General features: G+C 47.4%; 119 protein-coding genes and 1 riboswitch (2 of these 120 only partly in view). Of the genes, 35 read left to right on the forward strand and 84 right to left on the reverse strand.

The genetic code is table 11. From position 1 onward, the window contains the following. From AYO36_RS08225 to AYO36_RS08260, 8 genes are all read right to left on the reverse strand, one after another. A protein-coding gene (locus AYO36_RS08225; RefSeq protein WP_064300130.1) for a DUF2812 domain-containing protein crosses the window boundary here: on the reverse strand, positions 1–407 show its 5' portion. Its footprint begins 121 nt before the window's first position; the window shows 407 of its 528 coding nt (coding positions 1–407); its start codon is at positions 405–407; its stop codon lies beyond the left edge, outside the window. Next, positions 397–729, reverse strand: a complete 333-nt coding sequence (locus tag AYO36_RS08230) for a PadR family transcriptional regulator (RefSeq protein WP_197484518.1) — start codon at positions 727–729, stop codon at positions 397–399. The genes AYO36_RS08225 and AYO36_RS08230 overlap by 11 nt, the downstream gene beginning before the upstream one ends. Before the next feature lie 134 nt (positions 730–863). Next, positions 864–2522: an FAD-dependent oxidoreductase gene (locus tag AYO36_RS08235; RefSeq protein WP_064300131.1), complete on the reverse strand. Its 1659-nt coding sequence runs from the start codon at positions 2520–2522 to the stop codon at positions 864–866. A 20-nt stretch (positions 2523–2542) separates the two neighbouring features. Next, entirely contained in the window at positions 2543–3847 is a 1305-nt protein-coding gene (locus tag AYO36_RS08240; RefSeq protein ID WP_064300132.1) for an arsenic transporter, read from the reverse strand. A 132-nt stretch (positions 3848–3979) separates the two neighbouring features. Beyond that, positions 3980–4294, reverse strand: a complete 315-nt coding sequence (locus AYO36_RS08245; RefSeq protein ID WP_082874206.1) for an ArsR/SmtB family transcription factor — start codon at positions 4292–4294, stop codon at positions 3980–3982. A 182-nt stretch (positions 4295–4476) separates the two neighbouring features. Next, positions 4477–5487 carry an ABC-2 transporter permease gene (locus tag AYO36_RS08250; RefSeq protein WP_064300134.1) on the reverse strand — a complete coding sequence of 337 codons (1011 nt, stop codon included), beginning with the start codon at positions 5485–5487 and terminating at the stop codon, positions 4477–4479. A 68-nt stretch (positions 5488–5555) separates the two neighbouring features. Further along, positions 5556–5978, reverse strand: a complete 423-nt coding sequence (locus AYO36_RS08255) for a MarR family winged helix-turn-helix transcriptional regulator (RefSeq protein ID WP_064300135.1) — start codon at positions 5976–5978, stop codon at positions 5556–5558. A gap of 66 nt (positions 5979–6044) precedes the next feature. After that, the gene (locus AYO36_RS08260) at positions 6045–6788 is read right to left on the reverse strand and encodes a nuclease-related domain-containing protein (RefSeq protein WP_064300136.1); all 744 of its coding nucleotides are present in this window, start codon (positions 6786–6788) and stop codon (positions 6045–6047) included. Positions 6789–6918: 130 nt separating this feature from the next. Between AYO36_RS08260 and AYO36_RS08265 the strand changes: the two genes are divergently transcribed. Beyond that, a complete protein-coding gene (locus tag AYO36_RS08265; protein ID WP_035398001.1) occupies positions 6919–7224 on the forward strand; it encodes a hypothetical protein in 306 nt (101 codons plus the stop codon). 43 nt (positions 7225–7267) lie between these two features. Here the strand turns inward: AYO36_RS08265 and AYO36_RS08270 are convergent, their stop codons facing one another. Genes AYO36_RS08270 through AYO36_RS08285 form a run of 4 tightly spaced genes read right to left on the reverse strand, consistent with a single transcriptional unit; the run spans position 7268 to position 9438 of the window. Next, the gene (locus AYO36_RS08270) at positions 7268–7642 is read right to left on the reverse strand and encodes a cupin domain-containing protein (RefSeq protein WP_064300137.1); all 375 of its coding nucleotides are present in this window, start codon (positions 7640–7642) and stop codon (positions 7268–7270) included. A gap of 15 nt (positions 7643–7657) precedes the next feature. Then, positions 7658–8404: an SDR family oxidoreductase gene (locus tag AYO36_RS08275; protein WP_064300138.1), complete on the reverse strand. Its 747-nt coding sequence runs from the start codon at positions 8402–8404 to the stop codon at positions 7658–7660. A 25-nt stretch (positions 8405–8429) separates the two neighbouring features. Beyond that, entirely contained in the window at positions 8430–8879 is a 450-nt protein-coding gene (locus AYO36_RS08280; RefSeq protein ID WP_149427103.1) for a cyclophilin-like fold protein, read from the reverse strand. Continuing rightward, entirely contained in the window at positions 8872–9438 is a 567-nt protein-coding gene (locus AYO36_RS08285; protein ID WP_064300139.1) for a DapH/DapD/GlmU-related protein, read from the reverse strand. The genes AYO36_RS08280 and AYO36_RS08285 overlap by 8 nt, the downstream gene beginning before the upstream one ends. 117 nt (positions 9439–9555) lie before the next feature. On the opposite strand from AYO36_RS08285, the gene AYO36_RS08290 reads away from it, so the two are divergent. Then, positions 9556–10431, forward strand: coding sequence for a LysR family transcriptional regulator (locus tag AYO36_RS08290; RefSeq protein ID WP_064300140.1), 876 nt, complete (start codon positions 9556–9558; stop codon positions 10429–10431). Between the two features lie 40 nt (positions 10432–10471). Here AYO36_RS08290 and AYO36_RS08295 read toward each other — a convergent pair whose 3' ends face one another. The 13 genes from AYO36_RS08295 to AYO36_RS08355 form a co-directional block, all read right to left on the reverse strand. Further along, the gene (locus tag AYO36_RS08295; protein ID WP_064300141.1) at positions 10472–11017 is read right to left on the reverse strand and encodes a class I SAM-dependent methyltransferase; all 546 of its coding nucleotides are present in this window, start codon (positions 11015–11017) and stop codon (positions 10472–10474) included. A gap of 326 nt (positions 11018–11343) precedes the next feature. After that, entirely contained in the window at positions 11344–12081 is a 738-nt protein-coding gene (locus tag AYO36_RS08300; RefSeq protein WP_050677017.1) for a Bax inhibitor-1/YccA family protein, read from the reverse strand. A gap of 57 nt (positions 12082–12138) precedes the next feature. After that, the gene (locus tag AYO36_RS08305) at positions 12139–12930 is read right to left on the reverse strand and encodes an AAC(3) family N-acetyltransferase (RefSeq protein WP_064300142.1); all 792 of its coding nucleotides are present in this window, start codon (positions 12928–12930) and stop codon (positions 12139–12141) included. A 13-nt stretch (positions 12931–12943) separates the two neighbouring features. Next, entirely contained in the window at positions 12944–15949 is a 3006-nt protein-coding gene (locus tag AYO36_RS08310) for an AAA family ATPase (RefSeq protein ID WP_064300143.1), read from the reverse strand. Then, positions 15931–17052, reverse strand: coding sequence for an exonuclease SbcCD subunit D (locus tag AYO36_RS08315; protein ID WP_064300415.1), 1122 nt, complete (start codon positions 17050–17052; stop codon positions 15931–15933). The genes AYO36_RS08310 and AYO36_RS08315 overlap by 19 nt, the downstream gene beginning before the upstream one ends. A 136-nt stretch (positions 17053–17188) precedes the next feature. Then, entirely contained in the window at positions 17189–17545 is a 357-nt protein-coding gene (locus AYO36_RS08320; protein ID WP_023467859.1) for a hypothetical protein, read from the reverse strand. Positions 17546–17666: 121 nt separating this feature from the next. After that, complete coding sequence (locus AYO36_RS08325) at positions 17667–18674, reverse strand: ThiF family adenylyltransferase (protein WP_064300144.1); 1008 nt, start codon at positions 18672–18674, stop codon at positions 17667–17669. Further along, positions 18671–19435: a thiazole synthase gene (locus tag AYO36_RS08330; protein ID WP_064300145.1), complete on the reverse strand. Its 765-nt coding sequence runs from the start codon at positions 19433–19435 to the stop codon at positions 18671–18673. The genes AYO36_RS08325 and AYO36_RS08330 overlap by 4 nt, the downstream gene beginning before the upstream one ends. A gap of 2 nt (positions 19436–19437) precedes the next feature. Further along, entirely contained in the window at positions 19438–19638 is a 201-nt protein-coding gene (thiS, locus tag AYO36_RS08335) for a sulfur carrier protein ThiS (protein ID WP_064300146.1), read from the reverse strand. Further along, positions 19635–20579: an FAD-dependent oxidoreductase gene (locus AYO36_RS08340; protein ID WP_064300147.1), complete on the reverse strand. Its 945-nt coding sequence runs from the start codon at positions 20577–20579 to the stop codon at positions 19635–19637. Before AYO36_RS08340 ends, thiS begins: the two co-directional genes overlap by 4 nt. Beyond that, positions 20576–21169: a thiamine phosphate synthase gene (locus tag AYO36_RS08345; RefSeq protein WP_064300148.1), complete on the reverse strand. Its 594-nt coding sequence runs from the start codon at positions 21167–21169 to the stop codon at positions 20576–20578. The genes AYO36_RS08340 and AYO36_RS08345 overlap by 4 nt, the downstream gene beginning before the upstream one ends. Before the next feature lie 82 nt (positions 21170–21251). Then, positions 21252–21354: riboswitch (TPP riboswitch) on the reverse strand. A gap of 56 nt (positions 21355–21410) precedes the next feature. Next, positions 21411–22631 carry a beta-N-acetylhexosaminidase gene (gene nagZ, locus AYO36_RS08350; protein ID WP_064300149.1) on the reverse strand — a complete coding sequence of 407 codons (1221 nt, stop codon included), beginning with the start codon at positions 22629–22631 and terminating at the stop codon, positions 21411–21413. Then, positions 22628–23053, reverse strand: coding sequence for an OsmC family protein (locus AYO36_RS08355; RefSeq protein ID WP_023467853.1), 426 nt, complete (start codon positions 23051–23053; stop codon positions 22628–22630). Before AYO36_RS08355 ends, nagZ begins: the two co-directional genes overlap by 4 nt. Positions 23054–23243: 190 nt before the next feature. Between AYO36_RS08355 and AYO36_RS08360 the strand changes: the two genes are divergently transcribed. Both AYO36_RS08360 and AYO36_RS08365 read left to right on the forward strand, forming a co-directional pair. After that, on the forward strand, positions 23244–24428 hold the full coding sequence (locus AYO36_RS08360; protein WP_064300150.1) for an MFS transporter: 1185 nt from the start codon (positions 23244–23246) through the stop codon (positions 24426–24428). 127 nt (positions 24429–24555) lie between these two features. Further along, positions 24556–25044, forward strand: a complete 489-nt coding sequence (locus AYO36_RS08365; protein ID WP_197484519.1) for a DoxX family membrane protein — start codon at positions 24556–24558, stop codon at positions 25042–25044. 28 nt (positions 25045–25072) lie between these two features. Here the strand turns inward: AYO36_RS08365 and AYO36_RS08370 are convergent, their stop codons facing one another. From AYO36_RS08370 to AYO36_RS08405, 8 genes are all read right to left on the reverse strand, one after another. Next, positions 25073–25366, reverse strand: coding sequence for a hypothetical protein (locus AYO36_RS08370; protein ID WP_023467850.1), 294 nt, complete (start codon positions 25364–25366; stop codon positions 25073–25075). Positions 25367–25448: 82 nt separating this feature from the next. Further along, positions 25449–26543, reverse strand: a complete 1095-nt coding sequence (locus AYO36_RS08375; RefSeq protein ID WP_064300151.1) for a hypothetical protein — start codon at positions 26541–26543, stop codon at positions 25449–25451. A gap of 10 nt (positions 26544–26553) precedes the next feature. Beyond that, positions 26554–27369 (reverse strand): hypothetical protein, encoded by an 816-nt coding sequence (locus AYO36_RS08380; RefSeq protein WP_064300152.1) that lies wholly within the window; start codon positions 27367–27369, stop codon positions 26554–26556. After that, positions 27366–28043: an ATP-binding cassette domain-containing protein gene (locus tag AYO36_RS08385; RefSeq protein ID WP_064300153.1), complete on the reverse strand. Its 678-nt coding sequence runs from the start codon at positions 28041–28043 to the stop codon at positions 27366–27368. Before AYO36_RS08385 ends, AYO36_RS08380 begins: the two co-directional genes overlap by 4 nt. Further along, positions 28036–28416, reverse strand: coding sequence for a GntR family transcriptional regulator (locus AYO36_RS08390; protein ID WP_029341325.1), 381 nt, complete (start codon positions 28414–28416; stop codon positions 28036–28038). The genes AYO36_RS08385 and AYO36_RS08390 overlap by 8 nt, the downstream gene beginning before the upstream one ends. 152 nt (positions 28417–28568) lie before the next feature. Beyond that, positions 28569–28757 carry a hypothetical protein gene (locus AYO36_RS08395; RefSeq protein WP_029341324.1) on the reverse strand — a complete coding sequence of 63 codons (189 nt, stop codon included), beginning with the start codon at positions 28755–28757 and terminating at the stop codon, positions 28569–28571. Positions 28758–28770: 13 nt separating this feature from the next. After that, positions 28771–29646, reverse strand: coding sequence for a glucose 1-dehydrogenase (locus AYO36_RS08400; RefSeq protein ID WP_064300154.1), 876 nt, complete (start codon positions 29644–29646; stop codon positions 28771–28773). A gap of 86 nt (positions 29647–29732) precedes the next feature. Continuing rightward, positions 29733–30212: an NUDIX hydrolase gene (locus tag AYO36_RS08405; RefSeq protein WP_231884691.1), complete on the reverse strand. Its 480-nt coding sequence runs from the start codon at positions 30210–30212 to the stop codon at positions 29733–29735. 308 nt (positions 30213–30520) lie between these two features. Between AYO36_RS08405 and AYO36_RS08410 the strand changes: the two genes are divergently transcribed. Together AYO36_RS08410 and AYO36_RS08415 are read left to right on the forward strand one after the other, a co-directional pair. Next, a complete protein-coding gene (locus AYO36_RS08410; RefSeq protein ID WP_064300156.1) occupies positions 30521–31258 on the forward strand; it encodes a peptidoglycan DD-metalloendopeptidase family protein in 738 nt (245 codons plus the stop codon). A gap of 257 nt (positions 31259–31515) precedes the next feature. Beyond that, positions 31516–32460, forward strand: coding sequence for a peptidoglycan DD-metalloendopeptidase family protein (locus AYO36_RS08415; protein ID WP_029341320.1), 945 nt, complete (start codon positions 31516–31518; stop codon positions 32458–32460). Positions 32461–32521: 61 nt separating this feature from the next. Here the strand turns inward: AYO36_RS08415 and AYO36_RS08420 are convergent, their stop codons facing one another. From AYO36_RS08420 to brnQ, 10 genes are all read right to left on the reverse strand, one after another. Then, entirely contained in the window at positions 32522–33652 is a 1131-nt protein-coding gene (locus AYO36_RS08420) for an FAD/NAD(P)-binding protein (protein WP_255359380.1), read from the reverse strand. Positions 33653–33819: 167 nt separating this feature from the next. Further along, positions 33820–34932 carry a glycerol dehydrogenase gene (locus tag AYO36_RS08425; protein WP_023467840.1) on the reverse strand — a complete coding sequence of 371 codons (1113 nt, stop codon included), beginning with the start codon at positions 34930–34932 and terminating at the stop codon, positions 33820–33822. A gap of 94 nt (positions 34933–35026) precedes the next feature. Then, the gene (locus AYO36_RS08430) at positions 35027–35854 is read right to left on the reverse strand and encodes a sugar phosphate isomerase/epimerase family protein (protein ID WP_064300158.1); all 828 of its coding nucleotides are present in this window, start codon (positions 35852–35854) and stop codon (positions 35027–35029) included. After that, positions 35802–36800, reverse strand: a complete 999-nt coding sequence (locus tag AYO36_RS08435) for a DUF6005 family protein (protein ID WP_064300159.1) — start codon at positions 36798–36800, stop codon at positions 35802–35804. Before AYO36_RS08435 ends, AYO36_RS08430 begins: the two co-directional genes overlap by 53 nt. Continuing rightward, positions 36793–37044 (reverse strand): phosphopantetheine-binding protein, encoded by a 252-nt coding sequence (locus AYO36_RS08440; protein ID WP_064300160.1) that lies wholly within the window; start codon positions 37042–37044, stop codon positions 36793–36795. Before AYO36_RS08440 ends, AYO36_RS08435 begins: the two co-directional genes overlap by 8 nt. After that, positions 37032–38228, reverse strand: coding sequence for an AMP-binding protein (locus AYO36_RS08445; RefSeq protein WP_064300161.1), 1197 nt, complete (start codon positions 38226–38228; stop codon positions 37032–37034). Before AYO36_RS08445 ends, AYO36_RS08440 begins: the two co-directional genes overlap by 13 nt. Beyond that, the gene (locus AYO36_RS08450) at positions 38215–39840 is read right to left on the reverse strand and encodes an IucA/IucC family protein (RefSeq protein ID WP_064300162.1); all 1626 of its coding nucleotides are present in this window, start codon (positions 39838–39840) and stop codon (positions 38215–38217) included. Before AYO36_RS08450 ends, AYO36_RS08445 begins: the two co-directional genes overlap by 14 nt. Next, positions 39797–41491 carry an IucA/IucC family protein gene (locus AYO36_RS08455; RefSeq protein WP_064300163.1) on the reverse strand — a complete coding sequence of 565 codons (1695 nt, stop codon included), beginning with the start codon at positions 41489–41491 and terminating at the stop codon, positions 39797–39799. Before AYO36_RS08455 ends, AYO36_RS08450 begins: the two co-directional genes overlap by 44 nt. Before the next feature lie 327 nt (positions 41492–41818). Beyond that, positions 41819–43297, reverse strand: coding sequence for an AraC family transcriptional regulator (locus tag AYO36_RS08460; protein WP_064300164.1), 1479 nt, complete (start codon positions 43295–43297; stop codon positions 41819–41821). 237 nt (positions 43298–43534) lie between these two features. Then, positions 43535–44875, reverse strand: coding sequence for a branched-chain amino acid transport system II carrier protein (gene brnQ, locus AYO36_RS08465; RefSeq protein WP_064300165.1), 1341 nt, complete (start codon positions 44873–44875; stop codon positions 43535–43537). 280 nt (positions 44876–45155) lie between these two features. Between brnQ and AYO36_RS08470 the strand changes: the two genes are divergently transcribed. Beyond that, positions 45156–46088 carry a DUF2268 domain-containing putative Zn-dependent protease gene (locus AYO36_RS08470; protein WP_064300166.1) on the forward strand — a complete coding sequence of 311 codons (933 nt, stop codon included), beginning with the start codon at positions 45156–45158 and terminating at the stop codon, positions 46086–46088. A gap of 61 nt (positions 46089–46149) precedes the next feature. Here the strand turns inward: AYO36_RS08470 and AYO36_RS08475 are convergent, their stop codons facing one another. From AYO36_RS08475 to AYO36_RS08495, 5 genes are read right to left on the reverse strand one after another with little or no spacing between them, the layout of a single operon-like run. Then, entirely contained in the window at positions 46150–47340 is a 1191-nt protein-coding gene (locus AYO36_RS08475) for an acetyl-CoA C-acetyltransferase (protein WP_064300167.1), read from the reverse strand. A 13-nt stretch (positions 47341–47353) separates the two neighbouring features. After that, on the reverse strand, positions 47354–48130 hold the full coding sequence (locus tag AYO36_RS08480) for a 3-hydroxybutyrate dehydrogenase (protein ID WP_064300168.1): 777 nt from the start codon (positions 48128–48130) through the stop codon (positions 47354–47356). A gap of 5 nt (positions 48131–48135) precedes the next feature. Continuing rightward, the gene (locus tag AYO36_RS08485; RefSeq protein ID WP_064300169.1) at positions 48136–48798 is read right to left on the reverse strand and encodes a 3-oxoacid CoA-transferase subunit B; all 663 of its coding nucleotides are present in this window, start codon (positions 48796–48798) and stop codon (positions 48136–48138) included. Positions 48799–48811: 13 nt separating this feature from the next. Beyond that, positions 48812–49513 carry a CoA transferase subunit A gene (locus tag AYO36_RS08490; protein ID WP_029341303.1) on the reverse strand — a complete coding sequence of 234 codons (702 nt, stop codon included), beginning with the start codon at positions 49511–49513 and terminating at the stop codon, positions 48812–48814. Positions 49514–49538: 25 nt separating this feature from the next. Then, positions 49539–50978, reverse strand: coding sequence for a GntP family permease (locus tag AYO36_RS08495; RefSeq protein WP_035398062.1), 1440 nt, complete (start codon positions 50976–50978; stop codon positions 49539–49541). Between the two features lie 241 nt (positions 50979–51219). On the opposite strand from AYO36_RS08495, the gene AYO36_RS08500 reads away from it, so the two are divergent. From AYO36_RS08500 to AYO36_RS08520, 6 genes are all read left to right on the forward strand, one after another. Continuing rightward, entirely contained in the window at positions 51220–52335 is a 1116-nt protein-coding gene (locus tag AYO36_RS08500) for a GGDEF domain-containing protein (protein ID WP_064300170.1), read from the forward strand. 55 nt (positions 52336–52390) lie between these two features. Beyond that, positions 52391–52558 (forward strand): hypothetical protein, encoded by a 168-nt coding sequence (locus tag AYO36_RS16900; protein WP_023467823.1) that lies wholly within the window; start codon positions 52391–52393, stop codon positions 52556–52558. Between the two features lie 13 nt (positions 52559–52571). Continuing rightward, the gene (locus AYO36_RS08505) at positions 52572–52976 is read left to right on the forward strand and encodes a DUF350 domain-containing protein (RefSeq protein WP_023467822.1); all 405 of its coding nucleotides are present in this window, start codon (positions 52572–52574) and stop codon (positions 52974–52976) included. A gap of 802 nt (positions 52977–53778) precedes the next feature. Then, positions 53779–55707, forward strand: coding sequence for a hypothetical protein (locus AYO36_RS08510; RefSeq protein ID WP_156501843.1), 1929 nt, complete (start codon positions 53779–53781; stop codon positions 55705–55707). Continuing rightward, the gene (locus tag AYO36_RS08515) at positions 55640–56500 is read left to right on the forward strand and encodes an ATP-binding cassette domain-containing protein (RefSeq protein ID WP_064300172.1); all 861 of its coding nucleotides are present in this window, start codon (positions 55640–55642) and stop codon (positions 56498–56500) included. Before AYO36_RS08510 ends, AYO36_RS08515 begins: the two co-directional genes overlap by 68 nt. Further along, positions 56497–57120: a hypothetical protein gene (locus AYO36_RS08520; protein ID WP_064300173.1), complete on the forward strand. Its 624-nt coding sequence runs from the start codon at positions 56497–56499 to the stop codon at positions 57118–57120. Before AYO36_RS08515 ends, AYO36_RS08520 begins: the two co-directional genes overlap by 4 nt. Before the next feature lie 124 nt (positions 57121–57244). Here the strand turns inward: AYO36_RS08520 and AYO36_RS08525 are convergent, their stop codons facing one another. From AYO36_RS08525 to trhA, 4 genes are all read right to left on the reverse strand, one after another. Continuing rightward, complete coding sequence (locus AYO36_RS08525; protein WP_064300174.1) at positions 57245–57505, reverse strand: hypothetical protein; 261 nt, start codon at positions 57503–57505, stop codon at positions 57245–57247. Between the two features lie 20 nt (positions 57506–57525). Then, complete coding sequence (gene rpiA / locus AYO36_RS08530; protein ID WP_064300175.1) at positions 57526–58224, reverse strand: ribose-5-phosphate isomerase RpiA; 699 nt, start codon at positions 58222–58224, stop codon at positions 57526–57528. Between the two features lie 42 nt (positions 58225–58266). Then, entirely contained in the window at positions 58267–59991 is a 1725-nt protein-coding gene (locus AYO36_RS08535) for a M3 family oligoendopeptidase (protein WP_082874212.1), read from the reverse strand. A 118-nt stretch (positions 59992–60109) separates the two neighbouring features. After that, entirely contained in the window at positions 60110–60757 is a 648-nt protein-coding gene (trhA, locus tag AYO36_RS08540; protein ID WP_023467814.1) for a PAQR family membrane homeostasis protein TrhA, read from the reverse strand. Positions 60758–60869: 112 nt separating this feature from the next. Between trhA and AYO36_RS08545 the strand changes: the two genes are divergently transcribed. Then, positions 60870–61385, forward strand: a complete 516-nt coding sequence (locus AYO36_RS08545; protein WP_064300176.1) for a DUF1836 domain-containing protein — start codon at positions 60870–60872, stop codon at positions 61383–61385. A gap of 54 nt (positions 61386–61439) precedes the next feature. After that, the gene (locus AYO36_RS08550) at positions 61440–62405 is read left to right on the forward strand and encodes a DUF4003 family protein (RefSeq protein WP_064300177.1); all 966 of its coding nucleotides are present in this window, start codon (positions 61440–61442) and stop codon (positions 62403–62405) included. A 76-nt stretch (positions 62406–62481) separates the two neighbouring features. On the opposite strand, the gene AYO36_RS08555 is transcribed toward AYO36_RS08550, so the two are convergent. From AYO36_RS08555 to AYO36_RS08570, 4 genes are all read right to left on the reverse strand, one after another. Further along, positions 62482–62748 (reverse strand): hypothetical protein, encoded by a 267-nt coding sequence (locus AYO36_RS08555; protein ID WP_064300178.1) that lies wholly within the window; start codon positions 62746–62748, stop codon positions 62482–62484. A 61-nt stretch (positions 62749–62809) separates the two neighbouring features. Continuing rightward, on the reverse strand, positions 62810–64564 hold the full coding sequence (locus AYO36_RS08560) for an EAL domain-containing protein (RefSeq protein ID WP_231681778.1): 1755 nt from the start codon (positions 64562–64564) through the stop codon (positions 62810–62812). 32 nt (positions 64565–64596) lie between these two features. Continuing rightward, positions 64597–66231 (reverse strand): ATP-binding protein, encoded by a 1635-nt coding sequence (locus tag AYO36_RS08565; RefSeq protein WP_231884692.1) that lies wholly within the window; start codon positions 66229–66231, stop codon positions 64597–64599. Between the two features lie 83 nt (positions 66232–66314). Beyond that, positions 66315–66746, reverse strand: a complete 432-nt coding sequence (locus AYO36_RS08570; protein WP_055967203.1) for a YaiI/YqxD family protein — start codon at positions 66744–66746, stop codon at positions 66315–66317. 124 nt (positions 66747–66870) lie between these two features. On the opposite strand from AYO36_RS08570, the gene AYO36_RS08575 reads away from it, so the two are divergent. Together AYO36_RS08575 and AYO36_RS08580 are read left to right on the forward strand one after the other, a co-directional pair. Beyond that, complete coding sequence (locus tag AYO36_RS08575; RefSeq protein ID WP_082874213.1) at positions 66871–68616, forward strand: ABC transporter ATP-binding protein; 1746 nt, start codon at positions 66871–66873, stop codon at positions 68614–68616. Continuing rightward, on the forward strand, positions 68613–69494 hold the full coding sequence (locus AYO36_RS08580; protein WP_064300179.1) for an NAD(P)-dependent oxidoreductase: 882 nt from the start codon (positions 68613–68615) through the stop codon (positions 69492–69494). Before AYO36_RS08575 ends, AYO36_RS08580 begins: the two co-directional genes overlap by 4 nt. A 51-nt stretch (positions 69495–69545) precedes the next feature. Here AYO36_RS08580 and AYO36_RS08585 read toward each other — a convergent pair whose 3' ends face one another. From AYO36_RS08585 to acnA, 10 genes are all read right to left on the reverse strand, one after another. Then, entirely contained in the window at positions 69546–70181 is a 636-nt protein-coding gene (locus tag AYO36_RS08585) for a DUF975 family protein (protein WP_064300180.1), read from the reverse strand. A gap of 186 nt (positions 70182–70367) precedes the next feature. Continuing rightward, positions 70368–71030: a copper homeostasis protein CutC gene (locus AYO36_RS08590; protein WP_064300181.1), complete on the reverse strand. Its 663-nt coding sequence runs from the start codon at positions 71028–71030 to the stop codon at positions 70368–70370. Positions 71031–71055: 25 nt separating this feature from the next. Beyond that, positions 71056–71820, reverse strand: a complete 765-nt coding sequence (locus AYO36_RS08595; RefSeq protein WP_047391234.1) for a DeoR/GlpR family DNA-binding transcription regulator — start codon at positions 71818–71820, stop codon at positions 71056–71058. 191 nt (positions 71821–72011) lie between these two features. Further along, positions 72012–72626 carry a glycerol-3-phosphate 1-O-acyltransferase PlsY gene (gene plsY / locus AYO36_RS08600; protein WP_029341281.1) on the reverse strand — a complete coding sequence of 205 codons (615 nt, stop codon included), beginning with the start codon at positions 72624–72626 and terminating at the stop codon, positions 72012–72014. 17 nt (positions 72627–72643) lie between these two features. Continuing rightward, complete coding sequence (locus tag AYO36_RS08605; RefSeq protein WP_064300182.1) at positions 72644–73675, reverse strand: M15 family metallopeptidase; 1032 nt, start codon at positions 73673–73675, stop codon at positions 72644–72646. A 238-nt stretch (positions 73676–73913) separates the two neighbouring features. Then, positions 73914–74351 (reverse strand): acyl-CoA thioesterase, encoded by a 438-nt coding sequence (locus AYO36_RS08610; protein WP_023467801.1) that lies wholly within the window; start codon positions 74349–74351, stop codon positions 73914–73916. A gap of 12 nt (positions 74352–74363) precedes the next feature. Further along, entirely contained in the window at positions 74364–76607 is a 2244-nt protein-coding gene (locus AYO36_RS08615) for an AAA family ATPase (protein ID WP_064300183.1), read from the reverse strand. A 76-nt stretch (positions 76608–76683) separates the two neighbouring features. Continuing rightward, on the reverse strand, positions 76684–77391 hold the full coding sequence (locus AYO36_RS08620; protein WP_029341277.1) for a hypothetical protein: 708 nt from the start codon (positions 77389–77391) through the stop codon (positions 76684–76686). A gap of 190 nt (positions 77392–77581) precedes the next feature. Then, positions 77582–78046, reverse strand: coding sequence for a DUF3939 domain-containing protein (locus tag AYO36_RS08625; RefSeq protein ID WP_064300184.1), 465 nt, complete (start codon positions 78044–78046; stop codon positions 77582–77584). A gap of 57 nt (positions 78047–78103) precedes the next feature. Beyond that, complete coding sequence (gene acnA / locus AYO36_RS08630; RefSeq protein WP_064300185.1) at positions 78104–80830, reverse strand: aconitate hydratase AcnA; 2727 nt, start codon at positions 80828–80830, stop codon at positions 78104–78106. 257 nt (positions 80831–81087) lie between these two features. On the opposite strand from acnA, the gene AYO36_RS08635 reads away from it, so the two are divergent. Next, the gene (locus tag AYO36_RS08635) at positions 81088–81582 is read left to right on the forward strand and encodes a hypothetical protein (protein ID WP_064300186.1); all 495 of its coding nucleotides are present in this window, start codon (positions 81088–81090) and stop codon (positions 81580–81582) included. Between the two features lie 33 nt (positions 81583–81615). On the opposite strand, the gene AYO36_RS08640 is transcribed toward AYO36_RS08635, so the two are convergent. Genes AYO36_RS08640 through AYO36_RS08650 form a run of 3 tightly spaced genes read right to left on the reverse strand, consistent with a single transcriptional unit; the run spans position 81616 to position 84256 of the window. Next, positions 81616–82185 carry a hypothetical protein gene (locus tag AYO36_RS08640; protein WP_064300187.1) on the reverse strand — a complete coding sequence of 190 codons (570 nt, stop codon included), beginning with the start codon at positions 82183–82185 and terminating at the stop codon, positions 81616–81618. Positions 82186–82218: 33 nt separating this feature from the next. Next, a complete protein-coding gene (locus AYO36_RS08645) occupies positions 82219–83403 on the reverse strand; it encodes an RtcB family protein (RefSeq protein WP_064300188.1) in 1185 nt (394 codons plus the stop codon). 31 nt (positions 83404–83434) lie between these two features. Further along, positions 83435–84256 carry a LysR family transcriptional regulator gene (locus tag AYO36_RS08650; RefSeq protein WP_064300189.1) on the reverse strand — a complete coding sequence of 274 codons (822 nt, stop codon included), beginning with the start codon at positions 84254–84256 and terminating at the stop codon, positions 83435–83437. Positions 84257–84363: 107 nt separating this feature from the next. Between AYO36_RS08650 and AYO36_RS08655 the strand changes: the two genes are divergently transcribed. Next, positions 84364–85602: a purine/pyrimidine permease gene (locus AYO36_RS08655; RefSeq protein WP_064300190.1), complete on the forward strand. Its 1239-nt coding sequence runs from the start codon at positions 84364–84366 to the stop codon at positions 85600–85602. Between the two features lie 164 nt (positions 85603–85766). Here the strand turns inward: AYO36_RS08655 and AYO36_RS08660 are convergent, their stop codons facing one another. The 3 genes from AYO36_RS08660 to AYO36_RS08670 form a co-directional block, all read right to left on the reverse strand. Further along, positions 85767–86855 (reverse strand): MBL fold metallo-hydrolase, encoded by a 1089-nt coding sequence (locus AYO36_RS08660; protein WP_064300191.1) that lies wholly within the window; start codon positions 86853–86855, stop codon positions 85767–85769. A 122-nt stretch (positions 86856–86977) separates the two neighbouring features. Further along, positions 86978–87445, reverse strand: a complete 468-nt coding sequence (locus AYO36_RS08665; protein WP_064300192.1) for a YflT domain-containing protein — start codon at positions 87443–87445, stop codon at positions 86978–86980. Positions 87446–87570: 125 nt separating this feature from the next. Further along, positions 87571–89151 (reverse strand): peptide chain release factor 3, encoded by a 1581-nt coding sequence (locus AYO36_RS08670; protein ID WP_050678329.1) that lies wholly within the window; start codon positions 89149–89151, stop codon positions 87571–87573. Positions 89152–89553: 402 nt separating this feature from the next. Between AYO36_RS08670 and AYO36_RS08675 the strand changes: the two genes are divergently transcribed. Continuing rightward, positions 89554–90798 (forward strand): MDR family MFS transporter, encoded by a 1245-nt coding sequence (locus tag AYO36_RS08675; protein ID WP_064300193.1) that lies wholly within the window; start codon positions 89554–89556, stop codon positions 90796–90798. Positions 90799–90856: 58 nt separating this feature from the next. On the opposite strand, the gene AYO36_RS08680 is transcribed toward AYO36_RS08675, so the two are convergent. Then, positions 90857–91654: a hypothetical protein gene (locus AYO36_RS08680; RefSeq protein WP_064300194.1), complete on the reverse strand. Its 798-nt coding sequence runs from the start codon at positions 91652–91654 to the stop codon at positions 90857–90859. Positions 91655–91794: 140 nt separating this feature from the next. Here AYO36_RS08680 and AYO36_RS08685 point away from each other — a divergent pair, with 140 nt between their 5' ends. From AYO36_RS08685 to AYO36_RS08695, 3 genes are all read left to right on the forward strand, one after another. Continuing rightward, positions 91795–92235 (forward strand): RrF2 family transcriptional regulator, encoded by a 441-nt coding sequence (locus AYO36_RS08685; protein WP_023467786.1) that lies wholly within the window; start codon positions 91795–91797, stop codon positions 92233–92235. Positions 92236–92327: 92 nt separating this feature from the next. After that, positions 92328–93341 (forward strand): hypothetical protein, encoded by a 1014-nt coding sequence (locus AYO36_RS08690; RefSeq protein WP_023467785.1) that lies wholly within the window; start codon positions 92328–92330, stop codon positions 93339–93341. 26 nt (positions 93342–93367) lie between these two features. Continuing rightward, the gene (locus AYO36_RS08695) at positions 93368–94672 is read left to right on the forward strand and encodes a VOC family protein (protein ID WP_082874214.1); all 1305 of its coding nucleotides are present in this window, start codon (positions 93368–93370) and stop codon (positions 94670–94672) included. 43 nt (positions 94673–94715) lie between these two features. On the opposite strand, the gene AYO36_RS08700 is transcribed toward AYO36_RS08695, so the two are convergent. Beyond that, complete coding sequence (locus tag AYO36_RS08700) at positions 94716–95039, reverse strand: hypothetical protein (RefSeq protein ID WP_050678333.1); 324 nt, start codon at positions 95037–95039, stop codon at positions 94716–94718. Positions 95040–95130: 91 nt separating this feature from the next. Here AYO36_RS08700 and AYO36_RS08705 point away from each other — a divergent pair, with 91 nt between their 5' ends. Further along, positions 95131–95556, forward strand: coding sequence for a DUF2621 family protein (locus tag AYO36_RS08705; RefSeq protein ID WP_029341260.1), 426 nt, complete (start codon positions 95131–95133; stop codon positions 95554–95556). 42 nt (positions 95557–95598) lie between these two features. On the opposite strand, the gene AYO36_RS08710 is transcribed toward AYO36_RS08705, so the two are convergent. Both AYO36_RS08710 and AYO36_RS08715 read right to left on the reverse strand, forming a co-directional pair. Next, the gene (locus AYO36_RS08710; RefSeq protein WP_029341259.1) at positions 95599–96078 is read right to left on the reverse strand and encodes a CcdC family protein; all 480 of its coding nucleotides are present in this window, start codon (positions 96076–96078) and stop codon (positions 95599–95601) included. A 16-nt stretch (positions 96079–96094) separates the two neighbouring features. After that, complete coding sequence (locus AYO36_RS08715; protein ID WP_064300421.1) at positions 96095–96793, reverse strand: cytochrome c biogenesis CcdA family protein; 699 nt, start codon at positions 96791–96793, stop codon at positions 96095–96097. Positions 96794–97015: 222 nt separating this feature from the next. Between AYO36_RS08715 and AYO36_RS08720 the strand changes: the two genes are divergently transcribed. The 3 genes from AYO36_RS08720 to AYO36_RS08730 all read left to right on the forward strand — a co-directional run bounded on the left by AYO36_RS08720 (position 97016) and on the right by AYO36_RS08730 (position 98904). After that, entirely contained in the window at positions 97016–97210 is a 195-nt protein-coding gene (locus tag AYO36_RS08720) for an aspartyl-phosphate phosphatase Spo0E family protein (protein WP_029341257.1), read from the forward strand. Between the two features lie 195 nt (positions 97211–97405). Beyond that, positions 97406–97702, forward strand: a complete 297-nt coding sequence (locus AYO36_RS08725; RefSeq protein WP_064300195.1) for a hypothetical protein — start codon at positions 97406–97408, stop codon at positions 97700–97702. Between the two features lie 305 nt (positions 97703–98007). Further along, positions 98008–98904 (forward strand): SH3 domain-containing protein, encoded by an 897-nt coding sequence (locus AYO36_RS08730; RefSeq protein ID WP_029341255.1) that lies wholly within the window; start codon positions 98008–98010, stop codon positions 98902–98904. A gap of 57 nt (positions 98905–98961) precedes the next feature. On the opposite strand, the gene AYO36_RS08735 is transcribed toward AYO36_RS08730, so the two are convergent. From AYO36_RS08735 to tkt, 4 genes are all read right to left on the reverse strand, one after another. Continuing rightward, on the reverse strand, positions 98962–100725 hold the full coding sequence (locus AYO36_RS08735; protein ID WP_064300196.1) for an ABC transporter ATP-binding protein: 1764 nt from the start codon (positions 100723–100725) through the stop codon (positions 98962–98964). Next, positions 100725–102473 (reverse strand): ABC transporter transmembrane domain-containing protein, encoded by a 1749-nt coding sequence (locus AYO36_RS08740; protein WP_064300197.1) that lies wholly within the window; start codon positions 102471–102473, stop codon positions 100725–100727. Before AYO36_RS08740 ends, AYO36_RS08735 begins: the two co-directional genes overlap by 1 nt. A 120-nt stretch (positions 102474–102593) precedes the next feature. Beyond that, positions 102594–102824 (reverse strand): YneF family protein, encoded by a 231-nt coding sequence (locus AYO36_RS08745; protein WP_012370001.1) that lies wholly within the window; start codon positions 102822–102824, stop codon positions 102594–102596. Positions 102825–102947: 123 nt separating this feature from the next. After that, positions 102948–104936: a transketolase gene (gene tkt, locus AYO36_RS08750; RefSeq protein WP_064300198.1), complete on the reverse strand. Its 1989-nt coding sequence runs from the start codon at positions 104934–104936 to the stop codon at positions 102948–102950. A 362-nt stretch (positions 104937–105298) separates the two neighbouring features. Here tkt and AYO36_RS08755 point away from each other — a divergent pair, with 362 nt between their 5' ends. From AYO36_RS08755 to AYO36_RS08765, 3 genes are all read left to right on the forward strand, one after another. Beyond that, a complete protein-coding gene (locus tag AYO36_RS08755; RefSeq protein WP_035398117.1) occupies positions 105299–106294 on the forward strand; it encodes a LacI family DNA-binding transcriptional regulator in 996 nt (331 codons plus the stop codon). A gap of 226 nt (positions 106295–106520) precedes the next feature. Beyond that, on the forward strand, positions 106521–108200 hold the full coding sequence (locus tag AYO36_RS08760; RefSeq protein ID WP_082874215.1) for a glycoside hydrolase family 13 protein: 1680 nt from the start codon (positions 106521–106523) through the stop codon (positions 108198–108200). 3 nt (positions 108201–108203) lie between these two features. Further along, positions 108204–109640, forward strand: a complete 1437-nt coding sequence (locus AYO36_RS08765; RefSeq protein WP_064300199.1) for a PTS transporter subunit EIIC — start codon at positions 108204–108206, stop codon at positions 109638–109640. Between the two features lie 75 nt (positions 109641–109715). Here the strand turns inward: AYO36_RS08765 and AYO36_RS08770 are convergent, their stop codons facing one another. The 3 genes from AYO36_RS08770 to yneA form a co-directional block, all read right to left on the reverse strand. Further along, a complete protein-coding gene (locus AYO36_RS08770) occupies positions 109716–109952 on the reverse strand; it encodes a DUF896 domain-containing protein (RefSeq protein WP_035398122.1) in 237 nt (78 codons plus the stop codon). 113 nt (positions 109953–110065) lie between these two features. Continuing rightward, positions 110066–110719 (reverse strand): YneB family resolvase-like protein, encoded by a 654-nt coding sequence (locus tag AYO36_RS08775; protein ID WP_064300200.1) that lies wholly within the window; start codon positions 110717–110719, stop codon positions 110066–110068. 45 nt (positions 110720–110764) lie between these two features. After that, on the reverse strand, positions 110765–111052 hold the full coding sequence (gene yneA, locus AYO36_RS08780; protein ID WP_023467771.1) for a cell division suppressor protein YneA: 288 nt from the start codon (positions 111050–111052) through the stop codon (positions 110765–110767). Positions 111053–111263: 211 nt separating this feature from the next. Here yneA and lexA point away from each other — a divergent pair, with 211 nt between their 5' ends. The 5 genes from lexA (at position 111264) to AYO36_RS08805 (ending at position 115209) form a co-directional block, all read left to right on the forward strand. Next, positions 111264–111878, forward strand: a complete 615-nt coding sequence (lexA, locus tag AYO36_RS08785) for a transcriptional repressor LexA (RefSeq protein WP_023467770.1) — start codon at positions 111264–111266, stop codon at positions 111876–111878. Between the two features lie 31 nt (positions 111879–111909). Further along, complete coding sequence (locus tag AYO36_RS08790) at positions 111910–112380, forward strand: metal-binding protein (protein WP_047391185.1); 471 nt, start codon at positions 111910–111912, stop codon at positions 112378–112380. 186 nt (positions 112381–112566) lie between these two features. Further along, positions 112567–113268 (forward strand): MIP/aquaporin family protein, encoded by a 702-nt coding sequence (locus AYO36_RS08795; RefSeq protein ID WP_023467768.1) that lies wholly within the window; start codon positions 112567–112569, stop codon positions 113266–113268. A 43-nt stretch (positions 113269–113311) separates the two neighbouring features. Then, complete coding sequence (glpK, locus tag AYO36_RS08800; RefSeq protein WP_035398125.1) at positions 113312–114814, forward strand: glycerol kinase GlpK; 1503 nt, start codon at positions 113312–113314, stop codon at positions 114812–114814. Positions 114815–114888: 74 nt separating this feature from the next. After that, positions 114889–115209: a hypothetical protein gene (locus tag AYO36_RS08805; RefSeq protein ID WP_156501844.1), complete on the forward strand. Its 321-nt coding sequence runs from the start codon at positions 114889–114891 to the stop codon at positions 115207–115209. 78 nt (positions 115210–115287) lie between these two features. Here the strand turns inward: AYO36_RS08805 and dhaM are convergent, their stop codons facing one another. Beyond that, positions 115288–115343: the 3' end of a dihydroxyacetone kinase phosphoryl donor subunit DhaM gene (gene dhaM / locus AYO36_RS08810; RefSeq protein WP_064300202.1), read on the reverse strand. The gene runs 313 nt beyond the window's last position; only the last 56 of its 369 coding nucleotides appear in the window; the start codon falls outside the window, past its right edge; it ends in the stop codon at positions 115288–115290.

Genomic DNA, 115343 nt, shown 5'->3' on the forward strand with positions numbered 1-115343 from the left:
ATCGGATTAAATAAATTAATGAGTACTGCGATGATATTCACAAAAAAAATGACTTTATACAACTGTAGAATCCGATGTTCGTGATGGATCTTTGAATCAAAATCCGAGTACAAATGAAAGGGTTCATCTGAAGTCCGTTTTCTTAAGAAGACCCAGCGGAACGATGTATCGACGACTTCAATGTCCATCTCTTCTAAAAACGCAAAGTAATCCTGCGACTTCGGATGCTTTGGCATGTTTTCTAACAACTCAATTCGATACGTGTACATACCAGGTTCACCTTTGATGAATACATAACGTCCGAGTCGAAACTGCTGTAAGTACCAGCCGTTGTTTGCCATCTCGTTTAACCACACTTCTTCTTTCGCATAATCAGCGTAAAAGCGATAGACCGTTTTACTGCTCACCTTGATCCACTCCCATCGTTTCTTGTCCATGTCGCACGAGTTCTTTTAATCGATCTAGCTCTACCTGTAATCTCTCCCGCCCCTGATTCGTCATGATGTACTCTTTCTTTCGCCCTGCTTCTTGCTCGATCGCTTCAATCCACCCTTTATCGACCAGACTGCTGAGTGCGCCGTACAACGTACCAGCAGCTAACTTGACCTGGTTGTTGCTCAATTCCTGGACGAATTGCATGATGCCATAGCCATGACGGGGTTGTTGAAGTGACAGTAAAATATAATAGACAGCCTCTGTTAATGCTGTCTCTTGGATTGTCCGTGCCATTTTCCCACTTCCTTATTACGCCTTCCGTTATATCGTCTCCCGATATACTAAAAATATCCTATTTCTAACGATTTGACAACAAAAAACGTGATGATTTCTAAGTGAATAGGATCATCACGCTACATGGATCAACATTATGACAAACATTTTTTGATATGTTGATAGTTCTTATTGCCACCTGATAAGTTGCATACATCCGTAAATCCAAGATTTTTCAAGACGTTTTGCGCAGCATTCCCCGTCACGCCTTTGTTGCAGTAGACGATCGTCGGTAACGTCGGATCCAGTTCCTTTGCGCGTGTCCGTAGTTCACCGAGCGGAATATGGATTGCTCCATCGACATGGTTTTTTTCAAATTGTGCTTTTGAGCGTGTATCGATGATTTGGAACGACTTCCCACTCGCGACTTGGTCGATCAATTCATTCGGCGTCATCAAACGCGCTGTTTTTTTGATGGCATTATCGAGCGCCATTCCCGTATAGAGAACGGGATCCTTCGTCGTCGCAAACGGTGGTGCGTAGGCTAAATCGAGATGGAATAAATCCTCTGCCTTTGCTTTAAAGGTGATCGCCGTCGCTAGGACATCAATCCGTTTATCGACACCTTGCGGACCCACGATCTGGGCTCCGAGAACTCGCCCTGTTGCCCGATCGGCAATCGCTTTGATCGTCATCTCTTTCCCACCCATGTATTCCGGACGATCTGGTTTGATGTTATGCAAGACTTCGATGTCATAGCCTGACTCACGCGCTTCTTTTTCCGTCAAACCTGTTTGAGCGACCGTCAAATCGAATGCCTTGAAGATACCGGTCCCTAAGATCCCACGGTGCTCCGCTTCTTCTCCGGTAATGACCATGCCGGCAATCCGTCCCATCTTGTTCGCTGTTGAACCAAGCGGACGATAAAGTGCTTCACCCGTGATGACGGAGAAACTCTCCGCGACGTCACCGACTGCGTAAACATCAGCTACATTCGTCTGCATGTGACGGTTGACTGCAATCGCCCCTGTTTTACCAAGCACTACACTGATCTGCTTCGCAAGACCCGTGTTCGGCTTGACGCCAACCGATAAAATGACGAGATCGGTCTCGATCGTTTTTCCACTCTCAAGCGCGACCTCAGAAACACGTTCTTCTCCGTTGAACGCTGTCACGGATTCGCCAAGCAAGAGCGATACCCCTTTATCTTTTAAATGATCCGCTACGCGTTCTGCCATATCGCGATCAAGTGGCGGCATGACTTGCGGCAAGCGTTCGACGAGCGTGACTTGAATGCCCCGATACGTCAATTGCTCTGCCATCTCGAGTCCGATGAATCCTCCGCCGACAATCGTTGCTGTCTTCGGATCGTGAGCATCAATGTAGGACCGGATCGCGTCGGCATTGCGGACATTTCGAACCGTAAAGACATTCTCATGTTCAACGCCTGGAAGTGGTGGAATGATACTAGAAGCACCGGTTGCCAGCACTAACGTATCATACGTGTCCGTGAAACGATTCCCCGTCAGGAGATTGACGATCGTCGCCGTTTTTGTCGCATGATCAATCGATTCGACTTCGTGTTGTGTATGAATATCGATGTTATATCGTTTTTTAAAGAAAGCGGCATCGCGCGGTGTCAATTCGTCGATGTCAGCGATCTCCCCACCGACGAAGTAGGGAATCCCACAACCTGAATACGAGATGTCCTGATCCCGATCATAAATCGTGATTTGCAACTCTTCACTGTTACGACGTGCTTTTGCTCCTACTGATGTTCCCGCAGCAACTGAACCAATAATCATCAATTTCATCTCTAGTTCCTCCTTAAAAATCAATAAAGTATCAAGCTGATATACAAGCCAAGCAATGTGATGGCAAGTGTCGGGATCGTCAGAATCGTTCCGATCTTAAAGTATTGACCCCAACCAATCTTCACGCCTTTCGTCCGAAGCACGTGTAACCAAAGTAATGTCGCTAAACTACCAATCGGCGTGATCTTCGGTCCAAGATCAGATCCGATGACGTTCGCATAGATGAGCGCTTCTCGAATCGTTCCAGTCGCCTGGCTCAGGTCGATTGCAAGGGCATCGATCATGACGGTCGGCATGTTATTCATGATGGACGACAAGATGGCAGCCAAGAAGCCCATACCAAATGTCGCGGCTGCTAAATTCGTCGCAAAGCCATCAATGATGTCAGCGAGAACTTGTGTCAATCCGGCATTTTGAAGTCCGTAGACGACGATGTACATGCCAAGTGAGAAGAAGACGATCGCCCACGGTGCACCACCGATGACCTTTTTCGTCGGTACGCTCGGTGAACGACGTGCCATCAATAAGAAGAACAAGGCGATGATACCAGCGACAAGACTGACTGGAATGCCGATGACGTCACTCGTAAAGTATCCGACGACAAGCAAGATGAGTACGAACCAAGATAACTTGAACATCCGTTGATCCTTGATCGCTGTCGCGGGTGCGACGAGTTGCGCTACATCGTAATTTTTTGGGATACTCTTTCGGAAATAGAGATACAAGACAATCAGACTGCCTACGACAGAAAATAGATTGACGAATACCATCCGTGACGCATACTCCGTAAACCCGATGTTAAAAAAGTCTGCTGAGACGATGTTGACGAGGTTCGAGACGACGAACGGTAAACTGGCCGTATCGGCAATGAATCCGGAAGCGAATACGTAGGCTAACACGACATAATCCGGAAGTTTCAAGTGACGAACCATCGCGAGTACGATTGGTGTCAGGATCAATGCTGCCCCATCGTTCGCGAATAAAGCCGCAACGACAGCACCAAGTAATGTCATATACACGAATAGTTTGACACCACCACCTCGCGCGATGCGTGCCATGTGGAGTGCCGCCCATTCGAAGAATCCGATCTCATCAAGAATCAATGAGATGATGATCAGGGCGATGAACGTAAAGGTAGCATTCCAGATGATACCCCAGACAGTCGAAACATCATCGAGGTTGACGACTCCCGTCAATAGCGCAACGAGTGCCATCCCCATCGCTGAGTAACCGATGCCGAGTCCTTTCGGTTGTTTAATGATTAAGAATAAGGTGATCAGAAAAATTCCGATCGCTAGTAAATGTGTACCGGTCAATGCGTTCACTTCATTTCTGTATTAAATTTCGAGTGGCTTTGTTAACGATTCGCCAATCTTGAACGTGTCATCAAGAATGGAATATCGTCTCGATTCCAATGCCTTGCTCGTGCTAATCCATTTCATCCACGGTGTGTGTCCTTAGCAACTTCTGTCCGGGATGTCCGGAGTGTCCATTTCTTCTAAAATCGTCAATAACAACTTGTGTTGCGGGTGATCTGGATTGATTCGAAAATAAATCCATTGTCGTTCACGTCGTTCCAAGATGAGATGGGACTGACGCAATAATTTTAGATGACGACTGACTGCAGGTTGCGAAATATCAAACATTTCGACGAAATCACAGACACAATGTTCCCGAACGTGTAGTCCTCGCAAAATTTCAAGACGTGTTCCATCGCTCAGTAGCTTTAAGAACTGACTCATCTCTTCTACCCGTTTTGCTGTCTCGATCACTGGAGAGTCCTCCTTTCTCTTAAACGTATAATCCATGCCTGATACAGGAGCGAAGTTATCAATTTCGCTTTTCACATAACCATATTATTATATAACGTTTTTGTTATGCAATGATTTTTTCATAAATCGATCTCAAATAAAAAAATCGCCATCCCATTCGATGACGATTCTTCTTATATTCTTCATGCAACAACATGTTGTGCTTGTCGTTGCTCCCTCCAACTCAGCACTAAGCACGTTATGATAAAACTACCGAAACAAAGCAGGGATAAATGCAACACTTGCGTACCGATGGATCCATTCATGAATAACAATCGACTGAATCCAGCCACGGCATTCGGAACAGGTAAGAACGTTCCGAGGGATTGATAAAACGGTGCCAGCATCTTCGCCGGCACGATGTTTCCGGCAGTCATCAACTGGAACGGAATCAACGCAACATTGACGAGTGGAGCAATCGGTCCAAATATCGCAAAGTTCATCTGCGTGACGGCGATACAGGTCGCTACGACGAGGAGCTCGAACGCCCACAGTTTGATGAATGGTGTCGTGATGTCCGTTAATACATGTGCCATGGAAACGAGCAGTAATGGAACGACCAAAAGAACGATCCCGTGCAACAGTTGGCGACTCCAAAATAGCGACCAGATCGAATGACGCTTACTTAAGATCGTACTGACAAGATTGAATTGAATCCCCATCGTCATCGTCGCGATATAGATGACGAACCCGAGGACGAGTGGCAGCATCGACAAGGCAAAATCCGAGACGGCATGCTCCGTGACGATCGATGTCGTAAACGTTGGCTCACCATTCAACTGTTTGCCGATCGTTTCCGTTGCCCGCTCGAGAATCGCATTCGCGAATTCGGCATTCGTCTGGCTGACGTGTGCCGTCAGTTGACGCGTTGCATCATCCTTTTGTAGAACGAGATCGACTTCATTGGCATCGAGTGCTTCCAATCCTTTCACTTCGGTCGAAAGTGCTTGGACCGTGAACGGTGCTTCCTTTAGTGATTTGACGAACGGGTCATTCACTTCGCCAACGACACCGACGTTCAATTGATCGAGCCGTTCCGTCGTTCCTTCGTAACCAGTCATCCAAACGACGAGGAACAAGAGCGGGACGACGATTGCGAAGACGAGCCCCACTTTCGTTTGTGTCATTGACCAGACATCTTTCCATGCTTTCATATTAAAATCTCCTTTTACATGCATTACTTATAATATCATGTGCAACTATATATCCGAAGGAAAACCATTCACGTCACATTCCGGTGAATGGTCTCAAGTGTATCTTTTAATTGCTCGATTTGCTCTCGCGATAGTCCACGGAACGCTTCGAGTTGTAGCTGATCGAGCTCTGGCCCGAGGCGATCGACGATGTCGCGTCCTTCTCGTGTCATCAAGAGCAGAACCGCTCGTCGGTCCCGGGGGTCCGGTGTCCGAACGATTAGTTCTTTTTTACCGAGCTTATCCAGAATCTTACCGATCGTCGTTTGATCACGTTCTGTCACAAATGCCAGCTGCTTTTGCGAAACACCATCTTGTTTAGCGAGTTCGCTCAGGACAGAAAACTGCTCCGGTGTCAGACCGAACGCTTCCATCCGTTTAGCAGCAGCACGTTTGAACGCATAATAACTACGGGATAATTGCATTCCAAGCGACCATTCCGATTCTTTCATCCCATCATCTCCATATAGTTGCACTACTTATTATTTATTCACTATACCTGAAGGAGAACAAGTCCGTCAACGGTCACATTTTGCCTGGCGTTGACGAATCCCATCGATATGCGCTTGTTGCGTGGCACGATCGACTTGTGAATGAACCCCGAGTTTCCCTGCAATCGTATCGACTTGACTTGGTGTCAACGGCTTACCTGTCGCGAGTTGCTCGATCGTCTTACGTAAGACGTTTCGTTTCAAGACACGGACATGCGCCGAATCGACCGTGATTTTTTTGAGTTCACAGCGTTCGCTGAAGACGATTAATGAATGGAAAAGCGCAGGATCCGTTCCTTCTAAGAAGCGTTGCATGCTTTTGAGATGCCCTTCATTTTGTTTGATCGGATTATAAAACCGTTGCTTGAAACGATTCTGGAACTGCTGCGTCCACTGACGGTCCTGCTCGCGTCCGAAAATCCACCCGCTGTAGTTTTTCGATTCGAGTACATAGATGCCACTTTCATGAATGAACGTCACATCAATCTCCGTCGTTCCTTCTCCACGCGCACGTGGTAAGTATGTATTAAAGACATAAGTGCCGTATCCGGAAACTTGATCGAGTTGACGTGTCGTCAAGTACTCACCCCATTTCCCTTTATCACGAACGATTCGCAAAAACGGTTCGCGCGTTAAACGATAATAACGACTACTGTGATACGAACTGCGCTTTACAAAGAAAAACAGACCAAACGTTCCGAAGAAGAATAGCACCATGATCAGTCCGATTTGAATCAAGAATGGTAAAAATGTCACTAATACATTGTCCACTAGATTTATCTCCTTTCCATATTAACCCTTTATTTTCCACTATATCAGCATAATCAATTTCCACCTCATTTTCCACTATTTGTTATGGAGACTGTCCTATGGTACGGTGAAACAAAGGAAGGTGTTCACTATGGATTCTGTCGTCACGTTCGCACCACTGATCGTCTTATTCTTCATCTGGATGTCCTTATCACAAAAAGCAGACGAAGCGAAACGCCGCCAACAAACGATTCTGAAGAAGCTACAACGGATCGAGGAGCACCTCGGTCTGAATGAGGTGTCACTAGAAGAAGCAGCGTTACAAGTCGAATTAGTTCAGTTGCTTCATGAAGGAAAGACGGTTGAAGCTGTCAAACGCGTTCGAGAGACTCTCGGATCGTCTTTGCTCGAGGCAAAACAATACGTCGATCAACTGAAAAGCGAGCACGGACTATGATCAAAAAGACCATCTGACAGCGAAGTTCAGATGGTCTTTCTATTCATTCCGTTACTTCATATTGTTCGTCCGAAACTGCCTCGAGCCAGAGTGGTGTCCCAGCAGTGATCGCAATGTGCGAAAACCAGGAAGACCGTGTTGCCCCGTGCCAATGCTTCACACCATCATGCGTGACGACGACATCTCCTGCTTGCAAATGTCGAGCGGGTCTCCCTTCTTCTTGATACCAGCCTTCCCCTTCCGTGACGAGTAGAATTTGATATCCCCCATCATGCATGTGCCAATGATTCCGCGTCTCCGGCTCGAACGTCACATGTGATACGGAAACGGGCAACGATTCGTCGACGAGTGGTGCTAAATAACTGATACCTGTGAATACCTCTTGATACGCTTCGTTCTTTTCGCCTCGTGGAAACATTAATACTCCTCCTTTTTACCACGGTTGAGTCGTTGGACCGACCGTAAATTCGCTCACGTTCGTATCCTCTGGTTGATCGATCGCAAAGGCGACGATCCGCGCGATACTCTCTGGTGAGATACCGTATTGGTCATATAGTGCCGTCATTCCTTCAAGCGACTCTCCGTGTGAGATCGTCTCGAGCAATTCGGTATGAATCGCTGCCGGATAAATCGTCGCCGTTCGGATGTTCGTTCCTTCTTGCGCCGATTCCATCCGTAAGACTTCCATTAAGTTACGTACTGCCCATTTCGTTGCGCCATATACAGCTCCACCCGGATACGCCTTAAGACCTGCTACGGATGAGGTCGTCAGAATATGCCCCGCACGTTGGGAGGTGAATGTCGGCATGACAGCTGCAATCCCGTTCAAGACACCTTTGAGATTGACGTCAATCATTTGATTCCACTCGTCTACTTGTAAAGCAGATAGTGGAGAACTCGGCATCAGCCCCGCGTTGAGGAAAATTGCATCAATTCGACCATACGCCGTCAATGCTGCTTCGATAAGTCGTTGATTATCTTCCAGTTTCACGACGTCTGTCTCTTGGTATATTGCTTCCCCACCGTCCGCTTGAATCGAATCGACGAGTTTCGCCAGTCGATCATTGCGACGTGATCCTAACACTAGCTTTGCCCCCTGCTTTGCAAGTAAGCGTGCTGTTGCTTCTCCAATACCTGAACTTGCTCCTGTGATGATAATGACTTTTCCTTGAATGGCCATGATGATGACGTCCTCTCTTGTTTTCTTATTGTTGCGTGCTCATTTGAACACGTACTGTATCAGCTGATAATAGTTCAGATAATCGATTCGGTTCGACCCAACCAATTCGCGTGTATTGAATATCTGTTTGAAACGACTCGTAAAATAGGACGAGACAATCTGATCCATACAGCATGAGATCTCCCGCTTGCACCGTTCCGACATACTTTGGATTCGTCGGTAACGAGAATGGAACGTAATGATACTTTTCATTCCCATTCAACTCTTTCATCTGCATCGTCAGCGGCAATCTTTTTTGCAATGCCATCGCTGTCTCATTGTCCGCAAAACGAATCGGGACGGTTGTTTCATCGATTTGAAGCAAGACGGATTTCAGCTCCTTTTGTTCTAGATCACTCGGTCGTGACGATTCTTTCGTATCGGTACATCCACTCAACAGAAAAAATGTAAGCAGACAACAGTACCATCTATTCATCCGACACCTCGACCGTTCGAATGATTCTCGCTGGAGTGCCTGCGACGATCGTACGGGGCGGAACATCGCGTGTCACTGTTGCGTTCGCTGCGACGATCGCATCCTCACCAATCGTCACGCCAGGCAAAATCGTCGCCCCGGCACCAATCCAAGCATTACGCCCGACATGAATCGGCGCTGTCTCAACGCCACCTCTTTTCGTCGGTGATTCCGGATGGTTGACAGTCAGCAACCGTGCGAACGGACCAATTAAGACATGATCGTCTAGCCGAATCGACCCAAGATCCGTAAACATGACACCTCGATTGAGGAAAACGTGTTTGCCGATGGATAAATGCCGTCCGAAATCCGTAAATAGAGGCGTTAAGACTCTAACAGACGAATCGATGTCTTGCCCTGTGATCACGGCAAGCGCCTGTCTCCTCTCTTCTTGTGAGACCACTTGATTCAATCGCTGTAATTCCGGTTCGATTTCATCTTGAATGGCATGAATGCGCTCAAGGACCGGATCCGCTGGAAGAATCGTATGTTCTCTTACATAGGTTTGCAGTTCAGTCATTGTACATCCTCCTTTCTTTTGATCGCTTGGTCTCATCTTACGGCTGACAACCATTCATGTCTAATGCTAATATTAAGTAATAAATCATACGTTTTTTGCATGGATAGAGGTGGAATGATGGAATTACAACAATTACGCTATTTTTTAGCTTTAGTCGAAGAAAAAAATATTACAAAGGCGGCACGGATCCTTCGTTTGTCGCAACCGGCATTATCGCGTCAGCTGCAACAACTAGAAGAGACGATTGGGGTCGAATTGTTCGAACGCTCGAAGCAAGGGCTTCGTTTGACTGAAAAGGGACGATTCTTTGAAGAGCGCGCACGCGAGATGGTTACACTAGCAGATAAGGTATTGGTCGACTTGAACACAAAAGAAGTATTGACGGGTGAAATTCATATCGGTGGTGGCGAAACTCAACAATTGACGACGGTGTTGCAAGCGTTTAGAGAGTTACACACCATTCATCCTGATGTAACGATTCGTATGTACAGCGGCAATGGGAATGATGTACTCGACCGGCTCGAAAAGGGATTGCTCGATTTCGGACTTGTCATTGCTCCGTTCGATCTATCCGCATTTCATTCCTTACGGTTGCCCGGTCAGGACCGTTGGGGGATCTTAACACGTCGTGATGCCTCGATCGCACAGTCTAAGACGATTTCACGAGAACAACTTGTCACCCTCCCGTTACTCTTATCCGAGCAGACACAACTCGATACGTATTTCCGTGAACAGAGTGGTCTAACGCTTGAGGATTGTCAGATCATCGGAACATATAATCTGTTGTTCAATGCGTCCTTACTCGTACGCCAAGGAGTGGGTCACGCTCTAGCAATCGATGGCATCATCGATACGACCGCTTCCGATCTAATCTTTCTTACCCTTGATCCTCCCGTCGTCTCGGACGTCCATTTGATTTGGAAAAAGGAGGCGACTTTATCGCCCAGTGCGCGTGTGTTACTGCGAACGATCAAGGAAGGATTTCATTCATAAGAAAACGGTGAGCACCTATTTGGGCGCTCACCGTTATTTGTCATTTCGATTTGATTGCATCAAGAATCAACGAAGGAAATCTCATCTGTTCTGCATTCCGGGGATCATATCGCTTCGAACGGAAAATGACACCGTCTGCGCCATCCCAGTCCGCTTGATGGAAGATTCCATCCTGATCGAAATATTCGAGAAGACGCACCTGAAATCCAGCCTCTTTAAATACTTGTCGTAATGTTTCGTGCGTATAAACGATTTTGTGACTCGCCGCTGGATGGTCATTTGGACCGGGTCCACCGACTTGAACAATCGATTGGTATGCGTCATCCCGAAAATAACCGTCCGGCACAGCACAACGGACGTATCCCCCTGGTGCAAGGTATGTATAACAATGACGTGCCGCGTCAATTCCTTCTTCGAACGTCAAGTGCTCCCAGACATGTTCCGCAAGAATCGCTTGCAACGTGTCGTTCGAACACAATCGTTCCCAATCGGACCGATTGAGTAGATTCAGCTCATCTTCCTGTGTATGATACCAACCGGGATTGTTGTGGTACGGTCCTGCTCCAATGACGATACGTTCTTTCATATGGGATCCTCCTTCTCGTTTCACCACTCTTTTATTTCTCATTTCACATAATTATCCCTTCTTGCGACAAAAAACGAGGCTGACTCAACAAAAAGAATGACGCGTCTTTTCACGCCCTTTCCTCAGGCGAGACACAAGCCAGTTTTCCTGCCTTATTCAAGCAGGAAAGCGGGTCTTGATTGTCTCTGACAGCGCAAAGATGCGCTTTTTCCTGTAGGAGTTGCGTGAAACGCGTCATTCTTTTTATTATGAGAAAAGGGTGGCAGATCATCATTCTGCCACCCCTATCTTTGTAGAGACTGACTTTTGAGTCAGCCCCGTTGCTGTTAATCCCGCGCCGCGAGGCGATATAAGAGATCGAGTAATTCGATATAGAGCCAGATGATCGTCACGATCAATCCGAATGCTGCAACCCACTCCATCGATTTTGGAGCACCGGCGCGAACTTGTTGCGAGATAAAATCGAAGTCCATCACGAGTGACAGGGATGCCACGATGACGATGACGAATTGAATACCAATCGCAAGCGGTGAGCTACCTGTCATGAATGGGAGATCGACACCGAATAACGAGAGAATCAAGTTGACTGCGTACAAGACGAAGATCGAGAGAATCGCTGCTGTTACCGCAGAACGGAAACGTTGCGTCACTTTAATCATGCCTGTCGAGTAGACAAACCACATCGCGAACGCAACGACGAAAGTCGCAAGAACCGCTTTCCCGACGATACCTGGGTACATGCTTTCAAAGACGAGCGACAATGCTCCGACGGCGACACCTTCTGCCAACGCATAGACCGGTGAAAGGACCGGTGCTGTTGCTGGTTTGAATGTGATGATCAAGGCAAGGATCAGACCGATGACGAATCCACCGATTAATGCCGGGAATAGGAACGCTTGGTTTTCTGCGAGGAAGAACCAACTTCCCCCTGCTGCTGCCGTGACGAGAGCGAGCATCAAGAAAATCTTGCTCATCGTCCCGCTTTTTGTCATTGGTCGTTCTCCGACACGTGCCGTATCGAATCCGCGACGCAATGCCGGGTTTACTTTAAAACGTGAAGCCATTGCTTTCACTCCTTTTTATGATTCTGTTTTCTACTACGAAGGTTTCCCGAAAAAGTTTCAAAATAACCATTGATCGAGCGCTTTTAATTGCAACATGACGACTGGGATCGAGGCTTTGGCATCGATGCGGTAAGATTTCGCTTGTCCGATCAGACCGGACGTGACGAAATCGGCACTTTCCAACGCTTCGCCAATCGGTCCAAACGCGTCACTATCGATTTGACGATGTCGGTAGTGAATGAATCGTTCCGTCGTTCCTTCTTTGACTTTACAACCATCCTCGACGTCCGGACGATTCAACCCGTATTCTGCGTAATGCCAGACGGTCGTCGTATCCCAAGGAGAACCGATATGCAGAATTTGGCCGTCCGCCTCGATGAAGCGTTCGATTGGTGAACCGGGACCGAAGCCATTTTCTAATGTATGATTGGCAACGAATGTCGCCGCATCTTTCCCCCAGGCGGTCACGGACCACATCGGATGGTTGCTTCGAACGACACCCGGATACGTTCGGAAGACTTCCGGGACGCGACCGATGCCGCGTGTGACCGTTTTTGCCGGGTCATATGCCGGCATTTCCCGGCGGATCGTTTCCCACCATTCTTCAGGCACAGCCGGTTGGCTCCAGTTCTTCGGATCTGAATTATCGGTACTTTGCGCCGGCATCATGATTAACCCATCCGTCGTGACAACTTCCTGTAAGGCCTCAATCAATGCTTGTACGCCACCGGGAATCCAGCCGATTTGTTTGAGAGACGAATGGACGAACAGCTTCATGCCGGGAGCCACACCTAATTCGCGTAACGCCTCTTTGATTTGTGATTTTGTGACCATGTTTCGTGTTTCCATCGATCTTAGCTCCTTACTCGACGACTAGTGTAATCGTCGACCCCGTTTTTCCTTGTTTGACCTCGATTTTTGCGTCAACTCGTGACTTCAGTTCCTGGACGTGACTGATGATCCCGACCATGCGACCGCTCGCTTGAATCGAGAGCAACGTCTCGATCGCTTGTTCGAGTGATTCCGGATCAAGTGTTCCAAATCCTTCATCGATAAACATCGTTTCAAGTGACACGCCACCACTTGCTTCTTGAACGACTTCCGACAATCCGAGCGCAAGCGCAAGTGATGCTTTGAAGCTTTCTCCACCAGATAACGTCTTGACGTGACGTGTTTGCGACGTGTACGCGTCAAAGACATTTAAATCAAGCCCATATTTCTTGAGTCCTTTTCCCGCCTCCGTTTTCCGTTCAAGCTGGAAACGACCAGAGGTCATCTCGTGCAGATGCCGGTTTGCGGCGAACAAGATCTCATCGAAGTATGCCGTCTGGACGTACGTCTCGAATGTCATCCGTTGCGCATTCTCCCCGACACCAACGCGAGCGAGTTCGCCGATGACTCCGTATCTCGCATCCTCGTCCTCAATCTGGCGTTGCAAGCTTTCCCAAGCCGCCATCAATTGATCGATGTGTGCGCGTTCCTTCTCAAACCCGACACGTCGGTCGGTCCGCTCCGTCAGTTCGAGCGACGACGTCTTCACATCCATCCGCAACTGTTCGAGATCCGGACGCACTTGACCTTCTGTCTTCAAACGGGCTTGTTCCTGCTTCAGCTTCAATTCCTGCCGCGCTAGACGATCTTGTTCCAAACGTTCTTGGAGGTGACGGAGTTCGTCACGAGACCGTCTCGCATCGCGGAAGGCTTCAATCGTCGGAAACGCTTCTTCTGCCAGGACTGCGTGTAATTCGTTTTCGCGTTTCGTTAATCGGTCGCTTTGTTCAGCAGATGCCTCAGTCAATTGACGGAATCGACCTTGGTGTTCCGCGAAGTCACGATCGAGCTGTTCCTTCTCGCGTAGCTGTTGCTGTTTGTCTTGCTTGAACTGCTCGATACGTGTTTCTGCCTGTTGTTGCTCCTCACGGAGTGCTGGTAGCGATTTCGCGGACTCTCCTGATTGACTTAGGCGACCAGACAAGTGTGCCATTTCCGATTCGATGACGGTCCGGTCTTTAATCATTGCATCGATCTTCAGTTGTAGCTGGTCCATGGATTGCTCGAGTTGTTGCAGGCGAGTCTCAAGACGCGCTTTTTCCGTCTGTGCTGACGCTAATCGGGCTTCCGTCTGTTCGACTTCCCGAAGCTGTGCTGAAACATCCGCATGAGATGACTCGTTTTCACTCATCTTTTGAATCTCGGTCGTCAGTTGTCCGAGACGTTCGGCTACCGTTCGGTACGAGGCTTGTAACTCTTGATGCGCTTGTTGAGCTTCTAGGAACCGCTGTTGCGCTACATCGACGGATAGTTCCTTTGCGACGGCGACAGCATGCTGTGGATGCGACGTACTGCCGCAGACTGGGCAAGCCGTCCCGTCTGTCAATCCTTTGGCAAGTTCAGCAGCCAGTTGTTCCCGTTCGTATCTACGCGCTTCTTCGTATTGGCGCGCTGCTGCCTCTTTTTGGTCCCGGACGCTTGTGCCGCGAACGATCAGCTGTTGCCGTTCTGCTTCCAATTTGTCATGTTCCGCCATCTTCGTCGCCAGCTGTTGCAGGATGAAGCGCCGTTCTTGCACCTTTAAGCGCTCTGCTCCGATGTTTTGCAATGGATGCAGTTGTTCTTGAACAGTCTTACGCTCCGTCCGTGCTTGTTCGAGTTGCTTCCGTAATGGCTCTGGGTCCAGAAGCTTCGAACGTTCGATTAGTTGTTGCTGTTGTTGTCGTAAAGCCGTTTCTGCTTCCAACCGTTCGCGTTCTTCTTGAATCTTTTCGAGGCGACGACTGAGTTGCTCGATCTGTGGTTCCTCCGCTAGCAATCGATCCACTTTTGCTTGAACGACCTCTTGTTGCTCTTTCAAGCGAGCGATGTGCTGTTCAGTTTCCTGTTTTCGATGCGTGAGTTGCGTCAATTGTTCTTGATCCTGTTGCCACTGGTCATAGATCGGTGCGACGATTTGAGCGCGTTCAGCTGCCAATGCTTCTTGTTGCATCCGCTTGATTTCCGGTAAGCGGTCCACTAGCAACTGTTCCGTTCGTTGAAGTCGCTCCTGCTCTTGGAAAACCGCTTCGAGTTGCTCGCCTTGTTGCAATTGTGTCGTTTTCTTCTCGACGATCGCACGGGTCTCTATTTCAGCTTGACGAGCAGCCGTTAACCATTCGTCCCGTTCCGTCGTCAACGCCTCCATCCGTAACCGGATGTCGCCTTCCGTTAGTTCACTCCAGTTCGCTTGCAGAGGTAGTTCCTCAAGCTTTGCCCATTGTTTCGTCTTCGTTTCCTTGATGCGTGCCGCAAGATCGAGCGCTTGTCGGTGTAAACGTTGCTGGAACTCACCATAGTGTTCCGTCTTAAACAGCTGCTTGAGAATCTGGAGTTTGTCTTTTGACTCTGCCATCAACAGTTCGCGGAACTTATTTTGCGGCAACAGGAGAATTTGTGAAAATTGTTTATGGTCGAGCTGAATCAACTCTTGAACGCGTTGTTTGATTTCTGGAATCTTGACCGCAAGCGGCTTCCATGTCGTTCCGTCGAACCGAGCGAGCTCGGCTTCATGCGAGTAACCGGTTTTATTGACTGGATGCGGTTGACTCGGTTGGCGGATGATCCGGTACCGTTCTCCTTTCAGCGTAAACTCCAGTTCAACTTCCGTCTTTTGCTCAGGCACGGCAAAATGACTTCGCAGTTCGCTCATTTCCCGTTCGCCACCTGACGTTTCGCCATACAGGGCGAACGTCAATGCGTCAAAGATCGTCGTTTTCCCTGCTCCGGTATTCCCGGAGATGACGAACATCGTCCGTCCGGCAAGTGCCGTGAAATCAATCGTCTCTTCACCAGCAAACGGTCCAAAGGCGCGTAATGTCAGTCGTTCTGGGCGCATGTCGCTTCCTCCTTCAGGACGGCTTGCATCGCTTCCGTCGGTTTCTTCTCACGGACTGCTTCATAAAACTCACTGAATAGATCCGCAACGGATGCATCCTTGACTTGCTCCCGCGACGCCTTGACCGCCCGTGTACTCTCGCGGACGAATCCAATTCGCTCAAGGTGCAGGATGTTCGGATAGATTTTTTTCAGCTTGCCCATCGGATCCATCAAAGCTTCGCCGTCCGTTAGATTGATCTTTAGGTAATCGTCCGTGTCTTGTGTCGCGACGAACGCCGGGTCTGTCAGCTCCGCGAGACTTCCGGTCAATTCCCGCAAGTCACGTTTAGGTGCAAGTGGTTCGAATCGGCGATCGAACGTACCCGCTTCGTTCAACGTCAACACATCGACCCCTTTGACATGATGTACTTCCGAAAAGGAATATTTCAAGAGAGATCCGCTGTAGCGAACCGTCTCGGATTGAATCGCAAGTGGATTATGCAAATGACCGAGTGCCGTATACGTAAACGGTGCAAACTGGCTTGCGCTAACTTGCCCTGCCGTTCCGACGGACAATTGCCGCTCCGAATCCGTCTCGAGTCCACCAATCACAAAGGCATGACCGACGAGGACACTCGGTCCGTCCGGACTACATCCGGCAAGAATCGTCCGCATCGCATCATCATGTGTCTTGATCGTTTCGTCCTTGTGCACGTACCGAACGGTCGCCGGATCCGCAAATGGCACCGGATAAAATGACACCCCTTTAATCGTGACCGGAGTAATGACCGGCGTTAGTTTTCCGACGAGGTGCAAACCAGCCCGTTGGAGTAACGTCGTTCCGAAACTTAACCGTTCGGCCGAATCGTGATTTCCGCTGATCGCAACGACCGGGATGTCTCGATCGAGAATCAAAGCAGCGAGCGTCTCGTCAAGCAGTTCGACGGCTTCCGTTGGTGGTACGGCGCGGTCGTATAAGTCACCCGCAATGACGATTGCATCCGGTTGTTCGCGGTCGACGAGTGTCAAAAAGTCCGCTAAGACCGCCCGCTGGTTCTCGAGCATCGACTCGCCATGAACGATTTTGCCGAGATGCCAATCGGCAGTATGTATCCATTTCATCTTCATCACACTCACTTTTTGAATATAGTAGCTTAAGTGTAGCATGCAAGCGGTCGTTCTGCGACGAACATCCGTTTGGAACACAAAAAGCAGAAGGCGAATGCCTCCTGCTTTTTTCACTCTTGCGACGAATGTGTTATTTCGTCCGTTGTTTTCTAAAGCGTTGAACGGAACGAATCACAGAAACCGATCCGCCGATGATCGCACCGACACCGACGACGATGCCTGTCTTGAATTTTTTGCCCGATTGTTCTGATTTATGCGTTGCTTGATTGTGTTCAAAAAGTTGTTGGAGGGGCGACGACGTCTCGACTTCGAGAATTTTCGATGCATCCTGATGCACGTCTTCTCTACGTTCGACACTACAAGGTGACAGATAGAATGGGTTCAAGTTCGTCCGGTACCGATCCGGATTCCAGTTGGCTTGCTGAACAACTGCTTGGGCGTCTTCCGTCTGTGCTTGATCCTTGATTGGATCGAATTCTTGTTTCATCTGAATCACTCCTCTTCACGTTCAAAACCTGTAGACCGATTTACGTCTGAAGTCTTATTTACCTGTTTTTCAAACGTTTAAAACATATATATTTAAAATTAGTTTTACTGTTTTGTGAACGTTAGCTGAAATAGGCATGATAGAGCCGTTTCGCTTTGACGAGATCCGCCTCGCCATGAATCAGAACACGTCCATCTCGGAAAGCGACCATCCGATGTTCGTCCGTCGTAAACGCCAGCAAATATGGATTATGGGCGGAAATCGCAGCGACCGGCTGGAGACGTTGTTTCAACTGTTCCAGGTCCCGCTGTCCGTCTCCGCGGATTTGAACGGCATCCCGACCGCACAGTGCCGTGAAACGAACCGTTTGATCCGATAAGTAAGGATAGGACGGTTCGATGCCGCACGACGGGCACTCCGTTTGCTTCAGTGACTGGACGTTAATTTGTTGAAACGTATTCGACCAGACATCAAACGCAAGCAAGCGCGTCCGCATGGCGTCCGTCTTTCCGCTCAACCACTTCAACGCTTCCGTCACCTGTAAGGAAGCGACCATCTGTACAGCTGGTCCGATGATTCCCGCTGTATCACACGTCTCCTGATCCCGCGGTAATTGATCGAGCAGACAATGCAGACACGGCGTCTCCCCGGGACGGACGGTAAACGTGATCCCATAACTGCCGACGCATCCACCGTAAATCCACGGAATCGAACGCATCAACGCCATGTCGTTCATCAGCAAGCGAATATCGAAGTTGTCCGTTGCGTCGATGATCAGATCGATATCATCGAGAAGCCACGTCAGCGCTGCCCGGTCGACGTCTACTACATGCGCTTCGATCGTCACTGTCGAATTAATCGCTTCAAGCCGTGCTTTTGCGGCAATCGCTTTTGGTACGATGTGACGCGCATCGTCCTCGGTATAAAGCTGTTGGCGTTGTAGATTACTCCACTCGACATAGTCGCGGTCGACGATTCGGACGACGCCGACACCGGCGCGGACGAGTTGCTCTGCCGATGCCGTTCCGAGCGCTCCCATGCCGATGATCAGCACCTTCGCTGATGCCAAGCGTGCTTGTCCCGCTTCCCCGATCGGTTGAAATCGAGTTTGCCGTGAGTAACGGTTCATCGAATCAATCCACTCGTTGGACTACTCGCGACCGCATACTGTTTCTTCTCGATACGTCCCGCTTCGTATCCGAAGCGACCTGCTTCGACAGCTAGTCGCATTGCGTGCGCCATCTTGACCGGATCTTGAGCATGGGCAACGGCGGAGTTTAATAAGACACCATCCGCTCCCAGTTCCATCGCATAGGCGACGTCGGTCGGTGAACCGATCCCGGCGTCGACGATAACAGGAACCGTCGTCTGCTCGATGATGAATCGTAGATGAAGTGGATTGAGAATGCCTTGCCCGGAACCGATCGGTGACGCTGCCGGCATGATGGCGTGACAACCGAGTTCCTCGAGTCGCCGTGCAAGGACGACATCGTCCGACGTATACGGTAAGACGATGAAACCTTCTTTGAGTAATTCTTCAGAAGCCCGTAACGTCTCGATCGGATCAGGTAGTAACGTCTTGTCGCAACCGATCACTTCAACCTTGACCATGTCACACATACCGGATGCCCGCGCAAGCTTCGCAAGCCGAACAGCTTCCTCCGCCGTCTTCGCACCGGCCGTGTTCGGCAGTAAATCGTACTTCGCTAAATCAAGCGACTCCAAGAAATTCGCTTGTTGTTTGTCGAAGATATCGAGCCGACGGACGGCGAATGTCAAAATTTGTGAAGCAGACGCATCGATTGCTTTCTGCTGTACCGTAGCATCCGTATATTTCCCTGTTCCGAGTAACAAGCGTGATTCAAATGTCTTTTCTCCAATTTTCAGCATATTTATCCTCCTCCTACGAAATGAACGATTTCAAATGTGTCATTGTCCCGAACGACCGTCTGACCATATGCCACGCGATCGATTATTTGTCGATTCTGTTCAACGATGACGAGCTTTTCCCCTAAGCCAAGTTGCGTGAGCATGTCCTCAATTGTTTTAATCTGTTCGATCGTGTGGTCATTGCCGTTAATCGTAATGTTCATCGGACTTCCTCCTTCTGAATCAACCGTAATGTATTTACCAAGACTTCCGCTGTCGCCGGTGCGAGTAATATGCCATGCCGATGATGCCCCGTCGCTAGGAAGATCCGACGGGATGAATCGGCGACTCCGATATATGGCAAGCCGGACGCCGTTTGTGGTCGTACACCGGACCAGACTTCTTCGATGACCGCGTCACGAATCGGTGGATACAGTCGTTCTGCTGCTTGAAGCAATGACGTGACCCCTGCGACACTGACACCGACCGTCTCGTCGTGCGGCAGTTCGGTCGCACCGATCAAAATCCGACCGTCTGCTTTTGGCACAAGGTAGACAGCGTCGTCAAACAGGATCGAGCGTAACGGCTGACCCGCGAGACGGACGGCGAGACATTCCCCTTTGACCCCATATGTCGCGATCGAAATGCCGGCTGTATCGAGCAAAGCTTGCGAACCCCGTCCGGCAGCGACCGTCACTGTTTGTCCGGTCCAGATTCCCGCATTCGATTCGATCCTAATGAAGTCATCGTTCTCTTCGATGCGTGTGACTTCCACCTGTTCTTCAATCGATATGCCACGTGCGTGTAAGGCATACATCAATGCAGTCGTCAGTCGTCGTGGATCGATTTGACCGACCGCCGGAAACAAATTCTCGCGTCCTTTACGTTTCAACAAAAACGGTTGTTCCCGGTACCCACAATCGATACCAGTCTCTCGCTCGAGTCGACGTGCAAGCAACGGATACAGACGACGACTTCGTGCGGCAAGTGCATGTAATTCCGCTCTCAGCTCGATGTCCGTCGCAAGCATCCCGGCAGCCGCGCGACTCGTTCCTTGTCCACCTGCTCCGCGTTCTAAGACGACGACGGATTCATTCTGAAAGGCGAGACCGTAAGCAAGCGTCAAACCGATGACTCCACCGCCGATGATGATGTGATTCGTCATACCCGTACCCCCTGATAATGCTTGACGGCGGCGAGCGGATCCGAATGACCGAGAATACCCGATAAGACGGCGATTCCGGTTACACCGGTCGCTACGATTTCAGGCATGCGTTCTGGTGTAATCCCGCCAATTGCAATGACTGGTTTCGTCGTGAAGGTGACGACTTGCTTCAAGGCGTCAATCCCTCGTGGTGGCACGTCCGGCTTCGACGCTGTCGGATAAATATGACCGTACAGCAGGCGGTCGGCTCCTTCCGCTTCTGCTGCCAGTGCCTCTGCTAGCGAATGGACTGATTTCCCGATGACGAGATTCGGAAAATGACGTCGCACATCGCGGACACGTAAGGACCGGCGCGTCAGCTGCACACCGATGCCGGCGACATGGGCGACGTCGACCCGATCATGAACCGTTAACTGATCAGGCGAATAACCATGCGCAAGGAGCGCTTCAATTAGATCAAGTAATTCTGCCGCCGATAAGTTCGGTTCTCGTAGATGCAGCTGATCCGTATAAGGTTGAAGCGATTGAAAGGTCTTTATTTCGTCAAGCGGATTAATGGATCCCGTCGAAATCAGATGTAAACGCATCATGTTCTTCCTTTCCATACGAAAAAGGACCACTCCCGATGTTGAAGGGAGTGGTCCGAAAATGCGCTGAAGCGCTAAGGATATCTAAGGTTTCGAGCCACTTCCCTCCGCTAGTACGAACTAGATCAGGTTCAAAGGGTCCGGATACTTCCGTCTCAGTCTGCTGGGAGACTCCCCTAGTGTCTTTTCGTGTTTAATTGGCTTGCCCCATTAGTCTAGCATGAGTCGCTTTGCTTCGCTAGTCCTAGTTGAGCGCTTCCACTTGCTGAATCAGTTCCGATTTCGTTGGTCGCTGTTGCTCTTGGCTGTCGGCATACGTCTGCTTCAGCTTCAGGATGCGCATTACTTTGGCATCGAGCATCTCCGGCGTCAGCGTTTTTTCTTTGACGGCTTGCATCACTTCAGCATGGACCTTTGTGTAAGCACCTGCCTCTGAAAACATCGCCATATCAGCTCCATTGACGAGCGACTGACGTGCCGCTTCTGCGAGACCATATTGTTTCGTGATCGCCCCCATGACGAGATCATCTGTGATGATGACACCGTTGAATCCGAGTTGTTGACGCAAGAGGTCAGTCAAGATCGGCTTTGAGAGCGAGGACGGATTCGTATCGTCATACGCGGGATAGAGAATATGGGCGACCATCACCATCTCGGCGCCCTCTTGAATCGCTTCTTTAAACGGTAACAGTTCCGTCCGCTTCAATTCTTCCTTTGATGCCGTCACTTTCGGTAGCCCGACATGGGAATCGACACTCGTATTGCCGTGACCGGGAAAATGTTTGACGACCGGAATCGTTCCCGTCTCCTGCATCCCGTGCATCAGGGCCGTACCAAGCGTCGCGACGGTCTTCGGATCAGCACTTAACGCACGGTCGCCGATGATCGGATTGTTCGGATTACTGTTGACGTCAAGGACCGGCGCGAAGTCCATTTTGAAGCCATAAAAACGTGACAAATGTCCGAGCGTACGTCCGACGTCTTCCATTTTCACTTCATCTGCTCCTTGCGCTATCCGTTGACTCGTCGGTAACCGTAATCGTTGATCCGGTACCCGGCTGACGCGTCCGCCTTCTTCATCAATCCCGACGAAGGCATACGGTTTTTGGTTCGTCTCTTGAATCGCACGCGTGAACGTCAAGAGTTGCTCTTCTGACGTGATGTTTCCACCGAGCAATAAGACCCCGCCAATCGCATGCGTCTGTAATAATTTTCGGTCAGCTGCTGAAAGTTCCGTGCCGGCGACTCCGATATAGAGCAGTTGATCGATCTTCTCGGACGTCGACATCGCTTTAAGTTGCTGCTTTAATCGTGCTTGTTGTCGTTCCTCTTTCGTTGGTTCAGGTTTCGGTTTCTTTTCTTCTGTCGGTTGCTTCGTTTCCGGTTGTGATGGTTTCGTTGGTTCCGTCGTCTCCTGCGCACACCCTGCAAGCAACAGACAACCGATCAGTACGGTTTTCTTCACAAAGGATCCTCGCTTCGCACACCATTGATCGAATAATAAACGGAAATCTCAGCGTTCAGGGATTGCGAGACCGAACAATATTTATCCTTTGATAACGAGATGGCGCGACGGACCTTATCTTCCGGGAGATCACCTTCGAGCCGGTAATGAATCGAGATCGACGTAAAACGCCGCGGATGGTCCTCTGCCCGTTCTCCTTCGATATCCATTTCGAAATGGGTGATCGTCAAGCGCATCTTCTCTAAAATCGAGACGATATCAATTCCTGTACAGCCGGCAACGGCATGTAGCAAGAGTTCAGTCGGTCGTGGCGCTTGGTTTTCACCCCCGTTTTCGGGTGCTGCATCCATCGCCAGGTGATGCCCTGATTCCGTCTGTCCACTAAACCCCATCTGTTTGTTCCATGTCACTGTCGCTTGCATCGTTTCCACTCCTTTATAAGTAGTCTTCTTCTGTAGTATACGCAAAAAACAGTACTCCTGGAAATTCACACGCTATTTCGAATAATGGTTCTTTTCCCGAAATCTCGCTTTGCGATACCCGACGAAATCGTTTCATGCTATCCTGTTACTCATAGTTTCGCGCGCAAGCGCTAGAATTGAGGAATTATCCATGTCACCTACTACTCGTTTAAGTCGACGCGATTGGCTCTTGATCGCCACGTTGTCGCTCCTGACGTTCGTTCTCGGAACAAGCGAATTCGTCATCGTCGGGATCCTCGCTGAAATCTCCTCAGCCCTTGATATCACGATCGCAACAGCTGGTACGCTCGTTTCAGCCTTTGCCATCTCCTTTGCAATCGGTACACCGATCGTCATGTCGCTGACCGGTCACCTGGAACGGTGTCGTCTGATCCTACGTCTCTTACTCGCCTGGGTCTTATTGAATCTTGCCAGTAGTTTTGCCCCAAGTTATGAAGTATTGCTTGCCACCCGTATTCTGACAGCGATCCTGACCGGCGTCTTGATTTCACTCGCGATGGTCGTCGCCAGTGACGGTGTACCTGTCTCAAAACGTGGTGTCGCCGTCTCGTTCATTTTCGGTGGTTTTACACTTGCGAACGTCCTTGGTGTCCCGATTGGAACGTTCATCGGTCAACACGCTGGATTCGAAGCCACGTTTTGGCTGACAACAGTCATGGGATTGATCGCGTTTCTCGCCGTATGGAAGATCGTTCCGGTCCAACAATCGACGGGTTCCGGTTCAATCAAGGAGCAGCTTGGACTGCTCGCCAACCCACGGATCCTGATCGCTTTCTTTATTCCATCGTTCGGATTCGGGGCAACCTACGTCGTCTACACGTACCTTGTACCGATTCTGCAAACGGAACTCGGGATTGCGAAGACGTGGATCAGTCCGATCTTGCTCGCTTACGGCGTCGTCTCGATCTTTAGTAACATCCTTGCCGGTAAAATCGCCAGTAAAAATCCGATGGGACGCTTACGGTTTGTCTTCGTCGTACAAGCAATCGTCCTTGCTGCGTTATACTTCACGACAGCATCCCTTCCGCTTGGTCTGTTCAACATCGCCTTGATGTCGTTGATGTCGATTTTACTAACGACTTCGACACAAATCTACTTGATTGACCTCGCTGAAAAGTTCAACCCGGAAGCAAAAGGACTCGCCGCTTCATTGATGCCGGTTGCGAGTAACGTCGGGATTGCTTTTGGTTCGGCACTCGGTGGCATCGTCTATGCGAACGGTCCGATGATGAACACGGCACTCGTCGGTGGACTAGTCGCGCTTGTTGCTGCTTTATTAACTGCAATCAGTCATCGCCTCGATCAACGGTCATGAAACCGTTACCTTACCCTTTTTTGTAACAGGTCGATGACGGTTCGATGACGTTATGATGATAGTCCCCATCTCGCTGATGATTTTTCAGTATGATGGGGACTATGTTGTAGTAGAGGAGTGTCTGAAAGTGAAAGCATTACACATCATCGGTCTCGGTCTATTGACGGTCATCCGACTCTGGCTCGGAATCCAGTGGTTCATCGCTGGAATCGGTAAGTACATCAATGGCTTCGATGCAAAACCGTTTCTCGAAGGAGCGCTCGCGAAGTCAACGGGCGAAGAAGCACTCGTCAGTTCCTGGTATGCGACGTGGATCGAACAACTCGCCTTACCGAACGTCGGGCTGATCAACGCCTTGATTCCGTTCGCGGAACTCGTCGTCGGGATCCTGTTGATTCTTAGTCTGTTGACAGTTCCTGCACTCGTTGTCGGAAGCATCATGAATCTCAATTACTTACTCGCTGGGACGATTGCCTTGAACCCAGTGTTCTTAGCAGCGTCAATTGCCTTACTGGCTGCAGGACGCTTTGCGTATCAAATTGGCATCGATCACTGGATCATCCGCTGGTATCGTTCGTCACAGCAACCGCATCCCCTGGACCGGATTCCGGTCTAACGAAAAAACTCTCCCGCACGTGGGAGAGTTATTTTTTTTGTTGCTCAAGAATTGTCTGTTGTGTCGGGGTCCCACCGACTGAGACCGTCCGCTCGAGGAACAGATAGGGTTTGCCATCGACTTCAAAGCGACGGTCACCGAGATAACGGGCCGAGTGCCCATCCGTTGCGAGCTTTTGTTCGATGGCTGCAACATGTTCGTCGAGTGAATAAAACCGATCGTCGAACGTCATTGTGATGTTTTTCTTACGGTACCCGAGTAAGAAATTGTAGTAGAACCAATACATGGCACCTGCAAAGACGACAAAAATCAAGAATTGCATGTCAGTTCCCCCTTTGTATAGTCTTTATACGTTGGAAGAAAACGGGAGGTTTCAAATTAAGAGTGGAAATTAGTTAATTTTATTAATTTGTTATGATGCTATTTAAGAGTAGTTCATTTTTTGATCCTTTTTTATGAATGTCAGCTTCATAAACAATCTCAGATGTCAGTGGATTGATCACTAATGATTTGACTTCATCTTTTTTCGTTCGGTAAGCGAAGTAAATATAATCACGATCTACCGTAACGCTTCTATTTGAGAACGCTTCATCCGTCGCAATCGAATCAAGCTGAATCGAGTGCGAAGAGGACTGGTGTGATTCGAAATCGTAGATTTGCCATTCAAATCTTTTCTTATCTGATACTTGTGCAGATGATTCATCAAGACCTAAGAAATATTTTCCACCGTTTATAGCGTATGAGGAGTACACTTCCTCGAATTCTTTTAATATTTTCGTTTGTTTACCATCCTTCACGACGGTTTCAGATAAAAAATCCTCAGAACCTTCTACTTCTTTTACTTGGTCAACAATCATTTTCCCATCATAAAACGATCGAATCGCATCATCTTTTCCTAAAGCGTCAGGTAATTTAATTTTTGTCATCGATTTCTTTGTTAAGTCGATTTGATAGATATGTTCTCTTTCAATTTCTTTGTTAAGAGTAGACGAATCAATCAATAACATATCTTCTGTTCGTTGAAACGGAGAAAAACGTAACTTTTCATTCATTTGTGTTTCAGGGAATTTAATTGTCATGCTTGACAATTTGTTATTCAAAGCATTCCAATACTGTAGCTCCAGCTCGTCATTATTCAACTTATTTATACCATATGTAACCGAATCTTGTGAAAATACATGTGTATCATTTTTCCAAATGAATTGCTGGAACGAACGTGGGGCATCCTTCCAACTAGATTCATCATTAAATAGATACGACAGTATTGATTTATTGTACTGCTTAACGTCCCCGTTCATCGAAATATTATATTCGTTCGGATTTTGACCCCACTCACTGAGACGAAGTTGCATATTTTGAACGACATCTTCGTTCGGATCGCCTTTTTTCGTTTCGACGATAAATTTCACCTTATCGAACGAGAGGACCTGCCCAACATAAAATCCTAAAGACACAATACAGATGACACCTAAAAGTAATACATATTTGATTGAACGCATAGTGTCCTCCTTAAACAGCAATTTTCCATTTTAATAAACGAAGGCTTCTCCAAATCACATAAACAAAATAGATAACAAACAAGCTCATCAATACATATGCCTTTTCCGAGTTCAATAACAGCTTAGTCTGATCTAAGAAATACATACTTGCTACTAAGCAAATGACCATAATAAAAATCTCAATTCCCACTCGAATGAATCCACTCCATTTACGATAGGAGCGTTCAATTAAGACAAGCAAAAACATAAAACTTACAATGAACAATGATAATGCAAGAATTACAAATAAATTCGTCAAATTCAGCGAAAATAATTCACCTAATGTACTTCCGACAGTTCGTAAGCTATTTTTATCCATATAATCCTCTCGAACAACCAACCGGAAGAGACGGTTACCAATTTGAATCAAACACCATTGGATACCAAGAAAACTCATGATGATTAAAAAAACTGTTGTCAATTTCGAGAAGAAAATACTTGCACGATTCCCTGGAAGCATCAATAAACGATAGATATACTTCGTTTCACCTATCCAATCGCGGTACCAAATCTGAATAGAATAAATAACGACTAATGCTACACCAAGCAATGTCATGTAACTGAAAAAGGAAGTTGTATCAATGAATGAAATTTTTCCGATGTCATTGAATGCTTCATACAATGTAGCTGTATTTGACTTCAAGTAATCTTCAATTCTGCGCTCATGTAGTTTGACGTTTACAACGACCGACACTAACTCAATCGCTGCCATCACAAGCACGGCGATTACATAAAGCTTAAAACTCCGCTTAATCTCTTCGTTCGTCAATTGTATGTATTGTTTCATCGCAAATAGACCTCCCGCATCCGGTCCTGAACCGATTTCCCGTACAGTTCCCGCATCTCTTCCGTCTCATGTTCATCGATGATTCGACCGTCCTGTAAGAAGACGACCCGGTCGATCAAGTGCTCGATTTCCTGAATTTCGTGTGTCGTCATCAGGATGCCGCGTCCTTCCATGAAGTGACTCGAGAATAGTCCTGCAATCTGTTCCTTCGTAAACAGATCGATCCCAGCGAATGGTTCATCGAGTAATAAGTACGGACGATCGAGAGCGAAACCGAGGATCAAGCTGACCTTCGCCTGGTTCCCTTTTGATAAGTCCGTGATCTTATCTGTCGATAACAGCTGGAAGATCCGCATCAGTTCATCCGCTGTCGCCTGGTTCCAGTCGGAGTAATAATCCGCCATATACGTCAGCGCATCACCGACCGTCATGTAGCCGGGCATCGTCTGGATATCCGGAACGAAGGCAATCTTGTTTCGATTGACCTCGCCATCGACGAGAACCGTTCCCGCGTTAACTGGGACAAGGCCTGCGATTGCCTTCAGGATCGTTGATTTCCCCTCACCGTTAAGTCCAATCAGACACGTCAATTGATCCATCGGAACGGAAAACGAGACGCCTTGAAGAACTGGCTTTTTACCGTATTTCTTTTGTAACCCATGGACTTCAAGCATCGATCTTCCTCCGTTCCGTTTCCTGATACACCGTCTCGATTTTTGAGACGACCTCATCGAGTGGGATTTGAATCGCTTTGACGGCATCGATGAATTCAGAGACGGCTTCTTCTAGCATCTCGGCACGTACTTTTTGGACGACTTGTGGATCACGTGTAATCTTACTCGGGACATTCCGTTCTGTCGTAATCAATTGTTGCTCCTCCATCTCTTTGTATGCTTTTTGTGCGGTATTCGGATTGATTCCGAGCTGTGCGGCGATTTCGCGGCGGGACGGGATCTCTTGCCCGCTTTGCAATTCCTCGGTCGCGATTCGTTGTTTGAACCAACGGACGACCTGCAGGTACACCGGGCTTCTTTGGTCGAACTGCATCGGTAGACCTCCCTTTCCTGTGTAATGTATTAAAACAATAATACACTTCTCTTCTGTATCATACTCACCATACAGTTTGACTGTCAAGATAGTTTGTCTTCTTTATCACGAAAAAACCACCATCCAATTTTGGATGGTGGTCACTTCACTCATTAATAGGGATTCGGATCCTCCTGCGGTGTATCCGGAATCTCGGTCGGTTCTGGGAACGTATCCGGTTCCGGCTGACGGACCGGGTCTTCCTGTGGCGTATCTGGCACCTCGCTCGGTGGTGTCTGTGGTATCTCGTCCGGTTGATGATCCGGTTCGCGTTCAGGCACTTCATTCGGATTCTTCTTCATCTTGATCTCCCCCTTAAGACGTGATGTAATCGCCGCCGTTGATATGAATCGTCTGACCTGTGACGTAACTTGAATCACGGGAGGCGAGATAGACATAAGCCGCTGCATTCTCCGACGGCTGTCCCCGACGTTTCATTAACGTGTTTTCCCCATGTGCCTCCACTTTTTCCTTCGTGAACGTCGCTGGAATGAGCGGCGTCCAGATCGGACCGGGCGCGACGGCATTGACCCGAATCCCCTGTTTGATCAAGTTTGATGCAAGCGAACGTGTCAGTGTCGCAATTGCTCCCTTCGTCGCCGAATAATCGATCAACGTTGGTGCACCGGCATATGCTGTCACGGACGAGGTATTGATGATCGTGTCTTCTTTTTTCAAATGAGGTAATGCGGCTTGCGTCAGATAGACAATCGAGAATACATTCGTCTCGAACGTTTCTCGGAGTTGATCTGGTGTGATGGCTAGAAAGTCATCTTGCGGAAACTGCTTGCCGGCATTATTGACGAGAATATTCAATTGACCGAATTCCGCGAGGACGGTATCGATAATTGGTTGTGCGTGTTCCGGTCGACTAATATCCTTCGCAATCTTTAACGCCTTGACGCCGTATGATTCGATGGTTGCCACCGTTTTTTCAGCGTCTTTCCCCTCATTTAAGTAAACGATCGCGACATTCGCTCCTTCTTTGGCGAAAGCGACTGCAACAGCACGCCCGATTCCACTATCCCCACCGGTAATCAAAGCGACTTTCCCTTTTAACTTACCTGAACCGACATAATCTGGATCATCGTAGATCGGCTCCGGTTTCATGACGTACTCGATTCCCGGCTGTCGCTCCTGCGTCTGCCCTCGTGCTTCTTGATGCATCGCTTCGAACTGCTCTTCTCTCATGAACGGTCAGCTCCCTTAGCTAACGTAATGAACTACATATTCAACGATTCCCTTGCGATACATCTATAAACGTTTTTCCGGAAAAGTCAGATGTCATTCGTCAATAGTATCGGAAACATATTTGTTTGAAGCATTTTTGATAATTCGCCTGGATACAACGTATACTGATCCAGTTTGTCGAACGGAACGAAGCGATACGTCAATCCGTCGCCTTCTGGACCGTAAAAGTCTTCCGTCGAGAGTGGCATTGGCTCTTGGCAAACGACTTCATAAAACATTCCTAGTTCATGAAACTGGTGATCAGCGTACTCAAAGAAATTTTCATGGAGGAAACGGAAGACCGGTGGCTCGATCAACTGACCTAGTTCTTCTACCAATTCACGTGCAATCGCTTTGGCACCACTTTCACCGAACTGAACACGCCCTCCCGGTAATGACCAAAAATCATCTTCTCCTTGGCGATGAATCAACAGATGTCCATCTTGAATCAACAGCGCCACTGCGCGAATGTTAAGCTTTTTTTGATTTACTGTAAACGTCAAATCCATTCCATTACCTACTCTCATCTTATTAGACTCCCATACTTTCTCATCATTTCCCACGATTGCGTTTTGTCATCAAATTCATCTCGTTGTAACACGGATTCATCTTGATTTTAAGGGATTTTGAGATTGAATATGTATTCAATATTACAACAATTGTTATTAGAATATATTTAAGCAATCAAATTGAAACACAACCGTCTGATGTTTGAATGCTATACTCTCGTTAGTCAAATGACCGCATCACTCACTTCAACACACACTAAACGCATCCACTTCTATAGATGTCATTCCGACGACAACACTAGATATTCAACTTAGGAGGAACATTCATGAAACGAACAATCACGACGTTAGCAATGAGCGCCCTCGTTGTTTCAGGTTTTGCAGCTACGGGTACAGGTAAGGTTGAAGCCTCTTCTGGCTCATCGTATAAAGTTAAAATCAAGGCAGACGGACTCCGCGTCCGGACTGGTCCATCGTTAAAACACCGCATCGTCGACGGCGTCAATGCGGGTCAAACATTCAAATACCTCGGTCGGACAGGAAACTGGACGAAGATCATGCATAAAGGCGAAAAACGCTTCGTTTATTCTGGTTACGTCAAGAAGTACAGTGTTTCTGGAAAATCAGCGAAAAAAGCATCATTCTCTTCGTCGACTGGATTCATGCGTCCGACAAGCGGATCGATCACACAAGGGTATGGGAATGCTAGCGGGAAATACGGCTACACGTTCCATAACGGAATCGACTTCGGTGCACCTACTGGAACACCAGTTAAAGCAGCCGCTGCCGGAAAAGTCATTAAGTCGTCATATCAGGGAGCTTATGGTAACCATGTCATGGTCGAACATAAAGTGAACGGTATTTCGTACACAACGGTGTATGCTCACTTGAGCAAACGTTCTGTCTTCGTCGGTCAATCGATCCCGAAAGGCGCGAACATCGGAGCTGTCGGTAGTACAGGGAACTCGTCTGGATCACACTTACACTTCGAGATTCATCGTGGAAACTACGTCTACAGCGGTTCTTCTGCAGCAAGCAGTGTCAACCCACTCGCTTTCTTATAAGCATTTCCAGGTACCTCATCTGAGGTACCTTTTTTGATTTTCAGTGGGCATTTCATCTTATCCAATTCCATCCAATCTTGTCAAAGGATTTTATGATTATTGGAAAATGAATAAAATTAAGTCCGTTTAATATAATTTATTGAAATAATATCGAAATGTGAATGTAACATTTAAACAAATTCGTAAATGTTATACTCATCTATGAAATTTACATAACGGTTTAGTCACACAGATTACATATTCAGGAGGAATGAATCATGCATGGTTTTTGGAAAGGTGTCTCGGCGACAGCCATCGCTGTCGCAAGTTTTGCATCATTTGCCATCCCGCGTGCGGATGCTGCAACGACGTTCTATAAGGTGAAGGTCATGGAGGACGGCTTACGCGCTCGGACGGGTCCTTCGACATCTTACGGTACGGTCACGAGCTTTGAAAAAGGTGACACATACAAGTATCTCGGACGGACAGGGAACTGGACGAAAATCCTCTATGGTTCAAAAAAAGTCTACGTCTCTTCTACATATGTTAAGAAATATTCTGTAACACGTATCTATAAGATTAAAATCAACGTCGACAATCTTCGCGTTCGTAGCAGCAACTCGACGAGCAGTGCAGTCGTCGGAAGTGTCGATAAAGGCGAAACATTCCGCTACCTCGGTCGGACAGGTGACTGGATCAAGTTCCTATACGGTGGCGACAAACGATTCGTACACGCTGACTACGTCTCGAAATATGCTGTCTTGACACTGACAAACAGCAGTGGCGCATCAAAAGCCTCGACGTCGACGTCAAAAAGCTTCGCGACACCAACGAGTGGCCCGATCACGCAAGGATATGGTAAGGCAAGCGGTGCTTACGGCTACACGTTCCATAATGGTATCGATTATGGCGCAGCAAAAGGTACTCCAGTCTATGCGACAGCAAGCGGTAAGGTCATTACGTCTCAGTTCAAAGGCGCATACGGCAACTACGTTATGGTCTCACACACTGTCAACGGATCGCCGTTCATCAGTCTGTATGCACATATGAATAGCCGCTCCGTCTCGGTCGGTCAAACCGTCGCCCAAGGTCAAAAAGTCGGTACAGTCGGTGAGACAGGTAACGCTTTCGGAACACACTTACATTTTGAACTTCATAAGGGATCGTACGTCTACAGCGCAACATCAGCTGGTAGCAGCGTCAACCCACTCGATTACCTCTAAAAAAAGCCCCGACCGCATGACGTCATTGATAAGTCATGTGGTCGGGGCTTTTCCTATTCTTTTAAACGGAAACAAGCGTAGTCTGTTTCTCTTGAATCGTCGAGACAATCGCACGTGCTGCAGCTTGTCCCCCGTAAATCGACCGAGCGAACGGTCCAACCGTCAAGTCAGCAAGACTGCCAGTCGCGAATAAGTTCTCTCCCCATTCAAAGGTTTCTTCATCTAATAACGGCGTCCGGCAAGGAGACAATGGCAGATTCAACTCTTGCTGTACCGCTTCTAGCCAAGATCCTTCGACGACCATCGGACGGATACCCGTTGCGCAAATAATCGATTCAGCGGTGATGATGCGACCATCCTTAAGCTTTACTCCACTTCCGATTTCCTGCTCGACTTCACCAATCACATGACTGATGATTCCTTCTCGAATCAGATGACGGACACGTTGAATCAAGTCCTGTGTTGCCGTTCCCGGGCGACGCTCCTGTACGATCAACGCTCGTTTTTCACTAGCCGACAAGGACTTGAATGGTGTCAATCCTTTTGGTCCCATGAACTTCCGATCGGCATCGAATGCACTTTTTTCGAGCGGACGTCGTGAAAGGAGGGTCACCTGTCCAGGATAGCGCTCGGCACATTGAATCGTATGATGCAGGGCGCTGATCCCACCTCCGATGATGACGACCGGAGGTGTATCGTGCTTCGATAAGAAAACGTGACGCGCCGATTTCGCCCACTCTGGCATGACGTGATGCTCCGATTGCCCGAGGGCGAGAACGACACGTTTTGCCCGTAACTCGCTTTCGTCTGTCGAGACGATCCACGTCCCGCTTTCTCGTCTTAGTCCTGTGACTTCCCCTTGGACCCAGCTCGTCTCCACTTCATTTCGTTGCGCCAATTGAAGGGCATGGTCGTTGAATAATTCCAAGGATGGTCGCCCGTATGTATCCTTGAAGGCTTGATGTGTATAATCCTGTTCTTCAGCATGATGCCTGAGACTCGTCGGATTCGTCGAAGTGTGGTGAACCCGAGTTGAACGTAGGTAAGGCATGCCAATCCGTTCGGTTTGTTTACGCCAGTTCATCAATGGTTGCTGGTGACGATCGATGATCCGTATCATCTCCCGATCGATTCCTTTTTCACGTAAGGCATTGAATACCGTCATTCCATGAATTCCTCCGCCAACAATCACCCATCATATCGATCCGTCATCACAAAAACTCCTTCACCTGAATTAAATCGTAATCATTACGTTTTATAAAGATAGCGTGTTTTTAAGAAGAATTCAAGCGTCATTCGACGAAAGCCCATAAAAAATCCGCTTCCTCTCGGTAGAGGAAGCGGATTTAAACGCATCAATCAGGAAGAAGCATGTTTCGCTAGATACGCTTTCGAATAGCGGTCAGCTGCGATGATCGCATCCGCGACTTCGTCCGCTGTGACGTTGAAACCGCTGTGGATCGTCTCGCCTTCAGCAGTCGCTGCCTCGCCGACCTTGACGATGTCTTCACGCGACGCATCTTTTAGCTTGACGTCTTCGAGCGTCACCGGTAAGCCAAGATCCGTGTAGAGCGCGATGTACCGCTCGATTTCTTCTTGTGGATGTTCTTCGAGCGCCAGTTGAACGAGTGTACCAAAGGCAACTTTCTCACCGTGCGTTAAGTGGTGAATCTCACCGTCAAGCGCTGTGAACCCGTTATGGATCGCATGCGCTGCAGCTAGCCCACCACTCTCGAAACCGAGTCCACTTAAGAGCGTATTCGCCTCGACGACGGCTTCAAGTGCCGGTGTGACGACTTGCGCTTGAACGGATTCATACGCCAAGCGACCATGCTCGAACAAGACTTCCTCACACCGTTTGGCGATCGCTTGTGCCGCAATCGTCGGTCGTCCCCCTGCCATCGTTTGTCCACCAAAAGCGACGACACTCCGGACCTCAACCCACGTCGCGAGCGCATCGGCGATTCCGGACGCGAAGAAACGCGCTGGTGCTTGGGCGATCAGTTTCGTGTCGACGAGAACGAGATCGGGATTCTTCTTATAGAAGCGATAACTTTCGAAAATCCCTTCGTCGGAATAGATGACGGACAGGGCACTCGTCGGGGCATCGGTCGAAGCAAGCGTCGGAACGATGACGACGGACACGTTCAGCTCATCCGAGACGGCTTTTGCCGTATCGAGCGTCTTTCCGCCCCCAACACCCATGACGAACCGAACATCTGCTGCTTGTGCTTGCTCAGCGATTCGTTTCACTTCATGCCGTGAGGCTTCGCCACTGAAATCCGCTTTCTCGATGCCGACATTTTCGCCGGACAACGAGTGTTCGACACGTTCCTTGACGATTTTCCAGACGACATCATCCGCGATGACGAGCGCTTTTTCACCGAACGGGCTCACATATGTACCGAGCCGGTCAATGACATCCTTTCCTTGGACATACTTTGAGGGACTAATGAAGACACGTTCTGACATGTTTCAACATCCTTTCTGTAAGGGACACGATAGTCAATGACATACAGTAGAGGAATTGCCTTTTCTGCTGACGTTTAAACCCCATCAAGTCGAATCATCTTGACAAAACGGGTACTCTTTCAAGTGCTTGAACAATAAGACGTCGATCTTCGCTTAATCGCTTGTCCGGATCAGGACCGAACCATTCAAGGCTTGCCGTCAAGTGATCGAGATGAGCCGATACGTCTTCAAAGAACCGTTTATAATCGACGATACCTTCGAATAATGGAACCATCCCTTCCCGTGATCCGCTTGCTGCATATACATTCGTTGGTTCAAATACTGCGAACTGTTCAGCATTCGCCACTGTTTTTAAATGAAGGTGATCCACACACGATGCAAGTCTGAAGTATGCTTCGACGGGATCTGCCTTTGATTCGATGACATGCAAGACGTCAAAGTTGATCCGACATGCCGGATGGTTGATCGCTTGTAGCAAACGAACCGTTGCCTCTACCGTATCTGTTGCCGTGTTCGGATGAAATTCAAGTAATAATCGCTGTCCTGCAGGATCAAGGACACGGCAAATCCCGTTCAATCGATAAACGAGTTGATCCCATTTGGCATCGGATAAGGTATGGCTCGCCTCATTACCAGCAAAGATGCGGATGCGCTGCGTTCCGATTCGTGTCGCTAATCGCGAGAGTCGTTTCGTCTCCGCAAGTAGTTTTGACATCGGTGCGTTTAAATTTAAATAATGACTCAACATACTGACGTTCAGATGGGACGACTTCAGCCGATCGACTTCTTCCGTTCTTAAATGTTCAGCATGAACTCCCCAAATATCAATGGCGTCAAAGTGTTCTTCTGAAGCAAAATCGATCAAATCATTAAATGAACGCAGATGATGCCGATAGCTGATCGTACAGAGTGCGAGTTTCATGTTCAATCCCCTCCTGTCGTTGATATGCATGGAACGTGTCGACGAGTTGTCGTTTAATGGCACTCTCCCGTGCCCATTGTTCTTCGATCAATCGTTCGATTTCTAAGTACACTTCCGGTTGACGCGTTACAGCGTATTTGACAGCCCGATGCTGGATGACAGAGTATTGATTGACTAATGTTTCAACCTCATCCGTCCATTCTTCAAAATCAGATGTCTGCAAGTCGCGTCCAATCGCTTCATATAAATAAGCAAATGCATGCTCATAGGCATATTTTCGAATGGCAATCACAGGTAACTGCTTTAAGGCATTCGGTAATCCCTCAGGTTGTTCACGATAGTGATGCACAACACGTTTGACCGACTCAGTCAATGGATGATGTACGTTTAGACAACTCATGAAATACGCACTTACCGTCGTCGCATTCGGTATTCGAACATCCGTACTTCGAAACGCAAACCCACCAGCGACAGCACGATGGCGTACTGCTGCAAGAATACGTTCTCTTTCTATTTCACCTTCATACCGGAAATCAGGATCAAGCATGTGCCATATTTCCGGATCTTCTGTCGCCTCTAACATGACGTAGTGGGGAAACACATCATGGTGAAATTTATTTTCGCGCTCAGGTAGACTAGCTAAATCCAACATGACGATCACTGACTCGTCCTCGTTTTTCTGTTCGATTCGTTGAATCAGCTGAGCGATGTTTTCGTCTTTTGACTGTTCGTGGTCGTACCATTCTTCGACTGGGATTCCGTAAAGACGTTCATACCAATCAAGCATCTCCTGATGGTTGATCTTCTCATCATGATGTGAGAGGACATAATCGGCTGACAAGGAAAACGAAGAATCCCATACGCCAAAGTAATAGGGACGATGGTCAGCGGCCGATCGTTTGATCGTCTCGCAGACGCAACTGACGAGACAGTGTACTTTAATCATGTATGACCTCCTGTAAAACAGACATTAACTCTTCTACTCGCATTTTGGGGAGGGCTGACATGTGCTCATCTGGAATCACTAACCCGTGTTCCAATTCAAGGTGAAGCAACAGATGAATCAAACGCATCGAATCCAGTCCTAGATCATCTCGTAGAGAGTCTGTTGTCGAGACAGGGACAGATGATGACCATTCGAGCTGTTCGGTCAGTATATCTTCGAATTGCGCAATCGTTAAACGGGACATGTTTGTTCCCCCAATCGTTTTCTACTCACTTTCCCATTCGCAGACAGCTCGATTTGCTCAACGATTTGCCACTCCGTCGGTCGTTGATGAGGTGCGAGATGCTTCATACAATGTTGTTTCAGTTCTTCCTCCGATGCCGTCGTCACGAGTTGAGCGCAGACGCGCTCTCCTTGGAACGCATCCATTCGTTTAAAGACGACGACAGCCTCGACGGTTGGAAGCTGATACAAGACATCTTCGACTTCCCCGGGATAGACGGATAAGCCAGACACATTGATCATCTCATCGAGTCGGCTAAGAAAGTGCAGCCCGTCTTCAACGTACATTAAATCCTTCGTACCAATCCGTACGCCTTGTTGCGAAACGACTAATTCTGCTGGTTTCCCCTTCGTTCCAGTTTCAATTTCAAGGTGTTCTAACGGAAATCCGATCGCTTGCGGACTCGGCGGATTCGGATGTAGTGCGATACAACCGATTTCTGAACAGCCATATTGTTGAAGCAAATGATGTGTCTTCCGTTCAATCGAACGGAACCATTTTTCTGGTAATGTCATCCCGGAAATCATCACTGCGTGAACTGTTTCCGGGAACAAACTCATCGCATACGCCAGTCCCGGTGCCATATAGATGATAGCGTCCGGATGCAAACGATGAATTGCTAGCACATGACGTGGTGAGAAGTCTTGTAGGATGACTGGTGTTGCTCCGCGTCTTAAAGTCGCAAACACTCCACACAGTAATCCGAATGAGTGCGTCGTCGGACAAGCAATGATCGTCGCTTTGGTCGTCAGCGGAAAACTGTTCGTATAAGCAGTCAGTTCCGTCTCGATCGACTCCCATGTCCGGTGAATGATTTTGGGTTGCCCCGTCGTACCGGAACTGAATTGAATCAATCCACCCGCACGTTTTTCCGCTTCCGGAAGCGGAATGATGGTCTCTTGATAAATCAAATAGCCACATCCGGCTTGTATCGCTAGACGCTCAGCACCAGAAACAGGCGTCTCCGGATGAATGGGAAGGATTGTTCCATTCATACGTCGCATCGCAAGACAGAGGGCTAACCATGCTTTTGTATCTAACGTACAGATGGCTACGGTCTTCCCTTCCGTTATGAACGATTGCTTCACCAGTTCGTGTGTCGTCAATTCTTCTTCTGTCACCCATTCTTTCTCAATCCATAGCATGATCGTCTTCCTCTCCTCGTTGAACTAGTGAATTTTTTACATCGATTTGATTCGTCAAACCAAACCGTGGTGCCAGTAAGGCTTCTGCCGTTACTCTTTGTTCGTACCATCCGATTCGTTCTAGTCGGTCTCGATCAATCGGCAACCCCTCGATCGTCTGATGCATCCAATCAAAGAACGTCGCTTCATTCAAGTTCTCCGTCAGTTCAAGTTGATACGCTAGTTCCGTCAAATGATAGACGAATAATGTATCGTACAGCAGCTCGCGTAAGGCAAGCGGGTGTGACATTTCATAATAGGTATTGAGCGGTGCATCAAAATCAGGATGTAGCCTCTTAAAATCGGGTACATCCGATGGATCATCGAGCAACTCGGTGACGAACTCGACGCTATCATGAAAATCGCGGAGAATGATCCGTTCCGGCCATCCATCCCGTAAGACAAGTAACGTATTTTGTGCGTGAGCTTCCACACCGATTCCTTTCTCGGTCACAAGTCGGATGACTGGTTCGAGATAGACGCCGAAGAATCGACGGAGCCACCGTTCATGACCATATCGTTCCAACCACGGACCTAGAAAATGTCTTCCGTCGACCTCGATTTGAGCAAGTGCCGTCAAAGGCATGACTTGCTCGCCCGGTTGAGCATACGTCAAGACATTTTCTCGAAAGACACAGCCGACCCGACCCGCAAGTGGACCGCTCGAAACGACAGATGAAGCAAATTCAGATAACAGCGTCACCGGCAATTCACTCGCCTGTTTTTTCAACCAATCCGATACCGCAGGAGCTGCCACGACATTCGGAACGGAAAAAGTCCGAACGGCTGACGTTTGCTTCAAGTCTAGCGGCAATTTGATATGCGGTAGTTCGGGGTGACCTGGACAAAAAACGGTTCGAATCGACTGCGTCGCTTGTACGAAGACACCACCTTCTCCTAAGTCGACACCTCCGACTTGTGCCACTTCCTGTTGGATACGTGACCACTGCCACGGATGGACCGGAAGAATCTGATAATCGGTTTGATTGAGCTCTTCCAGTTTGACTAAAAACATATGTAGAAGCGATTCTCCAAGAATCAGTGGAATAGGTAAGATTCCATTCCCTTGAACGAGCGTAGAAGGTAAGGCAATCCAATGTAACTGGAAGCGATTGCCCGCTTCAGGTCCATATGCCTCGTGATCAGCTCGCGAAAAACCAATCCTTGATTTATAACAAGGATGATAGGGATGCCCTTCGATGATGGTCTGCTCCAACTCTTCATAATCCAAGCCTGCTCGGTGGATTGGTAGACGATGTTGCTGCGACAAGTCATCAAAATCATGTGTACGTCGCAACTCTTCCTGAAAGTCGTCCGAGATCGGCAACTGCGTCAAAAGATGCTCAAACCAGTCGTTGACGCCAGATGACTTCGATGAGCGTAACGTCTTGATGTCGAGCCGAATCCGGTCGAACGGACCGCGTTTGCCCTCGACTGTCACTTCACTATCTTTTATGTGGAATGTAAAACGATGCTTCATTCCGACAATCATTTCAGTAAAAGGAAGAATCCGTTCGAATAACAAACTCTCAAGAAGTTGTTTGCAGATACGTGTTTTGCTGTCGTAAAGCATAGTTGTCCTCCCGTAACGGATTATCCAACTCGACGAAACAAACTCGTTCTCCCTCGACTTCGAGTTCATCGAGTCCTTGTAGGCGTGTTAGTAAATTCGCCTTATATGGAAGTGTCGGCGATTCTAACAACATCAAAAGCCAAGCTCTGCCTCGCCCTTCTAGACTTTCAACTCGTACCTGACACCATTCGTGCAGTAACGCGATAGCAACTTCTTCGTTCAATAATGTGTCTGCTGCAAATCGGTCGATGACACTCGCCAGATGGTTCCAAATCATGTAGTACGTCAAACGCTCAGCAATGACTTCTTCTGGGTAGAACAACGTCGTATGCTTCAATTCCGGTTCCAGCAGGATGAAGGAATCTCGATTCGTGTCTGCTAAGTAATAGCCTTGATTATCCCGGACGTGATATTGAACCGGCCATCCGTCTTCGAATGTGATGAGACTATTTTGCTGATGTGCCTCGAGACCGATTCCTTGTTCCTCATACAGTGTAACGATCGCTCCTAACGTCAACTCTAAGTACTGTTTCCACCACCGAGTGACGTGTTCCGGTTCGATTAATCCTGACTGCCGAATGAGCCGCAGCAGGAGAGATTCCGAATTCGGTAATGCCGGTTGGACGAGTGCTGCAACATTTACCGCGTGGGGTGCAGGGTCTCGCAGGATGACTTCGAATCCGGTCTCTTCTTTAGTCCGGATCGCTAAATACGCAGGATCGTGAATGAGGTCAAACGTATCAGGAAGAGACAGATGACAAAACAATCGATGCATCAAATAACCGGCCTCTAATTCGTGCCGCTTGTTGACGCGTCTTGAGTTCGTCACTTGGACAGGTATGGATAACTTCAACATATGACTTCGGTCGAGTGCTTCGACGGTCCGTATCGACGAAGTCGCGTTATAGAGTGGTCCAGTTGCGCCATGATAACGGAGAATACTTTGCTCGATCCATTGCTTGATTGTCGGCTGACGTAACAAATACTCGGCTTGAAGCGGATGAATTGGAATGACTCGCTCTTGCGCCGTCGCTTGGATTGAGTTATCCAGTTGATTTTTCATCAGCTGAGTAATCGTCTCGTTGCTACCTGAACGTTCTTCGAGCAATGTCTCATGTACTGTGAAATAGTGAAGTTGAAACGGCTGACGGAATTCAGGCGCATACGCTTTTTGTTGCCAGTCGGTCATACCGACTCTACTTTTCGGGGTCGGATGGAACCAATGACCACACCACAAGCGTTGTTCATAATCGATGAACGTCTGTTGCTCTTGTGCGTTCAGTTGTTCCTCCAAAATCAATTGCACAGTCCGGTGACTGTCAAGAACGCGAAAGAGTAAGTCCGTTTGATCCGGATGTTGATCTTGAAGCTTGATGCAACAGGTGATGATACAAGACATGGCTGAAACTTCCCGCCATCCGTTCTTTGTCTCTTCACGGATCATTCCAATCTCGTGGCGTCCGATGATGGAACGACGTTTGATTTCAATGAGATATGGCTTCATCCAATAAAAAGAGGATGTCTCGGATGCATCAAACGGTCTCTCGTTGACCCATTCGCCCGGGTTCACTTCTCTGATGTAGCTGTTCATGAACGATTGAAGCGTCACCTCGGTCGCTAATCGCTCGATTTGTTCTTCGCATGTTCGCACGCTCTGTTCCTCCCCTTATTGAAAATCATTCTCATTCCATATCAATAGAAAAACGGGTTTCCCCGTTTTTGATGGTGCGTATACGCACTTATTTTAAGTAAAACGTTTTCAAGTTTCTTCAATCCGTTTTCACAATCGATTAAATGCCAGAAGTCACATATCGTCGTGAGATTTAACACAAATCAAACAAACGATCCTCCCTAACATTCGTACGACAAGGTGACGACTTTTTAGGTTCATTTATCAGCCTTCTCTGCCTCATTGTGAACTCCATCTGTAATGATAATCATTATCAATGACGAATGACATGGATTTTCTTTTCATTCTTCATGGACAAACAAAACAGTTACTATCGCTGATATATGTATGCAATTGACGTAACATATGCATCCTCCCAAGTGGTCCCCACGGATCCCAATCTACACTGTCTGGGTGAAATATACGCCCCGTCCTAACGGCACGAAGCGTTTTCCACTCCTTCGTTCCTCGAATTCGTTCCACATCTGCAGGTTGACTCCACAGTATGAACAGACCATCCGGATCTAACTGCTGTAATGTTTCTAGGCTGATCGTCATGTAGACGGTATGCGGAAGTCCTTCCACTGCTCGTAGACCGATTTCATTGAACAGAAAATCCAACATCGTATGCCCTGTTCGTCCGTACAGTCTGATTTCTGAGTCTCTGATCCAGATGACTGCCCATGTCACATTCCGATTGAATTCGAATTGTTGCTTCACAACTGATTCAAACGTCTCGACTTCGTTGATGATATCAGTCGCTTGCTCAAGCATATCGGTTGCCGTAGCAACAGCATACAAGTAATCCTTCCAGCAAGTTTGTTTCGAAATATCGATGACCGGACAAGAAGTCAACATAGGTGGTAGTTCACCTCGTATCGGTGTCCGTAAAACGAGATCAAGATTTGATGTCTCAAACCATTCCGGTAAAATCGTTGCTGACGCGTCGTATAGTCGCGTACCTTCGATTTCACTTAAATAGTCTGGCACACCGTTCGAACGATATTGTGTCGGAAAAGACGGTGCGATGACCGGTTGAATGCCAAGTGCCAATAAGTGATCTTGTAACAACGCTTGACTCCAGATTCCGACCCGTGGAATCAACCGTTTCCGGTACTGACTTGGTGATAGTCCCTCACGCTTTTTAAAGAGACGGCTGAAATAAAATTCATCATTGATTGATACACGTTCTGCGATCTCGGCAATCGTCCAATCTGGATGTGCAATCATCCACTCCTTCGCCCGTTGCATCCGCAATTGATGAAGCAGTTCCTTTGGTGATTGATCGTAGTGCTTTTTGAATTGACGAGAAAACGTCGGCAGTGACATGTTTAACTCACTTGCCAAGTCACTGACTGTTCTTGATTTTCCGAGTTCTTTTAACCACTCTAACGTCACTTCCTCAAACGTCTGCTCATGACGACGTTCACTTAATTGCTCCAGTAGTTGATACAAATAGCGATGTTGTCTAAGAGAACCGGTCATTGTTTCTGGACACCCTTGCATTCGTTCTAAGCACTCCTCTAGTTCATTCGTTGGTTGTCGGAAGATTGGAAATGGCGTCAGTTCAACCTCTACCTGATACAAGAGACAATGTCCCTCCTGAACGATGAATCGTTCACCTGATTTCTTGACGAAACAGGCTTCTCCCGCCTCTAGACGTTTTCTTTCCGTGTAGGTAATGCCAGCACCTTGTATGACGATGATCAAACTCGGACGTAACGTCAATTGTCCTCCTGTTTGTAACGCGTGTTTTCTCACTCGAAATGTATTCAATGCTTCTGTCATTTTCAACTCACTCCTAAAAAACATTTGCTATCTAATGCTTTTCCGTATATCAAATTTGAATGATTTTAATTGGATAAACATCATTTATCACCCCTTCTAATTGATAATGAATATCATTTTCGTTAACACTATAGCATCATGCTACCGCTTTTTGTCAACAACTGTTGCTAGAATACGTTTCATCGTTACAATAAAAAAATCCCTTCACCCAGTGTAATCTGAGTGAAAGGATTTAATTTAAGCTACACGCGACGACGATTGTGTCTGTGCTGTTTTCTTACCAACGATTGCTCCAATCGCTCCACCAATGATGGCTGGAACGACCCATCCGAGACTGACGGAAGCAAACGGTAATACCGCGTCGAACACTTTCGTGACAGCTGAGACGTTAATCCCTGCTGTCTTCAATCCATCAAACAAACTGACAACGAATGTCATCCACAGCGCCCCTTGATAGACGGCTGGTTTGCCTTTAAAGAGTGGATGCAAGAATGTCAGGAAAATGAGACAGATTGCCAGTGGATAAAGTGTCATCAAGACTGGCTTTGAGACGGCAAGTAATTGATTCAGACCGATGTTCGCGACGAGTGCGCTGAAGACTGATAGACCAATCGTCCATTTGACGTACGAGATTTTTGGCACGAGTGCCGAGAAGAACGACGCACAGGCCGTGATCAAGCCGACACTTGTCGTCATACAGGCGACTGTGATCATCAGACCGAGTAAAATCGCACCGTATTCACCAAAGTAATAATCGGACACAGCAGACAAGATCTCTGCTCCGTTCGCCAGTTGTCCGATTTCAGAGACACTCGAAGCACCCATGAAGGCAAGCGCCGAGTATGTGATTGCAAGCAAGGCTGCTGCGATCAATGACGCTTTCGTACAAATCAAGAGTAACTGTCGCTTCGATGTGACACCTTTTTCCTTGATCGCTGCGATGATGATGATCCCGAAAACGAAAGCACCAAGTGCATCGAGCGTCATATATCCTTCCTGGAAACCGTTAAAGAAGGCATTCGACTGATATGTCTTCAAAGGATTCTGAAAACTTCCGATCGGATGCAGGACAGCGACGACGATCAACAGACCGATGAACGTGATCTTAATCGGTGTCAGGACTTTCCCGACGACATCGACGATTTTCGTCGGATTCAATGATAAGAGACACGCAACCGTGTAGAACAAGACCGTGAAGATGAGCAGCGGCCAGTGGCTCGTCGATTCACTGAAGAACGGCTTGATTCCAATCTCATACGAGACCGTTCCGGCACGAGGAATCGCGAAGAATGGCCCGATCGCAAGATACAGAATGACCGAGAACCCGATCCCGAACGCAGGATGAACGCGTGACGCCATCGCTTGTAGATCGCGTTCCCCTGAAAACGCGAATGCGAGAATCGCAAGCAATGGTAGACCGACACCGGTGACGAGGAATCCGGCATTGGCGACCCAGACATGCTCCCCTGCGAGCTGTCCGAGCATCGGCGGAAAGATGAGATTTCCTGCCCCGAAGAATAAGGCGAAGAGCATCATGCCGATGACGATGATAAATGATGTTGGAACAGTTTTAGACATAATAAACCCCCACTGATGATGATCGACTTCATCTCGCTCCCTAAGCAGATGAAGTACTTCGTTCGAAAGGATACCATACGTTTAAGAGCTCGTGCTAGGAGTTTATCTGGAGAATATTCTGAAAATTGCGCAGAAAGTTTGGTAGAACTACGGTCTATAGAATTTGTTACGTCTGTGCGTCGAAGCATGAAATCGGATTCATAAGTTCATATGACGTAGTAGGATTAAAAGGTTTCATGAAGAAAGTAAATATATGGATAATTAAACAGGAGGTTTTTCTATGAAATCGATCTATCTTCTTAGCGCCACCCTTTTACTTGCCAGTTGTTCCCCCGCTGCCGAAAAACCAAAGACGTATGACATCTCGTTTACGCATGAGAAACAAGAGATTCAAATCGTTCCTTTGTACAAGGCGTATGACGATTACATTCAAGCGGCTTCGAAACATCCAGAGGACAATGAGGCACTATTTAAAAAATATGTATTGGGCGCTAAAAATAGCGTCATCAAACAAGAACAGCTCCAAGCGATGCCCGTTCCTAGCCTCTATGAACAGCCATCGGAGAACATCAAGGACTTAAAGCAGATGAATACATATTTGAAAAAACACCATCAGCGCATCATGAAACAGATCAAGTCCAGTCTCCTGACTTCGATGAAACAACTTCCACGGGATGAGAAGCTCGTCGTCTTCGTCTCCCCGACGACACCAATCGAGCATGATGATGCCAAGCGTTATGGTGGTGTCAGCGGTGTCGCGCAAGGAAACAATTCGATGAGTCTGTTCTTCTTGAAGGATTTTTCGGAAACATCATTACGCAACACAACGGCGCATGAGTACCATCATACCGTTGCCCTCGATGAACCGAATCGTGCGACGATGCTCGATTACATCATCCTCGAAGGAAAAGCAGAATTCTTTGCCCACAAGCTTTATCCTGTGGAATCATCGGAAGCTATTGCTCCTTTACTTGACCACACCTTAGAGCATGTGATTTCGGAGCTGAATGCGGAACGATTGACGACGGATGATCTGTTCTTTGGAAATTACGAAAAACAAATTCCAGCGTTCGTGAAATACAGACTCGGCTACATGATAGTCTCCGACTTCGTAAAACAACATCCCGAGATTTCCTTGAAGGAATGGTCACGGATGTCATCTGTACAAATTCTCGAAAAAAGCAGTTATAAGAAGAGGTTAACGATTCGCTAAAAACATCAAAAAAGCACGAGACAACGGGAGCATGCATCTCCTTCGTCTCGTGCTTTATTAGTTAATCTTCGTATTTTTTGACGATCGTCGCTACCCCTTGACCGCCCCCGACGCATAACGTCGCAAGACCATGCGTCTCACCGGTCCGCTCGAGTTCATGGATCAACGTAACGAGAATCCGCGCCCCACTCGCACCGATCGGATGACCGAGCGCGATCGCACCGCCGTTGCGGTTGAGTTTCTCATGCGGGAACTGTAGCTCCGCATCGACCGCGAGAGATTGTGCCGCGAACGCTTCGTTCGCTTCGATGACATCGATCTCGTCAAGCGTCAGTCCCGCTTTATCGAGTGCCTTTTGGACCGCTTGGACGGGACCGATTCCCATGATGCTCGGGTCGACACCGGACGTTCCGTTCGCAACGATCTCAACGAGTGGTGTCACGCCGAGTTCTTTTGCCTTTGTCGCGGACATGATGACGAGCGCCGCAGCCCCGTCATTGATGCCAGATGCATTGCCTGCCGTGACCGTTCCGTCCTTTTTGAATGCCGGGCGCAAACGACTGAGTGTTTCGACAGATGTTCCGGCACGCGGAAACTCATCTTGATCAAAACGGATCGGGTCGCCTTTTCGTTGTGGAATCAACACTGGCGTGATTTCCGAGACGAACCGTTCTTCCGCTAATGCCGTCTGCGCTTTTTGCTGACTCGTCGCCGCGAACTGATCCTGGGCTTCGCGGGAAAGTTCATAGGCGTCGGCTAAATTCTCTGCCGTGATTCCCATGTGATAGTCATTAAACGCACACTCAAGTCCATCCTGGATGATCGTATCGACGAGCGGTTGGTCACCCATCTTCAGCCCAGACCGTGCGCCCGATAGGACATACGGCGCTTGGCTCATGTTCTCCATCCCACCGGCAACGATGACATCGGCTTCGCCCGACTTGATCGCCTGATACGCGAGATGGACGGCCGAGAGACCGGATCCGCAGACCTTGTTAACGGTCATCGCTGGACATGTCTCCGGTAATCCGGCAGCGAGTGCCGCTTGCCGTGCTGGATTTTGACCAAGTCCTGCTGAGAGAACGTTACCGAAAAAGACTTCGTCGACGTGATTCCCAGCGACACCTGCTTTTTCAAGTGCTGCGCGGATGACTGTCGCTCCGAGTTCCGTTGCTTTGACGTCCTTCAAACTCCCATTAAAATTTCCGATCGCCGTGCGCGTCGCACTGACGATGACGACTGCTTCACTCATCTGCTCCATCTCCTTATTGAATCGTATATCCTCCATCGAGTACGTTCGCTTGTCCCGTGATCCCTTTTGCTTTACGGCTCGCGAGGAACAATGCATAATCCGCGATTTCCTCGACGGCGAGCAACCGTTTTTGTGGAACGAGCGGATAGATGACTTCCTCGAGTACCTTCTCAAGCTCGACGTGACGCGTCTTCGCTAAGTCTTCCATCTGATTGCGGACAAGTGGTGTATCGACGTACCCCGGGCAAATCGCGTTGACGGTGATTCCGTGTTCTGCTCCTTCAAGGGCTGCGACCTTCGTCAAGCCGAGCAACCCATGCTTCGCCGAGTTATACGCCGCCTTCCCGGCAAAACCGATCAAACCATTGATCGATGCCATGTTAAGAATCCGTCCGTAGCCTTGTTCCTTCATGATCGGAAAGGCATGTTTGATAGCGATGAACGGCGCCGTCAACATGATCTTGATCATCAATTCGAACTTCTCCGTCGGAAACTCTTCAATTGGTGAGACGTGTTGAAGACCCGCGTTATTGATCAAGACATCGAGTCGACCAAACTGTTCGACCGTCTGCTTCAAGACGGCTTCGACCTGTGCTTCATCGGTGACGTTGAGTGTCATACCGACCGCTTCATGACCAGCTGCGCGAATCGCTGCCGCCGCCACTTCTGCTGCTTCCGCGCGAACGTCCGTTACGACGACCTTCGCTCCTGCCGCAGCAAACGCCTTTGAGATTTCTAGACCAATTCCGCTTCCTGCACCTGTGACGAGTACGATATCTCCTTGAACCATCTGCTTCACTCCCCTACCGTCACGCGCTCGAGTTCCGGACTGACCGTGAATCGTGCTTCCGTGACTTGTTTGACGTCTTCGACCGTATGACCATTCAGCGTCTCGATCAAGACCATTCCGTCCGGTGTGAAATCAAAGACGGCCCGGTCCGTAATCAAACGGTTGACGACAGCGCGTCCTGTCAACGGCAAAGTACACGCCTGTTTGACTTTCGATTCGCCGTGTTTGTTGACATGCTCCATGATGATGACGACGCGTTTCGCTCCGTTGACGAGATCCATCGCTCCCCCCATGCCTTTGACCATCTTGCCCGGAATCATCCAGTTCGCGAGGTCACCGTTCTGATCGACTTCCATCCCGCCGAGGATCGCGAGGTCGATGTGCCCACCGCGAATCATCGCGAACGATTCGGCACTGTCGAAGTAAGATGCACCGGATTGTGCCGTGACCGTTTCTTTGCCGGCATTGATTTCATCGGCATCGACTTCATGATCAAGCGGATACGGTCCGATCCCAAGCAGTCCGTTTTCGGATTGGAGCATCACATGCATATCGTCCGGAATCGCATTGGCGATCAATGTCGGAATTCCGATCCCGAGGTTGACGTACATCCCGTCTTCGATTTCCTGAAGTGCGCGTTCAATGATGATCTCTCGTGTCGTTTTCATATCCGTCTCCTCCTCAAGCTTCCCGGACAGTCCGGCGTTCGATGCGTTTTTCATAATCCGTTCCGACGACGATGCGCTGGACGTAGACAGCAGGTGTATGAATCTCATTCGGATCGAGTTCACCGACTTCGACCAGTTCTTCGACTTCAACGATTGTTACTTTTCCGGCTGTCGCAACGATCGGATTAAAGTTGCGTGATGTCTTTCGGAAGACGAGATTTCCGAGACGATCTGCTTTCCATGCCTTGACGATCGCAAAATCGCCGACGATTCCTTCTTCGAGCAGATACGTTTTTCCATCGAACTCTTTTTGTTCCTTCCCTTCAGCAATCGGTGTGCCGACGCCTGTTGGTGTATAGAAACCGGGAATACCAGCTCCACCGGCACGGATACGTTCCGCAAGTGTACCTTGTGGGACGAGATCGACTTCGATCTCGCCACTGAGGTATTGTTGCTCGAACGTCTTGTTTTCCCCGACATACGACGAAATCATCTTCTTGATTTGTCGCGTCTGCAAGAGGAGACCGAGTCCGAAGTCATCGACGCCACAGTTGTTACTGACGACCGTCAAATCCTTGACGCCCTTCTCTTGCAACGCAGTAATTGATTTTTCCGGGATTCCGCAGAGTCCGAAGCCCCCTACGACTAGCGTCGCCCCGTCAAAGATGTCTGCTGTTGCTTCCGCGAATGATGCGTATACTTTCCCCTGTTTCATCTAATGATGCCCCCTTTAAAAATCCTTAGTACAAGCCAGTCAAACTATACAATCCGATCATCAAGAAGACCGTCACTGTCTTGAGAATCGTAATCATGAAGATGTCCTTATACGACTGACGATGCGTCAGCCCCGTAACGGCAAGTAACGTGATGACGGCACCGTTATGCGGTAACGTATCCATCCCACCGGACGCCATCGAGATGACGCGATGCATGACTTCCGGTGGCACGCCGCCTGATGTGATGGCTTGCGTATATTTATCCGACATCGCACTTAACGCAATCCCCATTCCACCCGATGCGGAACCCGTGACGCCGGCAAGCGTTGTCGTCGTGACAGCTCCGTTGACAAGCGGATTCGTAAATGTCTCTGAGATCCCGCTTGAGACGGATTTGAATCCTGGCAATGCTGCGATGACGCCTCCGAAACCATACTCAGCACCTGTATTCATGACCGCTAGGAGCGCGCCACCGATACTGACGTTCAGACCAGCTTGGAAATTCGTCTTGATCTTCGGGAAGTCATACAGCATCGCTGCGAGAATTCCGATCAATAACGCCATTTGGACGGACCAGATTGCAAGAACGGCCGGCGTCTCGATCTTTCCGAATGCTTCTAGACCAATTGCTGAAAAATCGAACCCTTCTGGATACCATTTCGGAATCGAGAGTGTGAAGACTTTGTTCATGACGGCAACGAGGACCAGTGGGACGAAGGCAAGGACTTGCCGATAGACCGGTTGACGATCCGTCTCGAGCGTCATTTCTGGTTCGTTCTTCAACTCCATCTGCGGTGCGGCACTTGCAGCTGTTGCTTCAAATCCAGCGTATCCTTCCCCCGCTTGATGGGCTTTTTTCTTGCGTGACTCGAGGTACCACATGCCGACGACTAGGATGAACAATCCACCGACCGTTCCCATGATCGGTGCAGCGTAGATATCCGTTTTGAAGAACGTCGTTGGGATGACGTTTTGAATCTGTGGTGTTCCTGGTAAGGCATCCATCGTGAACGTGAATGCACCAAGAGCGATTGTTCCCGGTATGAGGCGCTTCGGGATGTTCGCTTCGCGGAACAAGTTCGCTGCGAACGGATAAACAGCGAAGACGACAACGAACAGGCTGACACCGCTATATGTAAGAATGGCGCCGAGTAAGACGATGGCAAGAATGGCGCGTTTCGCACCGATCATGCGGATGATCGTCTTTGCGATCGATTCTGCGATACCAGACATCTCAACGACTTTTCCGAAAATCGCTCCGAGGAGGAAGACCGGGAAGTACGCCTTGATGAAGCCGACCATCTTTTCCATGAAGATATTCGAGAAGAAGGGTAACACCCAATCCGGGTTCGTCAGTAGGACGGCGAACAAGGCACAGATTGGCGCAAATAGGATGACCGAAAAACCACGATAGGCAACGAACATCAATAAGGATAAGGCAAGAAGAATGATGACAAGTTCCATAAGTAGATCTCCTTCGATTTTAGTAAGCGCTTTCATATCGCTTCTTCATCATTTAACAACGCAGTGTCGAGGAGGTCAATTAAATTCCGTCAAACTATAAGTACAGCTTATAGAAATCATAAGTTCACATTATAGACACAATTGCATCAGATAGATTATTTTTTCAAGGAACAGGAGTTAGTCCTTTTATGGCGTATGTCTTTTAAGTAACGTACTTTTTATTTGAAAGGATGGACATTTCATGAAAAGCATCCTTTTTGATGTCTTGCATAACGTGACGCTATTAATGGCTGGTTTCTATCTGCTAGGAAAATTATCACCGCTCCCGATCACCCGTGACTCCCCACGTCCGACGCGCGTGTTGTATGGTCTTGCCCTAAGTGTCATCTCTTTATTACTCATGCAGATGACGATTGAAGCAGCACCTGGCGTCATGGTTGATTTGCGTCATATTCCGGTCGTCGTCGCTGCCTACTTTGGTGGCGCCATCCCGACAACGATCGTGACGATCGCGATCATCATCTATCGTTTCAGTTTAGGAACGAATCTAGCAGCCTTCACCGCATTCGGTTTCATCGTCGCCGTTGCCTTAGGAACAAGCTTAATCGTTCGCGAGATGCCACCCTATGCAAAACGAACATTCACACTCGTGACAATCTATGCGACGGCTTTACACGCTCTTGTCTTATGGATTGTCTTACCGAAACAGATTCTTCTAATTGAAGTGATGGCAGTCGTCATTCCTGCTTCTTTCGTCAGTAGTTGGCTCGCCCTAGTGATCATCCGTGATATTCGGTTGACCAAACAATCAATACGGATGCTTCGGCAAAAAGCGCAACTCGACTTTTTGACAGGATTAAATAATTCACGCGCCTTCAATGAATACTTCACGGATGTCAAACAGCGATTGATTCTAACCAAACAGTCGGTCGTGTTGTTGACGATCGATATTGATCATTTTAAACAGGTCAACGATACGTATGGACATGAGGCGGGCGATGAGGTGCTACGGCAGTTCGCCAATCGACTGCGCGATGGAGTGGCAGAAAGCGGGTATTTATCCCGTAACGGTGGTGAGGAGTTTTCAGTCCTGTTCGAGGGTGTTCCGCTTGCTGAAGTCTTGCCTTTAGCAGAGCAATTACGTGAACGGATTGCTTCTAGTCCGTTCCGACTAGCGACGACAGAGCTATCGCTCACAGCATCGTTTGGTTTAGCCGCGTACGATGAGACGACACTGCAAATCGACGATCTTCTACTGGATGCGGATGCTGCCCTCTATCAGGCAAAACAACAAGGACGGAATCAAGTCGTCCTGTTTTCTCCTAATGCAGAATCTGCCGTCAGCTTTCAAGAATAACGATGGACGCCACCTCTGAAATCCGCTACCTTTAAAGAAGAGGTAGGTGATTGGCATGAAGTTAGCAAAAGGTCCCTATATCCTGATCGGCCTCATTTTAGGTCTCTTGTTCGGATTCATTGGTGACAACTTCTATTTGTATGTATCAGCAGGTATTCTCGTCGGAGCACTGCTTGAATTGTATGTTGCATACGAACAACGCAAAAAAAATAAAAAATCATGATGGAGGTACCAGCATGACATTCAGTGATCTATTCCTTTCAACGCTCTCGTATATCGGTGTCGCGACCGTACTACTAGCAATCGGTGTCGTCTTGTTCGAGGTGACGACGAAATCGAAGGAGCTCGAACTCATCCGTAACGGAAAGAAAGCGGCCGTCTACGCTTTCGGTGGACGTATTCTTGGTCTTGCCATCGTCCTCTATTCGAGTATCTCGAACTCTGTCAGCATTCTCGATATGGTGTTATGGGGCGCACTCGCGATCGTCTTACAAATCGTCTTATTCTATCTCGCGGATTTACTAATCCCACGTTTGAGCATGACGAAAGAGATTGATGCGAACAACGAAGCAGTCGGCTTGCTGCTCCTCTTCTTATCGATTTCGATCGGTTTGATCATCGCTGGGTCGCTTACATATTAAGACACACGAAAACAGCCCTGGATCATTAGGATTCAGGGCTATTTAGATTAAAACTCCACTTCGTAATAAGGTATCGCTAGCTATTACGATTACTTCAAGAACGAAGCCAAAATGATCATATGATGTATAGCATAAATATCCAAATTACTTTTCCTTTTCTTCTCAACAACTACTCTCCGAATCTGTCGTATTATCTTTAAATTCGTGTTATTCATCTCTTTTTATTTTTGAGTTACGAGCTTTTCTTTAGTCAAAATCTGATCCCTGTCGATTCTTTGATTAAAGCTCTTTGTTTGTAGTGTTACGCACTATTTCGAAAATGTCTTTTTGTAATTCCAATTTATTACGTTCAATTTAGTGTGGATAGATTTGATGACTAAGACTGAAGGGACTATGAACTCCGCTTCTTCTTTACCTAAAGTAATGGATGGTTTAAAAATACACTCAAATACGTGTCAACCTTGAAAAGGACAGACTTATTTCTTTGCAAAGCTGTAGAATTGTCTCTCTCATTTAGTATTAGTTTGAGAGAATAATGGTTTTCCCCATTATTCTTAGTTTTTTGTTGATGAACTACAAAGAAGATAGTAGCACTACTATTAAAAACTTACTTGTGATAATAGGTAACTATCACAAGTAAAATAAAGAGGTGAAAAAAGTGCAGAAAATCATTGTAAAAGATCTACTAAAATTTTACGGATTACAGATGATTAAAAGTTATTTTTACGTATTCTCCTTACTTCTGTTTCCTTTTAGTATTGGAATGAAGATCATCGCCGACATCCGGGAGGAGTATGTGTACATGGATTATGCAAGCCTCTTGAATGGGTTTGTTATTCCTGTACAAGGAATGATGTTACTAGTCGCCGTCTATATGTATCGACTTGTCTCTGAAGAAGTTCAGTATCGACAAAGCATACTCTTCCCGGATATCGTCACCATACAATATCAGCGAATTTTTTCAATCCTTCTCAATCATGTCATTTTTGTAGGGACAACTCTCTTGATAGGTATATTAGGTTTGTTCATCTACTATCAGAATCAAGAGATTCCATGGTCTACGTTTCAACTTGATATTTTAGAGCATGCTGTGATTTTTTACTTATTACCGCTCATTCTAACAGCATTATGGGGAATCAACTGTGCACTGATATTTGGAAAGAAAAAGACTGGCATGTTGGCACTCTTTCTCGTATGGGTATTGATTGGTCCATTAAATACCGAATTCTTCTCTGACTATTTCTACAAAGGTGGATTCGAGGGAATACGTAGTCTATTGTTTATTGGTCCTATTCAACCAGGGCATATCCATGCACAACTCAGTGGGTTTCTCGGAAATGAAGCTCTTTTTATAAAAAATATTCTTCATATATCACTGCAATGCGTCTTGTTATTTCTTTTAGTTGGACAATGGCACTTGAGAGCTTCTAAAAGAATTTTGACAGTAGTTTTCTCCATACTTGGATTAGGAGTCCTTGTTTTTGTATCTCCCTTTGCACTCGCGAACAATCAATTGAGTTTTGATCGCAGTTTTGATTCTGATTTATCGAAGCACTATAAACCCCCGTATACCTTTGTTCCTGAAAAGGGTGCTCTTGATTATATGATTCAAAAGATGAACTTAAATATGGTACAAGAAACCAACGCATTAAAAGTAGAAGCTGATATGTTAATGAAAGTTTCTCAGAAACAATCTATCAGTCTTTCTTTGTGGCATGAATACGACGTAAACGCTGTAATAGTAAACAACAGGAAAGTTAAATTTAAGCGTCAAGGCGACTTTATCTCTTTTCCGATTTCGTCAGATGGTTCTACTACGAATGTTAAAGTTCGTTACGACATAAAAAATAGCCCATATTTTGCTCTTACAAAAGATACATGGTATTTGCCTGCTACATTAAACTGGTATCCTGTTCGACAGTCTCAGCCAATCAATCGTTTAGGTGTTGGAACGTTAGATCTTATCGGAGATCGACAAAAAATGAGTGATATTAAAATCTCGGGAGATATCCCGAAAGATATCACAACGAACTTAAAAAGACAGGGAGAGCGATCTTTAATAGGTCGTGTAGCTGGTGTAACGATGATGCAAGGACATCTTGCAGTTTTTGAGTATAAAGATCATGAACTCGTTACAGATGACTCGTGGTCAATGCCACAAACTTACTGGCAATCGGTCCAAAAAACATTAGAACAAACTAACGCTGTATTGCAGCGAACATTTGATAAACAAACGGTAGTACCTAAAAAAATTATCCTTGTTTCTCCAAACGAAGAACGAAACAGTTATCTTGATGATGCGCATCTCTTGTTGCAGATTGGAACGACACTTCGTTTGGATCAAAGCTTAAGTGAAGTAGTGGCAACTTATGTGCCAGGAATTCTTTGGTCAAATAGTTCAAGTGAAGTGAAGGTACAACCCAAATGGAAAGTATTCAACGCTGCCTTCTCTTATTGGATTCAAACAGAATTAAAACTAGAGCCAATAGAGGTGGATCCATTTTTCCTCCAACAATCTAACTTAGATATGAAGAAAGTAGAGCGTTGGATTAAAGAATTTATGGACTATGACCATAAGCAACAATTAATATTTAATATTGTTGAAAAAATGGTACTCAGAATTAAACGAGACGGAAAAATAGAGTGCAAAGGAGTATGGAGTCATGATCCAGTTACAACATCTCTCAAAATCCTATCGAAAGAAACAAATTTTACACCATGTTTCGCTTGAAATCGAAGGGATTTTTGGTCTATTAGGTCCAAACGGAGCAGGGAAAACGACTTTGATGAAAGTACTATGTGGACTGACTTCCGTTTCTGGAGGACAAATTAGTATCGACGGAAAGTCCGTTGTGAAGAGAAAATATGCGGATGTTTCGAGAGAAGTCGGATTTTTACCACAAGACTTTAATATCTATCCTAGTCTCAAAGTGGAAGATGTACTTCTTCATCTTGCTTTATTACAAGGTATTACTACAGAATCAGAGCGTCAAGAAAAAGTAGACGAAGCCCTTCACCGCGTGAATCTTCAAGATAAGAGAGACATGCGAATGAATGATTTATCTGGTGGAATGCGTCGGCGTGTGGGTATCGCACAGCTTTTATTACGCAAGCCTAAAATCCTTGTGTTTGATGAACCAACAGCTGGACTAGATATCGAAGAACGAATTCGTTTCAGAAATTTACTACGTGAATTAGGCGAAGATCACACTATCATCATTTCTTCGCATATTGTCGAAGACATTGAGTTTTTGTGTACTAAAATCGGAATTCTACAAAATGGAATCGTTCGATTTGAAGGAACACCGTTAGAACTGAAGAATTTAGCTAGAGGTCATCTTTCGAGCGTAAAGGTCTCCCTTGAGGAACTTGGTGGATGGATGCAGGACGAACGAGTCGTTGATCTTAATGAACACGGTGAGCAAATCGAGGTTCGCTATTTAGAAGAAGCCGCAGCCTCTTCGTCGGACATTGAACCCAAACTGATGGACGGTTACTTGATGGTAATGCGAGGTTCGAAATGAAAAGAAGCCTAGCGTTCAAAAGATTATTTTGGTTTGATTGGAGACTTCATGGAATCGCAATGCTTCTTCCTCTAATTATGTTTGTTGCACTAGAATCATATGTTTTGTTCAATCCGATGCAATATGGCATTCAAGTTATCCAGACAGCATTTATTCCTTGGATTGCTTGGACGGTCATCTTACATTTTCAGCCGATTTTTGATGAAGGTGCATACGATACATTAGTTCCCTACTACCGTAAGTGGCTTGTAATGGATATTCTTCGCTTTCTATTACTCTATTTCGTTGGTTATTTAGTTTTAACCGGGACACTATTGTTCAATGATGTCGATATACCAACAATCGTTTTTCTACACCATATAGAGTTGATATTGCTCTTTCTATTTTTCGGTATGACACTTATACTTTGGACAAAACGGTTTGAATATGCACTCTCCCTTCTACTTATGTACACCTTGCTCGAGGTCGTCACAAAAGGACAGTTCATGCCCTGGCCACACGTGTTTCAATTCGAAACAAATTATTTTGATCCTCTTTATCATGTAAAGGTGCAATTTGTTGGCATTTTAGTAATTTTGTTTAGCTTTATGTCGATAGCAAAGATTAGTAAGCGTAACTAAATGCTCAGTTCTAATATGATTCAGGATAAGATTTCAAATTGGCATGGTGAGCTTCTCCTCTTTTCAATTACCTCTAAGTCAAACAGCCTTGATTCATTGAATTCAAGGCTGTTTTCAAGTTCTTTTATTTTTCAAGCTCCTCTAGCTCCGTCCGCGAACGCGGGAACCCGTTCGCTTGCCACTCCGACCGATAGATCGAATCCAGTTTCGTCAATCCGACTTCATCCGGGTCTTTCGCAGCATCGGGACTCGGATCCTGATCGAGATGCGCTAAATAGTCACGTAGCGCATCGGTCTGTGTGCCCTGTTCCCGCTTCCTGAACAACAGTAGACTCGCACCGGCAATGACACCTGCTCCGAATAAATACCGTTTTTTCAAGCCCATACGGTTTCCTTCTTTCTTTCTTAAACCAATCCACCACCATCACGCAGTCGTGGATGCGCGATACGTTTGACCTTTCCCTCTTCGACCGTCAGGACATGATCGGGCTGTCGCTCGAAGTAACCGGTCTCGAGTACACCCGACCAACTCTTTACTTCTTTTGCGAATACTCGGACGTCCGAGATGGCTGATACATCCACGTCAAGAATCACGTGACCTCCATCTGTAACGAAGGGACGATCGTCTTTCAGCCGCAACGTTGCGGAGACATGCTTATCACGCAACCGTTGTCGTACATACGGTAAGGCAAACGGATCCAGTTCAACCGGTAACGGTCCGCTTAAATGATGGACGAACTTCGAGGAATCGGTCAGATAGAGCAATTCTCGACTCATCAGTGCGACAATTTTCTCGCGAAATAGTGCACCGCCACCACCTTTGATTGTTTGGAAGTGTCCGTCAATTTGATCGATCCCATCGATCGTCACATCGATTTCCATTCCCTCTTCCAAGTCGATCAACGGAATGTGTAACTGTTCCGCGAGTCGGACCGTCGCAAGTGACGTCGCCACACCTTGAATTTGTAGTCCCGCCTGCACAAGTGGACCGAGCGCCTCGATGAACCGTTCCGTCGTCGAACCCGTCCCAAGACCCACTATCATCCCATCTTTCACGTAAGTTAGTGCTGCCTCAGCGACTAATTGTTTCTCCTGTTCATACATCCGCATCCCTCCCTACATTTCTGTTCCCGTTTCGATTCGTCTTCAATCGACGGAGAGAGATGATTCCGTTAACGTCAGGTACTGCTCAATTGCCTGGACGAGCGGTTGCTGAGCTTCCATCCAAAACGCGACAGATGTCGGATCAGCGTCGAGATGACGTGTAACGATCTCATCAATCGTCGCTTGACCGGAATCATGCATGACGGCTTCAAAGACTGCCGAAAATTGACTCGGATTCGCTTGAACCGTCTGATACAGACTATTGCTGAGCAGATAACCGATCGTGTAGGGAATGTTGTAGAACGCAAGATTCGGATTGAACAAGTGACTGATGTACATCCATTTATAGCGCGCCGGTTCAGGCAATACTGGACCATAGGCTAACCGTTCTTCCTCTTGCAGGAGTTCACTTAACCGTTCGGCACTGACCGTCCCTTGCTGACGTTCCGCATAAAAACGTTGCTCGAAACGGAACATGCCGGGAACGATGCTGGCATATTTCAGCCCTTCTCGGATCTTGACCTCTAGAAGAGCGAGCACTTCCTCCCGTTCCGTCGTCTCTTTGATGGCAGCATCGAGGACGAGATTCTCCATGAACGTCGAAGCCGTCTCCGCGATGCTCGTTCCTTTGACTTGATTTAAATACGGTTCGTCTTGCAGTAAATAATTATGATAAGCATGACCGAATTCATGAGCGAGCGTCGCGACGTCCGGATAACTATCACGGTACGTCATGAAAATTCGACTCTCTTTTGCAATCGGAAAGGCAGCGCAGAATCCACCTTCCGCTTTTCCAGGACGATTCTCTGCATCGACCCAACCCTCACTAAACACGTTTTCCGCGAAGGCGCCGAGCTGCGGATTCAATCGTTTGAATTGTGTCGTGACGATTGTCTCTGCCATCTCAAACGGAACGTGACGCGCGGAGCGATAGGTGTTCGTCTCAAAATCATGCCATTCTCCCGTCACCCGCTCCGCCTGGGCAATCTTCCGAGCGTAATAGGCGTGAAAGAGGTCGCGGTGTTGATCGAGTGCTTCCATCATCGCTTTTAGGCTCGCTTCCGAGATCCGGTTCTGCTCAAGCAACTCGGTCAACGGTTGCTCCCAGTTCCGCATCTTGTAGGATTGCAGTCTGAAGCCAGCAATCCGGTTCAGAATCGTCGCAAACAAGTCAGCTTCTTGTGCACAAGCGGTGTCAACTGCTGTCGCTGCCGCTAAACGAGCCGAACGGTCAGGTGCGAACATCGCTTCGTGTAGCCCTTGACCAATCGTGACCTGCTTTTTGTCCAAGTCGACGCGCAATGCCATGAAGCGCTGTTTGTAGAGCTGCCCCCAGCCTTGGAACCCGTCCACACCGAGATCCTGCAACAATTGTTCCTGAACTAGTGGTGCACGACGGGACTGGATGTCACGGCGTTCGTTCAAGAAAAAGGCGTATGGTGAACCCGTGACGAGCTCCGCCCACTCTTCTTGTGACAGTGCAGCGATCTTCGTATCGAGTGCTGCTGCCTCACTGCGCACCATCGCTTGCACAATTTCGATCTCTTCGAGCAATGGATGGACTTCTGAGCGCGTGACATCTTCAGCGTACAGACAATAAATGAAGTCGCTCCATTCCTCGACGTCGCGCGCGACTTGCTGATAACGTTCGACCTGTTCTGCCACATTAGTCGGACGTTTTGTCAACGCCGCTTGTATCGTAGTAATTCCTGCTTTGACGTCATCTATCGTGTAGAGTGTCTCTAACTGCCATCGTGTGTGTTTCATGTTTTTCCCCCTATGCGTGATCTATTCGTTCTTTCATTCGTGAGGACACTCGACTTCTCCTGTATTTTCCATCAGACACAAAAAAACTCCTTCAGCCATTGACTGAAGGAGGACATCCTCACAAGACGAAGAAGTAGACACATAGGAAATGCGCTAGGCTACCCAGTAGTACGAAGATATGGAAGATTTCATGGAATCCAAGATGTTTGAACGATAAGATACGTGGCTTCAGCCCATAGATGATGCCACCAATCGTATAGAAGATACCACCAAGGAACAACAATCCGATGCCGAGCGGTGATAAGACTTGCGCGAGTGGCGTGATCGCAAATACCATGATCCAGCCCATTCCGATGTAGAGCGTCGTTGATAACCAACGTGGACTGTTGAACCAAACCAATTTAAAGGTGATTCCAGAGACTGCAATCAACATGACGATGCTGAACAAGACCCAACCGGTCGGACCGTTCAGACTGACGAGACAAAACGGTGCGTAAGACCCGGCAATCAACAGATAAATCATCGAATGATCCAACCGACGCCAGATCGCGATCGCCCGGTCGCTCGCAAGCACCATATGATACGTTGCCGAAACAGCATAAAGCGCCATCATACTGACACCAAAAATAATCGCTGCAACGATCGCAAGTGATGCCCCCCGTTCTAACGATGCCTTGATGACAAGTGCCAGTAACCCGACAAAAGCAAAGACAGCCCCTCCAAGATGCGTTAATCCATTAATCGGTTCTCTCATATAAGCTTTCACTTTCGTTCCTCCTCTGATATGTAGTTTTGAATACTACATGGCGTTATATACGTATTCTATCATATGATGGAGAAGTAGAAAGTCCTATTTTAGCGATTTTGGAGGTTTTTTTATGACACATTCTGACGACACGAGACACGATCGTCAATTACAGCTCGAAGATATCCCGAATATCGATCTCTATATGGATCAAGTCATCCAACTGTTCGAGCGGACATTCGAGGAAACGACGCGAAGTGCAGACGAGACGATTTTGACGAAGACGATGATCAACAATTATGCCAAAAAGAAATTATTCTTTCCGGTCACGAATAAAAAGTATACGAAGGAACACTTGATTCTGATCAGCTTGATTTATCAATTGAAAAGTTCGTTTTCGATTAATGATATCAAGACGATTCTCTCGCCCTTGAACGCAGGGATCGAACAGGACCAACTCGATCTTGAAGGGTTTTATCGTAATTACCTCGAACTGACGGAACGAAATACAGCGCGCTTCGTAACGGAACAAGACGCTCTGACCGCCTCGACGACCGATCCACTGGAACAGATTCTCGCTATGGCTCACATGAGTAACTTGTACCGGCGCGCAGCAGAACGATTGATTGACACCCAACTGAAAAAATAAGAGAACGCTTTCACTGCGTGATACACTATAAGAAAAGGCAGAGGAGGAACAGTCATGGAGATCGCGACGACTTTCTTGCGACAGCTGGATCACATTGGACCAGAATTCAGAACCTATCAGGATGGCATTCTGATCGAACTGGCATTCGACCGGACGATTGGAACGGAGCAGGTTTCCGCAAGTGTGTTGCTTGAGACAGCAGACGATTTGAAAATACGGTTGCGTACACAAACGACCCAGGCATTATTACTTGCTTCGAAGATTCATGCCTTTGACGCCCACACACCGAGTCGGATTGCTGAGATGATGTCGATTCATGGCTATTTAAAATCGCATCGCTTGTCGCATCCCTTGAATGCCTACTCTACTGCCCTGTTCATCAGCCGTCTAACTCCACAGGACGCGGTACTCGAACGAACGGTACAATTATATACACGCCTCAAAAAACAACATCGGTTCATCGTGTCACCGCTATTGATCTCTTTCGTCTACTTTCACGCTACGACACGCGGTGAGTTAGACGAACTCGCCTCGCGTATCGAGATGGTTTATCAACGACTCAAACGACGATTCGGACGCGCTCAACAGACGTATGTCGTCGCCTTGATATTCGCTTTATTGCCTGAAGACGATTGGGATCGCTATATCGCACAAGTGGAGTCATCCCGTAAGATACATCGTAAACACCATGTTCCGCTGTCGTTCCACGGCATGCTTGCGTTACTCGGTGACCCAAACGTTCACGCTTCGTCACTCGAACGAATGGCAGAGGCGTTACGCTCCGATTTACATTTTAAGTACCGGAAAGACTTAGTCTATTTGACAGCGATCCGATTGTATTTAAGTCAACAAACGATCTTGCAACAACTCTTCCCATCTTCGATTCTCCCACCGGACGGCGCCGACGCGATTCCGTTCTTACTCTTCCCTGTTGATTTGACCGACACGTCCCATGCGACAGACGGCGGGATCGACGGAGGATTTGATGGTGGGGGTGACGGCGGTGGGGGTGGCGAGTAACCATTCAATAACAATACAGCAAAAAGGGCAATCGACGCGTGGCATTACTGCCGAACGTCGATTGCCCTTATTTTAGTCATTCTTTATCTTGTTGGTTGTCATCATCAGACGGCTGGACATCCCCATCTTCATCTGAAGCATGGGACAAATCGGGAGCCTCTTCACTTGAAGCTTCTTCACTTGATTTGTCTGCTTCTTGATCTGGATGCTTCGATTCTTTTTCATCCTTCGATTTTTCCGGAACCTCCGCATGGTTCTGCGGATCACGCCCCGCAATCTCATCCTTCGTCATTCGGTTACCTGAAGTAATTGGATCCGTTTCTTTATCGTGTTGATCAGCCATTTGGCATCCCCCTTAAAATGTACTTGTTCCACCTTTTAAGGTATTCCCGACTGAAGAACGGTTAAACCTCAGCACGTCCTCGCATGATGTCTTCGACGAGCAGTTGATCGATGGGCTGAGGATGATGGACCTCGTATCCTTGCACATACAATAACTCATCTAACGTTTGAATGTGTTGCAGCTGTGACGGTGTTTCGACTTCCTGAATCACGAGCGCGATGTTCAACGTCGACGTCAAGGAATGGACAGAGCGAATCATCGAGCGCTCCAACTGATTTTGAACGAGTCGACGTGTAAAAATCGGATCGAGTTTGACCGCTTGAACAGGTAAGCGTAACAACGAATTGAGCGACGCATAATGACTGCCGAAATGATCGACGGTCAGACGATAGCCTGCTTGGCGTAACTGTTCCAAGCGTTTGATGGCAAAACGACGACGTGTTTGCAGTACTTCCTCACGAATTTCAAGTATGAGACGCTCATTCGGGAAGTAAGACTCTTCTGTTAGTCGAATTAACTCGGAAAATAGTTGATCCGACTCGAACTGATTTGCCGATAGATTGACGGCGACGGAAATCTTACGACCAAACGTTTCTTCTAACCGGCGTTGATCCAAGATTGCCTGACAGATCGTAAATCGACCAATGTCCGGAAAAATCTCCATCTTCTCAGCAATCGGAATGAAATCCGTCGGACTGACGAAGCCAAGCACTGGGTGGTTCCAGCGCAAAAGTGCTTCAACCGCGACATAATGTTCTTGTTTCGCATCGACGATCCATTGGTAATAAAGTTCGAACTGCCCCCGTTCCAGTGCATGCGACAGCTCTGATTCAAGGACCGATGCAAACGGGTGCTGTTCCGCATGCCGGTTTGGATTGACGAACGAGGTCCGTCGTTTTCCGTCGTGTTTGACTTGTTGCATCAAAGCTTCCGCTGCATAAATCTGCGTCTGACGACTCGCCATGTCACCCGTCAAGAGACTGACACCAGACGATGCCGTCACGTGAATCGGTTCGTCCGCGACACCAACGATTGGTTGCTCGATCGCTTCCGTGACGATGCGGGCATAGTCTATTGCATGCTGTTCGAATTCTTGCTCTTGCTCAAGTTCTGCCAATACGACGAACTCATTACCATCCATCCGTCCGACGACATGATTCGGTAACGGTACATATTTTAGACGACTTGCAATTTCACGCAACACTTCATTCCCTATCCGGTAACCGTGCGTAGCATTGATCGCATGAAAACGGTCGAGGTTCAAGACCATCAAGAAAGCTGGATGAATCGTCACACTCGAAATTAAACGATTCATATAGCGTTCGTTATAGACATCTGTCAAAGCGTCTTTGATGACATACGTTTCAACGTTGATTGATTTACTAATGATGTCAGCGTAATGTTCCACAAGTGCAATATCCTGCTCCTTGAAGTCGAATGGTTGATCGTCGAAGGCGCACAACGTCCCGATCTTCTCATTCTCAGCATTCTTGATTGCCACTCCCATGAAACTTCCGTTCCCCAGCGCTTTCGTGACCGGATGATTGACCGTCAACGGATCGTTGAGCAATTCACTGATTGAAACCTTTCCATCCGTTTCATCGACGACCAGCTTACAGAGAACGTGTTGGAAGACATGGGTCGAGCCTTCTTCGATCAACCGTCGCTCTTGATTGATCGCCTTGACGACAAAGTTGCTATATGAATCATTTAATGCAAAAAACAACGTGTTGACGCCAATCCGTTCACTCAGTTTTTCAAGAATCTCTTCGACGAGCGGATGCAATGCTTCATAACGAATGTGTGAATTATTCACCGTGTCTTCCTCCTTTCTCAGTCGATTGTCGGTCATGCTTCGAGCGGGAGTTGAATGATGAATGTACTGCCCTCTCCTTCCGTTGATTGGACGGAAATCGCTCCCCCATGGTCAAGCACGATCATCCGGCAAATCGCGAGTCCTAAGCCGGTTCCACCGATTTTACGTGTATCCGAGTTATCTGCTCGGTAAAACTTATCAAAGATATAAGGTAGGGCTTTCTCTGGTATACCGAGCCCTTCGTCCGAAATCTCAATCCGTAATTGATCCGACTGGTTTGACCCTTTGATCCGGATTGCGCCACCTTCAGGTGAATATTTAATCGCGTTCATGATCAAGTTCGTGAACAGCTGTTTCATCTTTTCACTGCTTGCTGAAATCGTATAGGTGCCTGGATCGAACTGGACACTGATGCGATGCGCGCGACTCGCGAGATCAAACATCGGTTTCATCTCGAACATCAATTGTTTCACATCAAGTGGTTCTTTTTGCGTCCCATGCGTCGAATCTTCTCCTTTTTGAATTTCCAGAATGTCATTAATCAATTCCGCCAAACGAACGGTTTCTGAATGAATCGTCTGCAAATATCGCTTTTGGCGCTTCGGATCCACTTCTCGTTTCATCAATAATTCCGTGAAGCCCATGATGGAAGAGAGCGGTGTCCGCAACTCGTGCGACACGATCGAGACGAATTCTGCCTGCTTGAGATCAAGTTCCTTATCTTTCGTCACGTCCCGTAAGACGAGCATCATGCCCCACTCGACGTTTGCGATCGCAATCCGCTCGGCGTAAGCACTGAGTAGCAAGTTCCCCCGAAACGCTGATAGTTCGATCGTTTCTCCCGGAATATCTCCATTCATCAGTTGACCGATGTAGTCATGGAGTGCGTCTGGCTGATCGACATGTTCAAACAGCGACGTCGCCCGTTCGTAGGCGTGGCGGAATCCTTGCGCTTGATTGACGAGCTTCGGTGGAAACATGTTCAACAAAGCTTGGTTCGCATAGATCTGTTCCCCACTACTCTCGATGTATAGGACAGCTTCCCGAATCGAGTCGAGGAGCTGATACGTCTTGATCTTTTCATGCTCCATCTGATGGAATAATAGATGGCGCTCAAGCGTCATTCCGAGTTTTCGTGATAGATCAAGTAAGTCCCCGACTTGCTCTAGATTGAACTGAGGAAAAGCATGACGAATATAAAGTAACCCGACGACTTGTCCATTACTTGGAGATTGGACGGGAATCGCCGATTCGAACTGATCGCCAATCGGTAATTGAACCGATTTACGCATGACGAACGCCCGACGTAAGACAGAATATTGATCGAGATCTTTTTCGATCAGCTCCATCTCGTCGATGCCTTGCGCGACGAAATGATTCAACTGTTCACGACGGTACAAGAGGATGGCACCTTCTTTTACATCGAGCAGTTGCAACAGGATCGTCAGGACGGTCTCACAGGCCGCTTCGACATTTTGCGTCGCTAACGCTTCCATGATTTCATTGCGTTGCTTCAATTTCAGTTCGACTTCTCGTAAATTCTGTTGTAATCGATTGATTTCACGTTGATCGAGTGATGTGAGTCGTGCCTCAGCTGATGCTGGAACCGTTCCTTGGCGCAATCGGTAAGGACGGTCCTTCGAGTGGTCGCGTAAGATTCGTTTCAACGTGTATCCTCCTTTCAAAATTCATTCCTGTTACAAATTATAGCATGGTCCCTATTTGATCGACAGTTCGAGTACTGTCTTCCTTATATGCTGCTTTGCACTAATGCACGAAATGCCTCTTCAAAGGCCCGGTCCGCATCGCGCGTCCGTTTTTTCGGTCCTTTCGTCCGTCCACCCGCTCGTCGGATTTGTTGTCCGACATGGCGTGTATGAAGCAATAGATCGATATTCTCGTTCGTAAACTGACGACCATTTTGGTCCATCGCGAAGCCTCCTCGCGCTAAGACGAGTGCTGCTAAACCGTAGTCTTGGGTCACGACGAGATCGCCACGTTTCATCCGATTGACGATCGCGTAATCGACGGCATCTGGTCCTTGTCCGACCGTGATCGTCGTCGCCCCCTCCCGCATCATCTGGTGTGCTGTATCACAAACTAAAAAGACGTCACGTCCCTGTCGGTGTCGAACGACGAGATCGACAACGGGACATCCGTCTGCATCTACGAAAATAGACATCTGAATCCTCCCTTGTTGTTTCCACTATCAGTGTCACAAACCAAAAGATTTCTTGTCAAGTCGCGTTTCCCATTTGACCGTTTCTTCGTTCTTTCGGACAATGGAAAAGAGAGGATGTGTTGAAATGAACGCTGCGACGTTCCAATCTTTTTACCTGTTATTGAAAAAAACGAAACCCCCGGTCGGATTATTATCCGCTGCCGTTTCCGTCTCCGTCATCCAAGCGCTGGCAGCACTCGCCATCCCTTGGTTCTTAAAGACGTTGATTGACGGTTTTACAGTCGATCGACTGACTCCGCAGCTGATCAGTTTGTTCGTGATCGTCTTCGTCGTCCAAGTCGTCGCGAACGCCTTGTCCATCTATTGGTTACAGATCGTTGGTCAACGGATCGTCGCCAATTTGCGGACGCTCTTATGGAAACACCTGTTGACCTTATCGATTCCGTTCTATGATGAGACGAAATCAGGTGAGCTTGTCTCTCGGCTCAATAGTGACGCTACGACACTCCAGCAATTGCTGTCGGAGCAACTCGTCCGCCTGCTGACATCACTCGTCTCGATCATCGGAGCGATCACGATCCTGTTCTTCCTCGACTGGCAGATGACACTCGTCATGGTCATCGCTGTACCCGTGACGCTATTGATCATCATTCCACTCGTGCGGAAGCTTCATAAGATATCTCGTGAGACTCAGAAGGAACTCGCAGGATTATCCGGTTTTTTTGCCGAGATGCTCGGCGAAGTCCGACTCGTCAAATCGCAAGCGACAGAACCCTATGAGTTGGACCGTGGGAAAACTCGCATTGAGAATCTTTATGGCTATGGCGTCAAGGAAGGACGAATCCAAGCCCTCTTGTTGCCAATATTCAACGTCACCTTAACGACGATGTTGATCTTGATCATCGGCTTTGGTGCCTACCGCGTCGCGACGAACCAGATCACGGCGGGTGAACTCGTCGCCTTCTCACTCTATTTGTTCCAAATCATGACGCCGCTCGTGACGATGACTGAATTCATCACGAAGTTGCAGAAAGCACGTGGGGCGACAGAGCGAATCATCGAGCTGCTCGATGAGACACCGGAAGCACCTGGAGCGCTTGTTGCGCCGCGTCCGTTTACGGACGTCACGGTCGATCACCTGTCATTCGGATACAATGAGACGCCCATCCTCCTGGATGTCAGCTTTACGTTACCACGCGGCAAGACGACAGCGATCGTTGGTCCGAGTGGATCCGGGAAGACGACATTATTCGCGATACTTGAGCGGTTCTATCAACCGACGTCCGGTCAGATCCGACTCGGAGATCAATCCATCACTGATTTGACGTTATCATCTTGGCGCCAAGCGATTGGTTATGTTGCGCAAGACTCACCTGTTTTATCGGGAACGATACGCGACAATCTCATCTACGGTCTTGCGGAAGACGTCAGTGAAGACAAAATCCGTGAGGCTGCACGAATGGCGAATGCCGATACGTTCATTGAACGTTTTCCGGAGGGGTATGCAACTGAAATCGGAGAACGGGGTGTCAAGTTGTCCGGTGGTCAACGCCAACGGATTGCAATCGCACGTGCACTCCTCCGTGATCCGGAAATTCTATTGCTGGATGAAGCCACGTCAAGCCTCGATTCCGAGTCAGAGCGGGTCGTTCAGGAAGCACTCGAGCGATTGATGGTCGGACGGACGACGTTCGTCATCGCCCATCGTCTCGCGACAGTTCGTCATGCCGATCAAATCATCGTCCTTGAAGATGGTCGGATTTCCGGCATCGGGACACATGATCGTCTTGTCGTCGACAATCCATTGTATAATAAGCTCGTAACGCAACAATTCATCGGCACGGAACGTGCAAGGGGGAATCACGTATGAAGACAGTCGGTTTCATCGGATTAGGTGTCATGGGACAAGGCATGGTCCGCAATCTGCGCAAGGCAGGTTTTACAGTCAAAGGATATAATCGCACGAAAGAAAAAGGACTCGTCCTTGAAGCAGATGGTGTCAAGATCGTCGATACGATTCAAGACGTCGTCACCGATGTCGACGTCGTCATCTCGATCGTCGGTTATCCGCAAGACGTCGAGCAGATCTACTTCGAAGACGGAATCCTCGATCATGCGGCACCAGGAACGATTCTGATTGACATGACGACATCCAGTCCGGCTCTTGCAGAACGAATCGCGAAGGAAGCGGCAGCACGCGGTCTTCAGGCACTTGACGCACCTGTCACAGGTGGTGACCTCGGTGCGAAGAACGGGACACTCGCCATTCTCGTCGGTGGTGAAGAAGCAGCGTTCGCGCAAGCGAAGCCATTATTCGAAGCGATGGGAAAATCGATTTCACTCTTCGGTGGTCCTGGTAAAGGACAATCGGCGAAACTCGCGAACCAAATCGCAATTGCCGGCTCGATGATTGGAACAGCGGAGATGCTGTTGTTCGTCACGCGGTCCGGGATTGATCCGACACAATTCATCGAGACGATCAAATCTGGTTCTGCCGGTAGCTGGAGTCTTGAGAACTTGATTCCGCGCGTCATCGCTGAAAACTACTCACCTGGTTTCTTCGTCAAACACTTCATCAAGGATATGCGCCTTGCCCTTGAGCGAGGAGCTGAGATGGGCATCGCGACACCTGGTCTCGCACTGACGAAGGATTTATATGAACAACTTGCTGAGCTGGGTCACGCCGATTCCGGTACACAAGCGCTTTATCTGTTGCTCGCCGAACGTTCACGCGCTTCGGTAGAATAAGCAAAAGCCTGTACGCTACGTCTACTGACGTAATGTACAGGCTTTTTTCGTTCATCCCTCGACGGATGATTGACGTGTTGGTTTCAAGCGTTCATAGAAGTGTGCCATCGTCGTATCGAAATACGGCGTCAAGAAGATGACACCCACAGTACTAAGTAGTGCGAGGATACCCCAGCCGATGAAACTCAAGTAAAGCATGACCAATTCACGCTTATGCCCTTTCATCATCCGACGACTCTCACCGAGGACTTGCCAAAACGACAATTCCGGTCGGTCGACCAAAATGTACGGGACGAGGCGATACGCTAGATAAAAGTACAATGCCGGTAAGATCAAAAATGATCCGACATAGACCAATATCGTCACGATTGCATACGCAGCAATCGTTCGAAAAGCACGTCGAAACGAAGAAAATCCTTCGAATAACGTTCCGATACCGGCAGACTCCCCGCGTGTGAAGCGTAAGTAAGCAATCGTTCGTCCAACCGTCACCGGAGCAAGCACGATCGTTACGACCATGTTCAGTCCGATGAAACGGACCATGCTGTCGATGTCATCTTGGTCAAAGGACATCCGGCTTGCTGCAAGCGCAAAGATAAGGAAGTAGATGATCGAGATGCTTAGCCCGACCAGCCAACGTCCTTTTAGTGTACCAAGGGCGTCTTGTTTTAATTGTTTAGGGTTCATGTCGTACTCCTTCATTTCCACTATTTCCATCTTTGATTCTAGCGTAGTCCCGTTGAAAAACCTAGTTATCCCGCTCTGCTTTTCAAACGCGTCACGGAATCGTCGAAAATCCGTCACGAACACATACAAAAAAATCCATTTCTCTCATCTCATAAGATTTGAAAAATGGATTCGTGCGGTATAGGATTAGCGCAGAAGTCGCGTCAATGCCTCAACACGTTCTTTTTGAATGATACCGTCTTGTAAGACAGCGGAACCCACATGTAGTTCCGATGCCTTCGTCGCTTTGAGAAGCGTTTCCGCATTCTCAAGCGTAATCCCGGAACCTGGTAAGATAATCAAGTCCGGATGGTCCTCGATCAAGCGCGCGATTGTCTCTTTTCCTTCTAACGCCGTCGCTTGACCACCCGACGTCAAGATCCGGTCGACTTCTGGAAAATCAGCGAGCACTTCTGCCGCTTCGAGAATATCGCGACTACTGTCGATTGCTCGGTGGAACGTCAATGACAGTTCCCCTTTATGTTTGATGATTCGACCAAGGAAGCCTTCGTCGACGCGACCGTCTGCGGTCAATGAGCCGACGACGATCCCGGCAGCACCGAGTTCTCGGATCAAGTCGATATCCGTGATGATCGTCTCTTCGTCTGATTTCGAATAGACGAACGACTTACTATGTGGTCGAACGAGGACGTGAACTGGAATCTCGACCGTCGAGACGACTTGACGAATCAGTCCATAGCTCGGCGTCAACCCACCTTCGGATAATGCGGAAACGAGCTCGATCCGGTCCGCTCCGGCTTGTTCTGCTGCGACCGCTTCTTCTACGGTCGATGCGATGATTTCTAACATGATACATCCCTCCCGCATCAGTGTATCATGAGACGACCATCCAGTTCACGCGTTCGTTGAACAGTTTCATCTCCCACGATGGTGGATAGGAAGCTGGACTGAGGACGATCTTCGCACGTCGGAACTCTGCCACCTTATATTTACGATTGCCTTGGAATTCATCATTCGCCAAGAAGGCATAAACGTCTTTCGTACAACTGATGACGGCTTTTTGAATCAGCGAGGATTCAATATCATCGCTGACGAAGCCACGCTCGATTTCGGCACCGTCAAACGATAGAAAACAAGCATCAAAAGCGTAGGCATCGAGCGCCTGCAAGACTTCGACTCCGACCGTCTGCCCATAGGCATCGACCGTCCCACCAAGTAACCGAATTTCACCTTTGAACGGTCCCGTCTTGCGGCACTGCTCCAAGTGACTAGCGACCACTAGTGAGTTCGTGACGATCGTCGCGTTCCCCGTTAAATACGGCAACAGATGCTCGACCGGCTCGCCTCGACCAAGAAAGATACAGGAATAATCGCTGAGCCATCCTTTCGCATAACGCGCTAAACGGCGAGACAACTGATCCGTCCGACGCGAGATCGGTGTTTCTCGTTTTCCTCCTTGATAGATGGCACCGCCATAGACGCGCTTCAACTGCCGTTCCCGTTCGAGCTCCTCTAAGTAGCGTCGTACCGTTTCTCCCGAGACATCGAGACGTTCGATCAAATCCTTCGTCATGACTTTCCCTTCCTCTTCCAGCCATTCCATGATGCGTGATTTCCGCTCTTCTCCTAACAACGACACGTGCGCTTCCCCCTTCACAGACAAGTTCTAGTTCTAGTGTATCGAACGTCTGTAAAGGTCTTGTAAATCCGATGTAAATAAACGTGTAGTTCCTATGAAATGTCGTTGAATTCGTCCGTTATCCGACTTTTTCCACAAACAAAAGACGCATCCGCATCTCAATGAACGAGATGTAGATGCGTCTTAACGACTCATTCAGACGGTTTCTTTGCAAAGAGTGGAATCTTAGACTCTGTACCTTGGCGAATCCGTTGGATGTTCTCGCGGTGCTTGAAGATGACGAACAAGGCAAGAACCGTAAAAAACGTCGGAACGATCCAGTCGTTCGTCAAGACACCAATCGTGATGGAAACAACGATTCCGACACTTGCTGCCACGATTGAACTGAGCGACACCATCCGGCTCAGACGAAGTGTCGTCAAAAAGGAAACGAGCAGGAAGATGAACAGAACAGGGCTCGTCACGAGCAACATCCCTCCGGACGTCGCAACTGCCTTTCCGCCTTTGAACTTCGCGAAGATCGGATAGATGTGACCGATGACAGCTGCTAGTCCAGCAAACAACGGATGTATATCTGCTCCCATCAAGATTGGAACGAGACTTGCGACGGCTCCTTTTCCGAAATCACCGATCAATACGATGATTCCCGCCTTTTTCCCCAAGACACGGAACGTATTCGTCGTTCCGAGATTCCCGCTACCGTGTTGGCGAATATCCATCCCATGTCCCCACTTCCCGACAAGAAGTGCGAACGGTATCGAACCAAGCAGATAGCCAAGAACTAAAATCCCTATGATTTCAATCATAGTCAACCTCCAACCTCTTAGTGACCGACTTTCATATATTCCTCAAGAGTCTGTCCGTTATTTTTAATTTGTGTCGCGGCATCGACACCGACATAACGAATGTGCCATGGCTCATACGTATAGCCTGTCCGTGATTGGAAGCCACGATCGTAGCGCACGATGAAACCATATTTCGCTGCGTTATTCGCGATCCATTTTCCTTCTTTCGTATCACCAAGGGCAGCTGTCAATCCGTTACCAACGCTTGGTGCCGAAATATCGAAAGTGAGACCCGTCTGGTGCTCACTATGACCAGGACGTGCTGAATATTGGTCAGCAGCCGCCTTGCCATCACGTGCGACATAATTATTATACAATACTTTTTGACGTTCGCCTGAACGGAATCCACTGACAGCGTTCAATGTCACGCCTTCTTTTTTAGCAGCGGCAAACATCTTCTCCATCTGTTTCGCAGCTGGCGCCCGCATGTAGCTCTGCTCAAGTACACCTGAGTATGAGAAGCTGACATTCGGTACGACGAGATCCGATGGTTTGTAGTCGATCGGCAAGCTGTATTTCTTATTGACGACGACGAGATTACCAAGTGATAGATCCGCTTTAGCTTCTGCTGATTTATCGACGTCCGGTGTCTCATCTTCTGGTTTCGACGGTTTCTCTTGTTCTGGATCCTGAGATGAACTGTCCGGTTTATCCGTCGATTCGTCTTTTTTGTCCTCCGTCTTGTTCTCTGAAGCTGGTGTATCGTCTTTTTGTTCTTCTTCTTTCTTCGTCTCATCCGAAGATTCTTGATCTTCTTGCGTTGCTGCATCAGACGAATTGTCTTCTTGTTTTGCTTCTTCTGACGTATCGTCTTTTGTTGTTTCATCTGTTTTGTTTGTTTCTTCTTTGTTCGTGTCTTTTGCTGTGTCTTCTTTTTTCGTTTCGTCGTTTGATTGTTTTGTCTCATCTGATTTCTGTTCCGTTTTCGTTGTATCATCCGCTTGTTGATCCCCAGGATTACATCCTGCAAGGAGAAGCGCTAACGTACTGACGGTTACGATTTTTTTCATGAGTAAGACCCCTCTTCTTTTTATGCTTCTCTATGTTACCGCTAATCGTCCCATCCGTCGAGTCTACTTCCGACAGATGGAGTAAGTCCCTACCTTACTTCAGCTTCTTTATTTTCGCAAATGATCCTGACTTTGTCATCGGTCGTTAGTACCAAGTGCTAACTTTTACTGTTCAGACTGAAAAAAATGAAAAAAGCGAAACCGATTCAAAAATCGATCCCGCTTTTGATAAATCTCTTTACGCTTCCGTTAAGAGTGCTGCGTCCGTCTCGCTCATCTTCTCATAAATTTCGTGCCAGTTCGGGAACACCTTCGGCAAGCGAATCGGTCGGAAGTTTTCTTTCTTGACGACGACGTGTGTCGTCTTCGCAGAGACCGCAAGCTTCCCGTCCGGATGTTTGACCGTATAGCCATAAATCGTCCGCAATCCATCGTAATGATCAATCCAGACCGTGACGACCGCTGTATCACCGTACGTCAACGAGCGTTTGTAATCGAGATTGACATTCGTGACCGGGGAGACATAACCCGCATCTTCCATTTCCTTATAGTCAAGACCTAAGGACTGGATCAATTCCGTCCGCGCCAGTTCCAAATAGACGAGATAATTCGAATGATAGACGATGCCCATCATGTCCGTCTCAGCGTAGCGGACAGGTATTTCAATCGTGTGCATGTAGCTTCCCCCTTAAAAATCCTCTTTTTCAAGATAGGACCATTCTGAACCGGATAAGCTAACTTTGTCAATTAATCGCATCGACTGCTTCGCGATCGCCTGTTCGACGATCGTGATCGCTGCTCGTGCGTTTCCGTTCGGAACGACATCAATCTTCTCGGTAAGCGTCAATCGTGCGTCCTCCGTCAGCTCGTATCCGAACCGTGCCGCGTATCCTTCAATGATTTGAATCAACTCGTCTGGCGAGTAATTCGGGAAGTGGAATGACCGTTTGAAGCGTGATTTCAGTCCTGGGTTACTTGCGAGCAAGGCGTTCATCTGTTGCTCGTAACCAGCAAGGACGACGACGAGATTGTCTTGATGTTTCGTCATCTCATCCACGAGCGTATCAATTGCTTCCTTTCCGAAGTCGTTCGCTCCACCATTTAATGCATACGCCTCATCGATGAATAAGACACCACCCAGCGCGTCGCGAATCGCGTCACGCGTCTTTTGCGCTGTTTGTCCGACGTAACCGGAGACAAGATCTGCCCGGCTGACAACTTTCAGATGTCCGCGTTTCAAATAACCGCATTGTCGTAACACATCAGCATAAAGCTGCGCGACAGTCGTCTTTCCGGTCCCGCTATTGCCGCTAAAGACCGCATGCAGTTCAACCGGCAAGACTTTATAGCCTGCTTCTCTTCGACGTTTTTGCATCGACAATAAGGCTTCAATCTGCTTGAGTTCATCTTTGAGATCGGATAATCCGACGAGCGAAGCGATCCGCTCCTCAACGGTTGCGTCCGGTTCTTGTACCATCTCGAAATCTTCTTGTTCGAGTAAGGCAAAGTCTTCATGACTGGCACTCTCTCCAAGGCTCGCACCCTTCTTGAAGATGGCATCGAGCACGATATTGCGAACAGCGCGTCCGTTTCCGAAACTGGCGTCGACGCGTTCCCGCTCAAGCCGTCCGAGTAACGCCCGCTCTGCTTGTTCCGTCAAGACATAATCGTTCGCGTTTGCGATCGAGCGTCCGATGGCGAGCAGCTCCTGATCCGTATAGTCGGCGAGTAGATAATGATTCGATTCCGGAAAACGACTCCGCAGTCCAGGGTTCGCCTTCAGGAAATCACGCATCTCTTCTGGATAACCAGCAAGCACGACCGCAAATCGCCCTGCATATTCCCCACTCGTCATTGCTGCGACGAGCGTATCGATCGCGGCCTGACCATAATCGTTCCCACTTTGTCCGGCACGTTTTAAGGCATAGGCTTCATCGATGAAGAGCACCCCTCCGACGGCTTCGCGGACTTTACTCATGACCTGTTCTTCCGTCTGACCGACGAACGCACCGACAAGCGATGAACGATCCGTCTCGACGACTTCTGGTCGTTCGAGAAGTCCGAGCTCGTGATAGATTTTTGCCATCAGACGGGCAAGCGTCGTCTTCCCGGTTCCGGGATTACCCATGAAAATCATGTGTAGCGATGGTTGATCGCTTGAACGGTAGCCATCTTCCGATCGTTTTTGTTGATACTTCAAGAAGCGATACATATGATGGACCCGTTGTTTGATGTCTTCGAGACCAATCATCGCGTCGAGTTCTTCGAGTGCTGAGCGTTCGACTTGTTTGCTTTCGACGGGAAGCAAAGCGACGACACGTTTGAGATCCTGGATCGTGGTCGCTTTCAGTTCCGTCATCTCGCGAAACGCTTCCCGGGAATAGAAACGCTCTTGTAGGCTGTCGACGAATGTCTGCGCTGTCTGTTCAAGCGTGGCACTCGAACGTAGTAATGCCGTTCCAGCCTCGAACAGTTCCGTCCAGCGTCCAGCATCCAATCGACGCAACCGTTCCGTCAGTTCGACGATTTGTTCCGTCTCCTCAACGATTTGACTTGCTTGGAGAATTAGTTCTTTCGTCGCTGATCGTTTGGCGTTCGCATTGTCCGTCTCGCGAATCGTCGGAAACGTATGCGCGACAAGGCGCTGATACGTACTTTGTAATTGTTGTTCCGTCAACAATTGCTCAAGACGAGCTGGCAATCGACCATGCTGACGGATTTCTTGCATCCAGCTCTCAGCTAAGGCATCCAGTCGTCCCGTCATGATATAGCGATGTTCGACGAGTAACGCCAAGATGCGGACGAGTGCTTCCGTCTCTCCAAGCAACCGGCTACTTTGAGCATACCGTAAGGCGAGCACCTCCTCGACCTTCGCGCCCTCTTCCCACGCTTTGATTTGATTGAACATCTCCTCTTTCGAGAATGCTTCCATGTTGAACCTCCTGCGTCTCGAAAAAACCGACTTTGTCCGCTACCGTTTCGTAGCGTCATCGCCGGTCGTTTCTTGTTTATTTTGCTTTTAACCAATCCGGATCGAACGTATCGATCGTTTCAAAACTCTTCATCTTGACAGAGTAGAACAATTTACCGTTATTGCGTGACTCCGCACCGAGTACTTTCGAACGGTCGGAAGCGACATAATACGTTGCTTGTTCTTGGTTGTTTTCTTTATCGAAGATCGATGGATATTGTTTGATCCATTCTTCTGGTACAGTGCTTGATGGTTCTTTTTTCACGTACACGTCTGCTGCCATTCCAGCGATGTCCGCTTCTCCCTCGACTTGTCCGAAGTCACCCTTGTTGATGAAGGCGAGGATCTGTTCGTTGAAGCCACGTGAGAGGAACGGGCGCGGCGCACTGACACTTTTGCCAGCTTTCGTCTCATTGACTAACTTCCCTGTCGCATCATACTCACGGAACATCGTCCCGTTCCAGATCGCAAGCGATCCTTTTGACGGACCGTCTACGACTTCTGTCCGGAAATGACCTTTGTCATTAAAGACGACTTCATACGTGCGTGATTCAAGTTCATCTTTTTTCGTCGCGAGCTTCTTCTCAACATATTGGATGCGTGTCATCGTATAAAACGGTTTGACCGTCGCGGCTTTTTCATCGCTTGCGGTCTGCGTCTTGTTCAAGAGATAAAAATTGTAGGCAAGGAGGATCGCCATTGCCACGATTGCTACTGCAATCCACGTGCTCGTTCGTTTCGTCATGCCATGTACACCTTCCTAGCTCAAGTCTCTATTCCTTATCATCGTATCGGTTTTATAAGGAGAATACAAAGGGTTTGTCCGAGATTTCACGATTTCTGACTAAATTCGTCAGACTTTTGAACAAATCTGAAAACGGTCAGGACGACAAAAAAAGGCGAACCGAATGAATTCGGTCCACCCTTGATTACGTTTATGCTTCCTTCGGCGTCAGCGAGACGATCATCGACTCATCGACCAAGTAATAGCTATGATGCGGCATTTCACGCAAATAGCCATCCTGAAACAACATCGCGCAGTCGACTTGGAACGTTTTGCTATACGGTTTCAACGGGAGTTTCTTCACCCGGTCAAAATAGCGATCGACGGCAACCTGGACATGATCCATCTCATAGACGAGTTCTCGGTCTTTTGCCTCCATGATGGTGAATGTCTCACGCGACATGTAAAACACTTGTGTCGAACGTGCTTTCAAATACGGCTCCAGCTGCTTTAAGTCGATGCGTTGCTCATTATCTAGCAGCACTGTCCGATTCGTCCCTTTCGGTAGTTCGGATTCAAAGGCATGCGTCGCTTGTTTGACTTCATCAAGCGTCACGTCACGCATCGGCAACGGCTGATCGTCCTTCGGTTGAAACCACTTCTTGAATCGGTTCACCTTTTTCCTCCTCTCGTCAAAAAAAGGTGGGGTTTCCCCCACCTTTGATTAGACAACTTATGCTTGTTGGAGACGCTCACGAAGGACCATTGGAAGGATCCCGCCGTGACGGTAGTAATCGATGTCGACTTCTGAATCGAAACGAGCGATCGCTTCAAACTCAGTAACTTTTCCGTCTGCCGCTGTCGCTGTGACTTTAACGATGTCACGTGGACGAACAGACTCATCGATTGCGATGCTGATTGCTTCTTCACCTGTTAAACCAAGTGTTTCAGCTGTCGTGCCTGCCACGTATTGCAGTGGAAGAACACCCATCATGACGAGGTTTGAACGGTGAATCCGCTCGAAGCTTTCCGCGATGACGGCTTTGACGCCGAGCAAGTTCGTTCCTTTTGCTGCCCAGTCACGTGAAGAACCCATACCATAGTCTTTACCAGCAAGGATGACGAGACCCGTGCCATCTTCTTTGTACTTCATCGCAGCATCGTACATCGCCATCGTTTCGCCTGTTGGCCAGTACGTCGTGAAGCCACCTTCTGTACCTGGTGCTACTTGGTTACGGATGCGGATGTTCGCGAACGTTCCGCGCATCATGATTTCGTGGTTACCACGACGTGAACCGTATGAGTTGAAGTCTTTTGGTGCAACCCCTTTGTTGACGAGGTATTGACCGGCTGGTGTCGTTTTCGAGAATGAACCAGCTGGTGAGATATGGTCCGTCGTGACCGAATCAGCAAACTTACCGAAGACACGGAGTCCGTTGAGGGCTTCGACTTGACCAGCTTCCTTCGCCAAGTTCTCGAAGAACGGTGGGTTTTGGATGTACGTCGACTCACCGTCGAAGTCGTACTGATCCCCTGTTGGCACGTCAAGATTGTTCCAACGTTCGTTTCCTGTGAAGACTGAATCGTATTCTGCACGGAAGCTTTCTGGTGTGACGACCGTGTTGATGATCGTTTGGATCTCATCACGTGACGGCCAGATGTCAGCGAAGAAGACTTCTTGTCCGTCTTTGCCTGTTCCGAGTGACGCGTTCATGATATCGACGTCGACTGTTCCTGCAAGGGCATACGCGACGACGAGTGGCGGTGAAGCCAAGTAGTTCGCTTTAACAAGCGGGTGGACACGACCTTCGAAGTTACGGTTACCGGAGAGGACAGACGAAACGAGTAAGTCTGAACCGAGGATCGCGTCTTCGACAGCGCGGTCGAGCGGACCGGAGTTCCCGATACATGTCGTACAGCCGTAACCGACCGTGTTGAAGCCGAGTTCGTCAAGGTACGTTTGGAGTCCTGATTTCTCTAGGTAATCCGTAACGACCTTCGATCCTGGCGCAAGTGACGTCTTGACGTATTTCGGAACTGAAAGACCGAGTTCGATCGCTTTTTTCGCGACGAGTCCCGCACCGATCATGACGTATGGGTTTGATGTGTTCGTACAGCTCGTGATCGCAGCGATTGCAACGTCACCCGTACGCATTTCAACTGCTTCGTCTTCGAACTGAACGACAGCGACTTTGTCCGCTTCTTCTTCCGCTAAGCCGAATCCAGCGTTTCCTTGTGGAGCCGTCAACGCTTTTTTGAATGATGTATGAACATCCGTCAAATCGATCCGGTCTTGTGGACGTTTTGGTCCAGCAAGGGCAGGAACGATCGTTGAAAGATCAAGTTCAACTGTTTTCGTGAATGTTGGATCTTCGTTTTGTGGCGTGTAGAACAAACCGTTTGCTTTCGAGTAGTTCTCGACTTTTTCGATCAATTCTTCATCGCGACCTGTCAGACGAAGGTACGTCAATGTTTCTGTGTCGACTGGGAAGAATCCACATGTTGCACCGTATTCTGGCGCCATGTTCGCGATTGTTGCCCGGTCAGATAATGACATCAAGTGGAGTGATGGACCGAAGAACTCGACGAATTTACCGACGACGTTCTCTTGACGGAGCATTTCCGTTACACGAAGGGCAACGTCTGTTGCTGTCGTTCCTGGGTGCATCTCACCTGTGATGCGTACACCGATGACTTCTGGTACTGGGAAGAACGATGGCTGTCCGAGCATGCCCGCTTCCGCTTCGATCCCACCGACTCCCCAACCGAGGACGCCAAGACCGTTGATCATCGTCGTGTGTGAGTCCGTTCCGACGAGTGTATCCGGGTACACATCAACTGTACCGTCTGCTGTTTCCTTTTCAAGGACGACAGATGCCAAGTACTCGAGGTTAACTTGGTGGACGATCCCTGTTGCTGGTGGTACAGCACGATAGTTATCGAATGCCGATGTCGCCCAGCGAAGCAATTTGTAACGCTCTTCGTTACGTTCGAATTCAAGATCCATGTTTTCTGCAAGTGCTCCAGCAAAACCGTAAGCATCGACTTGAACCGAGTGGTCAACGACGAGGTCGACTGGTACTTCTGGGTTGATGACCGATGGGTCTCCACCGAGATCTTGCATGGCTTTACGAAGTGACGCGAGGTCAACGACCGTTGGAACACCTGTGAAATCCTGAAGGATAACGCGTGACGGTTTGAACGGAACATCGACATCGTTCGAAACTTGAGCTGTTCCCCATTTCGCCAAGTTCTCGACGTGTTCACGTGTGATCGAACGACCATCTTGTTGACGAAGTACTGACTCGAGTAGGACACGAATCGAGTATGGAAGACGTTTGACTTCCGTCAATCCGAGTTCTTCCAATTTTTCAAGACTATAGTACTGATAATTCTTACCGTTTGCTTCAAACGAACGGCGTGCGCCAAAGACATCTTGCGACACATCTGTTTGCTTCATGGTGATTCCCCCTTTAAGTGTTCACGACATCAAGCCCCTGATACCGCTTACTTGTACAGTTCTATCATAGTATAATATGGATTCCGTTACAATTTGAAAGAACAAAAGACTTTCGATAAGTTTTACTTATTGCCGATATTAGAAAATTATTCTGTTGTCCTGTTTTTCTCATATTTCCAGTCATGCGTTTCCATTTAGAATGTTCAGGGTACTTAAAAAGTGTAGTACGATATCCGATTCTTGTGGAGGCGTTTATTATGGCGAAATATAAAAGCGATGCAACGCACGTCATTACGACAATCATTTTCAGTGATTTAGAAAAAGCAAAAACAGGCTTTGCGATGATTAAGGATCTCGAAGCAATCAAGGAAATCGAGATGGATCAGATGGTTCTCGCAAAACGTGACGAAGCAGAGGGCTTCTCTTTCATCGATGCCATCGACTTCACGCAGCAGGACCAATCCTTCAAAGGCTCATTGATCGGCATGGCAATCGGTGTCGTCGGTGGTCCGTTCGGTATGCTCGTAGGCTCCGTTGCTGGTTACTTGATCGGTGCGAACCGGGATGAAAAGAACGAACGGGAATCGTTTGATTTATTCAACCGGACGCTGAATCAGATCAATCCCAACCATTACGGTGTCATCTTGATCAGTGAAGTCAACGAAGATTCCGAAGCCGTCAATGCGATCGCCGCTGAACTCGGAGCGACGATTCGCCGGACAGGTGAGACATTACCGGATGGTGCAGTCTAATCAAATCAGTGTTGTCTTCTTTACGTTCTCGTTTTAAACGGGAACGTTTTTTAATTCCTGGATTACCTGTTTTGCTGCTTCCTGTGTCGTGTCTGAATCGACTTTCTGTAAAGCATTTTGTTGCACGGTTATGAGGATATTTTTGTAGCTGATGATGAGGAGCTCGCCGTAATCACCGTTTGATTGATACTGAACCAAATCATTGCCTATGTATCGATCCGTATACGCAAAATGAATCGCTAACTGCGTATCTTGTTTTTGGTTTTCAAAATAAAGTGTCTCCTGGGTCGATGGCGTGTCAATCGTTCCGTCAACCGTTAACCATCGTCTCTTCCCAAAACTCAAGGATTGGTCGACAGCCGTGAAGTCTGCACCGATCGTACTTCCCTTCAAATGAAACTGATCCATCTTCAAGTGTTCATTCATATGCTTGAACAGCCTTTCATACTGAACTGGATTTAAGATGGGGTGTTTCGTCTGATTCGTATGCGTAGTAGTTTTGACTTCTACTTTTTTCTGTTCCGTCGTGAACGCCTCATCCGTGCATCCAGCGAATAAAAACACACTTGAAAACAGAATCAGCATAGTTCCCTTATAGTTCATAGAATATCCTCCTCCATTGTTGATACCCTTCCATCATTTCGCCTTAAAGTTGTATAGCGGTTTAATGATCTCGACGACATCGACCGTTTCTTTCGTATTACGGATGATTTCGTCCATCGGTTTGTAGACGAACGGCGACTCGTCACGCGTCGATGCGACGACTGAACTTGACCAGACATCGGTCATCGTCTTTTCGAACGCATCCAGTTCAACTGTTTTGAATGCTTTTGACCGCGACATGATGCGTCCTGCTCCGTGTGGCGCGGAATAGTTCCAATCGGGATTTCCTTTTCCTACGACGATCAAGGAACCATCACGCATGTTCATCGGAATGATTGCCCGCTCGCCGGCTTTTGCAGAGATGGCACCTTTTCGTAGAATCATCGCGTCAAGATCGATGTAGTTGTGAATCGTATCGAACTGATCCGCAGCCGTCCACCCCATCGCTTCAAAAATAACTTCGGTCATCGCCTGACGGTTCAGTGCCGCGTATCGTTGCGCAATCTTGAGATCATGCAGATAGCGCTCCATCGCTTCGCCGGAAACAGATGCTAAATCTTTGTTAAACGTAGACCGCTTTTCCTTCAATTGCTGTAAGGTGGCTTGAATCTCCGACTCGCGCCCCGCTTGCTTTAATTCCCCGATAACTTGATCCGCGTCAAATTGGAAGCGTGTCGTTTCCGCTTCTGCCTGATAATGTTCAGCGATCGTTTTCCCGAGATTTCGGCTTCCGGAATGAATCACAAGATAAAGCTCGCCTGCCGCGTCCTGATTCAGTTCGATGAAGTGATTTCCTCCACCGAGCGTACCAATCGATAATCGTGCCCGTGTCTCGTTGAACGGTGCGAGTACTTGATCAAATGGTACCTGTTCTGATAATGGATGGGCTTTTTGACGTACCGACATGCCACTTGGAACGAGACGCTGAATCGTCGCGTCAAGTTCCGCATAATCGATTGGTTCTTGTTCAGCAAGTCGTGTACATAACATGCCACAACCGATATCAACACCGACGAGGTTCGGTACGACCTCGTCCGTCACATGCATCGTCGTTCCGATGACAGATCCTTTTCCAGCATGGCAATCCGGCATGATCCGGACGCGACTGTCTGTCGCAAATTGTTCCTCTAACATAGCTGTGACTTGCTTAATCGTCAGGTCGTCGACGTTATCCGTGAAAATCTTCGCTTCCCCATACGTGCCTTGAATCGTTTTCATACGATCGTTCCTTTCTTTCCTATCCATTTAATTATTCTGCTGTTTCCTTCATGATTTCAATGAATTGTTTTGTCAGTGTCGTCGGTCCCGTCTCCGTCAACCAGACGAAGGCTGTCGTACTCGCGGCACCGGATAGGTATGTCTGGTGCAGTCCTGTCATATCCAGTTCCCGCAACGTACTCTCCGGCAAAACGGTCACCGCCTGTCCACTGCGGACGAGTCCAATCAGCGTCAAGACATCGGAACACGTCTCTTGCGATACGACGCCGAGCCTTTGACTTAACGTCTGAAAGACACCGAGTCCTTCCTGACTCGGAATGATGAGATCCGCAGTCGGATGATCGGGGTGCCAGACTTGATGAAACGGTTCTTCTTCCATCCATTCAATCGAAATCCCTTGCGCATCAATCGGCAGACGGACGAACGCTGCATCAAGCGACCGCTCTTTCAACCGTTCGATGAGCGCACTCGATTCTCCTTGGTGGACTTGTAAGATAATGCCAGGATGTCGTCGTTTCATCTGTTCAATCCATTCGACGAGCCGACTGGCTGATAATGTGTTGACACCAATGCGCAAGATTCCCGTTCGCCCGGCTTCGATGTCGCTCACTTCCATCCGTGTCTCCTGTTCAAACTGCAGCAAAGAAACCGCTCGTTCATATAAGCGGTTGCCGCTCGAGGTAATCCGGATCCCGCGTCCTGCCCGCTCGATCAGACGAACGCCTAGCTCTTCTTCCATCCGCCGGATTTGCTGCGTCAAGGCAGGTTGTGCCATCCGTAAGCGCTTCGCTGCTCGCGTGACGGATTGTTCCTCGACAACCGCACAAAAATAGCGGTACTGGCGTAAATCCATATTCATCATCTCTTTCATATGTTTTCATGTATAAAGATATATGAATCATAACATCAATCATATGCTATGATGCAGGAATATCTGAAGTTTAAGAAAGGAGCTTTTTCATGAAACAAACGACTTCTACCTTCCAGTGGATCGTCTTTTTACTCGCGAACACGATTGCTTTACCAATCGTCGTCGCCAGTCTGTTCGACCTCTCATCAGTTGAGACTGCTGCCCTTGTCCAACGGTCGTTCTTTGTAGGCGGGATTGCCTGTTTCCTACACGGAGCCTTCGGCCACCGGCTTCCGATCGTATCGGGACCTGCCGGATCATGGGTCAGCATCTTCGTCGTCATCGCCGCACTACCAGTCGATTCAAAAACGGCATTTACGATCGCGATGGCAGCCGTCGTCATTGCCGGCGTCGTTCTCATCATCCTCGGTTTGACAGGATGGACGAAATACTTATTACCCGTCTTCACACCGCTCGTCAGCGGAACGTTTTTGCTCTTATTATGTATTCAATTAACAGGCGTCATGCTCGGTGCCGTTCTTGCCGTCGAGGCAACACGTCTCGCAGGTATCATCACGTTCTTGCTCGTACTCGGACTCAGCCAATTCGGACCGAGTCGCTTACGCCCGTTTGCCTTGATGATCGGAATCATCGTCGGTTGGCTCGTCAGCCGTCCGTCGCTTCCTGCGTCGTCTAGTTTGTTCGCACCACCACAAGCGTTACCGTTCGGATGGCCGCAGTTTGACGGCAGTGCATTCCTTGTCGCGATTCCGTTCGCGATCTTGCTTGTCGTCAATTTGATTGCCGCTTTAAGCGCCGTCGAAGCGACGCTTCAAAAACAAGGACGTCTGCACCAAGGGTTATCCATCGAAGGCTTCATTCATTTACTCGCTGCTACATTCTCGACGCTGGTGCCGGTGCCGTTACCGATCACGAGCGGGTTCATCGCGCAAACGGGAAGCCGAAAACGTCGCCCGTTCTTGATTGCCTCACTCGTCATCGCGTTGATCGGTTTCTTCCCAAGTTTGATCGGGATCATCGCGACATTACCGCGTAGCGTTGCGAGTGCCGCGTTGCTTGCGACATTGCCGCACATGTTCCTGATTGCCTGGCAGTCTGCTGAAAGTAACATGGAGAATAGCCGTCGCCGCCATGCGTTTGCGATCAGTGCTGTCATCGGCATCAGTATCTTGTTGCAATCAACCGTCATCGCGGAAGTCCTGCCTTTGACGCTTCGTCCGTTCCTCAGTAACGGATTACTCGTCGGAACGATGCTTGTGCTCGGTTTCGAAATCATCGAAAAAGTGCGTTCTCGTCGCGCAAAACAAGCGGATCGATTGGCGAGCTAAATTGTATTGTACGACCGGACGATGTCATCATCCTCGCTTTCCTGTAAGAGTCAAGGATGAACATCTCGTCTGTTTATTCACCTAAAAAAGTAGCCTTTTCGATGTGATTCGAAAAGGCTACTTTTTTCTCATTTCATTCGATTAAAATCAAAAAGCTATTTTACTCAACGCACTTCCCGCCACCATTTTCGTGTCGTGCTCTCGGGTGTCACACTTTCCCCGATCATCGGTGTCAGAACCGGAATCTCATCGCGTTTCGCTTCCTTGAGCAACCGTTCGACCGGTTCGAACCAGGCATGAAACGCGAGGATGAAGGCAGACCAGTGAATCGGCATCAGGACACGACCTTTTACATCTCGATGAGCTTGAACTGTTTGTTCCGGTAACATATGCGAATTGGACCACCGGACATCATACTGCCCACATTCCATCATCGTCAGGTCAAACGGACCATATTGTTCGCCGATTGCTTTAAAGTGTGGACCATATCCACTATCGCCACTAAAGAAGACCTTTTGCGAGCCTTCGATGACCCATGACGCCCATAGCGTTGAAAATTGATCAAGACCATTTCGCCCTGAATAATGGCGCGACGGAGCCGCTGTCAGTTTGATGCCACCGACTTGTGTCGATTCATGCCAGTCGAGTTCCGTGATTCGCTCAGCTGAGACGCCCCATCCACGGAGACGACTCCCGACACCGAGCGGCACGATGAAGCGACCGACTCGATTTTTCAAGGCGAGGACGGATGGATAATCCAGATGATCATAATGATCATGCGAATAGACGACGACATCAATCAACGGTAAACGTTCGAGATCAACCGTCTGCGTCGTTTGAAAACGTCCTCCCCCCAGTTTCGGGAACGGTGATGGTGCGCGTCCGAGCATCGGGTCAAAGAAAATCGTTTGTCCATCGAGTTCGAGTAAAAATGCCGAATGTCCGAACCATGTGACACGTGGTGTTTCACTATCGTCTTGACGTCGCTGATACGGAAGCGTCGGTAACGCTTTGACAGGACGCAGATTTGGAATGTTTCGTCCGTAATCCTTTAAGATGCTTTTCATCGAGTCCCATTCCATCTTCAACTGGAAATCCATCTCATTTTTGAACTTCCCGTCGACAAAACGATCTGATCGCTCGAAACTTCGTCGCTCCGCACGGCTTGGTCGTTTCCCGAACACCGGGTATCGGTTGATGAACCAAGCACTCGTAAGACCGATTCCTGCTAAAGCTGTCACTATTTTTTTCATGTCATATCACCTCTTCGATGCTCTCAGTATAGCACCTCGATTCCCCACACATCTCGCTTTGCGACTCCGGACGCGAGAAAAAAAGTGAAGATCACCGATATCGGCGCCTTCACTTCTAGGTATTAGTCGATATCGTCCGCTTTCCACTTCGCCCGGTCGCTCTTCTCACCGTCCCCGCGGTGATTGGATTCATAAGCGTTATTCCCTGGATTTTCGACCTTGTTATCATCGTGCCGATGGTCATGATCATGATCGTGGTCATGGTGATGATCGTGCTCATGGTCGTGGTCATGATTGAGATCTCGATCCTTGACGAACAATGCAAGACCGCCTCGCTCGACTTCCGCGTAATGCCGTTCTGCCTCATCATCCGAATGTCCGACACGTTTTAACGTCTCGCGGAGCGGTGGTTCCTTAGAGAACTTCGATTTGACTTGATCAATCCAACTTGCACCCGATGCTTCGTCTGCCGCGTCATCTCGACCGACGACGGAAAAATCTGAATCGTGATGCCCCTGTTGTTTCAATTCCTCGATTTTTCGTTCCAGACTCGATTGATCCTGATAGATCCCAACAAACCGTTTCGCCATCACATGACACCTTCCTTTTTCATATGAATTCAAACACGCTCTATTTTTACCCTTGTTCGCTTAGCATCAAACGAGATTTCAGGAACGAAAAAACGGACCACTTCGAAAAGTAGTCCGTGAAAAACTTAGAGTTGTTGCGGTGAATCGACCAACGTGATCGTTCCTTCGTTTTTCTGAACGAATCGCTCGTAGACGAAATCATTCGCAAATAACAGAACAGCATTCTCCCAACGGTCGTAGACGAGAACCGTCCGTGAATCCGTCAATTGTTTGACGGCAGCGACTTCAGCCGGCTTGATCCATTTCGCGACTTGGAAGTTCGCTGCGTCCTTCAAGATGTCAACGCCATACTCGCCTTTGAGCCGGTGCTCGAAGACTTCGAATTGGAGTTGTCCGATGGCTCCGAGGATGATTTCGTTGTATTCCGTCTTGTAGACCTGGATCGCTCCTTCTTGCGCGAGCTGTTCGACACCTTTTTGGAACTGTTTCGACTTCAAGGCGTTTTTCGTATAGACCTTCAAGAAAAGTTCTGGTGCGAACGTTGGCAGTGCTTCATATTGCAATGATGGATCACCGTTCGTGATCGTATCACCGATTTGATAGTTACCTGAATCGTATAATCCGATGACATCTCCCGCGAACGCTTCGTTGACCGTTTCACGCTCATCCGCCATGAATTGGGTCGATTGCGATAGCTTCATCTTCTTGCCTGTCCGTGTCAAGACGACGTCCATCCCACGATCAAACTTACCCGTACAAATACGGACGAAAGCAATCCGGTCGCGGTGGTTCGGGTTCATGTTCGCTTGAATCTTGAAGACGAAACCACTGAAGAATTCTTGAGCAGGTTCGACCTTCCCTTTGTTCGACTCACGTGGTGTCGGTGAAGGAGACAGGTTCAAGTAATGCTCGAGGAGCGGTGTGACACCGAAATCAACGAGTGCTGATCCGAAGAAAACTGGAGTCAATTCCCCTTTAGCAATCAATTCTTCATTGTACTCGTTACCTGCACCGTCGAGTAAGTCGACTTCGTCCATTAACGTCTCGTACATTTCCGAGTTGATTGTCGTCGCGAGTTCTTCGTTCGCGAGACCTTCCTCACCGAGTTCGATCGACTTACGATCGTTCTTGAAACAATGGAATTGTCCTTTGACACGGTCGTAAACCCCTTCGAACTGTTGACCTGAACCAGCTGGCCACGTCACAGCAACAGACGGAATACCGAGGACTTCTTCGAGTTCTTCCATCAATTCGAGTGGGTCACGCGCTTGACGGTCCATCTTATTGATGAACGTAAAGATTGGAATACCGCGCATCCGACAAACTTGGAAGAGTTTCTTCGTTTGCGACTCGATCCCTTTCGCTGCATCGATGACCATGATTGCTGAGTCAACAGCTGTCAGGATCCGGTACGTATCTTCACCGAAGTCCGAGTGACCTGGTGTATCCATGATCGAGACGATCTTTTTGTCGTATTCGAATTGCATGACCGAAGACGTAACGGAGATTCCGCGTTGTTTTTCGATTTCCATCCAGTCTGATTTCGCAAATTTCGAGTTTTTCCGTGCTTTGACAGAACCTGCCTCACGGATTGCCCCTCCGTGCAGGAGGAATTTTTCAGTTAATGTCGTCTTACCCGCATCCGGGTGGGAAATGATGCCGAAAATCCGACGTTTTTCGACTTCCGTTTGTAGAATGTTTGTCATGTATGGTAGTTCCTTTCACCGATATATTCAAAAGTCCGATCAATCTTTTTCGCAACTAGTCTATCATACCGAATTTTCAAGGTCTCGTCCATTTCACTTCATTGACTCAATTTTCAGATTTAAAGTTGACAATTCATCACGATCTTCTTTACGATGACTAGGAAGTTCACTATTACAGAAGGAGGAGACGTACAATGGTATTCCATCAAGCCCGGACATCTGTCCACACTGTCTTTGTATCGGCTACAACTGTACGTCACCCAATCGTTTAATTTTTAATTAAGCAGGGTGTGCGTATGCGTATACGTACATGCTGCCCTCTTATATTAGGACGGGTATGCCCATATTTGTGCGTATCCGTCTTTTCTATTGTCTAAAAACGGAATATAAGGGGTTTTCACTATGCTTAACGCACTTAAACAGCTTGATCGCAACATCTGGATCCGGTTCGTTGGGGAAACGATCACGGGGATCATGATGTTCATGATTGCACCATTTTTAGTTCTTTATTATGCGGATCGACTCGATTCCTACTTCTTGGTCGGTGTCATCATGGCGACCGGACCGATCATGTCGCTCGTCGGTGCCGTTCTCGGAGGTCATTTCGCTGATAAATTCGGTCGAAAACCACTGATGGTCCTCTCTATCATCGGGGACGTCATCGCACTAATCGGTTTTTCGTTCGCTGATTCATTCGGACCACTTCTCGCTTTGAACGCGCTGCTCGGTTTATCGAGTTCACTGTTCCATCCGGCGGCAAGCGCGATGGTCGCTGACGTCACACCACCAGAACGCCTGAACGAATCGTTCGGCCTGCTGCGGATGGGACATAACGTCGGGGCCGCATTCGGTCCACTTCTCGGAAGTGCGGTCCTATTCGTCGACCGTTCACTCATCTTCTACTCTGCCGCTTTCGTCTTTTTCCTGTACGGACTCGTTCTCTACTTCTTCATCGAAGAGACAAAACCGGAGTATATCGAAAAGACGGACGAAGTCAAAGTATCACCGCTCACTGTATTGCGGAAGGATCATGTCTTTTTAATCTTCATCGGGGCGGGTGTCTTCATCTCGATGGGATTTGCCCTCGTCGAGAGTATGTTACCGGTCTTCTTGAAGGAAGCACTACCGGGATTACCGACGAAACAAAATCCGTTCCCTTATCTGATGGCTCTGAACGGAATCATGGTTGTCTTGTTCCAGTTCCCGATCGCTGCTCGCTTGTCTGGCAAAGCATTCGGAAAAGTCATGTTGCTCGGGGCCTCGATTTTCGGAATCGGCATGATTTTCCTCGCATTCGTCCCGTCTTACCTGTTCTCACTCGGAACGAGTTATGTCGTGCTCGTGACGGTATTGCTTGCGATTTATGCGTTCTATACGCTCGGTGAGATGATCATGTCTCCTGTGCAGATGACGTTCATCGCTTTGATCGCCCCGGAACACCTCCGCGGAACGTACAACGGTGCTGCGAGTCTCCAGTGGTTGATTGGCGGCGTCACCGCACCGCTTCTCGGATCGTTATTCCTTGATACCGGAAAAGGTGACTTTGCGCTCGGATTCGTCGGACTGCTCTGCTGTGTATCAGGTGGGGTCTATCTCGCACTAGACCGATCGATTCAACGCGCGAAACGCTTAACGAAATCCGCCTAAAAAAAAGCGATGTGTCATGCTCCGACTTCAGTCAGAGCGTTACACATCGCTTTTCTCGTTAAGAGGGTAATTGATTTGCCGCTACGAACGGACCGAACAGGACCGGCAAAGGATCAAGTCGTTGCTGGATTTCTTCAATGAAATTCGTCGATCCACTGACGAAGACAATCGGATCATTTGCCGTGATCATCGTCAAGAATTCGTGCATCTGTTGTTCCCATCCTTCTTGACGAATGTGGTGAACGACCATCCCTTTCGTCGTCAAGGATAGGACATTCGCTAACATTCGTTCTGCCAGTTCCTCAGCTGAGACATGTAACAAGGTCGTTTTTCGACCACTCAGGAGCGCATGCCGGGCTTCGTCGATGACGGCTCCGAGATGATGTTCTTCTGCGATCAACAAAATATCTTGTTGACGCCAATTTTCAGCATGACGGTATTTACAAAAATGGCGGCACGTATCGACGAGTTGATGGTGAACAATTGCCCATGCTTGAAGTAAAGGTGCATCTTCTTTAAGGTCATATTCGATTTGAATAGCTTGAAGAATTTCACGACTGATGATGTCCGGGTACGTCAGCAGAAACGATTTCGTCTGATCGATTTCATTCAGCAAAATCAATTTAAACAGTTCACTCGATTCGTGCTGGTTGGTAATCTGGTTCAGTAATTGACTCAGGCGTAAAATCCGTAATGCGCGAGTTCCGTCCTGAGCTCCTGCTTCTCGAAGCGCGCGCAATTCTTCTTCGTACGTCGCCTCGAGCGAGTCATAGAAGCGCGTCGCGATCCGCAATCCCTTTTGCTCCATCGATGGACCGAGCTGTTGCAAAAGGTGTAATGCCTGATCGAAATGCATAATTTAACCTACCTTTCACCGTCCATTATGCGTGAATCCACTCTCAAAAACAATCTCTAAAATGCATCTTATTTTTTGCACATTGAAAGTTGTAAATGCTTGCGTCCCCCCCTAGTATGTGTGTTAAGTAGGTGATGAAAATGCGCATGACACGTTATACGGATTACGCGATTCGGTCCCTGCTGTTCGCAGCAGCTCATCCCGATCGTTTAGTCCGAATCCAGGAAGTAGCGGATTGTTACGACATTTCTAAGAATCATTTGATGAAAGTAGTCTATCGTTTAGGACAGAGTGGTCTGATTGAATCTGTCCGTGGTCGTGGAGGTGGTTTTCGATTAGCGAGCCCTCCGGATGCAATTCATATCGGTGACGTCGTACAACTGTTTGAACCAACCGTTCATTTTCTCGATCCGCAAGAAGGCATTCACGAGATTCCTTCGCTCAATCCAGCACGTGATGCTTTCGATGATGCCATTGCGGCGTTCCATCAAGTACTCAATGGTTACACAGTACATGATTTGCTACATCCGACAGCTGAAACTCATCCACAAATACTTGAAATGATTCCGAACCGCGATTGAGCGGGTTCGGAATCTTTTTTTATTCCGTCCTCGCTCAATTGCGATTTCTCAAAACGCTCGTGGTATACTTATATAAGAAAGGAGGGGTACAGATGAACCCTCAAGAAGAACTCCATCTCTTATATCTTCGCTTAAAGGAAGAAGAACCCTCCGTTGCACGCGGTGAGGCCTTATGGGCCATCTTTGAGGAAACAGCTGATGATTCACTCCGCTTCCTCTCCTTATGGACATTTTCACAAAATCAATTTGATTTAGGACACTTCCGATCGTTTCTCGTGTCCTTCACGCTCTTGATGGAATGGATCCGAAAAGATGAGATGACACTGACTCCCAAACAAGAACTTGATTTGTACTGGAACTACAAGTCCTACTTGATTTATATGGCAGAACAAGAAGACGTGACGGTCTCGCTTCTCGAAGAAGATCTCGATCGCTTCATCGATTTCTGTGACGCGCATGGCTTTATTCGGACACGTGACTATATCAGCTTCATGGTCTACAGCAAACTCGGTGACGAGGAACAAGCCGATCATTATCTATCGGAATGGGTTGACGCGCCAAGTGACGAACTTAGTGATTGCCCATCCTGTGAAGCATTTAGCCGGATGACGTATGCGATTGAACGTGGCTTCGAAGATCGTGCCTTGCTACTTTATGCAGCACTTCGGCATGAACGCGGTTGTTCACGGATGCCGGATCAGGCACATCCATATATCCTACCGTTGTTCCTTAGTCGCAAAAAAGAACGCTTTGACTGGAGTGAACGCTTGATCGAAGAAGTTAAGCGTGGCGAAACCTTGTTCACAGGTGGCGACGAGCCGTACCACCTATATGCGAAGATGTATTACGATACGAACTATACCTGGTCGATGGAAGAGAAAAAACAATTGATTCCATTCTTAACCGATCGTGGATATCTCCAGTTCCTACTCGCTCACTATGCGTTCGCCCATCGTCAATCTCTTGGTGAGGAAGCGTCGTATCTCGCAGCGCTTCGGACGAATCTATACGAGATCGCACAATCTCTCGATCGCCGGATTGAAGGTGTCTTCTACTTGAACCTCGTCGAACGTGAACTGAAACGGATCACCCAGTTCGTTGCCTGAATCTAATTCGTAAAGGAAGTGTCTTCATGTTAGATCATGTCCAGCTCGCTATGCCAAAAAACGAAGAAGATCGCGCCCGTGCATTTTATGCCGGGCTTTTACATATGAAGGAAGTCGAAAAACCGACTGGTGTTCAAGCCAGTGGTGGTGTCTGGTTCGAAAAACATGGTGCAGCACTTCATCTCGGCATCGAGGATCCCTTCTCCCCTGCTAAAAAAGCGCATCCTGGTTTAACCGTCGCTGCGTTCGAAGCGTTGAGCGATTCTCTTCAAGCTGCCGGTTATCCGGTTGAGCATGACACACGCCTTGCGCCACGTCGTCGTTTCTTCACAGCCGATCCATTCGGTAACCGTTTAGAGATCATCGCTGCCCACCTGCCGACGTTAACGCCAAAGAAGTTGGTAGATGGTTCTCATGTCCGCTTAATCGCACCCGCTTCTAGTCTCTCAACGGTCGAGATGAAGATCATCGATGGTGCGATCCAAACGCTCGAATCGCTCGGATTACGTGTCTCGATCAGTCAACATGCGCGTGCCGTCAATCCATTCGGTTCCAGTGATCCTGAGTTACGGGTTGCTGATCTTCATGCCGCGTTCGCTGATCCGAACGTTGATGCGATCCTGTGCGTTCGCGGTGGGTTCAGTACGAATGAACTTGTCGACTTACTCGACTACGAATTGATTCGGACACATCCGAAGATCCTTTGTGGCTTCTCCGATATCACAGCACTCAGTCATGCCATTCTAACGAATACCGGATTAATCACTTACTCCGGACCGATGTTACGGGCTTTCCATGACCGTGACGCCTATACGATCGATTACTTCAAGCAAGTGTTGTTTGGAACAGAACCCGTTACAATCAAGCCTTCGGTCCATTGGCGCGATACCGATCGCGGACACGTCATCACGTTACCAAACAAAGGTCCACTTCTCTTATCACCGGGTCAAGCAGGCGGTCGACTGCTCGGTGGGAATCTTTGTACGTTGAATCTCCTGCAAGGCACACCGCACTTCCCTGATTTACGGGATACGATTTTATTTCTTGAAGACGATTACGAAGTCCATCCAGCGACATTCGCTCGTGATTTCGCCTCTTTGATGGCGCAACCGGGTGCCGAAACGATTCGCGGGATCGTCTTCGGACGCTTCCAACTCACAACAAAGATGACGGAAGAGCATCTGCGGTATCTGATTTCGCTCTATCCATTCCTAGAGCACGTACCAGTTCTTGCGAATGTCGATTTTGGACATACGAGTCCTCTGTTCACGTTCCCGATCGGTGGACAGGTTGAATTGCATGACGAGGTCATCCGACTATATATTTCTTGAATATCAAAAGAAGGAGACGCGGCAATCCGCATCTCCTTCTTTTTTAATAGTCGAGCAATCTCGAAGCGTCGATTTGACGTTTCGACCCATCCGCGAACATCTCGAGTGTTGCGAAAATCTGGTCATTTGCCCATTCATAGTGAAGTAACGTGAAGTCTTCGAGTGTCGAGACCGTTTTAAACGTTTTCCCGACCGTAAACGCACGCTTCCGGCTCGCATCTTCTGCCGGAACAGTGACGAAGATGACTGTGATCTCCTCACCCTTCGTATCATAATAGAATTCAACGATCCGACCGTCCGCTGTTTCAGGTAAAATACCTTTACGGGGCTGTCCGGTCTCGTCCAATTGTACGTATGGTTGCAGCATTCTTTCGCCTCACTTTCTCCGTCATTCATCATAGCACGTCCACCTGATTTATGCTAATCTATATTTGATGTGAAAGGGGGATGAGTCGCGCATGGAATGGTTCATGAACGGGATTCTGCTCTGGGGCTTTATCATGATTACACTCATGGCGATTGGCGGGTTTTTCATGTTCCGGAAGTTCCTCAAAAAGTTACCGAAAGAAGACGGTAAATCGATGATGGACTGGGAAGATGAGTACATCGACCAAACACGACATCTTTGGACGGATGAGACGATGGAATTGTTGAACGCTCTCGTCATGCCGGTTCCATCGGCATTTCGTGATGTCGCACGCCGCAAGATTGCCGGGCGGATCGGACAGTTCGCACTGGAGGAACAAGCGACAGAGATGACATCTGAACTGGTCGTCAAAGGATATATTTCCGCTACGCCAAAACGCGATCATAAATTCTTGAAAAAAGCACTGACGGAGCACGCCATCGACTGGCGAGACTACGCATTATACTTCCAAAATTGAAGGATGCACGAAAAACCGCCGAAGTCGCCTTCAGCGGTTTTTTTAGTGAGGTAAGTGCGCGACCGGCACGGTGCCCGACTTGACTCGTTTGTATTTCAAATACATCGCGAAGCGCCAAGGGACGATCATTCCAAAAGCGACGAGATAAAAAATGCCGCCCGTTTCGAAAATGTCAATCTGCCCGCCGATGAAGAACTTCGCAACCGTCCGAATGAATAAGATACCGAATAAGACGATGAAAAAAGCTTTCGAACGTTGCAAATAAATCTGCCCTTCTGCTTCATAAAAATTGGATGTCTTGATCAAAAAGATGCTGAAGATGGCTCCAATGAGCAATGCTTCTGCCACTTCCGTCCATGTCAGACGGGATGCTGGGTATAAAAACTGTAGCATCCCCGTCGACATCGCAAAGGGCGGGATCAAGATTTTTTTAGCATTCGTCGGTTTTGCTGATGCCTTCACACGAATGAAGCTGATCAGCAATCCCATGACGAGCGCTACCCCAGTTGATATCCAAATCATCCGATCACTTCCTTGATTAAAATCCAGTGAATCCGACGATGTCACTCATCCATGCTGCGAATTTACTCAAGCCATCAAAATACAGCATGACTCCGAACACCATCATCAAGGCTCCCCCGAATTTCGTTAATTTCAGACTATACTGCACGAACAAGCGCGAACGACCGACGAAGAACGCCATCAATAAGAACGGAATCGAGAAGCCAAGGACATACGCGAGCATGTAGAACATGCCTTGACTCGGATTGGTCGCAGCTAATCCGATGACTCCTGCGAGAATCGGACCTGTACACGGTGTCCAACCGGCTGCAAAACCGATTCCGACGAGTACCGTCCCGACGTATCCCCCTTTTCGTTCCCCGAGATTCAGTTTCTTTTCACGCATCAAGAATGTTGGTTGCCATAATCCGACGAGAACAATCCCAAATACGAAGATGACGAGTGCCCCAATCATCCGTAACGTATCGCGATATGTGATAAAGACATCTGCGAATAACGATGTCGATAACCCGAGCACAACGAATACCATCGCAAAACCAACGAGGAACGCTAACGTATGAAACAAGGATCGCTTTTCTCGTACGCCTCGTTCTTTTAAATCCGTTACCGACACGCCTGTGATGTATGAGAGAAACACAGGATACAGTGGTAGCGTACACGGAGAGACGAAAGATAATAATCCTGCTCCAAACGCTAACCATAACGAGAGCTCCATCATGAGCATCCCCTTTCCTTTACTACTATAGAAGAAGTTCCTCCTCTATTTTGCCAAACTCCTCTGCATTTAGCACCTATTATCTCACAGAAAGTTGCAAAAGATTCGTGTCCGCCAAAATTACAAAAAAATTACATTTCGTCGATTTTACTGAAATCTCGTTGCACCTAGTAAATGGACTTGCTAGAATATGGATACGACACCAATGTAAGGGAGACTGCTATGACGACACAACAACTATTGACGTTAGCGATCGAAGCCAAACGTAGCGAACTATATCATCAAGCTGACCAGTCCAGCTTCACCTCCCCGCGTGTTCTACAACTTAGTCATGAACTCGACGTCTTGCTTTTAGAATATTCACGCATCGTCCAAAACTATACCATTCACGGTTCGAATGAACCGCTCTTATCTTAATGCACGATCTGGTCAGCATTCGAGTGCGAATGCTGACTTTTTTGTGACTTCTTATTTCTGATGGAGGTGCTTTATGTCCGCTCTTACATTCATTGCTAGTTCTCGTCCTCTCTATATGCCTGACGATCTCCCCCAATTATACGTACATGAAGTCGAAGCGATTGAATACGTGTCATTAAGCGAGGAAGATTCACGATGCCTTACCTGTACACGATCGAAGGTGCTGATCAGTGGGAGTTCATGATTTACTTACAGCGTTATATGGAAGAAGGAGATGTCCTCGAGTTGCTTTATATTGAAAATCAAAATGACAGCATGCATGACCATCTACCATCCGCCCCCTTACTAGAGCCGATTGAAATCAATATTCGACAGCGAACGTACCAAACGATTCACGGCACGTTTCAGCTTTATGCTAACGATTGGATGCAGGAATTGTACCATCGTTCTTACCTGACAGCGTTCGGCGTGACGACGATCGTCAAGTATTGATCTGCGTATCCTCCATTTCACTTTTTCATCACTAGACGATAGAAGGATGACATAGTTTCTATTTTTAAGACTTTTTTCTGTTGAATTGTGCGAATCTTTCAGCAAAAAGTAATCCAAAAGACCTATAAACATCCGTTTTTCATAATTAGTATGTCCTATCGATGACAAAAACCGACCTTTTGCAATCTCGTTGTCACAATAGCCCGGTTTGTAACTCGAATGACATTGACCTGTAAACGCACAGGTCAGTTTTGCCGTGTAAAGTAGGAACAGTAAACACAGCATATGTCAGGAGGACATCAATAATGAAAAAAGCAGTTTTCGCTGCCGGTCTTGCAGCAACAGCTCTATCAGTAGGATTTGCCCAAGAGACAGAGGCTGCCTCAGAAACGGTAACAGTAAATACACCAGTACTCAACGTACGCACAGCACCTACAACTGCATCAGCAGACGTAGGCAATGTATATAAAGGTCAAACATTAAATGTCGAAGGACGTTCTGGCGCATGGATCCAAACACACATTAACGGTCAAAAACGTTATGTTCATGGCGCGTATACGTCTGCAGCAGGCTCATTCGACTTTAAAAAAGCGACAGTTACTACGGCAGTACTAAACGTCCGCACACAACCAACGACAAGCTCGAAAGATGTCGGTAACCTCTACAAAGGCGAAAAAGTCAACGTAGAAGGTAAAGTCGGTGCATGGATCAAAACAACAATCGATGGTAAAACACGCTACGTACACAGCGACTACACTTCACTCGCTGGCGTATCGAAAGCACCAGCAGCACAAGCACAACCAGCTGCTAAACCAGCTGCGAAGCCAGCACCAAAAGCAGCTGCTAAACCAGCAACTGCAACAAAACAATCGACACCTGCAAAATCAGGTACGAAAGTGACAATGAACGTCACTGCTTACACGAACGACCCGTCTAACAACGGTAGCCAACTCTACAACGGTCGTGCGTTGACAGCAAGCGGTTATGACGTTACAAATACGATCACGTACAATGGTATGCGTATCGTAGCAGCTTCTTCACAATACCCAATCGGTACACGTATGCACATCGAAGGCATTGGTGAAGCAATCGTACTCGACCGTGGTGGCGCAATCCAAGGTAACAAACTTGACCTTCTCGTTGGTTCACAACAAGAAGCACTTAACTGGGGACGCCAAAACGTCACAGTCACAGTCTACTAATCAGAACAAACAACCTGCCGGGCGAGGCCGCCTGGCAGGCTTTTTTTATGTCTTTTTTTAAGAGACCGTGACATGACCGGATTGCAACTGATACATCTTCTTATACAGACCATCTTGTGCGATTAATTCTTGGTGATTTCCTTGCTCGATTACTTCCCCTTGATGCAACACAAGAATCAAATCTGCATCTTGAATCGTCGATAGACGGTGGGCAATGGCAATCGTCGTCCGCCCTTGACGCATCCGTTCAAGTGCGACTTGCACTTTCTCCTCTGTCTCCGTATCAATCGAACTTGTCGCTTCATCGAGGATCAGGATTTTGGGATCTCGCGCCATCGTGCGTGCGAAGGAGATCAACTGACGTTCCCCAGCTGAGAACGTCGCCCCCCGTTCCGCAACGGGACTGTCATATTGCTGGTCGAGTTGATTGATGAATCCGTCCGCTTGTACGAATTTAGCAGCCGCTTCGACACGATCAAAGGAAATCGAACTGTCGAATAATCGAATGTTGTCAGCGACCGTTCCCGTGAACAAGAATGAATCCTGCAACACGAGTCCGACATGCTGTCGTAGTTCTTCTTCCGATAACTGCTCAAGCGGTTGACCATCAATCAAAATCTGACCCGATTGGTACGCGTAAAAGCGCATCAAGATATTGATGATTGAACTTTTCCCACTTCCCGTATGACCAACGAGCGCAATCGTCTGCCCCTTTTTCGCCTCGAACGAAATCCCTTTCAAGACATCTTTCTCTCCGTCATAACTAAAGCGCACGTCTTCAAAGACGATATGTCCTTCCGATACTCGTGCATCCCCTTCGAGTTGTTTCGTTGGTTCCGGCTCATCCGTATCGAGGACCTTGAATACACGGTCTGCTGAGACGACAGCTTGTTGGAACTCGGACAACCGTTGCATGATTTGCTGAACCGGTTGGAAGATCCGCTCCATGTAGCTGATGAAGGCATAGACGACACCGACTTGGACCGTTTGTGAGAACGATAGGACACCGAAATACGTCACGAGTGTCGCAATTGAAATGGCGAGTAACAATTCAATGATTGGTCGCAGTAACCAACTATCGAGCTTCAAGTTCTTATAACGTCCATTCTGGTGAGCGACGTTCGTCTCCTCGAACTCTGCCATCAAGCGTTTTTCTTGGCGGAATTGTTGAATGATCGCCATGCCGTTGATGGATTCGTTCAGTTGGGCGTTGATTTTCGATAGTAAATCGCGGACTTCCGCGTAATACTTCGTCGAATACTTCCGGTAAATCCAAATGATGAAATAAAACAGCGGTAACAATAGTAACGCGATCGTCGCGAGTCGCGGCTCTAGTAGATAGAGGAAGATATATGTTCCAATCAACTGGACGCCGCTTTGCACGAATGTCGACAAGACACCGATGTAGAGCTCCTTGATCGCTTCCGTATCGTTCGTGATCCGGGACACGAGCACTCCGGCAGGCGTCCGGTCAAAATAAGCTAGCCGTAAGTGCATGACATGCCGGAACACATCAATGCGTAAGCGTTGAATGACTTGCAAGGCAATCTTTTGGAATTCGAACGCTTGCAAGTAATCGACGATGATCCCTGTCGTATGCAGTAACAAGTACGCTGTAAATAAGAGTGCGACTTCCTGTACTGGGTACGTACCCGGTGCGACGTATTCATCAATGAAAATCTTGACGAGATATGGTCCACCGAGTTTTGCCGCTGTCGTAATGAATAGCAGGATGAAGGCGATGCTGACTTGCTTTTTGAACGGTTTGACGAAATCAAGCAATCGCTTCAGGACGGCTTTTTCATTGATATCATGATTCATTAGGAACGCCCTCCTTGTTCGACAAGTGATTCTAGTTGCTGGCGATCGTACGTCTCTTTATACCAACCGTCATGAGCGAGTAATTGCTCATGTGTGCCCCGTTCGATGATCCGACCGTCTTCAAGGACGATGATCTCATCGGTATGCGACACAGCCGATAACCGGTGGGCGACGATGATTTGTGCCTGATCGTGATCCGCCGTGCGGAAGTGGTGGATGATCGCTTCCTCGGTTTTGGCATCGACCGCAGACAAGGCATCATCGAGCACTAAAATCGGACAGTCTGCTAATAATGCCCGGGCAATCGAGATCCGTTGTTTTTGACCACCGGATAACGTCACCCCACGCTCCCCGACCATCGTCGCGTACCCTTCCTTAAAGCCGAGAATGTCCTCATGGACTGCTGCAATACGCGCTGCTTCCATGATGTCTTCCATTGATGCATCCGGTTTTGCAAAGGCAATATTGTCAGCAATCGACGCGGAGAATAAGAAATGATCCTGTGGAACGATCGCCACTTGACGACGGACGGTGTCACGCGTCAATTGTTTGATGTCTCGTCCACCAATCGTGATGGCGCCTTGTTTGACGTCGTATTCGCGAGACAATAAGCGAACGAACGTCGATTTCCCAGCACCTGTCTTCCCGACGATTCCGAGCGATTTACCGGGCTTCAACGTCACATCGATGTCTTGTAAGACCGGTTGCGTATCATAGATGAAACGCTCAATCCCAACGTGGAGTTCCGGTGATGAAACACGCGTCGCTGCTTCCTTCGCATCTTTAATTTCCGGTTCGATCGCAAGCATTCGCTCGATCCGATCGTAGGAAGCACGACCACGTTCGACAATGTTGAACAACCAACCGAAGGCAAGCATTGGCCATGTCAATAAACCAAGATATGTAGTGAATGAGACGATGTCACCAATTCGGATTTCACCTTGTTGTAACAGATACGCACCATATCCGACAGCGATGATGTACGATAGACCGACTAATCCAAAAATCGTCGGATCAAATAATGCATCGATTTTTGCGACACGACGGTTCTTTTGGACGACGTCATCCGATAGATCCGTAAACGTCTGCACGTCAGATTCCACTTCCCCTGTTGCTTTTAAGACGCGGACACCACTAATACTTTCCGCGACCTTGTCATTCAAATCGGAGAATGCTTCCTGCGCGTCATGAAAACGCGAATGTAACATTTTCCCGTAGCGTGACGTCAAGTAGACCATCAGCGGCATCGGTAGAAGTGATACGAGCGTCAATTTCCAACTGATCGTCGTGACCATCGTGATGATGACGAAGCTCCCCATCGTCACCGAGTCGACGAGCGTGAGAATACCGGCACCTGCTGTCATCGATACCGCCTGTACGTCGTTCGTCGCATGCGCCATCAAGTCCCCGCTCCGATATTTCTTATAGAACGATTGATCCAAATCTGAAAAATGTCCATACAGTTGGCTGCGCAATAATCGACCGAGACGAATCGATGCCCCAAAGATATAAAAGCGCCAAAAATAACGAATGATATATGTCGCGACCCCGATGAGCAACAACGTACCTGCGAGACGAATCAAATCATCTTTCGTCAAGCTTCCCTCACTCAGACCGTTGACCGTCGTCCCGATGATTTTTGGCGGAATCAACTCTAACGCCGCTACAAAAATCAAACTGACGACCCCAAGACTATATGCTTTCCATTCTCGTCGGAAAAACCAACCGAGTTTCCTGAAGACTCCCATTCAAGTCTCCCCCCTTTTTTAAATCCTATGATTATTTGAAATAGTCTCACATTTTAGATTAGTTCTCTTTCTAAAAAATAGCAAATAAAAAGGAGACCATTTGGTCCCCTTTCGTACAGCTTATTTTTTAGGTGATTTCATTGAACCACTCATTGAACGCATCACTTGGTTGACTTTCTTTTGTGATGGCTTTTGACCCATTTGCATCATCAATGTCTTAATCATATCTTCGTTGATTGGTGGGTTTTGCTCCAAGTAGTTCATCATGTATCGACGAGCGATATAGAAACCAAGGGCGACACCTGCTACCAAGCAAAGAAGGGCAATTAAAATCCAAATCCATGTAGCCAAGTTGCTTCCTCCTCTAACTTAAAACGTCGCTTTTTACTATACTATAATTCCAATTGTTTGCATAGATGATAATAGATGAAAAACGAGCCCGACGTAAGATCGGACCCGTTTTTCCGGAAAAGATTATCCGAGTTGTTTGACTGTCGCTAAAACGTTCTCAACAGACATGCCGTATTCTTTCAAGAGGAAGTCTCCAGGCGCAGATGCACCGAAACGATCGATTCCGATGACTTGTCCTTGTGTTCCTACATATTTGTACCAACCGAGTGAAGCGCCTGCTTCGATCGCAACACGTTTCGTGATGTGTTTTGGAAGAACTGATTCTTTATACTCTGCTGACTGCGCTTCGAATACTTCCCATGATGGAAGCGAAACGACAGCTGCTGATTCACCAAGTTCTTTTTGTGCTTCGACAAGAAGGTGAACTTCTGAACCCGTACCGATCAAGAGCGTATCAGCTTTCGTGACGTCACCAGCGATGACATAACCACCTTTTTCAGCGCCCTCTGTCGTCGTACCTTCCAGTTCAGGAAGACCTTGACGCGTCAAGACGAGAAGTGTCGGTTTGTCTTTTGCTTGAACCGCTGTTTTCCATGCTGCGATCGTCTCTTTTCCGTCTGCTGGACGGTAGATCGTGACGTTCGGCATTGCACGGAAGCTCATCAAGTGCTCGACAGGCTCGTGTGTTGGACCATCTTCCCCGACAGCGATCGAGTCGTGCGTCAAGACGAAGATTGATGGAAGCCCCATTAGCGCAGCAAGGCGAACCGCTGGACGGAGGTAATCCGAGAAGACGAAGAATGTCGCACCGTAAGGAATGACGCCGCCGTGAAGTGCCATACCGTTGACAGCCGCAGCCATTGCGAATTCACGTACACCGAACCAGATGTTACGACCGCTTGGGTCGATATCGAAGTCTGCTTCGCCTTTGAGCATCGTGTTGTTCGATCCTGCAAGGTCAGCTGAACCACCGAACAATGTCGGAACGTTCTTCGCAAGACCGTTCAAGACTTCACCACTCGTTTGACGTGTCGCTTTTTTCGATGACAAGTCGTACGTCGGAAGATCTGCTTCCCAGTTGCTTGGCAATTCGTTTGCGATCGCGCGAACGAGTTCCGCATGCAATTCTGGATGAGCTGATTCGTATTGTTTCATCGTTTCGTTCCATGCGTCTTCCGCAGAAGCACCACGTTGGACGATCCGCTCGTCAAACAATGATTTGACTTCTTCAGGAACGTAGAACTCTTCGTGATCCCAAATGTAGCTTGCTTTCGTCAATTTGATTTCCGCTTCACCGAGTGGTGCACCGTGAGAAGCCGATTTCCCTGATTTGTTCGGTGAACCGAAACCGATGACTGTCTTGACTTCGATCAATGTCGGTTTTGTCGTCTCTGCTTGTGCCACCGCGATTGCTTTCGAAATCGAATCGATATCCGTTCCGTCTTCTACGCGAATGACTTGCCAGTTGTACGCTTCGAAGCGCTTCTGGACGTTTTCAGAGAATGATTTATCGAGATCGCCATCAAGTGAGATATCGTTTGAATCGTACAATACGACCAATTTACCAAGACCAAGGTGACCTGCGAGTGAAGCCGCTTCAGCTGAGACACCTTCCATTAAGTCTCCATCTCCACAAATTCCGTATGTGAAGTGATCGACGACGTTGAGATCGTCACGGTTGTATTTTGCTTCAAGATGACGTTCTGCCATCGCCATACCAACTGCCATTGCGATCCCTTGACCAAGTGGACCTGTCGTCGCATCTACACCAGCCGTGTGACGGTATTCCGGGTGACCTGGTGTTTTTGATCCCCATTGACGGAATGATTTAAGATCATCCATTGATAGATCATATCCCGATAGGTGGAGGAGTGAGTAGAGAAGCATCGAACCGTGTCCGGCTGAAAGTACAAAACGGTCGCGGTTGAACCATTCTGGATTTTTAGGGTTGTGGTTCATATGATCCGCCCAAAGCGAGAATGCCATCGGCGCTGCTCCCATTGGCATACCTGGGTGACCCGAGTTCGCCTTTTGTACGGCATCAATCGATAAGGTACGAATCGTATTAATTGCTAATTGTTCTACTGTCGTCATGTTCGTCAAAACAATCATCCTCTCTCTTTTTCACAAATTCCTACTCATTTTAGCACAACCATAAATGTGATACAACTTTATCTAAATAGTATGTCACATTAAAATGAATGCGTTCTCTATTACTGTCCTTCCATCCCTTTCAGGATGTATCATTTCAGATTTGGTTCTAAAATTTTATTTTTATGATGCTAAGATTCCTGCAAAAAGAGATATATATGAGACGAAGTAACATAATGTCCATCCTATTATTTTGAAATATATTTTTCGGAATCAAAAAATAGTAGATTAATTTTTAGGTACTATTTCCTTTAGACTCCTTTCATTCAAAAATAAAAAACTTTGCTATACTGAACATAAAATAAGTGAATACAGGTGATGATATGGCAAATATAAGTGATGTCGCAAAATTATCCGGCTTTTCTAAAACAACGGTATCACGGGTAATCAACGGTTCTCCTCTCGTCAAACCTGAAAAGCGGGCACGTATCTTGCAAGCAATGGAAGAACTCGGATACACTCCAAATCCCTCAGCACGAAAACTTCGAGGTTCCGTGACAACAACAATCGGTGTTCTAGTTCCTAGACTTGTTAATCCATTTTTTGCAGAACTAGTCGATAAAATCGAACAAGAAGCACAACGACATGGATACAACGTTTTAATTTCTCAAAGTAATGAAGAACCTGGAAAAGAACTATCTTTCTTAAATCTTTTAAAAACCAAACAAGTAGATGGCTTGATTTTAACGGCTGTAGTCAATGAATGGGAAAATATACTGCCCTATTTAAAATATGGACCAATCGTTGTATGTAACGAACAAATTGATCAAACGGACGTTGCAGTCGTTCGCCCGGATCAAGCAAAAGGAACTTCTTTAGGCGTTCAACATTTGATTGAACAAGGTCATTCTCAAATCGGCTATTGTACAGGTGGAGATTTTTCTGAAAAAAGTAAAGGTCGTGACAGAAATATTGCTTTCTTGAAAATACTGAAGAAGGCACATCTTCCATTCCACGAGGATTGGATCTTCACTCATCGTCACACTATTTCAGATGGAAAAGATGTTTTTAAAGAATGGTTCAAGCTATCTAATCGACCAACTGCTCTTTTCGCGAACAGCGATGAAGTAGCTTGTGGGATTATCCTTGCTGCTAAAGAACACGGGATTAATATCCCAAAGGAATTGGCGGTGGTTGGATTTGATGATCAACCGATTGCTGAAATCATTACGCCTTCTTTGACGACTATTCATCAGCCTATTCAACAAATGGGGAAACAAGCCGTGCACTGTCTTTTGCAACAATTATCTCCAGAAGATTTCAGTCTAGAAAAAATGGATTCCCTTGATATGAAGTTAATCATTCGTCAATCAACTTAAGCTTTTCAAGAGGAGCTACAGTAATGTACGCTCCTCAAAGAGGAGGAGTTAAAAAAATAGGATTGACAACTAAAATATATATCGCTTATTCTTGATACAAGAAAACGGTTTCATATTTTTTTAAATCAAATTGGAACCGATACCAATTTTTTTGAGTGTTTATGGTATCGGTTCCAATAAAATTAAAAGCAAAATTGGTATCGATACCAATAAGGAGGTAGTTTATATGAGCTGGTGGAAAGAGGAAGTCGTGTATCAAATCTATCCTAAAAGTTTTAAGGATCATAACGGAGATGGCATTGGCGATTTAAGAGGTATCACGACTCAATTGGATTACCTCAGCAAACTCGGCATTACGATGATTTGGATTTGTCCCATCTATCAGTCTCCAATGGATGATAACGGATATGATATTTCCGATTACTATACGATTCATCCTGATTTCGGAACAATGAGTGATTTGGACGAATTATTGGCAACAGCAAAAGAATATAACATTAAAATCGTATTGGATTTAGTCGTAAATCATACTTCTGACGAACATGCTTGGTTTCAAGATGTATTAAAGCAGCCTGAGACTAGTCCCTATCGAGATTATTACGTGTTAAAGAAAGGAACAACCGGACAGCCCCCGACCAATTGGCGTTCTGTTTTTGGCGGAAGTGTGTGGGAACCTATTCAAGGAAGCGACCTTTATTACTTCCATTCTTTTGGTGTCAAACAACCTGATTTGAATTGGGAAAACCCGACTCTGCGTGAAGAAATCTACGAAATGATTGAATTTTGGTTACAAAAAGGTCTTTCAGGATTTCGTGTCGATGCTATCACCTTTATAAAAAAAGATCAGACTTTCAGTAACTTACCCGCCGACGGTGTCGATGGTCTCGTCAAATGTACTAAAAAAACACGTAATCAACCTGGAATCGAAATTTTTCTACATGAACTGAAGGAACGTACCTTTGATCGCTATAACTGTGTCACGATTGGTGAGGCGCCTGGTGTTCCTTACGAACAATATGATGATTTCATAGGAGAAAACGGATACTTTTCTATGATTTTCGATTTTCGTTATGCTGATCTCGATGTTGAATCGGGCAGCGAGTGGTTCAAGCGTGTTGATTGGAATGTTAACGATTTTAAACAGATGTTATTCCGTAGCCAAAATAAGTTACAAGAAAGCGGTTGGGCAGCTAACTTTCTCGAGAATCATGATCAAAATCGTTCTATTAGTAAATACATTAAAAATCCGGAAGAGCGTCATTTCTATTCAGCATCTATGCTAGGAGCAATGTACTTTTTCTTACGAGGCACTCCCTTTATTTATCAAGGGCAAGAAATAGGCATGACCAATTTCACCCGTGAATCTATTCATGATTTTGATGATATTTCAAGCATTGATCAATATTACCGCTCCATGCAAGAAGGGCATAGCGAGCAAGAAGCGCTTCACTTTATAAATTTACGTAGCCGAGACAATTCTCGCACTCCGTTTCACTGGACACATCATGAACATGCTGGATTTTCAGATGCGACACCTTGGTTAAAAATGAATGAGAATTATCGTGATATAAATGTTGCTCTGCAAGAACATAGTGCTACGTCTTTACTCAATTTTTATCGTTTTATGATTTCGATTCGTCAGCATAGTGAAGCTAGTGATACGTTGGTTTATGGGGACTTTCTACCACTCTATGAAACGCATCCACACCTTGTCGCATACGAACGAAAACTCGGTGAAGAAGCCGTGATTTGTTATTTTAACTTTTCTAATCAATATATCGACTTGCCTAACGAACCAAAAGGTACTGTGCTACTCGATAATTATCATTTCGTTGATGGTGTCTCAGAAACTCCATCTATCCTACGCCCTTATCATGCTCTCTTACTTCATCGGAAAGAAGGCTAAACCATGAAGAAATCAGACCAATATCAAACCATTGCCGAGCAAATTCTTCAAGAAATCGGATTAGAAAACATCGAATCTTACACGCATTGTGCTACACGTCTTCGATTTTCTGTAAAGGACCGTTCCCTCATCCATGATGAAAGAATCGAGCAAATTGCAGAGGTAAAGGGTGTGTTCTATAATGCTGGACAGTATCAAGTCATCCTTGGTACCGGCATCGTCAATAAAGTTTATGCCGCTTTAAGTGAATTAAACATTGAAACCCTTGCATCAGATGAAGAATCCTCTTCATCTGATAAGGGACTTCGACGTGCTGTCCGTACACTCGCAGATATCTTTATCCCGATTATTCCTATCATTGCCGCTACAGGACTCTTTTTAGGATTAAAAGGAGTAATGTTCAGTGATATCGTATTAGGTTGGTTCGATTTAACATTAAAAGAAATTCCAAGCTATGTACCGACCCTCTTATCTGTTTTGACTGATACTGCTTTTGCATTCTTACCTGCTTTAATTTGTTGGTCCGCTTTTAAAAAATTTGGTGGAATGCCGATTATTGGATTTATTGTTGGTTTAATGCTCGTATCACCTGCTTTACCAAATGCCTATGCTGTTGCAGATGTCAATAGCGGTGTGGATCCAATTCTTGCATTCGGCGTTATTCCAGTCGTTGGTTATCAAGGAAGCGTCTTAACTGCTTTGGTCATTGGTATATTAGGAGCAAAATTTGAAAAATGGTTACGGCGAATCATGCCAAATGCACTTGATTTGATATTTACTCCGTTTTTTGTATTATTAGGTTCAATGATATTGGGATTACTTGTACTAGGTCCTCTTTTGCATATTCTAGAGAATGGTCTGATTACTCTCGTGACGATGTTAATTAGAATGCCTTTTGGTCTTGGAGGCTTGCTGATTGGTTTTATGTATCCGCTTGCAGTCATGACTGGAATGCATCATTTATTCATTGCTATCGAAACGACGCTACTTGCAAATACAGGATTTAACCCACTAATCACTTTATGCGCCATGTATGGATTTTCAAATGCTGGTACGGCGCTCGGTATTACATTACGCGCAACAAAAAGTACAGTACGGGTTGCTGGTATGAGTGCCACACTCACGCAATTATTAGGAGTTAGTGAACCTGCATTGTTTGGGATTGTCATGCGATATAGTATGAAACCTTTATATGTTATGATTGCGTGTTCTGCTTTGGGTGGTGCTCTTCTTTCGCTCTTACAGATTAAGGCCAACTCTTACGGTCTAGCTGTTATTTTATCTCCTTTAATGTACATTTATGAATGGAATCAACTTTTAGCTTATTTAATCGTATCGGTCTTAACCTTTGTTGCTGCACTCACCATCACTTACTTTTTCGCAGTTCCTAAATCAGTTTTGGTTGCGGAACCACAAAAAGTAACTTCCAAGATATCTTGATATCAGCTGAAAACAATAAAATAGCCTTCTATATTAGACACCTACTTCTCGGGTGGTCCTATAGAAGGCTATTTTTTATTGTTTATTCCGTTCTTCTTCTTGTGCTTGTTTCAATTTCTCTGGTGTTACGTCCGTTCCTTCTTCATCGACGATTTTCATGCCCATGAGTTGGTTTTTGAACGATCCACGGAATGCTGCGAGATATGCTGCACGTAGCTCTTTTTGCTCAGCTGTTTCTGCTTCTGATAACGGCTCGACTTTTGATTTATTCGCTAATGCATTGATTCGATCTAATTGTTCTTGTGATAACATGGAATCCCTCTTTCTCTATGACTCAAACTTGAGTAGTTCAATTGTATTCTTACTGTAAAAGAGCTTACTAAAAAAAGCAAGTTAACCGCGTCAGTCGACGGGTTACTTGCTTCTCATTCCGGGCTAGGTGTCAGTTCGCGGTATTCAAGATATCGACGATTGACCGTTGCCTTTGAAATATCATGTCCCATCCCGCGAAGCGTAATGGCGATATCTGAAAACGTCAGTCCGAGTTCACGGAGACGTACGATTTCTTCGATCGGTACGTCCTTTCGACTACGCCCAGCGTTCTCTCCTTGGCGATTCAGATTTCGTTCCGGGCGAAAGCCTTGTTCGACAGCTCGCCGCATGCCGCGCGCGATTTTTGCGTTATGCAGTTTCCGTTGATATTCTTCCACTAGTGAGACGATCTCAAGGACCATCGCTTCTGCATCCGCAAGCTGGTATTCTCCATCAGAATCAAGTGTCATCAACCGAACACCGTGCTTCTTAAACGTGTGCAAAATAGCGATTTTCGCATTCCCTCGACCAATCCGTGTGTCATCTGTCACGAGGACCGCATCTACCGCATCACGTGTTACATGATCAAGAACCGTCAGCATCCCTTCCCGATCGACGTCATATCCACTCTCTTTTTCAGAGACGACATCCACGACATCAAAACCCTTTTGAGACGCGACCTTCGAAAGCTCCAGCCGTTGGCGTTCAATCGAACTATCTTGTGCTTCTTTTTCGGTCGACACCCGACAATAAATCACGACCTTCATCGTACCTCACATCCCTGTTCGTTCTTTCACAACTTTTCCATTTTGTCATTGTTGTGCGATTGGTACAACGATTTTGCTTTTTGAGATGACGTGTTTTGTTTCAACATCATTATTTTTAATCAACCAATTGACGTACTCTTCATCTGACATCGAACCATCATTGTAGACTTCAGCGATTTGTTCGACTGTAGCGTTCTCATCGACCGTAACGGAAGCTGTCATCAGTTGCGCCACTTTTTCATCCGGGCGTGGTGTGAGTAAAAAGATCACGAAGGCAATACTTAATGCATAGAAGAGAATTGAAAAAGCATGAGTACGAATCGTATGAATCATCATGAATCCCTCCAAATATGAAATGAATGAGTTAGAATAAATGTTCGCGGAACAATTGTTCGCATAACTCATAATAAACACAGAACCCGTGTTCGGTCAACACAAAATGTCGAACAATTGTTTGTACGCTCATTTGTTCTATGTTATAGTGAATCTAGAAACATATATTCTTACATTTCAAACTTCAATCCAGAAAGAGGTGGCAATTCGTATGCGGAAAATGTCTAAGCGCCAACAAGAGATTCTCGACTACATCGTCTCTGAAGTGAAACTGAAGGGGTATCCACCATCAGTTCGTGAAATCGGAGAAGCAGTCGGACTCGCGTCTAGCTCGACGGTACACGGTCATTTGGATCGACTCGAGAAACGGGGAATGATTCGCCGTGACCCGACGAAACCACGTGCGATTGAGATATTGCTTGATAAGCCTGAAGAAATCACGGAAGCCATCGTCCATGTTCCCGTCATCGGGAAAGTCACAGCGGGTCTTCCGATTACAGCGATTGAAAACATCGAAGAACAGTTCCCGCTCCCTGCACATTATGTAGGAAATGAGACGGTCTTCATGTTGACGATCGATGGTGAATCGATGATTAACGCAGGTATTCTTGACGGCGATCGTGTCATCGTGCGCCAACAAAACACAGCAGAAAACGGAGAAATCGTCGTAGCTATGACCGAAGATAGCGAAGCGACGGTGAAACGGTTCTTCTTAGAAGATCAACAGGTACGTCTACAACCAGAAAATGACTCGATGGATCCGATGTATTTCGATAATGTCTCCATTCTTGGTAAGGTAATCGGCGTGTATCGGACGATTCATTGACGGAGGGACCAGTTACGACTGGTCTTTTTTCATGCCTTCAGGAAATGTACATGATACCGTCAATACCGTCGCACTGACGGGTTACGTTGCGTATTCGGTCGCAACGCAACAAACCGATTGGTTACCAACCGCCATCGGTATCGCTGTCGGTACCCTTTGGTTGTCACCCGACCTCGATTTAAAGTCAGAACCGTATTATCGCTTTGGACCATTTCGAGTCCTTTGGATGCCGTACGTCAAAATCATGCCCCATCGCTCGATCTGGTCACATGGACTGATCATCGGAGACATTATCCGGCTTCTTTATAGTGCTGCGATTCTGATTCCGCTACTATTTTTAAGTCTATATTTTCAGGTTCTTGATTCTGCTACGATTGATTCGTGGTTCGCTTCCTTGCCTGCATTCGTCGTCGGTATCATGGTGGCAAGTACGATTCATATCCTACTAGATTATTCCAGCAGTTGGTTTCGACCTAAAAAAAGAAAAAAACGTCGTCGGTAACACCTCTTTTGCTTGCTCGCAGGCAGGAAGAGGTGTTTTCTTATCCACTTTTTCGTATCTTTAAACATCAAAATAAAAAATTTCCATTCCTATATTTCAATTATATGTATTGAAAACGTTCTCAATTCGGAGTAATTTAAAGTAGAAAGGCCATTATCTGCTTTAATCCAAAGGGAGGGTTTTTGCATGAATAACTTTGTATTGGAAATGATCGGTACGATGATCCTCATCCTGCTCGGGGATGGAGTCGTCGCCGGTGTCGTCTTGAAAAAGACGAAATCGGAAAACAGCGGATGGATCGTCATCACGTTCGCTTGGGGTCTTGCCGTCATGACAGCAGCATTCGTCGCTGCTGAAAGTGGAGCACACTTGAACCCCGCATTGACGATCGCACTTGCTTTGAACTCTGACCTACCGTGGGCAGACGTTCCGATCTACATTGCCGGACAACTTGTCGGAGCTTTCATCGGCGCCATTCTCGTTTGGCTTCATTACATGAAACATTTTGAAGCGACTGATGATCAAGCTGCAAAACTCGGTGTATTCGCAACAGGTCCAGCGATTCGTCATACGCCGTCGAACTTGATTTCTGAGATCATCGGGACATTTGTTCTCGTCTTCGGTATCTTGGCACTCGGTTTAACAACGTTCGGAGATGGCTTAAAACCACTCATCGTCGGTTTACTCGTCGTCGTCATCGGTCTCTCGCTCGGTGGTACAACAGGGTATGCCATCAACCCGGCTCGTGACCTTGGACCGCGTATCGCGCACGCTATCCTACCGATTCCGAATAAAGGTTCATCTGACTGGGGCTATTCATGGATTCCTGTCGTCGGTCCGATCATCGGTGGAGCGATTGCCGTGTTCATCTATCAATTGATCTACTAAGATCACGTCTCACTAACACATACCGCTCAAGGGGGATTTCGAAATGGAAAACAAGTATATCCTAGCACTCGACCAAGGTACGACAAGCTCACGTGCAATCATCTTCGATCACGATGGGAAAATCGTCAACTCGGCACAACGGGAATTCAAACAGTACTTCCCACAACCAGGCTGGGTCGAGCATGATGCAAACGAAATCTGGGGTTCGATTCTTGCTGTCATGGCCGAAGCACTCGGGACAGCAGATATCAAACCTGAGCAAATCGCTGGAATCGGCATCACGAACCAACGTGAAACGACGGTCGTCTGGAACAAAGAAACAGGTAAACCGGTCTATCACGCACTCGTTTGGCAATCGCGTCAAACGTCTGGTATCTGTGACGACTTAAAAGAACAAGGTTTGAACCAGAAGTTCCGCGATAAAACAGGACTTCTGATTGATGCCTACTTCTCTGGCACAAAAGTTAAATGGATCCTCGACAATGTCGAAGGTGCACGTGAGCAAGCAGAGAACGGTGAATTGCTCTTCGGTACGATCGATACGTGGCTCGTTTGGAAACTGTCTGGTGGAAAAACGCACATCACGGACTACACGAACGCTTCACGAACATTGATGTATAACATCTACGAACAAAAATGGGATGAAGAGTTACTCGATATCCTAGGTGTTCCTGCTTCCATGTTGCCAGAAGTTCGTCAGTCGAGTGAAGTCTACGACAAAACGGTACCGTATCACTTCTTCGGTTACGAAGTGCCAATCGCTGGTATTGCGGGTGACCAACAAGCAGCACTCTTCGGTCAAACGTGCTTCGAAGCGGGTGAAGGGAAAAACACATACGGAACAGGGTGCTTCATGCTCATGAACACAGGTGAGAAAGCCGTTTCTTCTGATCATGGACTCTTGACGACGATCGCTTGGGGCGTCGATGGAAAAGTGGAATATGCGCTGGAAGGTTCTATCTTCGTCGCTGGTTCTGCGATCCAGTGGCTCCGTGATGGACTCCGGATGCTGAAAAATGCGAAAGATTCAGAAGGTTACGCAACGAAAGTCGACTCAACAGACGGTGTTTATGTCGTTCCTGCCTTCGTTGGTCTTGGTGCGCCATACTGGGATTCAGATGTACGCGGGGCAATCTTCGGATTAACACGCGGAACAGATAAGGAACACTTCGTTCGTGCAACGCTTGAATCACTCGCTTATCAAACACGCGATGTGTTGACAGCGATGGAACAAGATTCTGGTATCGAACTGAAGACACTTCGTGTCGACGGTGGTGCAGTAGCGAACAACTTCTTGATGCAGTTCCAATCGGACATCCTCGGCGTTCCTGTCGATCGTCCAGAAATCAACGAAACGACAGCACTTGGTGCAGCCTACCTTGCTGGATTAGCTGTTGGTTACTGGAAAGATAAAGCGGAGATCAAAAAACAATGGAAGCTGGATCACCAGTTCAAACCAGAGATGAAAGAAGACGATCGTGAACAACGCTATGCCGGATGGCAAAAAGCAGTGGAAGCGACAATGGTCTTCAAACCATCAAAATAAAACAATTGACCCGGTCCCTTTTGCAGAGGGACCGGGTTTTCACTATTCTATACAAACATAATGCGGGGTGTATCATGAATCTTACCTATTCGGATCAACAACTAAAAGCATGCATTCAGGACGCGCTGGATGGCAACATCACACATGAAGAACTGGCGGATTGGTGTTACCGCTACATGACCGACGTGTACCATAACAATCATTACCATATCGCAACCGACGGACGTGGGAGCTATCCGTTAAGTGAGCAAGCGACTGAAGTAGCGAACGATATCGATGCACAATGGGATCTTTATCTTGCTAACAGTTATTCTCTAAATGAATTACAAACCATTGATTTAACTACAATTCGCTTACCTAGAGAGTGGTTAGAAAAATGGCTCTCATCGTTTTAAGTCGTCACGCATGAGATCGACGATCATCTTTCATTAAAAAAATCCCCCTTCGCCTAATCGCAAAGGGGAATCTGTTCCTTATTTGCTAAATTCTTTTTTCAATCCATCTTCAATCTCATCAACGGATTTCGACT

The sequence above is a fragment of the Exiguobacterium sp. KKBO11 genome (assembly GCF_001644945.1).
GTDB classification, from domain to species: domain Bacteria; phylum Bacillota; class Bacilli; order Exiguobacteriales; family Exiguobacteriaceae; genus Exiguobacterium_A; species Exiguobacterium_A abrahamii.

Bases quoted from the DNA above. Each gene is read 5' to 3' on its own strand.
- AYO36_RS08230 (WP_197484518.1), bottom strand. From the start codon at position 729: ATGGCACGGACAATCCAAGAGACAGCATTAACAGAGGCTGTCTATTAT.
- AYO36_RS08235 (WP_064300131.1), bottom strand. From the start codon at position 2,522: ATGAAATTGATGATTATTGGTTCAGTTGCTGCGGGAACATCAGTAGGA.
- AYO36_RS08250 (WP_064300134.1), bottom strand. From the start codon at position 5,487: ATGAAAGCATGGAAAGATGTCTGGTCAATGACACAAACGAAAGTGGGG.
- AYO36_RS08255 (WP_064300135.1), bottom strand. From the start codon at position 5,978: ATGAAAGAATCGGAATGGTCGCTTGGAATGCAATTATCCCGTAGTTAT.
- AYO36_RS08265 (WP_035398001.1), top strand. From the start codon at position 6,919: ATGGATTCTGTCGTCACGTTCGCACCACTGATCGTCTTATTCTTCATC.
- AYO36_RS08270 (WP_064300137.1), bottom strand. From the start codon at position 7,642: ATGTTTCCACGAGGCGAAAAGAACGAAGCGTATCAAGAGGTATTCACA.
- AYO36_RS08275 (WP_064300138.1), bottom strand. From the start codon at position 8,404: ATGGCCATTCAAGGAAAAGTCATTATCATCACAGGAGCAAGTTCAGGT.
- AYO36_RS08280 (WP_149427103.1), bottom strand. From the start codon at position 8,879: ATGAATAGATGGTACTGTTGTCTGCTTACATTTTTTCTGTTGAGTGGA.
- AYO36_RS08285 (WP_064300139.1), bottom strand. From the start codon at position 9,438: ATGACTGAACTGCAAACCTATGTAAGAGAACATACGATTCTTCCAGCG.
- AYO36_RS08290 (WP_064300140.1), top strand. From the start codon at position 9,556: ATGGAATTACAACAATTACGCTATTTTTTAGCTTTAGTCGAAGAAAAA.
- AYO36_RS08295 (WP_064300141.1), bottom strand. From the start codon at position 11,017: ATGAAAGAACGTATCGTCATTGGAGCAGGACCGTACCACAACAATCCC.
- AYO36_RS08300 (WP_050677017.1), bottom strand. From the start codon at position 12,081: ATGGCTTCACGTTTTAAAGTAAACCCGGCATTGCGTCGCGGATTCGAT.
- AYO36_RS08305 (WP_064300142.1), bottom strand. From the start codon at position 12,930: ATGGAAACACGAAACATGGTCACAAAATCACAAATCAAAGAGGCGTTA.
- AYO36_RS08310 (WP_064300143.1), bottom strand. From the start codon at position 15,949: ATGCGCCCAGAACGACTGACATTACGCGCCTTTGGACCGTTTGCTGGT.
- AYO36_RS08315 (WP_064300415.1), bottom strand. From the start codon at position 17,052: ATGAAATGGATACATACTGCCGATTGGCATCTCGGCAAAATCGTTCAT.
- AYO36_RS08320 (WP_023467859.1), bottom strand. From the start codon at position 17,545: ATGAAACAAGAATTCGATCCAATCAAGGATCAAGCACAGACGGAAGAC.
- AYO36_RS08325 (WP_064300144.1), bottom strand. From the start codon at position 18,674: ATGAACCGTTACTCACGGCAAACTCGATTTCAACCGATCGGGGAAGCG.
- AYO36_RS08330 (WP_064300145.1), bottom strand. From the start codon at position 19,435: ATGCTGAAAATTGGAGAAAAGACATTTGAATCACGCTTGTTACTCGGA.
- thiS (WP_064300146.1), bottom strand. From the start codon at position 19,638: ATGAACATTACGATTAACGGCAATGACCACACGATCGAACAGATTAAA.
- AYO36_RS08340 (WP_064300147.1), bottom strand. From the start codon at position 20,579: ATGACGAATCACATCATCATCGGCGGTGGAGTCATCGGTTTGACGCTT.
- AYO36_RS08345 (WP_064300148.1), bottom strand. From the start codon at position 21,169: ATGATGCGTTTACATCTGATTTCGACGGGATCCATTAATCCGCTTGAC.
- AYO36_RS08355 (WP_023467853.1), bottom strand. From the start codon at position 23,053: ATGCAAGCGACAGTGACATGGAACAAACAGATGGGGTTTAGTGGACAG.
- AYO36_RS08360 (WP_064300150.1), top strand. From the start codon at position 23,244: ATGTCACCTACTACTCGTTTAAGTCGACGCGATTGGCTCTTGATCGCC.
- AYO36_RS08370 (WP_023467850.1), bottom strand. From the start codon at position 25,366: ATGCAATTCTTGATTTTTGTCGTCTTTGCAGGTGCCATGTATTGGTTC.
- AYO36_RS08375 (WP_064300151.1), bottom strand. From the start codon at position 26,543: ATGCGTTCAATCAAATATGTATTACTTTTAGGTGTCATCTGTATTGTG.
- AYO36_RS08380 (WP_064300152.1), bottom strand. From the start codon at position 27,369: ATGAAACAATACATACAATTGACGAACGAAGAGATTAAGCGGAGTTTT.
- AYO36_RS08385 (WP_064300153.1), bottom strand. From the start codon at position 28,043: ATGCTTGAAGTCCATGGGTTACAAAAGAAATACGGTAAAAAGCCAGTT.
- AYO36_RS08390 (WP_029341325.1), bottom strand. From the start codon at position 28,416: ATGCAGTTCGACCAAAGAAGCCCGGTGTACCTGCAGGTCGTCCGTTGG.
- AYO36_RS08395 (WP_029341324.1), bottom strand. From the start codon at position 28,757: ATGAAGAAGAATCCGAATGAAGTGCCTGAACGCGAACCGGATCATCAA.
- AYO36_RS08400 (WP_064300154.1), bottom strand. From the start codon at position 29,646: ATGAGAGAAGAGCAGTTCGAAGCGATGCATCAAGAAGCACGAGGGCAG.
- AYO36_RS08405 (WP_231884691.1), bottom strand. From the start codon at position 30,212: ATGAGAGTAGGTAATGGAATGGATTTGACGTTTACAGTAAATCAAAAA.
- AYO36_RS08410 (WP_064300156.1), top strand. From the start codon at position 30,521: ATGAAACGAACAATCACGACGTTAGCAATGAGCGCCCTCGTTGTTTCA.
- AYO36_RS08415 (WP_029341320.1), top strand. From the start codon at position 31,516: ATGCATGGTTTTTGGAAAGGTGTCTCGGCGACAGCCATCGCTGTCGCA.
- AYO36_RS08425 (WP_023467840.1), bottom strand. From the start codon at position 34,932: ATGTCAGAACGTGTCTTCATTAGTCCCTCAAAGTATGTCCAAGGAAAG.
- AYO36_RS08430 (WP_064300158.1), bottom strand. From the start codon at position 35,854: ATGAAACTCGCACTCTGTACGATCAGCTATCGGCATCATCTGCGTTCA.
- AYO36_RS08435 (WP_064300159.1), bottom strand. From the start codon at position 36,800: ATGATTAAAGTACACTGTCTCGTCAGTTGCGTCTGCGAGACGATCAAA.
- AYO36_RS08440 (WP_064300160.1), bottom strand. From the start codon at position 37,044: ATGTCCCGTTTAACGATTGCGCAATTCGAAGATATACTGACCGAACAG.
- AYO36_RS08445 (WP_064300161.1), bottom strand. From the start codon at position 38,228: ATGCTATGGATTGAGAAAGAATGGGTGACAGAAGAAGAATTGACGACA.
- AYO36_RS08450 (WP_064300162.1), bottom strand. From the start codon at position 39,840: ATGCTTTACGACAGCAAAACACGTATCTGCAAACAACTTCTTGAGAGT.
- AYO36_RS08460 (WP_064300164.1), bottom strand. From the start codon at position 43,297: ATGACAGAAGCATTGAATACATTTCGAGTGAGAAAACACGCGTTACAA.
- brnQ (WP_064300165.1), bottom strand. From the start codon at position 44,875: ATGTCTAAAACTGTTCCAACATCATTTATCATCGTCATCGGCATGATG.
- AYO36_RS08470 (WP_064300166.1), top strand. From the start codon at position 45,156: ATGAAATCGATCTATCTTCTTAGCGCCACCCTTTTACTTGCCAGTTGT.
- AYO36_RS08475 (WP_064300167.1), bottom strand. From the start codon at position 47,340: ATGAGTGAAGCAGTCGTCATCGTCAGTGCGACGCGCACGGCGATCGGA.
- AYO36_RS08480 (WP_064300168.1), bottom strand. From the start codon at position 48,130: ATGGTTCAAGGAGATATCGTACTCGTCACAGGTGCAGGAAGCGGAATT.
- AYO36_RS08485 (WP_064300169.1), bottom strand. From the start codon at position 48,798: ATGAAAACGACACGAGAGATCATCATTGAACGCGCACTTCAGGAAATC.
- AYO36_RS08490 (WP_029341303.1), bottom strand. From the start codon at position 49,513: ATGAAACAGGGGAAAGTATACGCATCATTCGCGGAAGCAACAGCAGAC.
- AYO36_RS08495 (WP_035398062.1), bottom strand. From the start codon at position 50,978: ATGGAACTTGTCATCATTCTTCTTGCCTTATCCTTATTGATGTTCGTT.
- AYO36_RS08500 (WP_064300170.1), top strand. From the start codon at position 51,220: ATGAAAAGCATCCTTTTTGATGTCTTGCATAACGTGACGCTATTAATG.
- AYO36_RS16900 (WP_023467823.1), top strand. From the start codon at position 52,391: ATGAAGTTAGCAAAAGGTCCCTATATCCTGATCGGCCTCATTTTAGGT.
- AYO36_RS08505 (WP_023467822.1), top strand. From the start codon at position 52,572: ATGACATTCAGTGATCTATTCCTTTCAACGCTCTCGTATATCGGTGTC.
- AYO36_RS08510 (WP_156501843.1), top strand. From the start codon at position 53,779: ATGGATTATGCAAGCCTCTTGAATGGGTTTGTTATTCCTGTACAAGGA.
- AYO36_RS08515 (WP_064300172.1), top strand. From the start codon at position 55,640: ATGATCCAGTTACAACATCTCTCAAAATCCTATCGAAAGAAACAAATT.
- AYO36_RS08520 (WP_064300173.1), top strand. From the start codon at position 56,497: ATGAAAAGAAGCCTAGCGTTCAAAAGATTATTTTGGTTTGATTGGAGA.
- AYO36_RS08525 (WP_064300174.1), bottom strand. From the start codon at position 57,505: ATGGGCTTGAAAAAACGGTATTTATTCGGAGCAGGTGTCATTGCCGGT.
- rpiA (WP_064300175.1), bottom strand. From the start codon at position 58,224: ATGTATGAACAGGAGAAACAATTAGTCGCTGAGGCAGCACTAACTTAC.
- AYO36_RS08535 (WP_082874212.1), bottom strand. From the start codon at position 59,991: ATGAAACACACACGATGGCAGTTAGAGACACTCTACACGATAGATGAC.
- AYO36_RS08545 (WP_064300176.1), top strand. From the start codon at position 60,870: ATGACACATTCTGACGACACGAGACACGATCGTCAATTACAGCTCGAA.
- AYO36_RS08550 (WP_064300177.1), top strand. From the start codon at position 61,440: ATGGAGATCGCGACGACTTTCTTGCGACAGCTGGATCACATTGGACCA.
- AYO36_RS08555 (WP_064300178.1), bottom strand. From the start codon at position 62,748: ATGGCTGATCAACACGATAAAGAAACGGATCCAATTACTTCAGGTAAC.
- AYO36_RS08570 (WP_055967203.1), bottom strand. From the start codon at position 66,746: ATGTCTATTTTCGTAGATGCAGACGGATGTCCCGTTGTCGATCTCGTC.
- AYO36_RS08575 (WP_082874213.1), top strand. From the start codon at position 66,871: ATGAACGCTGCGACGTTCCAATCTTTTTACCTGTTATTGAAAAAAACG.
- AYO36_RS08580 (WP_064300179.1), top strand. From the start codon at position 68,613: ATGAAGACAGTCGGTTTCATCGGATTAGGTGTCATGGGACAAGGCATG.
- AYO36_RS08585 (WP_064300180.1), bottom strand. From the start codon at position 70,181: ATGAACCCTAAACAATTAAAACAAGACGCCCTTGGTACACTAAAAGGA.
- AYO36_RS08590 (WP_064300181.1), bottom strand. From the start codon at position 71,030: ATGTTAGAAATCATCGCATCGACCGTAGAAGAAGCGGTCGCAGCAGAA.
- plsY (WP_029341281.1), bottom strand. From the start codon at position 72,626: ATGATTGAAATCATAGGGATTTTAGTTCTTGGCTATCTGCTTGGTTCG.
- AYO36_RS08605 (WP_064300182.1), bottom strand. From the start codon at position 73,675: ATGAAAAAAATCGTAACCGTCAGTACGTTAGCGCTTCTCCTTGCAGGA.
- AYO36_RS08610 (WP_023467801.1), bottom strand. From the start codon at position 74,351: ATGCACACGATTGAAATACCTGTCCGCTACGCTGAGACGGACATGATG.
- AYO36_RS08615 (WP_064300183.1), bottom strand. From the start codon at position 76,607: ATGGAAGCATTCTCGAAAGAGGAGATGTTCAATCAAATCAAAGCGTGG.
- AYO36_RS08620 (WP_029341277.1), bottom strand. From the start codon at position 77,391: ATGACGAAACGAACGAGCACGTGGATTGCAGTAGCAATCGTGGCAATG.
- acnA (WP_064300185.1), bottom strand. From the start codon at position 80,830: ATGAAGCAAACAGATGTGTCGCAAGATGTCTTTGGCGCACGCCGTTCG.
- AYO36_RS08635 (WP_064300186.1), top strand. From the start codon at position 81,088: ATGGCGAAATATAAAAGCGATGCAACGCACGTCATTACGACAATCATT.
- AYO36_RS08640 (WP_064300187.1), bottom strand. From the start codon at position 82,185: ATGAACTATAAGGGAACTATGCTGATTCTGTTTTCAAGTGTGTTTTTA.
- AYO36_RS08645 (WP_064300188.1), bottom strand. From the start codon at position 83,403: ATGAAAACGATTCAAGGCACGTATGGGGAAGCGAAGATTTTCACGGAT.
- AYO36_RS08650 (WP_064300189.1), bottom strand. From the start codon at position 84,256: ATGGATTTACGCCAGTACCGCTATTTTTGTGCGGTTGTCGAGGAACAA.
- AYO36_RS08655 (WP_064300190.1), top strand. From the start codon at position 84,364: ATGAAACAAACGACTTCTACCTTCCAGTGGATCGTCTTTTTACTCGCG.
- AYO36_RS08660 (WP_064300191.1), bottom strand. From the start codon at position 86,855: ATGAAAAAAATAGTGACAGCTTTAGCAGGAATCGGTCTTACGAGTGCT.
- AYO36_RS08665 (WP_064300192.1), bottom strand. From the start codon at position 87,445: ATGGCGAAACGGTTTGTTGGGATCTATCAGGATCAATCGAGTCTGGAA.
- AYO36_RS08670 (WP_050678329.1), bottom strand. From the start codon at position 89,151: ATGACAAACATTCTACAAACGGAAGTCGAAAAACGTCGGATTTTCGGC.
- AYO36_RS08675 (WP_064300193.1), top strand. From the start codon at position 89,554: ATGCTTAACGCACTTAAACAGCTTGATCGCAACATCTGGATCCGGTTC.
- AYO36_RS08680 (WP_064300194.1), bottom strand. From the start codon at position 91,654: ATGCATTTCGATCAGGCATTACACCTTTTGCAACAGCTCGGTCCATCG.
- AYO36_RS08685 (WP_023467786.1), top strand. From the start codon at position 91,795: ATGCGCATGACACGTTATACGGATTACGCGATTCGGTCCCTGCTGTTC.
- AYO36_RS08690 (WP_023467785.1), top strand. From the start codon at position 92,328: ATGAACCCTCAAGAAGAACTCCATCTCTTATATCTTCGCTTAAAGGAA.
- AYO36_RS08695 (WP_082874214.1), top strand. From the start codon at position 93,368: ATGTTAGATCATGTCCAGCTCGCTATGCCAAAAAACGAAGAAGATCGC.
- AYO36_RS08700 (WP_050678333.1), bottom strand. From the start codon at position 95,039: ATGCTGCAACCATACGTACAATTGGACGAGACCGGACAGCCCCGTAAA.
- AYO36_RS08705 (WP_029341260.1), top strand. From the start codon at position 95,131: ATGGAATGGTTCATGAACGGGATTCTGCTCTGGGGCTTTATCATGATT.
- AYO36_RS08710 (WP_029341259.1), bottom strand. From the start codon at position 96,078: ATGATTTGGATATCAACTGGGGTAGCGCTCGTCATGGGATTGCTGATC.
- AYO36_RS08715 (WP_064300421.1), bottom strand. From the start codon at position 96,793: ATGGAGCTCTCGTTATGGTTAGCGTTTGGAGCAGGATTATTATCTTTC.
- AYO36_RS08720 (WP_029341257.1), top strand. From the start codon at position 97,016: ATGACGACACAACAACTATTGACGTTAGCGATCGAAGCCAAACGTAGC.
- AYO36_RS08725 (WP_064300195.1), top strand. From the start codon at position 97,406: ATGCCTTACCTGTACACGATCGAAGGTGCTGATCAGTGGGAGTTCATG.
- AYO36_RS08730 (WP_029341255.1), top strand. From the start codon at position 98,008: ATGAAAAAAGCAGTTTTCGCTGCCGGTCTTGCAGCAACAGCTCTATCA.
- AYO36_RS08735 (WP_064300196.1), bottom strand. From the start codon at position 100,725: ATGAATCATGATATCAATGAAAAAGCCGTCCTGAAGCGATTGCTTGAT.
- AYO36_RS08740 (WP_064300197.1), bottom strand. From the start codon at position 102,473: ATGGGAGTCTTCAGGAAACTCGGTTGGTTTTTCCGACGAGAATGGAAA.
- tkt (WP_064300198.1), bottom strand. From the start codon at position 104,936: ATGATTGTTTTGACGAACATGACGACAGTAGAACAATTAGCAATTAAT.
- AYO36_RS08755 (WP_035398117.1), top strand. From the start codon at position 105,299: ATGGCAAATATAAGTGATGTCGCAAAATTATCCGGCTTTTCTAAAACA.
- AYO36_RS08760 (WP_082874215.1), top strand. From the start codon at position 106,521: ATGAGCTGGTGGAAAGAGGAAGTCGTGTATCAAATCTATCCTAAAAGT.
- AYO36_RS08765 (WP_064300199.1), top strand. From the start codon at position 108,204: ATGAAGAAATCAGACCAATATCAAACCATTGCCGAGCAAATTCTTCAA.
- AYO36_RS08770 (WP_035398122.1), bottom strand. From the start codon at position 109,952: ATGTTATCACAAGAACAATTAGATCGAATCAATGCATTAGCGAATAAA.
- AYO36_RS08775 (WP_064300200.1), bottom strand. From the start codon at position 110,719: ATGAAGGTCGTGATTTATTGTCGGGTGTCGACCGAAAAAGAAGCACAA.
- yneA (WP_023467771.1), bottom strand. From the start codon at position 111,052: ATGATTCATACGATTCGTACTCATGCTTTTTCAATTCTCTTCTATGCA.
- lexA (WP_023467770.1), top strand. From the start codon at position 111,264: ATGCGGAAAATGTCTAAGCGCCAACAAGAGATTCTCGACTACATCGTC.
- AYO36_RS08790 (WP_047391185.1), top strand. From the start codon at position 111,910: ATGCCTTCAGGAAATGTACATGATACCGTCAATACCGTCGCACTGACG.
- AYO36_RS08795 (WP_023467768.1), top strand. From the start codon at position 112,567: ATGAATAACTTTGTATTGGAAATGATCGGTACGATGATCCTCATCCTG.
- glpK (WP_035398125.1), top strand. From the start codon at position 113,312: ATGGAAAACAAGTATATCCTAGCACTCGACCAAGGTACGACAAGCTCA.
- AYO36_RS08805 (WP_156501844.1), top strand. From the start codon at position 114,889: ATGAATCTTACCTATTCGGATCAACAACTAAAAGCATGCATTCAGGAC.